At 62.2% G+C, this 114,508-nt stretch carries 103 protein-coding genes (1 of these 103 cut by a window edge); 34 read left to right on the top strand and 69 right to left on the bottom strand.

The window, feature by feature from the left end:
- The 3 genes from AC6CH8_RS15100 to AC6CH8_RS15090 all read right to left on the bottom strand — a co-directional run.
- Window positions 1-1,150, bottom strand: partial view of a glycerol-3-phosphate dehydrogenase/oxidase gene (locus tag AC6CH8_RS15100; protein WP_498191356.1) — the 5' portion only. 527 nt of this gene lie to the left of the window's left edge; 1,150 of the gene's 1,677 nt are visible here — the first part of the coding sequence; its start codon is at window positions 1,148-1,150; the stop codon falls past the left edge of the window.
- Between the two features lie 68 nt (window positions 1,151-1,218).
- Window positions 1,219-2,724 (bottom strand): FGGY family carbohydrate kinase, encoded by a 1,506-nt coding sequence (locus tag AC6CH8_RS15095; RefSeq protein ID WP_498191355.1) that lies wholly within the window; start codon window positions 2,722-2,724, stop codon window positions 1,219-1,221.
- Between the two features lie 12 nt (window positions 2,725-2,736).
- Window positions 2,737-4,170 (bottom strand): MFS transporter, encoded by a 1,434-nt coding sequence (locus AC6CH8_RS15090; protein WP_498191354.1) that lies wholly within the window; start codon window positions 4,168-4,170, stop codon window positions 2,737-2,739.
- Between the two features lie 322 nt (window positions 4,171-4,492).
- On the opposite strand from AC6CH8_RS15090, the gene AC6CH8_RS15085 reads away from it, so the two are divergent.
- Window positions 4,493-5,101, top strand: coding sequence for a TasA family protein (locus tag AC6CH8_RS15085; RefSeq protein ID WP_364307671.1), 609 nt, complete (start codon window positions 4,493-4,495; stop codon window positions 5,099-5,101).
- A 111-nt stretch (window positions 5,102-5,212) separates the two neighbouring features.
- Window positions 5,213-5,647 carry a SipW-dependent-type signal peptide-containing protein gene (locus AC6CH8_RS15080; RefSeq protein ID WP_498191353.1) on the top strand — a complete coding sequence of 145 codons (435 nt, stop codon included), beginning with the start codon at window positions 5,213-5,215 and terminating at the stop codon, window positions 5,645-5,647.
- 96 nt (window positions 5,648-5,743) lie between these two features.
- Here AC6CH8_RS15080 and AC6CH8_RS15075 read toward each other — a convergent pair whose 3' ends face one another.
- The 5 genes from AC6CH8_RS15075 to AC6CH8_RS15055 are packed head-to-tail and all read right to left on the bottom strand — an operon-like array spanning window position 5,744 to window position 10,429.
- Window positions 5,744-6,856 carry an NAD(P)/FAD-dependent oxidoreductase gene (locus AC6CH8_RS15075; RefSeq protein WP_498191352.1) on the bottom strand — a complete coding sequence of 371 codons (1,113 nt, stop codon included), beginning with the start codon at window positions 6,854-6,856 and terminating at the stop codon, window positions 5,744-5,746.
- A gap of 39 nt (window positions 6,857-6,895) precedes the next feature.
- A complete protein-coding gene (locus AC6CH8_RS15070; protein ID WP_498191351.1) occupies window positions 6,896-7,942 on the bottom strand; it encodes a Gfo/Idh/MocA family protein in 1,047 nt (348 codons plus the stop codon).
- A 14-nt stretch (window positions 7,943-7,956) separates the two neighbouring features.
- Entirely contained in the window at window positions 7,957-8,745 is a 789-nt protein-coding gene (locus AC6CH8_RS15065) for an amino acid ABC transporter ATP-binding protein (RefSeq protein ID WP_364307663.1), read from the bottom strand.
- The gene (locus AC6CH8_RS15060; protein WP_498191350.1) at window positions 8,742-9,530 is read right to left on the bottom strand and encodes an amino acid ABC transporter permease; all 789 of its coding nucleotides are present in this window, start codon (window positions 9,528-9,530) and stop codon (window positions 8,742-8,744) included. Before AC6CH8_RS15060 ends, AC6CH8_RS15065 begins: the two co-directional genes overlap by 4 nt.
- A gap of 32 nt (window positions 9,531-9,562) precedes the next feature.
- Window positions 9,563-10,429 carry an ABC transporter substrate-binding protein gene (locus AC6CH8_RS15055; RefSeq protein WP_091465104.1) on the bottom strand — a complete coding sequence of 289 codons (867 nt, stop codon included), beginning with the start codon at window positions 10,427-10,429 and terminating at the stop codon, window positions 9,563-9,565.
- Window positions 10,430-10,608: 179 nt separating this feature from the next.
- On the opposite strand from AC6CH8_RS15055, the gene AC6CH8_RS15050 reads away from it, so the two are divergent.
- Both AC6CH8_RS15050 and AC6CH8_RS15045 read left to right on the top strand, forming a co-directional pair.
- The gene (locus tag AC6CH8_RS15050) at window positions 10,609-11,703 is read left to right on the top strand and encodes a LacI family DNA-binding transcriptional regulator (RefSeq protein WP_498191349.1); all 1,095 of its coding nucleotides are present in this window, start codon (window positions 10,609-10,611) and stop codon (window positions 11,701-11,703) included.
- A gap of 206 nt (window positions 11,704-11,909) precedes the next feature.
- Window positions 11,910-13,628 carry a PHP domain-containing protein gene (locus tag AC6CH8_RS15045; protein ID WP_498191348.1) on the top strand — a complete coding sequence of 573 codons (1,719 nt, stop codon included), beginning with the start codon at window positions 11,910-11,912 and terminating at the stop codon, window positions 13,626-13,628.
- A gap of 3 nt (window positions 13,629-13,631) precedes the next feature.
- Here AC6CH8_RS15045 and AC6CH8_RS15040 read toward each other — a convergent pair whose 3' ends face one another.
- Genes AC6CH8_RS15040 through AC6CH8_RS15030 form a run of 3 tightly spaced genes read right to left on the bottom strand, consistent with a single transcriptional unit; the run spans window position 13,632 to window position 16,725 of the window.
- Window positions 13,632-14,774: an App1 family protein phosphatidate phosphatase gene (locus AC6CH8_RS15040; protein WP_498191347.1), complete on the bottom strand. Its 1,143-nt coding sequence runs from the start codon at window positions 14,772-14,774 to the stop codon at window positions 13,632-13,634.
- 44 nt (window positions 14,775-14,818) lie between these two features.
- Window positions 14,819-16,120, bottom strand: a complete 1,302-nt coding sequence (locus tag AC6CH8_RS15035; protein WP_420180022.1) for a cation:proton antiporter — start codon at window positions 16,118-16,120, stop codon at window positions 14,819-14,821.
- A gap of 41 nt (window positions 16,121-16,161) precedes the next feature.
- Window positions 16,162-16,725 carry a TetR/AcrR family transcriptional regulator gene (locus AC6CH8_RS15030; RefSeq protein WP_498191346.1) on the bottom strand — a complete coding sequence of 188 codons (564 nt, stop codon included), beginning with the start codon at window positions 16,723-16,725 and terminating at the stop codon, window positions 16,162-16,164.
- Window positions 16,726-16,821: 96 nt separating this feature from the next.
- Here AC6CH8_RS15030 and AC6CH8_RS15025 point away from each other — a divergent pair, with 96 nt between their 5' ends.
- Both AC6CH8_RS15025 and AC6CH8_RS15020 read left to right on the top strand, forming a co-directional pair.
- Window positions 16,822-17,655, top strand: coding sequence for an alpha/beta fold hydrolase (locus AC6CH8_RS15025; RefSeq protein WP_420180020.1), 834 nt, complete (start codon window positions 16,822-16,824; stop codon window positions 17,653-17,655).
- A 208-nt stretch (window positions 17,656-17,863) separates the two neighbouring features.
- On the top strand, window positions 17,864-19,231 hold the full coding sequence (locus AC6CH8_RS15020) for an MFS transporter (protein WP_498191345.1): 1,368 nt from the start codon (window positions 17,864-17,866) through the stop codon (window positions 19,229-19,231).
- Between the two features lie 89 nt (window positions 19,232-19,320).
- Here AC6CH8_RS15020 and AC6CH8_RS15015 read toward each other — a convergent pair whose 3' ends face one another.
- From AC6CH8_RS15015 to AC6CH8_RS15005, 3 genes are all read right to left on the bottom strand, one after another.
- Window positions 19,321-20,829: an APC family permease gene (locus AC6CH8_RS15015; RefSeq protein ID WP_498191344.1), complete on the bottom strand. Its 1,509-nt coding sequence runs from the start codon at window positions 20,827-20,829 to the stop codon at window positions 19,321-19,323.
- Window positions 20,830-21,045: 216 nt separating this feature from the next.
- Window positions 21,046-22,542 carry an aldehyde dehydrogenase family protein gene (locus tag AC6CH8_RS15010; RefSeq protein WP_498191343.1) on the bottom strand — a complete coding sequence of 499 codons (1,497 nt, stop codon included), beginning with the start codon at window positions 22,540-22,542 and terminating at the stop codon, window positions 21,046-21,048.
- Window positions 22,543-22,578: 36 nt separating this feature from the next.
- Window positions 22,579-23,031: a hypothetical protein gene (locus tag AC6CH8_RS15005; protein ID WP_498191342.1), complete on the bottom strand. Its 453-nt coding sequence runs from the start codon at window positions 23,029-23,031 to the stop codon at window positions 22,579-22,581.
- Window positions 23,032-23,149: 118 nt separating this feature from the next.
- On the opposite strand from AC6CH8_RS15005, the gene AC6CH8_RS15000 reads away from it, so the two are divergent.
- Both AC6CH8_RS15000 and AC6CH8_RS14995 read left to right on the top strand, forming a co-directional pair.
- A complete protein-coding gene (locus AC6CH8_RS15000) occupies window positions 23,150-25,120 on the top strand; it encodes a primary-amine oxidase (protein WP_498191341.1) in 1,971 nt (656 codons plus the stop codon).
- Window positions 25,121-25,225: 105 nt separating this feature from the next.
- Window positions 25,226-25,834: a TetR/AcrR family transcriptional regulator gene (locus AC6CH8_RS14995; RefSeq protein ID WP_091465085.1), complete on the top strand. Its 609-nt coding sequence runs from the start codon at window positions 25,226-25,228 to the stop codon at window positions 25,832-25,834.
- Here the strand turns inward: AC6CH8_RS14995 and AC6CH8_RS14990 are convergent.
- Window positions 25,831-26,745 (bottom strand): LysR substrate-binding domain-containing protein, encoded by a 915-nt coding sequence (locus AC6CH8_RS14990; RefSeq protein ID WP_498191340.1) that lies wholly within the window; start codon window positions 26,743-26,745, stop codon window positions 25,831-25,833. The genes AC6CH8_RS14995 and AC6CH8_RS14990 overlap by 4 nt on opposite strands.
- Window positions 26,746-26,876: 131 nt before the next feature.
- Between AC6CH8_RS14990 and AC6CH8_RS14985 the strand changes: the two genes are divergently transcribed.
- From AC6CH8_RS14985 to AC6CH8_RS14970, 4 genes are read left to right on the top strand one after another with little or no spacing between them, the layout of a single operon-like run.
- Window positions 26,877-27,308 carry a RidA family protein gene (locus AC6CH8_RS14985; protein WP_420180012.1) on the top strand — a complete coding sequence of 144 codons (432 nt, stop codon included), beginning with the start codon at window positions 26,877-26,879 and terminating at the stop codon, window positions 27,306-27,308.
- Window positions 27,305-27,976, top strand: coding sequence for a DUF1028 domain-containing protein (locus tag AC6CH8_RS14980; RefSeq protein WP_498191339.1), 672 nt, complete (start codon window positions 27,305-27,307; stop codon window positions 27,974-27,976). The genes AC6CH8_RS14985 and AC6CH8_RS14980 overlap by 4 nt, the downstream gene beginning before the upstream one ends.
- Window positions 27,966-29,126: a M20 family metallopeptidase gene (locus tag AC6CH8_RS14975; protein WP_498191338.1), complete on the top strand. Its 1,161-nt coding sequence runs from the start codon at window positions 27,966-27,968 to the stop codon at window positions 29,124-29,126. Before AC6CH8_RS14980 ends, AC6CH8_RS14975 begins: the two co-directional genes overlap by 11 nt.
- Window positions 29,127-29,167: 41 nt before the next feature.
- Window positions 29,168-30,589: an aspartate ammonia-lyase gene (locus AC6CH8_RS14970; protein ID WP_498191337.1), complete on the top strand. Its 1,422-nt coding sequence runs from the start codon at window positions 29,168-29,170 to the stop codon at window positions 30,587-30,589.
- 61 nt (window positions 30,590-30,650) lie between these two features.
- Here AC6CH8_RS14970 and AC6CH8_RS14965 read toward each other — a convergent pair whose 3' ends face one another.
- A complete protein-coding gene (locus AC6CH8_RS14965; protein ID WP_498191336.1) occupies window positions 30,651-31,928 on the bottom strand; it encodes a flavin-containing monooxygenase in 1,278 nt (425 codons plus the stop codon).
- Between the two features lie 228 nt (window positions 31,929-32,156).
- On the opposite strand from AC6CH8_RS14965, the gene AC6CH8_RS14960 reads away from it, so the two are divergent.
- The gene (locus tag AC6CH8_RS14960; RefSeq protein WP_498191335.1) at window positions 32,157-33,155 is read left to right on the top strand and encodes a malate dehydrogenase; all 999 of its coding nucleotides are present in this window, start codon (window positions 32,157-32,159) and stop codon (window positions 33,153-33,155) included.
- Between the two features lie 103 nt (window positions 33,156-33,258).
- Here AC6CH8_RS14960 and AC6CH8_RS14955 read toward each other — a convergent pair whose 3' ends face one another.
- The 4 genes from AC6CH8_RS14955 to AC6CH8_RS14940 are packed head-to-tail and all read right to left on the bottom strand — an operon-like array spanning window position 33,259 to window position 36,592.
- Window positions 33,259-33,492, bottom strand: a complete 234-nt coding sequence (locus tag AC6CH8_RS14955) for a DUF6480 family protein (protein WP_091465072.1) — start codon at window positions 33,490-33,492, stop codon at window positions 33,259-33,261.
- Window positions 33,493-33,526: 34 nt separating this feature from the next.
- Window positions 33,527-34,402 carry an SMP-30/gluconolactonase/LRE family protein gene (locus AC6CH8_RS14950; RefSeq protein WP_498191334.1) on the bottom strand — a complete coding sequence of 292 codons (876 nt, stop codon included), beginning with the start codon at window positions 34,400-34,402 and terminating at the stop codon, window positions 33,527-33,529.
- 10 nt (window positions 34,403-34,412) lie between these two features.
- Window positions 34,413-35,873: an MFS transporter gene (locus AC6CH8_RS14945; RefSeq protein ID WP_498191333.1), complete on the bottom strand. Its 1,461-nt coding sequence runs from the start codon at window positions 35,871-35,873 to the stop codon at window positions 34,413-34,415.
- Window positions 35,870-36,592: a TetR/AcrR family transcriptional regulator gene (locus tag AC6CH8_RS14940; protein WP_498191332.1), complete on the bottom strand. Its 723-nt coding sequence runs from the start codon at window positions 36,590-36,592 to the stop codon at window positions 35,870-35,872. The genes AC6CH8_RS14945 and AC6CH8_RS14940 overlap by 4 nt, the downstream gene beginning before the upstream one ends.
- Before the next feature lie 139 nt (window positions 36,593-36,731).
- On the opposite strand from AC6CH8_RS14940, the gene AC6CH8_RS14935 reads away from it, so the two are divergent.
- Complete coding sequence (locus AC6CH8_RS14935; protein WP_498191331.1) at window positions 36,732-37,442, top strand: DUF2306 domain-containing protein; 711 nt, start codon at window positions 36,732-36,734, stop codon at window positions 37,440-37,442.
- 28 nt (window positions 37,443-37,470) lie between these two features.
- Here AC6CH8_RS14935 and AC6CH8_RS14930 read toward each other — a convergent pair whose 3' ends face one another.
- The 6 genes from AC6CH8_RS14930 to AC6CH8_RS14905 form a co-directional block, all read right to left on the bottom strand.
- On the bottom strand, window positions 37,471-38,760 hold the full coding sequence (locus AC6CH8_RS14930; protein WP_091465064.1) for an adenylosuccinate synthase: 1,290 nt from the start codon (window positions 38,758-38,760) through the stop codon (window positions 37,471-37,473).
- A 228-nt stretch (window positions 38,761-38,988) separates the two neighbouring features.
- Complete coding sequence (locus AC6CH8_RS14925) at window positions 38,989-39,504, bottom strand: hypothetical protein (RefSeq protein WP_498191330.1); 516 nt, start codon at window positions 39,502-39,504, stop codon at window positions 38,989-38,991.
- Window positions 39,501-40,190 (bottom strand): hypothetical protein, encoded by a 690-nt coding sequence (locus tag AC6CH8_RS14920; protein ID WP_498191329.1) that lies wholly within the window; start codon window positions 40,188-40,190, stop codon window positions 39,501-39,503. The genes AC6CH8_RS14925 and AC6CH8_RS14920 overlap by 4 nt, the downstream gene beginning before the upstream one ends.
- A complete protein-coding gene (locus AC6CH8_RS14915) occupies window positions 40,177-40,740 on the bottom strand; it encodes a signal peptidase I (RefSeq protein ID WP_498191328.1) in 564 nt (187 codons plus the stop codon). Before AC6CH8_RS14915 ends, AC6CH8_RS14920 begins: the two co-directional genes overlap by 14 nt.
- Window positions 40,737-41,396, bottom strand: a complete 660-nt coding sequence (locus AC6CH8_RS14910) for a SipW-dependent-type signal peptide-containing protein (RefSeq protein ID WP_498191327.1) — start codon at window positions 41,394-41,396, stop codon at window positions 40,737-40,739. The genes AC6CH8_RS14915 and AC6CH8_RS14910 overlap by 4 nt, the downstream gene beginning before the upstream one ends.
- Window positions 41,397-41,399: 3 nt before the next feature.
- Window positions 41,400-42,014, bottom strand: coding sequence for a SipW-dependent-type signal peptide-containing protein (locus AC6CH8_RS14905; RefSeq protein ID WP_498191326.1), 615 nt, complete (start codon window positions 42,012-42,014; stop codon window positions 41,400-41,402).
- A gap of 361 nt (window positions 42,015-42,375) precedes the next feature.
- Between AC6CH8_RS14905 and AC6CH8_RS14900 the strand changes: the two genes are divergently transcribed.
- Window positions 42,376-43,008, top strand: coding sequence for a hypothetical protein (locus AC6CH8_RS14900; RefSeq protein WP_091465063.1), 633 nt, complete (start codon window positions 42,376-42,378; stop codon window positions 43,006-43,008).
- A gap of 151 nt (window positions 43,009-43,159) precedes the next feature.
- Here the strand turns inward: AC6CH8_RS14900 and AC6CH8_RS14895 are convergent, their stop codons facing one another.
- Window positions 43,160-44,167: an ABC transporter substrate-binding protein gene (locus AC6CH8_RS14895; protein WP_498191325.1), complete on the bottom strand. Its 1,008-nt coding sequence runs from the start codon at window positions 44,165-44,167 to the stop codon at window positions 43,160-43,162.
- 133 nt (window positions 44,168-44,300) lie between these two features.
- On the opposite strand from AC6CH8_RS14895, the gene AC6CH8_RS14890 reads away from it, so the two are divergent.
- From AC6CH8_RS14890 to AC6CH8_RS14880, 3 genes are read left to right on the top strand one after another with little or no spacing between them, the layout of a single operon-like run.
- Window positions 44,301-45,392: an iron chelate uptake ABC transporter family permease subunit gene (locus AC6CH8_RS14890; protein WP_498191368.1), complete on the top strand. Its 1,092-nt coding sequence runs from the start codon at window positions 44,301-44,303 to the stop codon at window positions 45,390-45,392.
- The gene (gene fepG, locus AC6CH8_RS14885) at window positions 45,389-46,453 is read left to right on the top strand and encodes an iron-enterobactin ABC transporter permease (RefSeq protein ID WP_498191324.1); all 1,065 of its coding nucleotides are present in this window, start codon (window positions 45,389-45,391) and stop codon (window positions 46,451-46,453) included. The genes AC6CH8_RS14890 and fepG overlap by 4 nt, the downstream gene beginning before the upstream one ends.
- Window positions 46,450-47,262 carry an ABC transporter ATP-binding protein gene (locus AC6CH8_RS14880; RefSeq protein ID WP_476113066.1) on the top strand — a complete coding sequence of 271 codons (813 nt, stop codon included), beginning with the start codon at window positions 46,450-46,452 and terminating at the stop codon, window positions 47,260-47,262. Before fepG ends, AC6CH8_RS14880 begins: the two co-directional genes overlap by 4 nt.
- A 122-nt stretch (window positions 47,263-47,384) precedes the next feature.
- Here the strand turns inward: AC6CH8_RS14880 and AC6CH8_RS14875 are convergent, their stop codons facing one another.
- The 6 genes from AC6CH8_RS14875 to AC6CH8_RS14850 form a co-directional block, all read right to left on the bottom strand.
- On the bottom strand, window positions 47,385-47,807 hold the full coding sequence (locus tag AC6CH8_RS14875) for a DUF3151 domain-containing protein (protein ID WP_011773312.1): 423 nt from the start codon (window positions 47,805-47,807) through the stop codon (window positions 47,385-47,387).
- The gene (gene fbaA, locus AC6CH8_RS14870) at window positions 47,807-48,826 is read right to left on the bottom strand and encodes a class II fructose-bisphosphate aldolase (protein WP_091465056.1); all 1,020 of its coding nucleotides are present in this window, start codon (window positions 48,824-48,826) and stop codon (window positions 47,807-47,809) included. The genes AC6CH8_RS14875 and fbaA overlap by 1 nt, the downstream gene beginning before the upstream one ends.
- 190 nt (window positions 48,827-49,016) lie before the next feature.
- Window positions 49,017-49,943, bottom strand: coding sequence for an endonuclease domain-containing protein (locus tag AC6CH8_RS14865; protein WP_498191323.1), 927 nt, complete (start codon window positions 49,941-49,943; stop codon window positions 49,017-49,019).
- A gap of 137 nt (window positions 49,944-50,080) precedes the next feature.
- Complete coding sequence (locus tag AC6CH8_RS14860) at window positions 50,081-51,307, bottom strand: lipase family protein (protein ID WP_498191322.1); 1,227 nt, start codon at window positions 51,305-51,307, stop codon at window positions 50,081-50,083.
- A 186-nt stretch (window positions 51,308-51,493) separates the two neighbouring features.
- Window positions 51,494-52,180: a TrmH family RNA methyltransferase gene (locus AC6CH8_RS14855; protein ID WP_498191321.1), complete on the bottom strand. Its 687-nt coding sequence runs from the start codon at window positions 52,178-52,180 to the stop codon at window positions 51,494-51,496.
- A 53-nt stretch (window positions 52,181-52,233) separates the two neighbouring features.
- A complete protein-coding gene (locus AC6CH8_RS14850; RefSeq protein ID WP_498191320.1) occupies window positions 52,234-53,406 on the bottom strand; it encodes a hypothetical protein in 1,173 nt (390 codons plus the stop codon).
- A gap of 321 nt (window positions 53,407-53,727) precedes the next feature.
- Here AC6CH8_RS14850 and AC6CH8_RS14845 point away from each other — a divergent pair, with 321 nt between their 5' ends.
- Genes AC6CH8_RS14845 through AC6CH8_RS14830 form a run of 4 tightly spaced genes read left to right on the top strand, consistent with a single transcriptional unit; the run spans window position 53,728 to window position 57,254 of the window.
- Window positions 53,728-54,549 (top strand): HAD-IIA family hydrolase, encoded by an 822-nt coding sequence (locus AC6CH8_RS14845; protein WP_035761154.1) that lies wholly within the window; start codon window positions 53,728-53,730, stop codon window positions 54,547-54,549.
- A gap of 9 nt (window positions 54,550-54,558) precedes the next feature.
- The gene (locus AC6CH8_RS14840; protein WP_420179992.1) at window positions 54,559-55,272 is read left to right on the top strand and encodes a tyrosine-protein phosphatase; all 714 of its coding nucleotides are present in this window, start codon (window positions 54,559-54,561) and stop codon (window positions 55,270-55,272) included.
- Between the two features lie 11 nt (window positions 55,273-55,283).
- Window positions 55,284-56,522, top strand: coding sequence for a sensor histidine kinase (locus AC6CH8_RS14835; RefSeq protein ID WP_498191319.1), 1,239 nt, complete (start codon window positions 55,284-55,286; stop codon window positions 56,520-56,522).
- Window positions 56,523-56,570: 48 nt separating this feature from the next.
- Window positions 56,571-57,254 (top strand): response regulator, encoded by a 684-nt coding sequence (locus tag AC6CH8_RS14830; protein ID WP_498191318.1) that lies wholly within the window; start codon window positions 56,571-56,573, stop codon window positions 57,252-57,254.
- Window positions 57,255-57,267: 13 nt separating this feature from the next.
- On the opposite strand, the gene AC6CH8_RS14825 is transcribed toward AC6CH8_RS14830, so the two are convergent.
- The 30 genes from AC6CH8_RS14825 to AC6CH8_RS14680 form a co-directional block, all read right to left on the bottom strand.
- The gene (locus AC6CH8_RS14825) at window positions 57,268-58,179 is read right to left on the bottom strand and encodes a hypothetical protein (RefSeq protein WP_498191317.1); all 912 of its coding nucleotides are present in this window, start codon (window positions 58,177-58,179) and stop codon (window positions 57,268-57,270) included.
- Window positions 58,176-59,429, bottom strand: a complete 1,254-nt coding sequence (locus tag AC6CH8_RS14820; RefSeq protein ID WP_498191316.1) for a M16 family metallopeptidase — start codon at window positions 59,427-59,429, stop codon at window positions 58,176-58,178. The genes AC6CH8_RS14825 and AC6CH8_RS14820 overlap by 4 nt, the downstream gene beginning before the upstream one ends.
- A complete protein-coding gene (locus AC6CH8_RS14815; RefSeq protein ID WP_498191315.1) occupies window positions 59,426-60,292 on the bottom strand; it encodes a hypothetical protein in 867 nt (288 codons plus the stop codon). The genes AC6CH8_RS14820 and AC6CH8_RS14815 overlap by 4 nt, the downstream gene beginning before the upstream one ends.
- Complete coding sequence (locus AC6CH8_RS14810; protein ID WP_420179986.1) at window positions 60,289-60,927, bottom strand: flavoprotein; 639 nt, start codon at window positions 60,925-60,927, stop codon at window positions 60,289-60,291. The genes AC6CH8_RS14815 and AC6CH8_RS14810 overlap by 4 nt, the downstream gene beginning before the upstream one ends.
- 109 nt (window positions 60,928-61,036) lie before the next feature.
- Window positions 61,037-61,210: a hypothetical protein gene (locus AC6CH8_RS14805; protein WP_166660212.1), complete on the bottom strand. Its 174-nt coding sequence runs from the start codon at window positions 61,208-61,210 to the stop codon at window positions 61,037-61,039.
- A gap of 106 nt (window positions 61,211-61,316) precedes the next feature.
- Window positions 61,317-61,490 carry a hypothetical protein gene (locus AC6CH8_RS14800; protein WP_166660211.1) on the bottom strand — a complete coding sequence of 58 codons (174 nt, stop codon included), beginning with the start codon at window positions 61,488-61,490 and terminating at the stop codon, window positions 61,317-61,319.
- Between the two features lie 112 nt (window positions 61,491-61,602).
- Window positions 61,603-62,604 carry a T3SS effector HopA1 family protein gene (locus AC6CH8_RS14795; protein WP_498191314.1) on the bottom strand — a complete coding sequence of 334 codons (1,002 nt, stop codon included), beginning with the start codon at window positions 62,602-62,604 and terminating at the stop codon, window positions 61,603-61,605.
- Window positions 62,601-63,710 (bottom strand): class V lanthionine synthetase subunit LxmK, encoded by a 1,110-nt coding sequence (gene lxmK / locus AC6CH8_RS14790; RefSeq protein WP_498191313.1) that lies wholly within the window; start codon window positions 63,708-63,710, stop codon window positions 62,601-62,603. Before lxmK ends, AC6CH8_RS14795 begins: the two co-directional genes overlap by 4 nt.
- 183 nt (window positions 63,711-63,893) lie before the next feature.
- On the bottom strand, window positions 63,894-64,808 hold the full coding sequence (locus AC6CH8_RS14785) for an ABC transporter permease (protein ID WP_498191312.1): 915 nt from the start codon (window positions 64,806-64,808) through the stop codon (window positions 63,894-63,896).
- Complete coding sequence (locus tag AC6CH8_RS14780; protein ID WP_364307583.1) at window positions 64,805-65,779, bottom strand: ABC transporter ATP-binding protein; 975 nt, start codon at window positions 65,777-65,779, stop codon at window positions 64,805-64,807. Before AC6CH8_RS14780 ends, AC6CH8_RS14785 begins: the two co-directional genes overlap by 4 nt.
- 109 nt (window positions 65,780-65,888) lie before the next feature.
- A complete protein-coding gene (locus tag AC6CH8_RS14775; protein ID WP_498191311.1) occupies window positions 65,889-67,013 on the bottom strand; it encodes a thioesterase domain-containing protein in 1,125 nt (374 codons plus the stop codon).
- Between the two features lie 47 nt (window positions 67,014-67,060).
- Window positions 67,061-67,633 (bottom strand): orotate phosphoribosyltransferase, encoded by a 573-nt coding sequence (pyrE, locus tag AC6CH8_RS14770; RefSeq protein WP_091465032.1) that lies wholly within the window; start codon window positions 67,631-67,633, stop codon window positions 67,061-67,063.
- Window positions 67,634-67,638: 5 nt separating this feature from the next.
- Window positions 67,639-68,622 (bottom strand): LacI family DNA-binding transcriptional regulator, encoded by a 984-nt coding sequence (locus AC6CH8_RS14765; RefSeq protein WP_498191310.1) that lies wholly within the window; start codon window positions 68,620-68,622, stop codon window positions 67,639-67,641.
- A gap of 135 nt (window positions 68,623-68,757) precedes the next feature.
- A complete protein-coding gene (gene mmsB / locus AC6CH8_RS14760) occupies window positions 68,758-70,041 on the bottom strand; it encodes a multiple monosaccharide ABC transporter permease (protein WP_091465030.1) in 1,284 nt (427 codons plus the stop codon).
- A gap of 5 nt (window positions 70,042-70,046) precedes the next feature.
- Entirely contained in the window at window positions 70,047-71,576 is a 1,530-nt protein-coding gene (gene mmsA / locus AC6CH8_RS14755) for a multiple monosaccharide ABC transporter ATP-binding protein (protein WP_498191309.1), read from the bottom strand.
- Between the two features lie 126 nt (window positions 71,577-71,702).
- Entirely contained in the window at window positions 71,703-72,827 is a 1,125-nt protein-coding gene (gene chvE, locus AC6CH8_RS14750; RefSeq protein ID WP_364307577.1) for a multiple monosaccharide ABC transporter substrate-binding protein, read from the bottom strand.
- Between the two features lie 359 nt (window positions 72,828-73,186).
- The gene (locus AC6CH8_RS14745; RefSeq protein WP_498191308.1) at window positions 73,187-75,466 is read right to left on the bottom strand and encodes a gluconokinase, GntK/IdnK-type; all 2,280 of its coding nucleotides are present in this window, start codon (window positions 75,464-75,466) and stop codon (window positions 73,187-73,189) included.
- A complete protein-coding gene (manD, locus tag AC6CH8_RS14740; protein ID WP_091465027.1) occupies window positions 75,456-76,685 on the bottom strand; it encodes a D-mannonate dehydratase ManD in 1,230 nt (409 codons plus the stop codon). The genes AC6CH8_RS14745 and manD overlap by 11 nt, the downstream gene beginning before the upstream one ends.
- Window positions 76,686-76,784: 99 nt before the next feature.
- Window positions 76,785-78,197, bottom strand: a complete 1,413-nt coding sequence (gene uidB, locus AC6CH8_RS14735) for a glucuronide transporter (RefSeq protein ID WP_498191307.1) — start codon at window positions 78,195-78,197, stop codon at window positions 76,785-76,787.
- 318 nt (window positions 78,198-78,515) lie between these two features.
- On the bottom strand, window positions 78,516-79,892 hold the full coding sequence (locus AC6CH8_RS14730; protein WP_498191306.1) for a mannitol dehydrogenase family protein: 1,377 nt from the start codon (window positions 79,890-79,892) through the stop codon (window positions 78,516-78,518).
- Window positions 79,889-81,295: a glucuronate isomerase gene (uxaC, locus tag AC6CH8_RS14725; protein ID WP_498191305.1), complete on the bottom strand. Its 1,407-nt coding sequence runs from the start codon at window positions 81,293-81,295 to the stop codon at window positions 79,889-79,891. The genes AC6CH8_RS14730 and uxaC overlap by 4 nt, the downstream gene beginning before the upstream one ends.
- Window positions 81,296-81,387: 92 nt before the next feature.
- Window positions 81,388-82,434, bottom strand: a complete 1,047-nt coding sequence (locus AC6CH8_RS14720) for a LacI family DNA-binding transcriptional regulator (protein WP_370629200.1) — start codon at window positions 82,432-82,434, stop codon at window positions 81,388-81,390.
- 75 nt (window positions 82,435-82,509) lie between these two features.
- Window positions 82,510-83,676 (bottom strand): Gfo/Idh/MocA family protein, encoded by a 1,167-nt coding sequence (locus AC6CH8_RS14715; RefSeq protein ID WP_091465022.1) that lies wholly within the window; start codon window positions 83,674-83,676, stop codon window positions 82,510-82,512.
- Between the two features lie 24 nt (window positions 83,677-83,700).
- Window positions 83,701-84,561, bottom strand: coding sequence for a sugar phosphate isomerase/epimerase family protein (locus AC6CH8_RS14710; protein WP_498191304.1), 861 nt, complete (start codon window positions 84,559-84,561; stop codon window positions 83,701-83,703).
- Between the two features lie 62 nt (window positions 84,562-84,623).
- Window positions 84,624-85,511, bottom strand: coding sequence for an ATP-binding cassette domain-containing protein (locus AC6CH8_RS14705; protein ID WP_498191303.1), 888 nt, complete (start codon window positions 85,509-85,511; stop codon window positions 84,624-84,626).
- Window positions 85,508-87,406, bottom strand: a complete 1,899-nt coding sequence (locus AC6CH8_RS14700; protein ID WP_498191302.1) for a dipeptide/oligopeptide/nickel ABC transporter permease/ATP-binding protein — start codon at window positions 87,404-87,406, stop codon at window positions 85,508-85,510. The genes AC6CH8_RS14705 and AC6CH8_RS14700 overlap by 4 nt, the downstream gene beginning before the upstream one ends.
- A complete protein-coding gene (locus tag AC6CH8_RS14695; RefSeq protein WP_498191301.1) occupies window positions 87,403-88,344 on the bottom strand; it encodes an ABC transporter permease in 942 nt (313 codons plus the stop codon). The genes AC6CH8_RS14700 and AC6CH8_RS14695 overlap by 4 nt, the downstream gene beginning before the upstream one ends.
- A 6-nt stretch (window positions 88,345-88,350) precedes the next feature.
- On the bottom strand, window positions 88,351-89,892 hold the full coding sequence (locus AC6CH8_RS14690) for an ABC transporter substrate-binding protein (RefSeq protein ID WP_498191300.1): 1,542 nt from the start codon (window positions 89,890-89,892) through the stop codon (window positions 88,351-88,353).
- Window positions 89,893-90,061: 169 nt separating this feature from the next.
- Entirely contained in the window at window positions 90,062-91,069 is a 1,008-nt protein-coding gene (locus AC6CH8_RS14685; protein WP_498191299.1) for a Gfo/Idh/MocA family protein, read from the bottom strand.
- A gap of 46 nt (window positions 91,070-91,115) precedes the next feature.
- Entirely contained in the window at window positions 91,116-91,961 is an 846-nt protein-coding gene (locus AC6CH8_RS14680) for a sugar phosphate isomerase/epimerase family protein (protein WP_498191298.1), read from the bottom strand.
- A 200-nt stretch (window positions 91,962-92,161) separates the two neighbouring features.
- Here AC6CH8_RS14680 and AC6CH8_RS14675 point away from each other — a divergent pair, with 200 nt between their 5' ends.
- The 5 genes from AC6CH8_RS14675 (at window position 92,162) to AC6CH8_RS14655 (ending at window position 96,467) form a co-directional block, all read left to right on the top strand.
- Window positions 92,162-93,181 carry a LacI family DNA-binding transcriptional regulator gene (locus AC6CH8_RS14675; protein WP_498191297.1) on the top strand — a complete coding sequence of 340 codons (1,020 nt, stop codon included), beginning with the start codon at window positions 92,162-92,164 and terminating at the stop codon, window positions 93,179-93,181.
- A 65-nt stretch (window positions 93,182-93,246) separates the two neighbouring features.
- Window positions 93,247-94,068 carry an NAD(+) synthase gene (gene nadE / locus AC6CH8_RS14670; protein WP_091465013.1) on the top strand — a complete coding sequence of 274 codons (822 nt, stop codon included), beginning with the start codon at window positions 93,247-93,249 and terminating at the stop codon, window positions 94,066-94,068.
- A 289-nt stretch (window positions 94,069-94,357) separates the two neighbouring features.
- Window positions 94,358-94,996, top strand: coding sequence for a PadR family transcriptional regulator (locus AC6CH8_RS14665; protein ID WP_476113129.1), 639 nt, complete (start codon window positions 94,358-94,360; stop codon window positions 94,994-94,996).
- 77 nt (window positions 94,997-95,073) lie between these two features.
- Window positions 95,074-95,832 (top strand): MerR family transcriptional regulator, encoded by a 759-nt coding sequence (locus AC6CH8_RS14660; protein WP_498191296.1) that lies wholly within the window; start codon window positions 95,074-95,076, stop codon window positions 95,830-95,832.
- Window positions 95,833-95,876: 44 nt separating this feature from the next.
- Complete coding sequence (locus AC6CH8_RS14655; RefSeq protein ID WP_498191295.1) at window positions 95,877-96,467, top strand: TetR/AcrR family transcriptional regulator; 591 nt, start codon at window positions 95,877-95,879, stop codon at window positions 96,465-96,467.
- A 32-nt stretch (window positions 96,468-96,499) separates the two neighbouring features.
- Here the strand turns inward: AC6CH8_RS14655 and AC6CH8_RS14650 are convergent, their stop codons facing one another.
- The 5 genes from AC6CH8_RS14650 to AC6CH8_RS14630 form a co-directional block, all read right to left on the bottom strand.
- The gene (locus AC6CH8_RS14650) at window positions 96,500-98,278 is read right to left on the bottom strand and encodes a sigma-70 family RNA polymerase sigma factor (protein WP_498191294.1); all 1,779 of its coding nucleotides are present in this window, start codon (window positions 98,276-98,278) and stop codon (window positions 96,500-96,502) included.
- Between the two features lie 243 nt (window positions 98,279-98,521).
- Window positions 98,522-98,740: a hypothetical protein gene (locus AC6CH8_RS14645; RefSeq protein ID WP_420179964.1), complete on the bottom strand. Its 219-nt coding sequence runs from the start codon at window positions 98,738-98,740 to the stop codon at window positions 98,522-98,524.
- Window positions 98,737-99,654 (bottom strand): class C sortase, encoded by a 918-nt coding sequence (locus tag AC6CH8_RS14640; protein WP_429331161.1) that lies wholly within the window; start codon window positions 99,652-99,654, stop codon window positions 98,737-98,739. The genes AC6CH8_RS14645 and AC6CH8_RS14640 overlap by 4 nt, the downstream gene beginning before the upstream one ends.
- 114 nt (window positions 99,655-99,768) lie before the next feature.
- The gene (locus tag AC6CH8_RS14635; RefSeq protein ID WP_498191293.1) at window positions 99,769-101,250 is read right to left on the bottom strand and encodes a SpaH/EbpB family LPXTG-anchored major pilin; all 1,482 of its coding nucleotides are present in this window, start codon (window positions 101,248-101,250) and stop codon (window positions 99,769-99,771) included.
- A gap of 89 nt (window positions 101,251-101,339) precedes the next feature.
- Window positions 101,340-103,922 (bottom strand): CLIPPER-2 domain-containing protein, encoded by a 2,583-nt coding sequence (locus AC6CH8_RS14630; RefSeq protein ID WP_498191292.1) that lies wholly within the window; start codon window positions 103,920-103,922, stop codon window positions 101,340-101,342.
- A 747-nt stretch (window positions 103,923-104,669) separates the two neighbouring features.
- Between AC6CH8_RS14630 and AC6CH8_RS14625 the strand changes: the two genes are divergently transcribed.
- The 5 genes from AC6CH8_RS14625 to AC6CH8_RS14605 all read left to right on the top strand — a co-directional run bounded on the left by AC6CH8_RS14625 (window position 104,670) and on the right by AC6CH8_RS14605 (window position 110,805).
- Complete coding sequence (locus tag AC6CH8_RS14625; protein ID WP_498191291.1) at window positions 104,670-105,428, top strand: hypothetical protein; 759 nt, start codon at window positions 104,670-104,672, stop codon at window positions 105,426-105,428.
- Window positions 105,428-105,859 (top strand): hypothetical protein, encoded by a 432-nt coding sequence (locus tag AC6CH8_RS14620; protein WP_364307543.1) that lies wholly within the window; start codon window positions 105,428-105,430, stop codon window positions 105,857-105,859. Before AC6CH8_RS14625 ends, AC6CH8_RS14620 begins: the two co-directional genes overlap by 1 nt.
- Window positions 105,860-105,915: 56 nt before the next feature.
- On the top strand, window positions 105,916-107,427 hold the full coding sequence (locus AC6CH8_RS14615) for an aldehyde dehydrogenase family protein (RefSeq protein ID WP_498191290.1): 1,512 nt from the start codon (window positions 105,916-105,918) through the stop codon (window positions 107,425-107,427).
- Entirely contained in the window at window positions 107,428-109,083 is a 1,656-nt protein-coding gene (locus AC6CH8_RS14610) for a GMC family oxidoreductase (protein WP_498191289.1), read from the top strand.
- A 144-nt stretch (window positions 109,084-109,227) separates the two neighbouring features.
- The gene (locus AC6CH8_RS14605) at window positions 109,228-110,805 is read left to right on the top strand and encodes an APC family permease (RefSeq protein WP_178992678.1); all 1,578 of its coding nucleotides are present in this window, start codon (window positions 109,228-109,230) and stop codon (window positions 110,803-110,805) included.
- A 65-nt stretch (window positions 110,806-110,870) separates the two neighbouring features.
- Here AC6CH8_RS14605 and AC6CH8_RS14600 read toward each other — a convergent pair whose 3' ends face one another.
- Window positions 110,871-112,088 carry an acyl-CoA dehydrogenase family protein gene (locus tag AC6CH8_RS14600; RefSeq protein ID WP_498191288.1) on the bottom strand — a complete coding sequence of 406 codons (1,218 nt, stop codon included), beginning with the start codon at window positions 112,086-112,088 and terminating at the stop codon, window positions 110,871-110,873.
- A gap of 131 nt (window positions 112,089-112,219) precedes the next feature.
- Between AC6CH8_RS14600 and AC6CH8_RS14595 the strand changes: the two genes are divergently transcribed.
- Window positions 112,220-113,938 carry an AMP-binding protein gene (locus AC6CH8_RS14595; protein WP_498191287.1) on the top strand — a complete coding sequence of 573 codons (1,719 nt, stop codon included), beginning with the start codon at window positions 112,220-112,222 and terminating at the stop codon, window positions 113,936-113,938.
- 42 nt (window positions 113,939-113,980) lie between these two features.
- Window positions 113,981-114,490, top strand: a complete 510-nt coding sequence (locus AC6CH8_RS14590; protein ID WP_091464998.1) for a MarR family winged helix-turn-helix transcriptional regulator — start codon at window positions 113,981-113,983, stop codon at window positions 114,488-114,490.
- The last annotated feature ends 18 nt before the right edge of the window (window positions 114,491-114,508 follow it).

The raw sequence follows: 114,508 nt of genomic DNA, 5'->3' as shown, positions 1-114,508 counted from the left end.
CGTGGTCCGTGCGGATTTCATGGTTGCGCTTGACCTCAATGGTCTTGCCGCCGGGCGGTGCCACCAATGGACGACAACCACCTATGCTGCCGAGTACGTCGCTTGCCTCGATGTCCATGTTCAGCGCGGTTCGGGCACCGTCCAACAGAAAGTCCATCTCGTCCCGGGTGCAATTCACGTCATCCAGATCGCCGGTGTAGTCCTCATCGGTAGTCCCGAGGTACGAGGTGTCTCCCCAACGGGTAATGGTGGCTCGGCGGTTCCTGCCGGGGACAGGGATGGTCACAGTACAGTCATTGCGGATTTTGCTCCAGGGCACTGCGATGTGAACACCTTTGGCCGGGCGAATGCTTGGAGCATCGGCGTCCTTGGCGGCGCCGGTCCAGTCCCGGAGCCAGACTCCAGTGGCGATGACGACTGCTTTGGCGCGTGCGGCAAGTTCCCGGCCGTCTGCTTCGATGACCACACCGTCCACCTTGCCGCTGCGCCTTGTCACTTCGCTGACTTTGGCACCGTTCAAGACCGTGGCACCGTGGAAGGCCGCCGTTCTGGCCAGCGCAAGTGTCAGCCGGGCGTCGTCTGCGCGCGCGTCGTAGTACATGAAGCCACTTTCAAGGTTTTCGGCCTTGAAGGTAGGACAGTGGGCCAGCACCTCGTTTTTACTGAGCTTCTGGTGCAGGACGCCTTCCCGCCAGCCACCGGCGAGGTCGTAGGTCCACAGCAGGCTCTCGAAACCCGCCGCCAGCCGGCGGTCGAAGACGCCGTCCTGCGAGAGAACGGGGAACAGGAAGGGCAACCGTTGCACCAAGTGGGCGGCGTTCTTGCGCAGCCGCTGGCGTTCCAGGAGTGAGTGCCGGACAAGGGGCAGATTTCCTTGTTCGATATAGCGAAGGCCGCCATGAATCATCTTGGAGGATTTTGACGAAGTGCCCGACGCAAAGTCGTCCTTCTCCAGCAACGCAACCCGGTAGCCGCGAAGGACGGCGTCCATCGCAGTGTAGGCTCCCGTGACGCCGCCGCCGACGACGATGATGTCGAACTCGCCGCCGTCAAGGGCGTCCAGCTGCTCCTTTCGGTCCAGTTTCAGTGGCGTGTCCGAGACCATCCTGGCTCGATCCAGCTTGGGCTTGCGTGCGGGCATGGAGATCATGTGATTGTCTTTCTGGTGCAAAGTTTCTTGGTGATGGATGCCTGGGGGATGCCAGCAGGCCCCCACTGTCAGTACGCAACAAGGTCAAGTTCCCTGGCTATTCGCCTGTTCCAGGTGTTCCTGCGATCCAAGCGATGGTCCGGTGACAGCCGGGGTTCAAAGATTTCGCCGCCGCCGAGAGTCGCGGCAGCTGCATCGAGCGTTTCCCAAAGAAGCCCGTCCGAGCCGGCCATGAATGCTGCACCGCGAAGGCTGGCGGTCTCTGAACGGGGCAGCCGCTGCATGGGCAGGCCTGTCAGATCAGCCTGCATTTGGATCAAGGAGTCGCTGGCTGACATGCCTCCGCCGACGGCTATCTCCGTCACGGCCAATCCGGCTACTTCCTGATTGGCTTCAACGCTGCTTGCCACCGAGTGCGCGATGCCCTCCAGGACAGCGTAGGCAAGCTCCGCGCGGGTGCTGGCCATGGACAGGCCGGTAAGTGAAGCACGGGCTGTGGGTTCCACTACCGGAATCCTGATGCCCGTCAAAGCGGGCACGAACATGACGCCGTTTGCACTGGAGGCTTGCGATGCGAGTTCGCTGATCTGACGTGATGAGTCGAACCAGCCAAGGGTGTTGCAGATCCAGTCCAGGGCCGAACCTGTGGTGGCCGTGAATGTTTCCACGGCGTAGACGGTTTGGAAGTGCCGTCTCCAGCCCGTCAGCGTCAACGTCCCCTCGTAGAGCCCGGATTTTACCGGCGGGCTGGAGCCGGTAACGAGGTCAACGAAACTTCCGGTGCCATGGACGCACATTGCCTGACCGGCGCGGAGGCAGCCCAAGCCCACCGTACCCGCGTGCTGATCGCCCATGGCTGCCAGGATCGGCAGCTCGATACCCAGCGTTTCGGGGTCCGTGTGCCCAAGCCGGTCGGCATCCTGGCGCAGCTCGGGCAAGAGCTCCCGCGGGAATCCGAGGGCATCGATCCACGCCGTTTCATAGCTGTGCCCTGCCAGCACGTATGCGCCGGCCGACGTTGCGTTCGTAGAGGTGGCCACGTAGCTCTTTTCCCGTGTGAGGCTCCACAGCAGCCACGTCTCCACCGTGCCGAAGCCCAGCCTGTTGGCTGCCTGGGCTTCGCGGACGGCGGGAGTTTCACGCAAATGATGGGCCGCCCACAGGTAGGGCGATCGGACGCCGGCGGGGCGTCCAACGGAAGGCACCAGACGGTTGTCCCATTCCTTGCCCAGTTCCGCGAGTTCGGCAGCGTGGCGACTGTCCTGCCAGACCATTGCCGGCACCAAAGCCGTGCCCGTGGCAGTGTCCCAGAGCACCGCCGTCGACCTCTGCGTTGCCAGCGCAACCGCAACGAGTTCGACGCCGGCTTCAGCCGCCCGGCGCACAACTATCCGGCAAGCATCAATGGTCTTCGCCAATATTTCTCCGGCGTCCTGCTCAACGACGCCCGGCCGGGGACTGGCCACGGCGAGGTGCCGGTATTCCAGTCCATGAACCACTCCGTCACCGGTGACCCAGGCTGCGCGGGTCCCCGTGGTTCCTTCATCGATCGAGAGTATTGCTTGTTGCTTCATGGGTGTCACCTTCTAGACGCGGTCCAACTCTGCCTGCTGTATGTCGCTCTTGAACTGCGGGGCATTCAACTCTTCATCCGGACTGACCGGTGCCCGCGTTGGGTCCCATTTGATGACGCTGCAGACCACGCAGGCGGCCAGCGGAACGGTGGCCAGAATGAGGAACGTAGGTCCGAGGCCCAAATTCTGTTTGAGAAGCGGGAACACCAGCAGCCCAAGCGCGGCGCCTGTGCTGCCAAGAGCCCCAATCACCCCGTTGGCGCCAGCCCTGAGCTCGCTCCTGAAGGAAAGCGTGGAAATGCTCTTGCCGTTGGCCCCCGGACCGCCCGAATGGAACAGAATGAAGAGCGACGGGATGAGGAACGCGAGGACGATCGGAAGGCTCTGGTAAAAGAGTCCCAGGAGCAGCAGCATGACGAAGACGGCTCCGAACCCAATGGCGGATGCCTTTCGCAAGCCGAACTTCTTGCCGATTGCCGGTGACAGGAATCCGCCGAGTATGCCGAACAAGTTGAACACCAAGGCCCCAAGCGTGGCGACCACAAAGTCCTGTCCGAAGAGAGTCAGGCTAATGATGGGCAAGTACCAGCCCACTGCGAAGTACTGGATGGACTGACCTATTTGAATGGTCGCTGCCAGAATTGTGCGGGGAAGATAAATGCCACGGAAAATCAAGGCAATGTTGGCAAATCCTTTGGTTGCCTGGTTCACGATCGGGGAGCGGTCTTCAACCGGGGCCGCCGAGAATTTCTCTCCGTAGATCTTGCTCATGGAGGCTGCGGCCCGGTCCACGAGGCCCTTTCGGGCAGCCCATGTGGGACTCTCAACCATGTAAAGCAGTTGCGCAATAAACAGCGTTAGCGCCACCACACCGGCAGAACCAACGGCGTAACGCCAGATCGACTCCCCCACGCCCATGTTGTAGAACATGATCGCCAACAAAAGGTTGGCGCTGACCGCGCAGTACCAAATTCCCTGCCAAGTGTTCAGCCTGCTCTTGAACCGCGCGGGAGTGAACTCGGCGAGCAGCGCCATGGCGATGGCGAAATCGATGCCGTACGCGGCCCCTACAAAGAAGCGACCCACAAGTACGAGCTCGAAGGAGGGTGCAAATGCGGCAAAAGCGGCACCAGCGAGGGCCAGGAACTTGGCAAAGACCAGCGGAGGAATGCGGCCCCACTTGTCGGCCATCCACCCGCCGATGGGGTTGAAAACGATGGCGACCCAGGACGCTAGGGAGGTGAGGACAGCCACCTGAGTGGCGCTCAATTGAAGATCCCTGGTCATGGGGCCAAGGCCGGCGCTGAGCGCCGAGTTGGAGAAGGCATCGAGGAACAGGCCGCCCAAGGCAAGCCACCAAATGAGCCCTGCGCGCCCCGAAATCCCAGGGCGGGCGTCGATGTAGGACACAACATCGTGCACACCGCGGATAACAAAACTGGACATTTCGTCCGACCTCTCTGTCGGGAAACTGCCCCTGTCAGAGGTCACCTTTTTGGGTAGCAAAAAAGGGCAGAAAAAAACCTCCGACAGGAGGTCTCTTTTCTAACCCTGATGAATGAGATCTTAGTCATATTCCGTTCCGCATTGCAAGGGAACAGTCGTCCGGGGGCGCCGAAAAAGTCTTGAGGTTTTCTTGAGGAATTATTGACTGAACACAGGATTTGTTCTTGATCCGGGCCCTGCACAGTAGTTCTTGTCAGCCAGAGAGGCTGGAAAACGAACGGCCGGCCGGACCACGGTGGCCTCCCGAAAGGACCATACTCAGATGGCCATCAGCCTCAAGACCACCTCCGGCAAGATCCTCGCGTCCGTCGCACTGGTCGGCACCGCAGCCGCAGTGGCAGGCATGGGCACCTATGGCGCCTTCACCTCCTCCACCTCCGCCTCCCAGGCAGTCACCGCCGGCACCGTCACCATCGCCCTCGGAACACCCGGCCCGGCCAACACCCTCAACGTCCCCGTCGCAGGCCTGCTCCCCGGCGACAAGGTCGAAAAGCTCGTCACCCTGGCCAACACCGGCAACTCGGACCTGAACAACGTCACCCTCACCACCTCCGCCGGGACCACCGCGTCCCTGCTCACCACCGATGTCACCAACGGCCTGCAGCTGACCATCGAAAACTGCTCCGTAGCCTGGACCGGCGCCGCAGCCCCCTACAACTGCACCGGCACCAAAACCACCGTGGTGGCCCCTTCACCGGTGATCGCCGCGAACAAGGTCCTGAACAACCTCACCTCCCTGACCTCGGCCAAAACCGACAATCTCAAAGTCACCACCGCGTTCCCCACCACCGCGAACAACGACTTCCAAGGCGCCACCTCCACCATCGCCTTCGCCTTCACCGGCACCCAACGCACCGAAACCACCAAATAAACACAGCAACACAACAGCCCCGCCGGGTCTGATCGGTTTCCTTTCCCCCAGCCCGATCAGGCCCGGCGAGTATTCCGTTGAGCGCACCACAGTAGAAAGAGAACGATCACCATGACACCGCGGAACAGTTTCCTGCGCGCCTTGGTGATTGTCGCCGTCGTCGTTCTTGGCCTGGTAGCCGGACCAACGGCCGCGGTGGCCGCCTTCACGGACAGTGAACGCGCTACCCCACAGTTCTCGGCAGCAACCATCCTTGCCCCGGCCAGCGCCAGCGTGACGATGCGATGCACCTTGGGACTCCACACCACAGTCACCGTGAATTCGTACGGAACGGTGGCGAACGCCAACTACCACGAGGTGAGGGTCTACGACCGCTCCGGCAACCTCGAGTTCACCGGTGACCTCAGCCAAGCCGCGGGAAGATCGTACAGTTCCGGCATCGAGATCATCGGCACCTGGAGCTACGAAATCCGCGGCTACTACAAGGTTCCTGGCTCCAACAATTTTTGGACGGGTAAGCCCCTCAAAGGCGCCATGACCTGCTGAACGGGTCACCTTAAACTCCAATGGCCCCGACACGCTTGAGCAGATGGCGTATCGGGGCCATTGGCCTCCTAAAAGGCGGTTTAGGGCAACAGCGGTCTAGGAGAAACGCCCCGGACGGAACGTGGCCAGCATCGGGTGCTTTTCACCGCTCAGGATCTCGCCTGACAGCAGCTCACCCGCGATGAGGCCCAGCGTGGCACCGGAGTGCGTGAAGGCTACGAAGCAGCCAGGCACTTGGCCGAGTTCACCGAAGACCGGTTCGCCGTCGCCTGGGATGGGCTTGTAGCCGATCTTCCAGGATGCCGGTTTGAGTTCGGGATTGCCCTCGATGAGCTTGGAGGATTCGTCGGCCAGCTGCTGGACAACATCATCCGGGATGGTGAAGGAACCGTCGGCATGCTCGGTGATGTGCTCCTCGTACCAGTCGTGATCCAGGGCGAACGTCTTGCCGGGGTTGGGACGAACAGCAGCCCGGGGCGTATTCATCACTGCTGTGACCTGGTGCTCCACCGGCTTGGTGACCACCAGCATGGAAACCGGCGAACCGTTGGGAATTTCCACGCCCAAAGGCTTTACGACGGCGGGCGTCGCGGCACCGCAGGCAACCAGCACGGCGTCAGCGGGGTACGTTTCACCGCCGGTAGTTTCGACGCCGGTGGCGCGGCCGCCGTCGACCATTACCGAGGCCTTGCCGGCGTTGAGGATCAGCTGGCCGCCCAAAGCGTGGAATTCCTCCATGAGGAAGTTCACCAGGTCCGGCAGGCTCACCCAGCCTTCTCCGGGGTTGAAGATGGCATTCCCGGGGACGGCTGTGGCATCGATGCCGGGCGTCACCGAGGCGATCTCTTCAGGCGCCAACAGCTTGGAGTCGTAGCCAATGGACTTCTCGTAAGCGTGGCGGGCTTCGGTGACCTCGCCCTGCCCGGCCGCATTCCACATGAGGCCGCCCCCGAACTGCAGCCACTCACGGCTGGGGTCCGCGGCGAAGAGTGTGCGGTACCGGTCAACGCCGGCAACGCGCAGCAGGTGGTACGGCGTGGAGCGTTCGCCCGCCGAGTTGAGCCAGGACAACGAACGGCCGGTGGCTTCACTTGCCAGGCCCTGCTCGGTCAGCAGAGTGACGGAAGCGCCTTGGCGGAGCAGGTGGACGGCGGTGGAGACGCCCAGGATGCCGCCTCCGATGACGGCGACGTGCTTGGTGGAGGACATGCGTGATCTCTCTTTCGGGTTCTGAATGCTGAAACGCGCCTATGCGAACGCGTGGATGTTTTCGATGATCCTGAGGGTTTCCAACGCTTCCGCCGGCTGCACGGGAAGAGGCCCATGACCACGGAGAGAGGCTGCGAGTTCCCTGTAAAACTGTGGATAGTCGCCCTTTTCCGCCGGGACTGGCGTGGTTGCTCCGTCCACTCCCAGAAGCCCCCAAGACTCCTGGGGTTCTGTGCCGTACGTGGCGTCCGACGGCGTGAGGCCGGCTGCGAGGGCCGGTTCCTGGCTGTCGAGCCCCCACTTGGTGTAGCCGGCTTTGGAGCCGAGGACGTGGAAGCGCGGGCCCACTTGGGCGGCCATTCCGTTCATCCACAGCCGTGTCCGGACGCCCGATTCGTGGCGCAGCGACACGAAGGCCTCGGTGTCGGCGGCATCCGCGTGGGGGCCATGGTTGGCGGTCTCGCCGTAGCTCTCCTCCACAGGGCCGAACAGCTGGACGGCTTGGTCGATCAGGTGGGCGCCGAGGTCATGGAGGATCCCTCCGCCCTCGGCCAGCGTGGCCGAATCGCGCCAGTTCCCGAAGCCTTCCGGACGCCACCATTCAAAGCGCGACTCAAACGTTCGCACTTCGCCCAGGGCGCCGGCCCGGAGCAGCTTGCGCAGCGTCAGGAAGTCGGCGTCCCACCGGCGGTTCTGGAAGACCGTCAGCTGCACACCGGCGTCGGACGCCCGCCCAACCAGTTCCTCACCGTGGGCCACGGTGGTGACGAACGGCTTATCCACCACAACGTTCAGTCCATGGGCGATGGCTGTGGCACCGAGTTCAAGGTGCGTAAGCGGCGGCGTTCCAAGGACCACCAGATCCAGGTCCCCGGCGAGGGCGAACATGTCCTCGGGGGTGCTTACGATCCTTGCCTGCGGGTAGAGCCGCCGGGCTTCGGACTTGCGTTGCGGATCTGCTGTGACAATGACGTCAAGGGAGTAGTCCGCGTCCGCTTCGATCAGCGGCGCGTGGAACACCTTGCCCGAGACGCCAAATCCGACGACGGCGGTCCGGATGGGTGCCGCTGTTGGCTGGCGCGTCACGGGATTCCCGCCCATTACAGCACTTCCGAGAGGAAGCGCTGAAGGCGTTCGCTGCGCGGGTTGTCGAAGAGCTCGGTGGGGGTTCCGATTTCCACTACTTCGCCTTCATCCATGAACACCACTTGGTCGGCCACTTTGCGGGCGAAGCCCATCTCGTGGGTGACAACCAGCATGGTCATGCCGCGGCGGCCCAGACCTGCCATGAGGTTGAGGACGCCCTTGACCAGCTCGGGGTCCAAGGCGCTGGTGGCTTCGTCGAAGAGCATGACCTCGGGCTCCATGGCCAAAGCCCGGGCAATAGCGACGCGTTGCTGCTGTCCTCCGGAGAGGTCGCGTGGCCGGTGATCAGCGCGTTCTGCGAGGCCTACTTCGGCCAGGCGGCGCCGGGCGCGTTCCCGGGCCTCCGACTTGGACATTCCCTTGACGCTCCACAGGGCCAATGCCACATTTTCCAGTGCAGTGTGGTCCGGGAAGAGGTTGAAGTGCTGGAACACCATACCGATACGTGCCCGGAGGATGTCCGGCTTGACCTTGAGTGCGCTTTCGCCGGCCAGCAGCACATCGCCGCTCTTGGGTTCATGCAGGCGGTTTACACCGCGCAGGAGCGTGGACTTTCCTGAACCGGAGGGGCCAATGATGCAGGTGGTGGTTCCCGGCGCCACGTTGAGGCTGACATTGCGGAGAACCTCAACGTCCCCGTAGGCCATGGTCAGGTTTTGCAGTTCCAGGCTGGAGCCATGGAACTTTTCAATGTCGCTGGTCGGCTGGTTGGTGCTGGTGGCGCTGCTGCTTGTGAGGTTCACGTGTTGCTCCCGGTGATGAGCGGCGAGGCCGCATCGAGTTCCTTGACTTCCTTCAGCCCACTGGCGGGTGCCGTGGGACGACGCCGGCCGGTGCGGAACTTGTTGTCGAAGTAGTTGACCAGGTGGGTCAGGGGCACCGTGATGATCAGGTAGAAGATGCCTGCCATGACCAGCGGTGAAAGGTTGCCGGACAGTACTGCTGCGTCCTGGCCCACCCGGAAAAGTTCACGCTCACTGACCAGGAGTCCAAGGAAGTAGACCAGCGATGAGTCTTTGACGATTGCGATGAACTGGTTCACCAAGGCGGGCAGGACCCTGCGAATGCCTTGCGGCACCACCACGAGGGCCATGGACTTGGAGTAGCTCATTCCCAAAGCCCGGCAGGCCTCCCCCTGGCCCTTATCAACGCTCTGGATGCCGGCCCGGAAGATCTCACCTATATAGGCACTGGCGATGAGGCTCAGGGCGATAATTCCCAGCGGGTAAGGCGAGGGTCCGAAGACCGACTGGCTCAACCGCGCAAATCCCTGGCCGATCAGAAGGATGGTGAGGATAGCGGGCAGGCCCCGGAAAAGGTCTGTGTAGATCCTCGCCGGGATTCGCAGCCACTTGGAGCGCGAGATGCCCATGACCGCCACCACCATGCCCATCACTACGCCGAGGATGGTTGCTGCGATGGAGATGATCAGGGTGTTGAGAAGGCCAACTCCGAGGAGCTGGGGCAGTACTTCGACCATGGCATCAAGGTCGAAGAACGTGCGGCTGATGGTATTGAGCCAATCCATTGAGTGCTCTCAGACGTTAGGTGTTTTGGGGCTTACTTGCTGGCGGTCGGAGCCGGGCTGGAGGTCTGCTCGGCCTTCGGAAGGTACTGCTCCGGCATCGGCGAACCCGGGAACCACTTCTCGTAGAGTTTCTTCCAGGTGCCGTCTTCCATTGCTTCGGCGAGGCCCTTGTTCAAGGCTTCCTTGAAGGCGGGCTTGTCCTTGGCGATAGCGAAGCCCGCCGGTGCGTCGAAGGAGGGGATGTCCGCTGCACTCACCAGTCCGAACTGCTCCTGGTATTCCTTGGCCGCCTCGTAGTCCAGGAAGTGAGCGTCCACGGAACCGCTGTTGACTGCGGAGATGGCGGTGTTGTTGTCTGGGAAGCGGACCAGCTGCGCCGAGGTGAAGTTCTTGACTGCGTAGGCTTCCTGCAGGGTGCCTTGGACCACGCCCAGGCGCTTGCCGTTGAGGCCATCGGCGTCGTTGATGCCTGAGGTCTTGGTGGTGATGACCGTCAGGTATCCGGCTAGGTAGCCGTCGGAGAAGTCCACGGTTTCCTTGCGCTTGTCCGTGATGCCGATAGCTGCAACGCCGACGTCGAACTGGCCGTTGGCCACGGCTGCGAGGAGTCCGGAGAAGTCCTGTCCGGTGAAGACAACTTTGTCTACGCCGGCGCGGTGGGCCACGTCCTTGAACAGTTCCACGTCGAAGCCGGTGAAGTTACCGGAGCTGTCCGTGAAGGTGTAGGGCTTGGAGTCTCCGAGGCTGGCTACACGGATAGTGCCGGGCTCGATCAGCCCGTAGGGGTTGTCCGCGGAAGGTGAGGAGCTGGCGGTGGATCCGCCGCAACCCGAGAGGGCGAGGATGGCCGCCAAGGCTGCTGCTGCGAGCGCTGCCGGGCGGAAATTCAGTTTGATCACAGCGTTGTCCAATCGTGGGAGGGAAAGCGGTGCTGTCAGGAGCCGCTGAAGTTATTGCTCGATGCGGGGTCTTGTTGAGTCCGGTCTCAGCCCCTAGGATTGAGACCGGACTCACATCGATTGATAGAAATGTAGCGGAACTCACAAAGCCGCGTCAACACCCCTCCTGAAAGGTGAACATGAGCACTGACGGATCCCGACGGCGGGACGTGACGGTTGCCGACGTCGCCAAAGCCGCGAAAGTGTCCAAGGCACAAGCGGCCCGCGCGTTGGGCAATTACGGCGCCGTGAGCGATGAGGTTCGCGAGCGCGTCCTCGCCGCGGCCGAGGAGCTCGAGTACCGGCCCAACGAACTCGCGCGCAGCATGAACACCGGCAAGTCGAACACCATCGGCGTGGTGGTGGGCGACATCGAAAACCCCCACTTCGGACTCGCCATGAGGGGCATCACGGACACCGCCAAGAAGAGCGGCTACAACGTCATCCTCATCAACACGGACGAGGAACGGGCTGCCGAAGTGGACGCCGTTCGGGTGCTCCTGGACAAACGGGTGGACGGACTCATCGTTGCTCCGGCCTCCTCAGTGGAAACCTCCCACCTGCAGCAGGTCCGCGAGTCCGGGCGCCCCCTGGTCCTGCTGGACCGCGCCGCCGCAGGGGTTGACGTTGAGACCTTTGCCGTGGACATGGGAAGCATTTCCTACGAGTCCACCAAGCACTTGATCGAGGCCGGGCACCGGCGAATCGCCTTCGTCTCCACCGTCCGAACCGACGCCCCCTATGTTGCAGGGATGGAGTTGGACTCTTCGCAGATATCAGACCGCCTGGACGGAATCCACCGCGCGTTCGACGAAGCGGGCCTCCCCCATCCCACTGACCTCATCCGGCTTAATGCAGGGGACGCCGACTCCATCATGCGGATCACGCAGGACCTGCTGAGCGGACCGGACGCCGCCACGGCCATCATTGCCTCCGACGGCCTGATCGCCCTGAGCGTGGTGGAAGCCATCCAGCAATCAGGGCGTTCCGTCCCGCAAGACGTCTCGCTCCTCATGTACGACGATTTCGCTTGGACCCGCCTCACCACTCCCCCGCTCACCGTCATCTCACAGCCCGTCTACGACATGGGAATTGCCGCAGCCTCAGCGCTGATCAGGCAGATTGAGGGCAGGAAAGCTGCCGGGCCCGGCCCGGATCTGGTGGCAACTTTGATAAAGCGGGGATCCGTCGGGGCGCCCAAGGACGCTGACGTGCTCAGCCAGGCGAGCGGCTAAGGGGTACCGGCCCCGAGACCGCCGGAATGCTGCCGGATCGCTGGTAGCTTCCTGGTGGTTTCGACGTTCTCCCGCGAACTCGCTAGGGGGGGCACACCCTCTGGGCGCTCCCCCAAACCGTTCCCGCCGGGTTAACCTCCACGCCATCCCGCTTCCCTACTGTGATCCCGCTGGGGGGATCACAAAAAACTACAGAGGGAACCGCTATGTGCACCGCAGACGAAAACACGACTACCCACAGCCGAAGTGTGGAGCTTGCCGACGCTGAGCTGAGAACCATGGGACTGAGCCGCCGGCACATCCTGCAGTCGGCAGGCATCCTGGCCGCGGGCAGCGCAGCAACGGCCGCCATGGCACGGCCGGCGACGGCAAACCCGGGCGGCAACGACCCCCAACTGAAGTGGCTTGTCGGAGACCACCACGTCCACACCCAGTACAGCCACGACGCGAAGTACATGATCAAGCAGCAGCTCGATACCGCACAGTCCTACGGCGTGGACTGGCTGGCACTGACTGAGCACAGCAACTTTGGCCACGCCAACAACGGCGGGGCAGTCAACGCCAACAAGGAAATCCAGGCGCAGCGTGCAGCGAGGCCCGACCTACTGATCTTCCAGGGACTCGAATGGTACATCCCGGGAGCTGAGCACGCGTCAGTGCTCGTCGCGCCCGGTCCCAATGAAGTGAACCTCCTGCGGACCTTCGAACTGGTGTGGGACGGAAAGCTGAACCAATGGGAGAAGCCAACCCCTGGAACGGCCCAAGTGGAGACGTTCGAGCGAAAAGCAGTTGAAGCCATTGCTTGGTTGGCCAACCAACGGCGCTCCGGCTACATCGACGACGTCGTAGCGCTGGCCAACCATCCCATGCGGCTGGGCATCGATTCCCCGCACGAACTCCGGGCTTGGCGCGATGCAGCCCGCGAAGTGATGATCGGCATGGAAGGTGCCCCGGGTGCGCAAGGCTCCGGCGTCAGCCAGTTCTCCAGGGCCGGCGACCAGCGCGGCGAATACACCAACAACCCCACCCAGTACAGTTTTCCCGGCTACCCGGCCGACGCTTTCCGGCCCTACGGCGGCTTCGACTGGGCAACCGCAACGGTGGGGGGCGTCTGGGACTCTATGCTCGCTGAAGGCTTGCCCTTCTGGATCACGTCCAACTCCGACAACCACCTCACAGTGAAGGACACCTGGAAAACCGGACCGTACCCGGCAGAGGAGCCCTACCTCAGCCTGCCCAGCGAATTCGATCGCTGGTCCGTCACGGGCAAGCGTCCCGATCCCTTTGATACCGGCGAAAAGCAGGGTGGCAGCGACTACTGGCCGGGACAGTTCAGCCGCCTTCACACCGGTGTCACCAAACGCTCCTACACCGGCGTCCTGGAAGCAATGCGCAACGGCCGCATGTGGGTGGACCACGGACACCTCCTCCAGGGACTCGACGTGCGGGTCCGCGAGGTGCGCGGCGCAGGCAACAGTAACGGGCGCAACGGCGTCACCCTCGGTTCCCGCCTCCAGGTAAGGCGAGGTGCCGACGTCGAAATTTCTATCACCATGACGACGACGGACTACCGCAACTTTGCGGGGATCCTCCCGGAGCTCGCCCACGTTGACGTCATCGGTGGCGCTGTGACCGGTGCCGCGGCAGATCGCGACACTCTGAGGGCCCCTGGCACAGCGGTATGGAAGCAGATCGATGTTTCCGGGCGTACCGGAACGTTCACCGTCAAGCACGTCATCAAGGACGTACAGAAATCCTGCTACTTCCGCCTCCGCGGCAGCGACGGAAACCGCCACGGCGCCGGCTACTACGGCGCTGCCGTGGACCCCGCCGGACCCATCCGCCACGGAGACAACCTCGGGGACGCTGACCCGTGGGCGGATACCTGGTTCTACGCCAACCCGGTGTTCATCGACGTCGCTTAGTCATCACTCCGATGCCGTGTGTACTTCGCCTTCTTCGGGATCGTCGGCGGACCGAACCTCATTCCGGATGACGCCCAGTTCTTCGAGTTGGGCCGACATTCCCGCTCCATCCGGGGCATAGATCCAAGGGATTCCAGGAGTGGGCTGGCCGCCGGACTTTGACCGTCCACCGGCGAGCACCGCCTCACCCGCGGAGAGCTGACGGATCGCGATGGCCCTGACGTTGGCGGGATGACGTTGGGCGAACTCGGAGTAAATGGACTCATCATGTTGTCCGTCGTCGCCCACCAGCAGCCACTTGATGTTGGGGAACTCCTCCGCGAGGCGTTCCAATGAGGTCTTCTTGTGCTCCTGGCCGCTGCGGAACCAGCGGTCAGGAGTCGGGCCCCAGTCCGTGAGGAGCTTGGGACCGGCGGGGTACAAGTTGCGGGACAGGAACCTGGACAGGGTTGGGGCAACGTTCCATGCTCCGGTGGACAGATACAGCACAGGTGCGGAAGGTGCCGTCCTGGCGATCCGTTCATACAGCACAGCCATGCCCGGCGTGGGAGTCCTCGCGTGCTCGTTGAGGACGAAGGTGTTCCAAGCTGCCAGGAACGGACGCGGCAGCGCAGTGACCATTACGGTGTCGTCAATGTCAGACACGACGCCGAAATCGGCGTCGTCCGCGACGATCTCCACGGGAGCCTCCACGATTTCTGACTCCCCGGATTGCAGTGTAATGGTGTGCCAACCGGCGTCGAGGGCTACGGGAATACGAGCATCCACAACACCGCCGCGGTCAGCCCTCACGTCAAAAACGGTGCCGGCGATGGTCACGTTCACCTGGGCGTGGGCCACGGGCGCGCTGGTGAAATTGCGCCAGCCGCGCATGCTTTCCTGCAACGGATTTGTGTGACCCGCGGCGTCCCGTGGGTCACTTCGGACGATCCGGGCGAGGACCCGAACCCAGGAAGTACTGCCGTACCCGGTGTAAGGGATGACCGTCTCCACCCGGCCACGCCGGATCGCGAGACGCGTCTGAAAACCAAGCCACGCGTCGTCGAGCCTCATAGCGAGGTGACGGCGTCCTTTACTCAGCGGCGTGGGGCCTTCATTGTCGACGGCGTCGGACTGGGGGCGCGGTTTTATGGGACGGGGAGACATGCGTCCAGTCTTCCATGGCCGCACTCGGTGGACGAGTTTCATTTCTAAACGGCAGTAGTCGGCGCCCTGCCTTCGTCGCCATGTTGCTTGCGGGCTTCAGCGGCCCGGAGCCGATCCAGCCGGTTCATGAGGGGCGCAGTGGTGGCCCCATGCACCACGATGGATAGCGCAACCACCAAGCCGATCAGGGCCCAAAGCTCGTGCGCCTCGGCGTCGAAGTTGCCATGGCTCAGCGCGTATGCCACGTAATAAAGGGACCCGATCCCGCGGATGCCGAAGTAGGAAATGGCCAGGCGTTCGCGCGGGCCGGTCTTGCCACCCATCAGCCCGAGCCATCCAGCCAGAGGGCGGACCAGCAAGAGGAACGTGAAGGCTACCAACAGCTCCAGCCAACCGATTCCTTCCAGAAGTCCGCGAGCTATGGCGCCGCCAAGGAGCACCAGGATCACCACCGTCATGAGGCGCTCGAGCTGCTCTACATAGCTGTGCAGCACCTGGTGGTAGGAGTGGTTGTGCTCAGCGGATCGAATTGTCAGGGCGCAGATGAAAACTGCGATGAACCCGTAGCCCTCCACCATCTCTGCAACGCCGTAGGCCAGGAAAGTAGCTGCGAGCGCCACGAAGCCCTCAGAGTGTTCTGACAGGCGGAAGCTCTTACCCTTGGCGGCGAAGAAGATCAGGCTCAGAAGCTTGCCGGTTCCGAAACCGAGCAGCACCCCCACACCAATGCGCCAGAGAACATCCAACGCAAGCCACTCCCCCAGCCAGGCCTCCGGGGACGCCCCTACCAAGCTGATGAGGATGGCCAAATACACAAAGGGGAAGGCGAGTCCGTCGTTCAAACCCGCCTCGGAGGTCAAAGCGAAGCGGACCTCGTCTTCGTCCGGGTCATCTTCAGTGTCTGCAGGTTTTCCCACCTGAACCTCTGAGGCCAGCACAGGGTCAGTGGGGGCGATCGCTGCAGCTACGAGGATGGCGGCAGCCAGACCCAAGCCCAACACCCACAGGCCAAGGAGCGTCATCACCAGGATGCACAAGGGCATGACGATCCCGAGGAGCCGCCAGGTGGTAGTCCATCCGCGCCAACGGAACGGTCTGTCCAAAGCCAGTCCGGCACCCATGAGGGAGATGATGACGCACACTTCGGTCAGGTGCGTCGTGAAATCCCCATACTGGACAGGGTCCGGGTCCGGTAAGTCAGGAAGCAGGGTGAACGCCAGAATTCCGCTGCCCAGAAAGACCATTGGCATGGAGAGCGGCATGTGGCGCAACAATTTCGGCAGAACTGCCGCGGCCAACACCGCGAAGCCTGCCGAAAGGAACAAGATGCTGGGGACTTCAAACACGAATAGTCTTCTTCCTGCCGCGCTGGACGCGTGTCAGAAGCCTAGTCGGCTGTGAGGGCTGCGTCGATCAGCACTGCCGCTGCTTGACGCGCCTGGCCGGCGGCATCGGATGTTCCTGCGATGGCCGCAGTGGTCTGGGCACCTTCGGCAAGGATGGCGAGTTGCGGCGCCAGGTAGCTTGGCGCGCCGGCCTCGCCGGCCATACGGGCAACGTATTCCTGGAACGATTCCTTATGCTTCCGCGCATAATCGGCGACGTCCGGGCTGATGGCTCCGAGCTCGGCGAAGCTGTTGATGAAACCGCATCCGCGAAACGAATCCTGACAAAACCATCCGGCGAGGTAGTCGAAGATGGCGAGGAGGCGTTCCCGGGGCACCCCGGCCTGCTGCACCGTGGCGTCGAGCCCTTCGGTCCAGGACTTATGCCTGTGCTCAAGCACGGCCATGACGATGCTGCTCTTTGAGGGGAATTCCGCATAAAGCTTCTTCAGCGAAACCCCTGCCGCCGTCCTAAGTTCGTCCATGCCAACGGCTTGGATTCCCTTCGCGTTATAGAGCTCGTCGGCAGTGGCAACGATGCGTTCGCGAACTTCGGAAATATCCATGCACCCATTGTACTTGCATTGAGAACGAACGTTCTCTACGATGGAGAACACAGGAAGAGAACGCACGTTCTCCGCTCGCAGAAAAGGGACAACATCATGGGTTTCATCAAGGTCGGCACCGAAAACACCACGGACATTGAGCTCTACTACGAAGACCACGGAGCAGGTCAGCCCGTAGTCCTGATCCACGGCTACCCACTGGACGGCGGCTCATGGGAAAAGCAGACGGCCGCCCTCCTCAACGCCGGATTCAGAGTCATCACCTACGATCGCCGCGGCTTCGGCAAGTCCAGCAAGCCGACCACCGGATACGACTACGACACCTTTGCAGCAGACCTGAACACCGTGCTAGAAACCCTGGACCTGCAAGACGTCGTGCTGGTCGGCTTCTCGATGGGCACCGGCGAAGTTGGACGATACATCGGCACCTACGGAGAAGCCCGTATCGCCAAGGCCGCGTTCCTGGCATCCCTCGAACCCTTCCTCCTCCAGACGGACGACAACCCGACAGGCGTTCCCTCGTCAGTCTTCGACGGCATCCGCAACGCCGCTATCGAAGACCGTTACGCCTGGTTCACCAACTTCTACAATGACTTCTTCAACACCGATAACTTCCTGGGCAACCGCCTCAGCGAAGAAGCGCTGCGGAATTCGTGGAACGTCGCAGCAGGCTCGTCCTGGTACGCATCGTTCGCAGTTGTGGATTCATGGCTCACGGACTTCCGCTCCGACATCGAGAAGGTCACCGTCCCGTCACTGATCGTCCACGGCACCGACGACCGCATCCTTCCCATCGACTCCACGGGCCGCGAGTTCACCAAGCGCCTGCCGTCCGCCGAATACGTCGAGATCGAAGACGCACCGCACGGCATGCTCTGGACGCACGGGGCCGAAATCAATGAGGTCCTGCTGCGCTTCCTCGCTAAGTAGTAAATAGACGACGGCGGCAGGTCGCCTTGGTTCCACTGGAACCAAAGGTGGCCTGCCGCCGTCGTGCGTTGACGTAGCGCACGTCACGTCTTATGATTAATGAATCGATTCAAGATGTAACCTTCCTCACGCTGAATGACCACTTTGTTCAGTCCTGGATGGGAAGAGTTCTTGTTCCTTGCCAACGACGCCAGAGGAGTACAGCGACGTGACCGTCACGCACCGGAGGGATCTCAGCACCTCCCCCGAACACGCCACCGGCCCCGAACCAACCACCGGCCAGAAGGATCCGAAGAAAGCCGCGATGAGCGGCTGGATCGGAAGCGCGCTGGAGTACTACGACTTCGCTCTGTACTCATTGGCGGCAACACTTCTGTTTCCCACCATCTTCTTCCCCACCGAAAATGCCACCGTGGGCATCATCGCCTCGCTGGCCACCTACGCCGTGGGCTACGTTTCCCGCCCGCTCGGCGCCGTGATCCTGGGAGCCTACGGTGACCGGCACGGGCGCAAGAAGGTGCTGGTTTTCGCGATGCTGCTCATGGGCTTCGCTACCTTTGCCGTCGGTCTCCTGCCCACGTATGGTCAGGTGGGTCTTCTGGCTCCCGTCCTCCTGGTGATTCTGAGGCTGATCCAGGGATTCGCCGTCGCAGGTGAACTCGGTGGCGCCAGTGCCATGATCGTCGAGCACTCCCCCGACGCGAAGCGCGGATTCTTCGCGAGCTTCAGCCTGCAGGGCACGCAGGTGGGTTCCATCCTTGCTACCGCGGTACTGATTCCCCTCGCCGCCCTCCTCCCTGAAGAGCAGTTCCACTCATGGGGCTGGCGCTTGCCGTTCCTGCTCAGCGCCGTGGTGATCGTGGCCGGGTACGTTATCCGTCGCCGCGTGGAGGAGCCCCCCGCCTACCTGGCCCAGTCCGAGGACGCCAGCGCTAAACGCCGCTTCCCTCTGATGGACCTCCTGCGCACCCACCCCTGGGTTTTGCTGCGGTGCATCATCATGACGTTCACCAACGTCATCGGCATGGCCACCCTCATCTTCGGCGTCTCCTTCGCCACCCAAAAGGGCTATGGCATCGGCTTCTCCAGCAGCGAGTTCCTCTGGGTGACCCTGGCAGCCAACGTCGCCGCCGTGCTGACCATCCCGCTGTTCGGCGCCCTGTCAGACAAGATTGGCCGGCGAACACTGATGGTGGCCGGTGGCATTGCCGGCGGTTTGCTGACCATCGGCTACCTTTGGGCGATCGAACAGCGCAGCCTGCCCTTGGTCTTCGTTTGTGTCGTGATCGTCCAAGGCATCCTCTTCCAGATGTGGAACGCCACCTTCGCCACGTTCTTCCAGGAGCAGTTCCCCATGCGGATGAGGGTGACCGGCTTCGCAGTTTCGCAAAATATCGGGCTCATGATCGCTTCCTTCTTCCCGAGCCTGTTCACGGCGATCGCTCCCCCGGGATCAGCGAACATCCCCATGGTCATCGGCCTGACCACGCTCGGCATCTGCCTGGTTTCAGCTGTAGCAACCCTTTTGTCCTCGGATACCAAGGGCAAAACGCTCGAGGACCTCGAAACGCGCTGACGAACGCTGTCCGTGCGCCGAGATCGCCGGAAAGGCTCCAGATCGCTGGGCCTTTCCGGCGATCTCGTACGTTTCCGGCGATCCTGTAGCTAGTCGTTGACCAGCTCTACGGTCTCGCTGACTGGCGCTACCGCGTCACGCACCTTCTTGCCGCGGGCATAGCCCACGAGTCCCAGCGCCAGGATGCACCCAAGCGTGCCGAGGGCGAAGGCTTCGAAGGTGAACTGCGGGACGCCCCACGTGGCCTCAAAGTCGTACGGCAGTCCGAAGAGCACATCCAGCGTTCCCGGAAAGATTGCAACCCAGGACCCGATCAGGATCCATGCGAAGCAGATGTAGCCGAGGATGCGGAAACCCGTGTCGGAGACAGGAACCTTGAAGGGTCGATCGACGAGGGGATACTTGCTCCGGAGCTTCACAGCCGCAGGGATGGCAAACAGGTAGCTCAGCAGGAACGTCGAGATCGCGATGGAGAGGACCACTCCAAACAGGGCACTGCTGGTGCCGCTGAGCTGCATGGCCGCCAGCATGAACAGCGTCGCCACCACACCTGAGAGCGTATTGACGCGGATAGGCGTGCCCAGCTTCGGATGGAAGCGTCCAAAGAAGCCTCCGAAGAAGGAGCCGTCTGCCGCGGCCATGGCCTGCATGCGGTCGCTGATGATCATCCAAGCGGCACCCTGGGAGACCAGGATGAAGCAGAAAACTACGGCCGAAATAGACAGCATGATTTCAGCGGCAGGACCGAAGACTGTGTAGACCGTGGCTATTGCTCCGAACAGGCCACCAATACCGGTGATCTGGTCCAGCGGTACCACCAGCAGGATGGCAAGGATCGGGAGCAAGTAGCTTGCGGCGGCAATCATGGAGGACCGGGCAACCGAGATGGGAACATCCTTGGCCGGGTTCTTCATTTCCCCGGCAGCACTGTTCCCTGACTCGAATCCAAGGAACGAGAACAGCAGAAGTGGCGTGACGCCCAGGAAGCCGGCAAGAGTTGGCGAGAAGAAGCCCAGGTCCAAACCGTTGAAACCGTGCTGCAGCCCGTAAACCATGGTGACAATAATGAAAAAGGTCAGGAACGCGACCTTGAGGATGGCGCCCAGTGAGGGCAACCATTTGCCGTGCTTCAAGCTGATAATCGCTGAGGTCACCGTGATCCAGATGAAGAGCAGCTTGAAGATGTAATCGGCCGGGCTACCGGCGTCCACGTGCCCCACGTACTCGGACCAGGTTTCCACTGCGACGAATGCCATGGCGCCACCCACCCAGACGGGCTGCGTCACCCAGGTGAAAAGGGACGTGATGGCTGCAACCGCGCGCCCAAATGCCATCTTCGTCCACACGTAGACGCCGCCCTCTTCGGTGAAGGCCCCGCCCGTCTCGGCGAAGATCAGTCCATAGGGGACCATGAACGTCACGGCCAGAATGAGTGTCCAGGTGAAGGTTTCCCCACCGAAGCCGGAGACCTGGCCCAGGACCTCCACTGAGATGACCGCGGCGACCACCAACAACAGGATGTCGAAGCGGCCCAGGGATTTTTGTAGATGCTTGCTTTGCTCTTGCGCGAGCCGCGTTGAGGCTACTGGCTGATCCATGATCGATCCTTTGCTACTGCTTAAGTTTGCTACTGAGCAAGAAGGGTGGGAAGGGAGGGTGTCATAGCGACGGGTGCGATGGGAGGGGTGGACGGGCGCTCGTCTTCTTTGACGCGCCGTGTCCGGTCCTTTGTGAGCCCCAGCGTAAGCTTGTGAACTGCATCACGTAAACCATTGAATGGTGATGCATATCAGCGGTTTTTCAGATGAGGTGGCTCAACCGAACTGGATCCACGTGGTCTTTGTCGCGGTGTAGTTGTCGAAGGCGTGCAGGGAGAGGTCCCGCCCGAACCCGGACTGCTTGAAGCCGCCAAAGGGTGTGGTGTTTCCCAGCGCGTCCACGGTGTTGACGGAGACTGTTCCAGCAAGGAGCTCCCCTGCCACACGATGTCCGCGGGACAAGTTCGACGTCCACACAGAGGCAGCCAGCCCATAGTCTGTGGCATTGGCTAAACGCACCGCTTCCTCCTCCGTGTCGAAGGCATGCAGCACAGCCACGGGTCCAAAAATTTCGTCGCGGTGGACGTCGTGATCTGCACCCAGACCGCCCAACAAAGTGGGTTCCAAGTAAGCATCTGAACCCAGGATTTCGCGCCGCTCACCGCCGAAAAGCACCTCACCTTCGGTGCGGCCGCGCCGAATCCAGCCCTCGACGTCGTTCGCGTGGGCGCTGCTGATAAGGGCACCGTTTCCCTCCAAACCCGCCAATGGGTCTGCCGGCCGATAGCTGGCCGCCGCCTCTGCAAGGAGGGCCGCGAACTCGTCATGGATATCCCGTTGCACCAGGATCCGTGAGTTCGCAGAGCAGACCTGGCCTTGGTTGTAGAAGGCGCCGAAGGCTGCCTTGGCTGCTGCTTGCGGCAGGTCTGCCGTATCGGCAAAGACGATGTTGGAACTCTTGCCACCCGCCTCGAGGCTAAGCCGCTTAAGATTACTGCGACCGGAGGCTTCCAAAAGGGTGCGGGAGACGGCGGTGGAGCCTGTGAAGGCCAACGCATCAACGTCCATGTGGTGCGCCAAGGCCGCGCCTACTTCCCGCCCTGTTCCAGTAACGATGTTCAGCACGCCATCCGGAAGATCCGCTTCCGTGGCCAATTCGGCGAGGCGCAGCACACTCAACGAGGTCTGCTCGGCCGGCTTGAGCACTACGGTGTTTCCCGAGGCAAGCGCCGGAGCCAGTTTCCACACCGCGATTTCCAGCGGGAAGTTCCAGGGCACGATTGCCGCCACCACACCGAGGGGTTCGCGGGTCACCAAGGCGGTTGCCCCGGGCGGAACTGCCGGCAGTTCGCCGTTCTGCTTATCCGCAGCCTCCGCGTACCAGCGCAAGGTGGAGATAGCGCCGGGCACGTCAACAGTGGTGGTCTGCAGGATCGGCTTTCCACTGTCCAGCGTCTCCAAAAGCGCCAATTCATCAGCATGCCGCTCCATCAAGGCAGCCAATGCCAGCAACAGGCCCTTACGCTTCTCAGCCCCGGATCGGGCCCACGCAGGAAATGCTCGCCTGGCGGCTGCTACCGCACGGTCTACGTCATTGGCTCCGCACGCAGCCAGCTCCGCGAGGACGCGACCATCAATCGGGCTGATCGTGGGGCGGGTAAATTCCGCGCTTGACGCTGTTCGGCGCCCATCGACGAAAGCCCAGCCATCGATCGCGAGGGCGTCGGCACGGCCGTGCCAGTCCAAGGACAGTGTGGTTGAGGTGGTGTTCATGGTGACTCCTGGTGTGGGGGTTTTAGTGGTGGGGACTTAGCTGTGGTGTGAAGTGCGGGCGATGCGCAGGGCCGCGGAAGCAGCCAAGAGGCAAAGAAGTTCAACGCCAATGAGGGTGAGCATGGCCGCTTGGTGGTCAGCTACGGATTCGCCCTGGGTATAACCGTGGTGCCCGCCGCCAGGGCCCAACAGAAGGACCAGGTGGATGAGGATCATCACCGCGCTCATCGCCAAGAGATGGCCGGCGGCACGTGGCACCGCCTGCCGGGCGTAGAGCCGCGGCCGATTGGGGGAACAAGCCATGGGAGCGGCGCAGGTCAGGCACGCAGCACCCATCGCCGCCATCCACCAGGTCATGAAGCCTGCCGGACTGCTTGCCGCCGCCACCACGTGGGCTACAGCGCTGCCGGCAGCTGCAACGCCCACAAGGCCGGCGGGAAGGGGCACGGTTGTGCCGCGCCGCCAGGGTAGGCGGTATTGCTGGTTCATGGTTCTCCTGGCCGCCGGCGACGTTTGGGTCAAGGACTTTACGCCGGCCTGTGAGGTGGGTAACATCAAAGCGTTGGTTGAACAGTTGTACCATCAAAAATCGACTTCAGGAAGTGCCATGACCCTTCAGACCACCCCTTTGGCCGCAACGACGCAGGCTCCGCTGGGGCAGCATCCGCTTGAGCAGCTCTCGGCACAGGAGATCCACCAGGCCCGCCGGATCCTGGCAGAGGCCGGCCTCGTCGCAGAGACCACCCGCTTCGCCTACCTCGGCCTGATCGAACCGCCCAAGACCGCCTTTCAGGGAGATGCCGCAGATGCCCCTCGCCTGGTCCGGACCATGCTTTGGGACGCGGCAGAGTCGCGTTCCCTCGATGTCAGGCTGTCCCTGACCACAGGACTCGTCCTTGATACGCGGGAACTCAACCCCGCAATCGATGGCCAGTTGCCCGTTCTGCTTGAGGAATTCGGGATCATCGAGGACATCCTGGCTGTAGATCCACAGTGGAACGCAGCACTGGCCAGCCGTGGCCTGACCCCGGCGCAGGTCCGTGTCGCTCCCCTATCCGCCGGCGTCTTCGAGTACGGGAACGAGGAAGGCAAACGGCTTCTTCGCGGCCTCGGATTCCGCCAGGACCACGCCGCGGACCACCCCTGGGCCCACCCGATTGACGGGTTGGTGGCCTTCGTGGATGTGGAAAACCGCCGAGTGAACCACTTGATCGACGACGGCCCCGTGCCGGTACCGGAAGTCAACGGGAACTACACCGACCCCACAATTCACGGCGAGCTCCGCACGGACTTGAAGCCGATAGAAATCACCCAGCCCGACGGTCCCAGCTTCTCGTTGGAAGGCAATCACCTTTCCTGGGCCGGCTGGGACCTGCGCGTGGGATTCGACGCCCGCGAAGGATTGGTCCTCCACCAACTTCACCACTCGCACCAGGGCCGGCGTCGGCCAGTGGTTCACCGCGCCTCCATCTCCGAAATGGTGGTCCCCTACGGCGATCCGTCCCCTTATCGGAGCTGGCAGAACTACTTCGATTCCGGCGAGTACCTGGTGGGCCGGGACGCCAACTCGCTCAAGCTGGGTTGCGACTGCTTGGGTGACATTACGTACATGTCCCCTGTGGTGGCTGATGATTTCGGCAATCCGCGGGTGATCGAGAACGGCATCTGCATCCACGAGGAAGACGCGGGAATCCTGTGGAAGCACACGGACGAGTGGGCCGGCTCCAACGAGGTTCGGCGCAACCGCAGGTTGGTTGTCTCCTTCTTCACCACCGTGGGCAACTACGATTACGGCTTCTACTGGTACCTCTACTTGGACGGCACCATCGAATTCGAGGCCAAGGCCACGGGCATCGTGTTCACGGCAGCGCTCCCGGACAAGGACTATGCCTACGCCTCGGAGATCGCCCCGGGCCTCGGTGCCCCTTACCACCAGCACCTCTTCAGCGCCCGGCTGGACATGATGATCGACGGCGACACGAACCGGGTTGAGGAACTGGACCTGGTGCGCCTTCCCAAAGGACCCGGAAACCCGCACGGCAACGCCTTCACCCAGAAGCGCACAGTGTTGGCCCGTGAATCGGAGTCAGTCCGCGACGCCGATGGCACCAAGGGGAGGGTGTGGCACATCAGCAACCCGGACTCCTTGAACCACTTGGGCCACCCCGTGGGCTACACCCTCTATCCGGAGGGCAATCCCACCTTGGCCATGGCCGATGATTCCTCCATCGCTTCGCGGGCCGCTTTTGCCAAACACCACCTGTGGGTCACGCAGCACGCCGAGGACGAGCTCTACGCGGCAGGCGACTTCGTCAACCAGCACCCCGGAGGTGCCGGGCTTCCCAGCTACGTGGCCCAGGACCGGGACATCGATGGGCAGGACCTCGTGGTGTGGCACTCATTCGGCCTGACCCACTTCCCCCGCCCCGAAGACTGGCCCATCATGCCCGTTGACACCACCGGTTTCACGCTGAAGCCACACGGTTTCTTCGATCAGAACCCCACGCTCAACGTACCTTCCTCTGCCACCGGACACTGCGCTCCTGCCGAGCAAAGCGGCGGCGCCTGCGGACACTGACGGTTTCATCCGTGCCCACCATTGCGGGAGCGCGCCCCGGCGTTCCCGCAATGGTAGGGTGCTCACGGTCCCGCCATGGCCACCCACCCGAATTGAAGGAGCAGTATGCCCCGCTTGGTTGATCACGATGAACGCCGGCGTTCCATCATCGAGACCACGTGGCGGCTGATTGCTGAGCAGGGCATCGAGAACGCCAGCATGCGGGACATCGCCCGGGAGTGCGGCTACGCGGCACCGGGCGTGCTGGCCCATTATTTTCCCAACAAGGACGCACTGCTGCTGGCCTCCTACGAGTTGATCTGCGAACGCACCAACGAACGCATCGCCGCAGGCACGGCCGGCCGTCGCGGCCTTTCAGCCCTTCGAAGTTTGTGCCTGGAAATCATCCCGGCCGATCCCCTCACCGTGGTGGAAGCCCGCGTTGCGGTTTCGTTCTGGCAACGGGCGCAGACTGAAAACGCGCTGCGCGCCGTCGGCAGGGAGGCCCTGTTGCATTGGCGCGGGCTGGTGATGGGTTTCCTTGCCCAAGCAGAACACGACGGCGAATGCGAACCATTGGCGGACCCGGATGCGGTTGCCGATGAACTGCTGAACGTAATGATGGGTCTGCACGTCACCTCCATGCTTGATCCGGATGCGGTCACTGGTTCCCGTCAGCGCCATCTGGTGGAGCGTGCACTTGCGCGGTTGGCTGTCCGGAAACTGCCGGCCTAGCTTCGGGCCGAGCGGGCGGCAACGATTTGGTGCCGCACCGCCTGCGCTACCGCCCGCACCCTCGCCGTGGGGCGATGGGACTTCAGGTGGGCCAGAACTGTCTTCAATTCCGGCACATCATCACGGATTTCGACGGCGGCCAGCTGGCCGCCGTCGTACGTCAACTGATGCTGTGGCCGCTGGTGAAGGATGGAGTAGCCGAGGCCACGGGCCACGAAAGTACGCACCGTTTCATAGCTGGCCGAACGGAACCTGACGTCGGGCTCCCGGCCACCGACCCTGGCGATGGAGAGCATGAGATCGCGGGTGTGCGGCAAGTCCAGCAGCACGAAGGGTTCGCCGCTCAATGCGGACAGCTGAACAGTCTTTGATCCCGCCAGCTTGTGATCTGGCGGAAGTGCCACGTAGGGCCTCACGGTATCCACCACTGAACTGGCTATCGCTTCGGGCAGGTCGAGGTCGTAGCACAGCGCCAAATCCGCCTGTCCACTGAGCAATGCTGCGATGCAGCCCGAAGTATCGGTTTCGATGACTTCCGCTTCGAGGGCCGGGTGGTCTTCCCGCAATTTCGTCAGGACACCGGGCAGCAGGAAAGGTGCCAGCGTGCTGAAGCAGGCAACACGGATCCGCCCGGAGACGCTTTGGTGCTCTCCACGCGCGTGGTCAATGCTCTCCTCAACCTGGGCAAGGATGGCTTGGGCGTCCCTGACGAACAGCTCGCCGGCTGGTGTGAGCACCAGGCCTTTTGAGCGCTGCCTAATGAAGAACTGCGTCCCAACGTGCCGCTCCAGCTGAGCGATGGCCGCTGAGACAGCTGATTGGGCCACGTTGAGGCGAACGGCTGCGCCTGTCATGGACAGCTGGGCTGCCGCTTCCACGAAGTAGCGCAACTGCGTGAGTGTCACATCCATAAGAAGAGGCTACGGCATTCATCGGAAAAGTCGATGCAATCGTTCTAAAAGAACTGTTGGACAGATTTAGAGCACCACAGGAAGCTGAAGAAGACGAGCACACGTCCAAGAACTGAAAGGCAAGCCGCGACATGAAGCACCAGCGTATCCGTACGTTCAACACGAAAGAGACCTATCCGGAGCAGAACCTGGACAACGATCTGTGCCAGGCCGTGGTGGCCAACGGCGTGGTTTACCTCCGGGGCCAGATCGGACAGGACCTTGAGACCCGCGAGTCCGTGGGCATTGGCGACGTCGAAGCCCAAACGGAGAAGGCCATGGCCAACATCGACATGTTGCTCAAGGAGGCGGGCAGCAGCCTTGAAGACATCGTCAAAGTCACCGTCTACCTCATCGACCCCCGTTACCGCGAAACCGTCTACCGGACCATGGGCCGCTGGCTCAAAGGCGTTTTCCCTGTCTCTACGGGCATCGTGGTCCAGGCCTTGGCCCGTCCGGAATGGCTTGTGGAAATTGACGCCACCGCCGTGCTCTCCACGGGTACCTCGGAGGGGCAGTCATGACATTCAGCATCGCGGCCACAGACGGCAGCGGCAGGTTCGGCATAGCGGTCTCTTCCTCATCTCCCGCTGTTGCTGCCCGCTGCGCGCACTTGCGCGACGGGGTCGGCGCTGTCAGCTCCCAGAACATCACCGATCCTCGTCTGGGAACAGCATTACTCCACCGCCTGCAGGCGGGCTATTCCGCGCAGGAGGCGATTGACGCCGTCGTCCAGGAATCACCCGCAGTGGATTACCGACAACTGGTGGTGCTCGACGCAAACGGCGGATCCGCTGTATTCAGCGGCGCGCATACCCTTGGCGTGTTTGGCGAAGGCAGGGGCCCCAACAGTGTGGCGGCGGGCAACATGCTCGCCGCTCCGGGGATTGCCCAAGTCCTCTGCGACGCCTTTGAAGCCACCGCCGGAGAGCTGGAAGTGCGCCTTATGGCTGCCCTTCGAGCCGCTGTTGCGGCCGGCGGCGAAGCCGGACCCGTGCGATCGGCCGGACTTTCGGTGGTATCCGGACACGGCTGGAGGGACACGGACCTGCGCGTGGACTGGCACGACCACCCGATCGAGCAACTGGAGGAGCTCCTTGAAGTTTGGCTTCCTCAGCGGCAGGACTACGTAGTCCGTGGCCTGGATCCCGCCGCTTCCATTAGTTATGGGGTTGCCGGCGATGAGCGGTGAAGCAGCAACCACCATCACTGCCCCGGCAGTTCAGCGCCAGCGCGTGTTGGATTCCGTTGACGCGCAGCGGCCCCACCTGATCCATCTCTCCGAAACCCTGCATGCCAACCCCGAACTTGGCTGGCAAGAGCATCGTGCCGCTGGCTGGACCGCAGAGTACCTGTCCGGTCACGGCTTCAAGGTGGAAAGAGAGTATCTGGGCTTTCCCACCGCCATCCGGGCCGTCTTCGGAACGGGCTCACGCCGCGTTGGGCTCATGGCCGAGTACGACGCCCTTCCTGGCCTCGGCCACGCATGCGGCCACAACATCATCACGGCCATCTCGTGCGGTGCCGCTGTGGCCTTGGCGCAGTTCGCAGCCGATCATGACCTGACCGTGGAACTGTATGGAACCCCTGCCGAAGAAGGCGGCGGCGGAAAGATCGAGCTACTCAAAAAGGGCGCTTTCCAGGGCTTGGACCTGGCCATGATGGCCCATCCCAGCCCTGTTGATTCGGCAGAAGCCCGCCCCTACGCAGTGGCCCACAACCACGTGGAATACCGGGGCAAATCAGCCCACGCCGCTGCGTATCCGGATCAGGGTGTCAACGCCAACGACGCCTTTATTATTGCCCAGGTGGCCTTGGGCCTCCTTCGCCAACAACTGCCTTCCGGTACCCGGGTCCACGGAATCCAGACGCGCGGGGGCGAAGCGCCCAACGCTATTCCGGAAAAGACCGAGGGCCGTTGGTACGTCCGTGCAGAATCACTTGCGCTGTTGGGCGAGCTGGAAGAGCGTGTTCAACGGTGCTTCGAAGCGGCGGCATTGGCATCCGGCTGCGAGTTGTCGGTGACTCCGGAATCGGAACCATACTCGGAGTTCCGCACGGACCTGCGGGCACTTGAACTGTACGTGAACCATGCGGAGGCTCTCGGCCGGGACTTCAACGCCCCGCCGGAGCAAGCCACCATGAACCGGGCGTCAACAGACATGGGCAATGTTTCCCAAGTGGTTCCGGCCATCCACCCCTACATAGGACTCGGCTGCTTCCCGGCAGCCAACCACCAACCCGAGTTCGCCGCGCACTGCGTCGGCGACGCCGCCAACCTTGCCATTCACGACGGCGCAGCCGCCTTGGCACTCACGGCACTGGACTACCTGGCACCGTAGCCAGGGAGTCCGGCGTCGTGGGCATTTCCAGGAACAGGACCATGACAGAACAAGTAGTACCTTCTCCCTGCACGGGAGTACGACGAGAGCACGACAGCCTCGGGGACGCGGACGTTCCCGAGGCTTCCTACTGGGGCATCAGCACGCTCCGGGCCGTGGACAACTTCCCCGTCAGCGGACGAACCATCGGCACCCTGCGTTCCCTCATCTGGAGCCTGGGTGCCGTGAAATACTCAGCAGCAAGGGCAAACGAAAGCCTGGGCCTCCTTCATCCGGACAAATCCGCAGCCATCCAAAAGGCTTCCTTGGAGGTCATGGATGGCCTGCTGGATGACCAGTTTGTGGTGGACACGATCCAGGGCGGCGCGGGAACCAGCACCAACATGAACGCCAACGAGGTCATTGCCAACCGCGCACTGGAACTGATGGGTCACCGCAAGGGCGACTACGCGGCGTTGCATCCCATTGATGACGTGAACCGCAGCCAGTCCACCAATGACGTCTACCCAACCGCCATCAAGATCGCCCTGCAGCGGGAAATATCGGGGTTCTGCGACGAGCACGCCCGGCTCATCCAAGCATTTGACGCGAAGGCCACGGCGTTCGCCGGAATCATCAAAGTGGGCCGCACCCAACTGCAGGACGCTGTGCCTATGTCCATGGGACAAGAGTTTGGTGCCTTCGCCGACACCCTCCGTGAGGACGGCCAACGGCTCCTTGAACTCCTTCCCCACCTGCGTGAATCCAACCTTGGAGCCACTGCAATCGGCACCGGCATCACCGCTTCCCCCGGCTACCGGGAAGCTGTGATCAATGAGCTCAGTTCCATCACCGGACTGCAGCTCACCTCCGCGACCAACCTTGTGGAGGCCACCAGCGACACGGGCGTGTTCATGCTCGTATCGGGCGTCTTGAAGAGGGCTGCTGTGAAGCTGTCCAAGATCTGCAATGACCTCCGCCTGCTGTCCTCCGGCCCGCAGACGGGGTTTGGCGAGATCCTCCTGCCCGCAGTGCAGGCCGGGTCCTCCATCATGCCCGGGAAGGTCAACCCGGTCATCCCGGAAATGGTCAACCAGGTTGCCTTCCGGGTGATCGGCGCGGATGCCACCGTAACCATGGCCGTGGAGGCAGGGCAGCTCCAGCTCAATGCCTTCGAGCCTGTCATTGCTGACGCTTTGCTTGAGTCGATCGCCTGGCTCACTATGGCCTGCCGCCAACTCCGGACACACTGCGTGGACGGCATCACCGCCAACACGCAGATGCTGCAGCAACGGATGCTCGAATCCATCAGCGTGGTCACCGGATTGGCACCCTTGATCGGATACGCCGCCGCTGCAGAACTGGCCAAGGAGGCCCTCGCAACCCGACGAGGCATTGCCGAATTGGTGATTGAGCGCGGACTGCTTGACCCGCAGAAAATGGAGGCGGCTCTTTCGGCCAGGTCGCTGGCCGGCCTCGCCTGAATCCAACCACCAAAAAGGGGACCACGCCTGCTCGGCATGGTCCCCTTTTGCGGCTCTGGCATCAGACGGCTCCGCTCGCCACCAGGGCATCCTGCTCGTTGTGGATCAAGTAACTCCGCTGGATGGTGATCTGGTCGGCCACGTACTTGGCGTCATGCCAGACGCCCCAGATGAAGCTGGATCCGCGGCGTGACTGCCAGGGCAGGCCCAGGAAGTAGACGCCGGGCTCGGTGGATACGCCGCGTTGCTGCAGCGGCTTTCCCTTGTCATCGAAAGCGTCCACTTGCAGCCAGCTGTAGTCCACTGCGAAGCCTGTTGCCCACACGATGGAGGTGATTCCGGCCGCGACGAGGTCCAGCTCATGGATGGGGTTGGTGAGGCTCTCCGGGTCCGGCCTGATGAAACGCGCTTCAGGTTCCTCCGGCAGGTCCAAACCATTGCGTTCCACGTAGGCGTCAGCTTCGTCGAGCAAATCCAAGTAGTGGGCATCGCCGTTCGCGATGTTGGTACGGAGATCGTCCGCGAAGCGCATGGTGCCGTCCTGAAGCTCCATGGTCCGTCCCACGAGCTTGATTCCGTTCTCGGCGAGCGCCCGGAAATCAACGGTGTGGCCGCCGTCTGCCCCGCTGACCGCGATGGTCACGTGTTCGGCCCCCAGTGCCGGAGTGGAGGCGTCCCACTTGCCGAGCACACCGAGCCACCAGCAGAAGTCCCGGCCACGGTAGTTCCGCGGGGGCCGGTCGTGAGGGCCAACGGAAAGGTACACCTGCCGGCCTGAACGCTGGATTTCCGCGGCGATCTGGACGCCGGAGGAACCGGCACCCACCACCAGGACGGCACCTTGGGGCAGTTGGCCGGGGTTACGGTACGAGCTTGAGTGCATCTGCCTGAGTCCGGCGGTTTCGGGAACGACGGCGGGGATCACCGGCCGCTGAAACGGCCCTGTGGCGGCTACGACGTAGCGTGCGTTGTACTCCCCATCGGATGTTTGTACGTGGAAGCCCGGTGCTCCGACGTTCCTGCGCACTGACTTGACCTCCACGCCACAGCGGATGGGCGCGCCGATCTTCTGGGCGTAGGCCACGAAGTAGTCGGCTACCTGCTCCTTGGAGGGGAAGGAGCCGGCCTCGATGTCGGTGAATTCCAGGCCCGGGAAACGATCGTGCCAGGCGGGCCCGTTGGCAACCAGGGAATCCCACCTCATGGAACGCCACCGTTCGGCAACGCGGTGGCGTTCCAGGACAACGTGGGGAATTCCCCGCTCGCTTAGGTGCTCGCTCATCGCTACCCCGGCCTGGCCTGCCCCTACGACCAGAACCTCAACCTCTTGGCTTGACATGTGTTCTCCTATGTGGCGAAAGGACGCATACGCGCTGGCTGCTGCGGCCCTTTTCTGTGACGGTTAATTCATTCTCACGTGCACAAAGTGCATCTGCATAGCGAATAAAACCGCATAACCGCATCGGAAATTATGATGATTGCCCCAAGCGCACCACAGCGCTGTGGCACCATGACATAAAGCTTCCAAAGCCCATCGGGTACAACAGATCAGCAAGGAGAACGTGACGTGAGCACGCCCATCAAGATCGCTGTGACCGGAGCAGCCGGCCAGATCGGCTATAGCCTCCTCTTCCGGATCGCTAGTGGTGCCCTCTTTGGCGCCGATACTCCCGTGCAACTCCGGCTCCTGGAGATCACGCCTGCGTTGAAGGCACTTGAGGGCGTGGTGATGGAGCTCGATGACTGCGCGTTTCCCGCCCTCGACTCGGTGGAAATCGGCGATGACGCCGACCATATTTTCGACGGCGTCAACCTTGCCTTGCTGGTGGGCGCCCGTCCGCGTACCAAGGGCATGGAACGCGGCGATCTGCTCAGTGCCAACGGTGCCATTTTCACAGCACAAGGCCAGGCGCTGAACCGGGTGGCAGCCGACGACGTCAGAATCGGCGTGACGGGCAACCCGGCCAACACCAACGCCTTGATTGCCATGAGCAACGCCCCGGACGTCCCTGCCTCGCGATTCAGCGCCCTGACCCGGCTGGATCACAACCGCGCCCTTGGACAGCTTGCTAAAAAGACTCAAGTCAGTGTCGGGGATATCCGCAAAATGACCGTGTGGGGCAATCATTCTGCAACGCAGTATCCGGACATCTTTCACGCAGAGGTTGGAGGCCGGAACGCGGCCGAGGTGGTGAACGATCAGGACTGGATCGAGAACGACTTCATCCGCACGGTTGCTCGTCGAGGCGCAGCGATCATCGATGCCCGGGGCGCGTCCTCTGCGGCATCAGCAGCGTCGGCAACCATCGACGCAGCCCGCGACTGGCTGCTCGGAACACCCGAGGGCGATTGGGTTTCCATGGCCGTTGCATCCGACGGATCCTATGGGGTGCCTGAAGGTCTCATCTATTCATACCCGGTGACTACTTCAGGTGGAAACTGGGAGATTGTGGAAGGGCTGGAGGTGAACGACTTCAGCCGCCAGAAGATGGACGCTACTTCCGCTGAGCTTTTCGACGAGCGGGCTGCCGTGGCTGAACTCGGCTTGATTGATCTCCGCCAGTGACGTGCTGTTGGCGTGACCAGCCGTGCAAGGTCGGCGCCGGGCGCCTGCGCGGAGCGACGACATTTCCGTCAACCCGTAGCCATCGCCGGGGCTGCGTAACAGGTTAGTCGAAGAAGCCCACGATGTAGCCGATGAAGAAGAGCAGCGTGAGCAGGACGCCGGCACCGATGGCTGCAAGCCACAGGAACTGCGTGCCCTTCCTGGGACCGCCTTCGTCATGGCCCTGGGGTCCGGCGGTGGAGGCTTCGCCGGGAGGGGTCTCCCCCGGCGGTACCCCTCCGCCTGGCTCCAAGCCGGTGATCTTGTCCTCATACGGGTCGGGGTTGCTTCCGGACACATTCACTCCCTCGATCGCAGTGCTGGTGCTGTGTTCAGATTACTCTCATGGTGGTGTCCCGCGTCGAGGTCCGCAGCCGGTACAAGGACGTAGTGGCTGTGATGTAGAGATCCTGACCGTCGGCCCCTCCAAAGCAGAGATTGGAGACCTTTTCAGGAACCTCGACGGCGGTCAGCAGCGCCCCGCTGGGGGCATAGACACGAACTGACGAGCCTGCCGAGGTCCACACACGGCCCTCGACGTCAACGCGGAAGCCGTCCGAGGCCGCGTCATCTTCGAGCCCAACGAACGTGCTGCCTTCACCGCACGAGCCGCCCTTCACAGGGTAGGCAGCGATCCGGAACGGTACTTCATGCGCAGGGCCCGCCGTGTCCGCAACGTAGAGAAGCGATTCATCCGGGGAGAACGCCAGGCCGTTAGGGTGCACCAGATCCGTGACCACCGGAGTCAGTTCTGCTGTGGCCGGGTCGAATCGGAACACGTAGCAACCGCCGTATTCCTGCTCGCCCTCATGCCCTTCCACCGTCCCGGGCAGGATCCCGTAGGGAGGATCGGTGAACCACACGGTGCCATCCCCGGCCACCACAACATCGTTGGGCGAGTTGAGCCGATGCTCACCGAACGCTTCAACGATGGGCGTCACCACGCCGTCGTGGTCCCGCTCTACACGTCTGCGGCCGTGGCTGCACTGCACCACGCTGCCGTCGAGGTGGAGCGTCCGGCCGTTGGTGTACTCGACGCCGGTGGCGTATTCGCGCGTCGCGCCGGTGCTCGGAGAGAACTCAAGGATCCTGTTGTTGGGGATGTCGCTCCAGCGAACGGTCTGCGACTGCGGAATCCACAGAGGGCCCTCGGCCCAGACGGTTCCTTCAAACAACTTTTCCAGGGTGCCGGTGATCAGTTCTTCCATAGGTTCGAGACTAGTCGTTGGCAGGTTCCGAGCTGGGCTTCTGAGCCCGTTCTTTGTTCCTGTGCGTTCCGTCGTCGGCGGGCATCACCAGGACCGCCACAACAGTAAGTACTGCGCTGACGAGCACAGCCAGGAAGACGGCAGTGGACGCGTGCACGGTAGTTTGCGGATCGGGACCGCCGCCGGGACCGCCGGCGTAGATAGCGTTGGCAATGGCACCGAAAACGGCCACGCCGATGGAGCTGCCGATTGAACGCGCAAAGAGGTTGGTGCCCGTGACTACGCCGCGTTCATTCCATTCGACGCTGGTTTGCGCGGCAATAAGGCTAGGCGTCGCGACCAGCCCCAGTCCGAGCCCGACGACGAAGCAAGCCATTGCCACCAGCAGAATGTTGGGCGTCGGGGCAGTAAGGGCAAGGATGGCCGCGCCGATCACCGTAATCACGATGCCGATAATGGCCGTGTTTTTGAAGCCGATTCGGAGGTACAACCGGCCGGCTTGCGACGCGCTGATGGGCCAGCCAATGGTCAACGCCGCCAAGGCAAGCCCGGCCAGAAGGGGCGAGGTTTTAAGGGACCCTTCCAGGAACGTCGGGACGTAGGTTGTGATGCCAAGCATGACCGCGCCTACACCGAAAGCGACCATCGCCGTCGTCGCCAGGAGCCGGCGGGAGACAACCCAGGGTGGCAGGACAGGCTCCGCCGCCTTCCTTTCCACCAAAAGAAACACAACGAACAGCAATGCCCCTCCGCCAAACACGGCGAAGCTGATCGGGGAATCCCAGGGCCAGGCTTGACCGCCCTGGAGGGCCCCGAGGATGAGCAGGCTCAAAGAAATCGTCAGCAGTCCGGCTCCCGCGTAATCGATGCGGTGTTTGGTTCTCTCGACGTTCTCGTGGAAAGTTCGGAGGAGCATCCAGGCTGCGATCAGGCACAGCGGGATGTTGATGAGGAAGATCCACCGCCAGATTCCCAATGACGCGAAGACGCCTCCCAGTGTTGGTCCCACTACGGAAGAAACGGCCCACACGCTGGCCAGATATCCCTGGACTTTTGCCCGCTCTGCAAGGGTGTAAATGTCACCTGCAATCGTGATTGCAACAGGCTGGACTGCGCCCGCCCCGAGCCCCTGGAGCACTCGGAAGGCAATGAGCGCAGGCATGCTCCAAGCCAGCCCGCAGAGAATCGAGCCAAGCAGGAAAAGGCCAATGCCACCCAGGATGATTGGCTTGCGGCCCACGACGTCTGAGAGCTTGGCGTAAACAGGGACGGAGACGGCCTGTGCCAACAGGTAGGCGGAAAAGAGCCAAGGGAACGAGGCGAAGCCGCCTATGTCCTCCACGATGGACGGCACTGCCGTGGCAACAATGGTGGCATCTATCGCCACCAAGCCCGTGGCGAGCATCAGCGCAATCAGTATGGGCCCGCGCCGGGAACGGAACCCGACCCCCTCGTCAGTCGCTGTGCTCATTTGCCCTTGCCCCCGCCTGATGTCCAGTTCTGCTGGTGGAGCCGCTCGAATCCATTCAGGAGGAGGTCCAAGGCAAACTCGAACTCGAATTGGTCGTCGCAGCCGTTCCCGACCACGGAACCGTCCTCATGCGCTGCCACGGCAGCAATCTTGAAGAGATGGGGAAAGTTCTCGGCCATCTGCTGGGCCATGGCGGCCCGGGCATCCGCCGGCACCTCTGCATGCTGGTTCCCAGCTCCCGCAGAGTCATCGAAGACCTCCTGGGTAAAACCCCACATTCGGCTTCCCATGGCATGCATGACATGGTGCGTGAGATCCACCGAAAATCCACCCGCCAGGAACATCCCAGCGAAGCTGTCCATATACCCCAGGACTGCGGGGGTTACGTTCGTGCGGGTCTCGATCACAGGGCGGGCCCAGGGATGCCGCAGGAGCACCTGCCTGGCCGAAAGGACCCGGAGCCGGACAGCAGACTTCCACGGAACATCCGGTACAGGTGGGCCGATTTCGCCAACAATGGTGTCCACCATACCGCCGAGGAGTTCTTCCTTATTAGCCACGTGCTTGTAGAGAGCCATGGGAACAACGCCTAGTTCCTGGGCGAGACGACGCATGCTGAGCGACTCGATACCCACGTCGTCTGCAAGCGTGACGGCGGCGGTAAGCACGCGTTCACGGTTCAGGGGTACGCGCCGGACTGCCTCCGCTAGCTGGGTCATGCGAATTCCTCCCGATCAGCCAAAAGCCGCTACAGCCTTGACAGGTATACAGCGTACACCTAGTGTTTGGGACGTAAAGGTGTACAGCGTACACCTCACAATCTTCCTTCCGTCATTCACCCAGAACGCAGGCAGAGTCATGACACTGAAAACCACCCCACCCCTCCGGAGCCATAGCCATACCCGCCGCCGCACCAAATGGGCCGTGCCCGTGGCGCTGATCATCCTCAGCCTCATCCCGGTGGTTGCCGGCGCTGCGCGACTCACCGAACTAACGGGCGGCGCAAACGTCACTACACAGAACGCCCGGTTCTTCGCTTCACCCATCCCGGTGGTCACGCACATCGTCACAGTCACGGTGTACAGCCTTCTGGGAGCCTTTCAGTTCGTGCCCACACTTCGACGCGTTTCCCCACCTCGACGCCGCAGGAAGTCGTGGCACCAAATGGCCGGACGGATCCTGGTGCCGGCAGGACTACTCGCTGGTCTCTCCGGCCTATGGATGTCAATGTTCTACGCGCTACCAGAGGGAGACGGCGAAGCTCTTCTGATTCTTCGACTGATCTTTGGTTCCGCCATGGTTGCGAGCATCATCATGGGCGTGTTCGCCATCCGCCGGCGGGACTACGCCATACACGGCGCATGGATGACGCGCGCTTACGCCATCGCGCTGGGCGCGGGAACGCAGGCCTTCGTGTTTCTGTCCTGGATGCTGGTTGCGGGCCCTACCGATGAGGCAACAAGGGCAGTGCTCATGGGCGCATCCTGGGTCATCAATCTGGCGGTGGCCGAGTACTTCATCCAACGACGACGGCGGGCCACCGTTCGGCTCCGTAAGGAACCAAGGTGACCCGCCGTCGTCGTGAATTTAGTAGTACTTAGTCGTTGATCAGGTCGTGAACAACAATGGTCTGGTCGCGGTCCGGGCCGACGCCGATGGCCGAGAAGCGTGTGCCGGAGAGCTTTTCGAGGGCCAGCACGTAGTTGCGCGCGTTCTGCGGGAGGTCTTCCAGGGTGCGGGCCCCAGTGATGTCCTCGGTCCAGCCGTCGAAGTACTCGAAGATGGGCACCGCGTGGTGGAACTCGGTCTGCGTCATGGGCATTTCATCGTGGCGCACGCCGTCAACGTCGTAGGCAACGCAGACGGGGATCTGCTCGATGCCCGTGAGGACGTCCAGCTTGGTGACGAAGTAGTCCGTGAAGCCGTTGACCCGGGAAGCATGGCGGGCCAGGACGGCGTCGTACCAACCACAGCGGCGGGGGCGGCCGGTGTTCACACCGAACTCGCCGCCGGTCTTCTGCAGGTAAACGCCCATCTCGTCGAACAGTTCCGTGGGGAACGGGCCTGCGCCAACACGCGTGGTGTAGGCCTTGATGATGCCAATGGACCGCGAAATGCGGGTGGGGCCAATGCCGGAGCCAACAGACGCGCCGCCGGCTGTGGGGTTCGACGAGGTGACGAACGGGTAGGTGCCGTGGTCGACGTCCAGGAACGTTGCCTGGCCGCCTTCCATGAGCACAACCTTGCCCTCGTCCAAGGCGTTGTTGAGGACCAGTGTGCTGTCGATGACCAGCGGGCGCAGGCGCTCGGCGAAGGACAAGAAGTATTCCACGATCTCGTCCACCACGATGTCGCGGCGGTTGTAGACCTTGACCAGCAGTTCGTTCTTCTGGCGCAGCGACCCTTCCACCTTCTGGCGGAGGATGGATTCGTCGAAGACATCCTGGACGCGGATGCCCAAGCGGGCCACCTTGTCCATGTACGCGGGTCCAATGCCGCGGCCCGTGGTTCCGATGGCCCGGCTGCCAAGGAAGCGCTCGGTCACCTTGTCCAGGACCTGATGGTACGGAGCAACCAGGTGGGCGTTTGCCGAGACCCGCAGGCGGGATGTGTCCGCACCACGGGCTTCAAGGCCTTCGATTTCCTGGAAGAGGGCCTCGAGGTTCACCACGCATCCGTTGCCAATAATAGGTATTGCGTTGGGGCTCAGGATGCCCGCGGGAAGGAGCTTCAGCTCATACTTCTCACCGCCAACAACCACGGTGTGCCCGGCGTTGTTACCGCCGTTGGGCTTAACCACGTAGTCAACGCGGCCACCGAGCAGATCGGTTGCTTTGCCTTTGCCTTCGTCGCCCCACTGGGCTCCGACGATCACGATAGCGGGCATGGGATCCTCCCCCATTCTTTCGGGCCCGGACCCAGCCGGATGACCAGGACGAGACGCCGTACATGAGAATGCCCCGACATAGCTGGTGCAGCCGGCCACAAGGCACGGCATACGCAAGAGTTTCGGGGCTCTTACCAGCCAAGTTTAGCCGATGACAGCGGTTTCTCTGGTGTCAAGGAGGCGTTCCTTGACGTTTTGCCCAAGTTTTGGACTACCCGGGATGACGATTCAGAGATTGGTGCAGGATCCGCCGACGCCGGCAATCAGGCCTGCATTGGCCCTGACCGACACGGGCGTGGACTTCCACCCGGCCGCCGCGATGTAGATATCCACTTGGAACTGCGTGTTGAACCCCAAGATGCCACCAAGAAGCGTAGCTGGAATCTCCGTGGTGTAGCCCGCAGCAGAGCCAGTGGTATTCGCAGCTCCGGGATATCCCTGGAGCGTGGTCACCGTAGATCCTGCGGTGACCAAATGTACATCAATGACGGCGTCCGTCAGGTTTGGGTAGGTGGACGGCGGTTTCCAAAATATCCTCACATAAGCGCCGGCGCCGAGGAACGCGGGATTGTACTCACAGGCGCCGTTGAGGGTCGCTGGCGGAATCGTGATGGTCCCGAAGCTGCCCCCGCCGAATTCACCCCGCTGCCACGAGGCCTCGGTCACGGATGACGGGCTTGCGGTGGAGATCAGCAGGGCCAAGGCCATCACCGCGGAACTCAACCAGCCGAGCCGCTTCTTCATGCCCGCGCACCCCGAAAACGCGCAAGTGCGAACCCTGCCGCAACTGCAAACACGCCCAGCACTGCAAAGCCAGCCATCCTGGTGCCGGTGCCAGCCAAGCCACCGGACGACGACGGCCCGCCCGGGCGCGCGGTGGGGGCACCGGAGCTGTCATCTCCAGCCACATCGCCCGAACCGTGGACACCCACGACGATCTGCGTGCGGCTCCCTTGGAACTCTGCGGGAACGTCCTCCGCGAGCACCGCGCTCACAAGGAGGTAAGACCCGTTGGACCAAGTGCTGCCGTCTTTCATGAGGTCGATCCTCAAGCCCTCGGCAAGCTTTAGCTCCATGGGCGCAAGCAAGCTCTGTTCACCATGCGCGCACCAGGTGCCCTCCCACGGCTGATCGCAGGACCGCAGTTGCACGCTGAGAAAGTCCCTGAACCTCGTGGACCCACCACTGGAGGGACCTGCAGTTTCGGCTGGCTGGATCCACACTTCCAGGGAACCGGCAGCCTCACCCCGTGCATGCACGTCTACCGCCCAGTCCGCCCTCCCACCCGGGGTGAGACGGTGCACCTGCCCGGCCGGACCGGCGTCGAGCTCCAACCATCCGGAAGGCCCTTCCTGCGCGTGGGCCGGAAAGGCACCCAGCAAGAAGACGGCCAGCAGCCCCGGCAAAGCCCCCAATTTAGGCAGCAGCATGATGCCCTCTTTTGCGGCGCTGGCCGCGCCCTGAGCCGTTTCGGGATCCATTTCGGGGCCACAAAACCCAGCTCACAAGTGCCGCGACGCAGACGGTAGTCACGCCCAACACAACCGGGTTGGCGACAGCGGCCAGGGGATACGCAAGACCGGGGACGGACCAGAGCACAATCCGGACCCGCTCCACGACGTAGGGCGACGGATCAGCCTCGGCGTTGGCGTCACCTTTCATAGTGATGGCCCGGGCAGGACCCTCCGCGGGTTCAACGGTCTGGATCCTGTGTGTAATGGGCAGCTTTCCGGGGCGGTCCACTGTGACAACGTCGCCAATTTTTGCCTCGGCGGCCGGAATCTCGCGAACCACGGCCAGTGAGCCTGCCGGGATGGTTGGCGACATGGAGCCGGTTTTGAAGAGGATCAGGGTGATGTTGAACGCCACCGCGAGAACCACGGCGATGAGGCAGACTGCACCGCCCGCGGCAGCCAGGTTCAGCAATGTCTCCCGCAAGCGGTGCTGAAACCGGCCACTGCGCATTTTGGGCATGCTCATGAGCTTGAGGTGGCAGTGAACTGCCAGGTCGCGGTTGCCGTCTGACCCTGCAACGCATTGTTTGCCCCCGCCGGAAGCGACACTTCAAAGCAGAATTGCGTGGCTGCCCCCGGCAGGCTCTCCGTTGCCGCCGCCAGCGGATTTACGACGCCGACGGCTTGGCCCATGGTCAAGGGCTTACTGCCATCGCCACCAACCACAAAATCCGGGCTCCCCGAGAACGATGACGCCTGGCATGTAGCCGAGCGGACCACCCGATAACGCAGCGCAGCCCCCAAATCTGCCACCCCCGTTCCACTGCTGGACACCTGTGGGATCCCGAGCACTACCTCGCCCGCGACGGATCTGGCCTTGGTCCTGATGGCGAACGGCGCATAGAACACCGTGCCCGGGCTCATGGCAGTGGCATTGAACACCAAGGTGGCACCGGGTGAAGCGTCGTTAGTGCTCCATGTACCCAAGGCGTCATAGGGCTTGGTGACGTTGGATTCAGTTTGGAACACGCTGGCTCCGAACGAACCGCTTGCGAAGTCGCTGTCCGTCCACGAAGCGAGCGTGACTGAGCCGCCAAGTCCCAGAGCCAATGCCCCTGCGAGGAGCGCGCGGATACGAAGGAAAACTACACCGCGCTTTGTTTTTGCTCGTCGATGACCCATGAATCACTGCGACTGTGCGGCGAATTCCCACGTCGTGGACCCGGTTTGGGCTTGGACGACTGCCCCGGCGGTCACCCTGAAGCAGAGGTTGACGGGCGCTCCGGGGTCAGTATCGGCTCCTTGAGTCAAGGGAAAGGTGACGCTTGCCGGCGTCGTCCCCAGCGTTTGTCCGGCCGCCACCAAGGTTTCCGTAACAGCTTCGGCGCAACCAAACGCGTCTGACTGCGTGAGTTCGTACGTTAGGCCTGCCAGGGACCCTGTGGAACCTTCCGTGGAGATGGTCACTGTGGCGTCATAGCTTGATGCCGCATCCAACCTGACAGCGAACGGAGCGGATACGACATCGCCCGGCGAAAGGTTTGTCGGGTTGGTGGTGAATCCCAAGGTGGCAGGCGAGCCCACTGGATTCTCAGCGAACGAGGTTCCGTTGGTGCTCCCTTGGAGATTGAAGGACCCTGCTGTAAAGGTGCCTTGGGCAAACTCGGAGCTGTTCCACGCGGCCAAAGTGATCGCCGCACCCACTCCCAGGACCAGACCACCCGCCAGGATCGCTCGGACTTTTGGAGCCTTGCCTGGACGCTGCCCTGATTCCGGCGACGCTTCTGTTGATGCAACCACGTTTACCCCCGAGGTAGATGATGCCAATGATGGTGTCGAAGACCGGTGCATGGAGTCAGGGGAATTCAGAAGAGGTTCCCCCAAAACCAATAGCCCAAACCCATCATCTGTGCTGGTCAAAGTCAACGGCCCTGACCTGCACAAATGGGTTAATGTTCAGGTTTCGACCGCGGCGCGATGCGGGTCACGTTCCGGGGCAACACGCCGTGTCGCATTCGGGGGCGCGCCGAAGCGGCACCCGTTCACCCCCATAGTCCGGTAAGGTTAGTTAGCCCCCAACAGCACCCTTTGAGGTTTGGCTGCGGCATGCCCGCGGCACCTTGGAACGGTGCGCTGTAACACCTAGGAGACCTAACCCCTGATGCAAGAACTGGCGACTGAATCACCCGAAGAAATCCTCTGGAACCGCCGCTACGAACCGCACATCGCCGAGGTCAACGAGCTGTGCGACTCCATCAAGGAGCAGAAGCCGGGCAGCGAGGTCCTTTACATCGACCCCGCCCACAGCATGGATGACTGCCGCATCGTCAGCCTTTTCTCCAATCAGCGCACCAACACCGGCGAAGGTTTCATCAACCCGGGTGACGAGGAAGCCAACACCCGCATGCTCGGCATGCAGTGGCAGCTGGGCCTGCGTCCCGCGCTCATGATGCCCTGGAACGCCTACCCGTGGATCGAGCCGTCCGAGGAACCGGGCAAGCTGACTCCGGCCAACATCACCGAAGGCCTCAAGCCGCTCCTGCGTCTCCTGCAGCTCCTGCCGCGTACGTCCGCCCTGGTGGCACACGGCAACGAGGCACACCGCCTGGCCGATCAGCTCATGAAGGCTGCACCGGCCAGCATCGCCCGCCGCGGCTTTAAGACCTTCAAGGTCCGTTCACTGGGTGGCCGTTCCTTCGCCGGCACCCCTGCCCGCCAGCAGGAATACCTGGACGCCATCCACGGCGCCTACGCCGAGGCAATGGCCCGGACGGGCATTCCGCGCAAGGCCTAGCCGTACCCAACTGAGTCGCATTTGTGCGCGTTTTGAGCGCTCAAAACGCGCACAAATGCGACCTACTTGGGCGAATTAACAACGACGGCGGCCCTCACCTTCTGGTGAGGGCCGCCGTCGTCGTTGGGGTGCTTGTGTTGATCTGGAGGCCTTAGCCGACCAGCATGCTGCGGAGATCCTTCAGGATCAGCTGGGCGCCTGTGGGGCCGAGACCGAGGAACCAAACGTCGTCGCTGACTGACTTTGCCTGGCCGGCTTTGACTGCGCCAAGCTTGGGCCAGACTGCGCCTTCAACCACGGAGGTTTCGCCTGTTGCTGCGGGATCGCCGTAGCTGCTGTAGAAGATCCAGTCCGCGTCGCCCTGTTCGATGTTCTCGGCCGAAATCTCGGCAGCGAGTTCATCAACGTTCTGGTTCTCGGGACGGGCAAGGCCCGCGTCCTTCAGGATGACGCCGATCAACGACTTGTTCGCGTACAGGCGGATCTTGCCCGGCAGGAAGCGGACCAGGGAAATCTTGGGATCGCCCTTCACGTCTGCTTTGAGGGCATCCGCTTCGGCCTGGTAATCGTTGAGCGCCTTGACGGCCTTGTCCTCTTCGCCCAGGGATTTGCCCACCAGAAGGAAGTTTTCTTTCCACGGGAAGCCGGGGCGGATGCTGAAGACCGTGGGAGCGATGGCGGACAGCTGCTTGTACAGCTTGTTGGCGCGGAGCTGGCTGCCCAGGATGAGGTCCGGCTTAAGAGCTGCGATTGCTTCAAGGTTGAGGTCCTGGATGGTCCCTACGGAAGCCACATCCTTGACCTTGTCAGCCAGGTAAGTGGGGACAGGGTTGGCGCCTTCAGTGGTGGCCATGCCTACCGGCGTGATGCCGAGGGTCACGACGTCGTCCAACTCGCCGGTGTCAAGGACCACAACGCGGGTGGGCTTCTTCTCCAGGGTGGTCTCGCCGTTGGCGTGCTTCAGTGTCCGCGGGAAAACGCCGGGGGCAGCGTCCGTGCCCAGCTTGGCCGTTTCCTGGTCCGCGGTGGTGAACTTGGAACCGCCCGTGGCAACATCGGCGTTGCCGGCAGCCGAACCTGACCCGCCACTGGCGCCGCAGCCCGCAATGAGGCCGGCCACCAAGGCGACTCCTGCCACCTTCATAGCGAGCTTACGCATGCGGGACGCCTTACGCGGCTGCACTTCAAAATCGTCATTTTTCACTGGGTAAGGCTAACCTAATTAAGACACACATTCGTGACGTTGTGACGACAGTCACGGAATGGCCGTCATATTGCTGCCCCTCTTCGAAATGGTCCCCTGCTGTGTCCCCATCGACGGCGTTATGTCCCAAGTAGCCGCTCCCGCCCGTCCGGCTGCAACCGCAGTTGCCAGTTCCGGCGTCGTCAATAAATCACGCTGGCGGATCCTCTTTCTCGCCTTCGCGGCAGCAGTTCTTCTGGGCGCGGCGATCCTCAGTCTCGGTGTGGGAGCAAAATTCATTCCTGCGACAACGGTCCTTGAAGCGTTCATCAATCCCCAGGACACGGCGGATCATGCGATCATCCTTCAGAATCGGCTGCCGCGTACATTGATGGGCATCGCCGTCGGCATTTCCCTTGGCGTGGCCGGCGCGCTCATTCAGGCGATCACACGGAATCCGTTGGCCGATCCGGGCATCCTGGGCGTCAACGCCGGAGCTTCGTTTGCCATTGTGATTGCCATCGGCGTCTTGGGTATCGGATCCCTCAGCGGCTACATTTGGTTCGCGTTTGCCGGGGCAATCCTGACCACCGCAGCGGTCTACCTGATCGGCACCTCCGGCAGGAACGTGGTGAATCCCATCAGGCTGACCCTCGCCGGTGTTGCCCTGGGCGCGGTCCTCACGGGTATCGGCTCGGGACTCACCCTCCTGAACCCCAAGGCTTTCGACCACTTGCGCTCGTGGAGCATCGGCTCCCTGGACACCCGGAGCATGGAGTCGGTCATGACCGTGGCGCCGTTCATGGTGGTGGGATTGATCATCGCCCTGTTCTGCGTTGGCGGTCTCAACGCCGTGGCACTGGGCGACGACCTCGCCACCTCCCTCGGCGCCAACGTCAACCGCACCCGGATCCTGGGCGTCGTGGCCATCACCCTCCTCAGCGGAGCAGCGACCGCCGGAGCAGGTGCGATCGGCTTTGTGGGGCTCATGATTCCGCACGTAGCCCGGTGGATCGTTGGCCCGGACCAGCGCTGGATCCTGGCCACCACCGTGGTGCTCTCCCCTATCCTGCTCCTGGTATCGGACGTGGTGGGCAGGATCGCCGCGCCCGGCGAGCTCCAAGTGGGCGTGGTCACGGCCTTCATCGGCGCGCCGGTGCTTATCGCGTTGGCTCGGCGCCGGAAGGTGAGTGGGCTATGACGCGGCTGGACCCAAGGAGCCGCGTGGATTTTGGCCGGCCCACAGTCCTGGTCCGCAACCGTGGGCTGAGCCTCCGGCTCGACGTCCGCAGCATTTTGGTCTGTATTCCTTTGATCCTCGCGGCCCTCACGGTGGCGATCATCAGCCTGGCCACCGGCGACTACGACGTCACCGTGCAGCAAGTCCTGCAAGCCTTCACGGGTGACGCCCCGGGACTAGCCCAAACCATCGTCATGGAGTGGAGGCTCCCCCGAGTTCTATCGGCACTTGTGTTCGGCGCGGCCTTGGGAATGAGCGGCGGCATCTTCCAATCGATGACCCGAAACCCACTGGGCAGCCCGGACATTATCGGCTTCAATACCGGCGCCTACACGGGTGCGCTTATTGTGATGCTGTCTGTTGGAGGCGGTTACCTTGGCATCGCAGCGGGTGCCCTCGTTGGCGGTATCCTCACTGCCCTGGCCGTCTATTTGCTGGCTTACCGGCGCGGCTCCCAGGGCTTCCGGCTCATCATCGTGGGCATCGGCATCAGCGCCATGCTGGCCGCGTTCAACCACTGGCTGATCCTGCAGGCCGAGCTTGAGGCCGCCTTGGCTGCAGCCGTCTGGGGCGCCGGGTCCCTCAACGGCATCACCTGGGAGCAAGCGGCGCCTGCCGCCGTCGTGGTTGTAGTGGTTGGCTTGGCCACGCTGGCAGCGGCGCGCCGGATGCAACTCCTGGAAATGGGCGACGACGCCGCCCGCGCCTTGGGCGTCCGGGCGGAGCCCACCCGTTTGTTGCTGCTGATCCTGGGCGTGGCGCTAACTGCGGCCGTCACCGCGGTTGCAGGTCCCATCGCGTTCGTGGCCCTGGCCGCGCCCCAGCTTGCCCGTCGTCTTACCCGAAGCGCCGGTATCACTCTGGTGCCATCCGCCGTGATGGGCGCCTTCCTCTTGGTGGCCAGCGACCTCGCAGCCCAGCGCTTGTTCGCCCCGATCCAGCTGCCCGTGGGCGTTGTGACGGTGTGTATCGGCGGTATCTACCTCGTCTGGCTGCTGGCCAGGGAAGCAAGGAAATCATGAGCCTCACCTCTGTTGCGCCGCAGCTCCACGCCGAAGCACTGACCATCGGCTATGAGCAGCGCATCATTTCCGAAAACCTCAATGTGCGCATCCCCGAGGGGCAGTTCACCGTAATCGTCGGGCCCAACGCCTGCGGCAAATCCACGCTGCTGCGCGCCCTCGCCCGGCTGATCAAACCCCGCAGCGGACAGGTCCTGCTCGACGGGAAATCCGTGACCTCACTGCCCGCGAAGGAACTTGCCCGCCGTCTCGGGCTCCTGCCGCAATCCTCCATCGCGCCCGACGGCATCACCGTTGCCGACCTCGTAGCCCGCGGCCGCTACCCCCACCAGAAGCTGCTGCGGCAGTGGTCTGTCTCCGATGAGATTGCGGTCGTCGAAGCGATGGAGGCCACCGGTGTCGCGTCCTTGTCCGGCCGATTGGTGGATGAACTGTCCGGCGGCCAGCGGCAGCGTGTGTGGGTTGCAATGGTCCTCGCCCAGCAGACGCCGCTTATGCTCCTGGACGAACCCACCACGTTCCTTGACATCGCCCACCAGATCGAGCTGCTGGAACTCTTCCGCGAGCTGAACCTGGACAAGGGCCACACCTTGGTTGCCGTGCTGCACGACCTCAACCACGCCAGCCGCTACGCTGACCACATCATCGCCATGAAGGACGGCGTGGTGGTGGCCGAAGGCGCTCCCGCGGACGTAATCACTGAATCCTTGGTGGAAGAAGTGTTCGGCATGGCCTGCCGGATCATCGACGACCCCGTGACCCACACACCACTGGTGGTTCCGTTGGGGCGCCCGCGGCTACCCAACTAGGTCGCAGCAGAGCGCGTTTTGAGCGGTCAAAACGCGCTCTGCTGCTACTTACTTGGGTTAACGACGGCGACCCTCGCCTTTCGGTGAGGGCCGCTGTCGTGGTTGCTTTGCTTCGATCCGCCTTAGCGGGCTTCGAGCGCTGCTTTGGCCTTCGGATCGGAGTCGTTCAGGAACTTCTCGATCCGCTCCGGCTCTTCAGCCTCGCCGATTGCAGAAGCGGCTCGACCCAGTGCGTAGAGCGCCCGAAGGAAGCCCTGGTTGGGCTCGTGCTCCCACGGGATGGGTCCGACGCCGCGCCAACCGTTGCGGCGCAGGGAATCCAGGCCTCGGTGGTAGCCGACACGGGCGTAGGCGTAGGACTCGATGGTCCGGCCCTCCGCCCAGGCTTCCTCCGCGAGGATGGCCCACAGAAGAGACGACGTGGGGTTCTTCGCCACCAGGTCCAGCGCTTCGTTGCCGAGTGCCAGGTGCTGGTAGATCTCGGTTTCGGCGGGCAGGAGCGTGGGCTCCGGCCCCATCAGGTTCTTCCGGAATTCGTCGGACATTAGAAGGTCTTGCCAACCGATCCGAGCTGCTGGGCGGCTTCAACGATGCGCGCGGCCATGCCGGCTTCGGCCGAAGCGCCCCAGACGCGGGGGTCATAGGTCTTCTTGTTGCCCATTTCGCCGTCGACCTTCAGGACGCCGTCGTAATTGGAGAACATGTGGCCGGCAACCGGGCGGGTGAACGCGTACTGGGTGTCGGTGTCGATGTTCATCTTGATGACGCCGTAGGAAACGGCGTCAGCAATTTCCTGCTCGGTGGAGCCCGAACCGCCGTGGAAGACCAGGTCAAACGGGTTTTCCTTGCCGATCTTGGCGCCAACCTCGGACTGGATCTGCTTGAGCAATTCCGGGCGGAGCTTCACGTTGCCCGGCTTGTACACGCCGTGCACGTTGCCGAAGGTCAGCGCGGTGAGGTAGCGGCCGTTTTCGCCGGCTCCGAGGGCCTCAATGGTGGCGAGGGCGTCTTCAGTGGTGGTGTAGAGCTTCTCGTTGATTTCGTTCTCAACGCCGTCTTCTTCGCCACCGACAGTGCCGATTTCAACTTCGAGGATGATCTTGGCAGCCGCGGCGCGTTCCAGCAGCTCGCGGCCGATGCGCAGGTTCTCGGAGAGGGCTTCGTGCGAGCCGTCCCACATGTGCGAGTTGAAGATCGGGTCCTTGCCGGCCTTCACGGCTTCCTCGGAAGCGGCCAGCAGCGGGAGGACGAAGTCCGCCAGCTTGTCCTGCGGGCAGTGGTCCGTGTGGAGGGCGATGTTGACGTTGTAGTTCTTGGCTACTTCGCGGGCGAACGCGGCGAAGCCGAGGGAACCGGCAACCATGTCCTTGACCGACGCGCCTGACCAGTAGGCTGCGCCACCGGTGGAAACCTGGATGATGCCGTCGGATTCGGCCTCGGCGAAACCGCGGATCGCAGCGTTCAGAGTCTGCGACGACGTCACGTTGACCGCGGGGAAAGCGAATCCGCCAGCCTTTGCGCGGTCGATCATCTCGGAGTAAATCTCTGGGGTTGCAATGGGCATGGTGACTCCTATGCTGAATTCGTCTGTGGGTTGGTAACCCTGGAGTAGACCGCTTACGGCTTGCACCCATCCTAGCGATATCCGCCGGGACGCCGTGTTTCGGGTCACTGATGGTTCTTAACACTTCCGCCGAGTTGGCATTTAACCCCCATGTTGCGGCAAGACATGGGGGCTAAATGCCACCTCGGCGCTACTTCCAGCCGCGGCTTTGGAGCGCCCGGCGGACTTTATGTACGACGGCGGGTCTCTCACCTTCGAGGTCGTGCTTGGAGATCCGGACTTCAAGCCAGCCATAGGCCAGGGAGCGTTCCTGGCGTTCGATGTCCCTGAGGTGTTGTTCGGCGCCGCCATGGTGTTGGCCGTCGTACTGAAGCGAGACTTTCCGCTCGAGGTACGCGGCGTCCGGCCACAGGACTGGCAGGCCGAGGTGATTGCGGACCACGTGGTTCAGTTCAGGTTCAGGCAGGTTCGCGTCGATCAAAGCCAACCGCATGTGAGTTTCCGGAGCCGAGTCGGCGCCGACCCGGATGAGTTCCAATGCTGCCCGTGCCGTGCGCACTCCGCGCATCCCAGGGTGGCGCCCCACGATCTCCCGTAACTCCACGATGCTGCACAGCGCGTCCTTAGGCACAGGGAAATCGGGACCGTGCGAGCACACCAGGGAGTCACCGGCGGCGACCAGATCCTCCAGCTTCAGCACGGAAGCCAAGTCCAGCCATGTCCGCGCGGGCGAGGTGAGCTTGACGCCGTCGTACTCAGCGGTCTCCCCCGGCAGGAAGGAGAGGAGGTGTCCGGCCACGTTGACCCGCCGGGGAAAACTGAATCCCCGCCGCCGGGCCAAGTGAATCCGCCAATCGCCACTGACATAGCCGGGCAGCGGGACATCCCATAGCTGGGCGGCACTGAGCATGACAAGCACAGAGGCGTCATCCAAGTCTGTGTAAGCCCGCAGGGCTGCCGCCCCGGAAGCGCCGGACAAGACCGGCACCCTGACACCGCGGGAAACTGTCACCAAATCCTTGGCAGCAGTGCGCTTGCGGGTCACGCCGGCCTTGTCCGATGCGCGCAAGGAAAACGAGCCCGTGGTCAGATGGTCCGGAAGGTTTGTCCTGCGCATTCCTCATTCTGGCTTGCCCACCAGACTCCACGCGGGGTTATCCACAGGTGCTACCGCCGCCCGCCCCGCGATTTGGCAGATAACCCCCATGTTGGGCCCGGACATGGGGGTTATCTGCCAGTTCGGCGGGAGGTGAGTTACCCGTACAGCCAGCAGTTGCTCGCCGGGCTCCTGTCCGCAAAGCGACGCTCCAGGAACACGAAGGCCTGCGGGATCGCCGCCGCATACCCTCCAACGTGGGTAGCCCCGGCAGTGGTATCGAAGTACACAGACGAACCCGCCGCGCACCATCGCTTGGCCAACTGGCGGCCCTGATCGTAAGGAATGACATCGTCCAGCACACTGTGGGAGAGCAGCACCGGAACCACGGGTGCACGCCCGTTGCCGATTTTCTGTTCCGCGATCACCGGCTTGACCTGCGGCAGGTCCAACAGTGAACTCAGCTTCTCCCCGGACACCGTGAGCTTGGTAGTGTCCAGGAAGCCGCTGGAGGCAATGGACTGCACAGTGCATTCCTGGTCCGTCGCGGCGATTTTCGCTTGGCCCGCAACACTAAGATATGGGCCAAGGTCCAGCCTCCCGGCAGCGCTCATGCCGGTCACCGCATAGAGAAGGAAGCCGGTGTACAGCCCGCCGTCGAGGTTACGTCCCACTGAGGGAAGATCCGCCGGGACCGCACCGGCATAGGCGCCCTTGAGGTTCAGCTCCGGCGCGTACTGCGCCGCAAGCTCGACGGCAGCTGCCGACGCGCCACCGCCTTGGGAGTATCCAGCAAGGGCCACTGGTCCCCCGGCCACAAGCTCAGGGTTACCTAGTCGCTGGGCCGCGCGGACGACGTCGAGCACTGCGTGTGCCTGCGATGCGCGAGCCATATATGTGTGGCTGCCCGGCGTGCCCAGTCCTTCATAATCCGTCACCGCAACGGAGTATCCCCGCGCCAGTGACCCGGCGATGAAGACGCCCTCGTACTCCTCGCCCGCAGCCATGGCCCGGGAGGGCGCGCACTGATCGCCCTGCCCTTGGGTTCCCACGGCATACCCCACCAGCGGACGAGCGCCCGCGCCTATCCAGGGCGTGGACGGAACCAGGACGGTGCCGGTCACTGCGACGGGAACACCGGCACTGTTCACGGATCGGTACATGACCCGCTGCACCGCGGCCTGCGCCCTGATGGTCTTAAGGGGATCGACGTAGAAGACCGAAGGCTCAGTCCGGATTACGTCGCCGTTCGCGGGTGGAAGCGCGGCCGGGGCGGCGTAGAAGTCGGCGGGCTCCGGGGCCGCAGTGGCAGCCCCACCGCTGCCCGCCGCGAGCAGGAAAGCAAGGATGAAAGCGGAAGACAGTCGTAGAGAAGGATGCTTCATTGAACCTCCAGTAGTAGCCGTGCTCATCGTTGAGCACGGTTCACGCCAGATGTTACTTATGAGTAACATCCGGGCCTAGGGATTCAGCGAATATTTCTTGCCGCGAGATGGCACTTAACCCCCATGTTTTCCGAAAACATGGGGGTTATGTGCCAACTCGGCAGGGCGGGGCCAACTCGGCGGGGGCTAAGAGACGGGCTGCTGAAACACGTGCCGGCGGACCCAGGCGTGCATGGCGATGGCCGCGGCCGAGGCTGCGTTCATGGAGCGGGTGGAGCCGAACTGCTCAATGGAAAGCGTTGCGACGGCGGCATCGTGCACCTCCGGCGTCAGGCCGGGGCCCTCCTGGCCGAACACCAGCACGCAATTCTTGGGGAGGTCGTAGGTCTCCAGCGGCACGGAGTCCGGGAAGATATCGATGCCGATCACTGCCAGCCCCTCCTCTTCAGCCCACTGGACGAAGTCCTCAACGGTGGGGTGGTGGCGGACATGCTGGTAGCGGTCGGTGACCATGGCCCCGCGACGATTCCACCGCCGTCGACCAATGATGTGTACCTCTTTGGCGAGAAAGGCGTTGGCCGTCCGCACTACGGTCCCGATGTTGAGGTCGTGCTGCCAGTTCTCAATCGCGATGTGGAAGTCGTGCCGCTTGGAATCAAGGTCGGCCACGATCGCCTCGTGCTTCCAATAGCGATACTGGTCCACCACATTGCGGCGGTCACCATCCCTCAACAGGTCCGGGTCCCAGTGCTCGCCAACCGGCCACTCGCCCTCCCAAGGTCCGACGCCGACCTCGGGTTTCGCTTCCGTCTCACCTTCCGGTGTGGTTTCGGCAGGCGTGGGCAGGGCGTTATTGGGGGGAAGGTCAGTCACCCCTCAACTTTAGCCCTGCCCCGTTGCCCGCCTGAGCGCTGAGCTGAGCGCCGTCAGCCCATCTTCCACTTGTTGATGCGGTACGAGTTACCCAATTGCTCGAAGAGCCCGGGGTGTGCATCCCAATACGTTTTGTGGCCACTGACGCCGAGCATCTGCGGGGTTCCCCACGGCGTCACGGAGAACAGGTTCACGGCCTGAATCTCTTCGCCGCGGGCGTTGGTGCACGTGAATCCGATGACCACAGCCGCACCTCTGCGGAACTCACGGATTTCCGGCATGGTGGTCTTGAAGTCGGCTGTGCACTTGTGGCCCACCAGGTTCTGGGGCAGTTCGGTAGCGGTCATCCCCTTGTAGCGGGTTTCGATGTCCTTGATGGCCTTCTTGATCTCTGCCGGATCCTTGCCGAACTTGCCTTCCTCAGACTCTGCGAAGAAAGCGTAGGCGAGCGCGATTCCGTCACCGTCGGCCTCCAGAGTTCCCTGGGCCTTCTTCTGGATCTCTACACCGGTGGTGGGGTCCTTGGTGATGCCAAACGACTCGTCGTGGGTCCACTCGGCCAGGTATTGGAAGGAAGATTCACCCATGACCCACTTGCTGAACAGCGGATCGTCATTAGCCGGTACGTTGCTGGGTCCGGCTAGCTCGTCCCACCCTGCCGGCAGGGGGATGGCGTCAGCGGGGATCTCAGAGGATGCCGACGCCTCGCCGGAAGGTTCAGCAGACGGCTCGGCTGCGGCCTCTGACGCTTCTTCGGAGGACGTCACCGATGGCAGCGGAGTATCAAAGGCTGTCGGCTTGGTCATCGATGGAATCAGCCACGTGAAGGTCACCACCAGCGCAATAATCACGACGACGGCCACACCACCCAGGATGAGGAACAGGGACTTCTTGTTGTGGTCGCCCGGGTTCTGGCTTGGGCCTCCGGGTCCGCCCGGCTGGCCCGGGTAGCCTGGCTGGCCCGGGTATCCCGGTAGCCCGGGCTGGCCCGGGTATCCCGGTTGCCAGGGCTGCGCTTGGGGGTAGCGGTGGACGGTTTCGGCGTACTCGCCATCGGGATGCACCGGCTGGTTCGGGAAAGCCTCAGTCTGGGCTTCCGACTGATAAATCGGCTGAGTCTGCCCCGGCTGGTACTGGCTGTACTGGTCCTTGCCAGTGTCGTATCGCGGCTGCGGAACACCGTCCGGGTCGTAGGGAGGCTGCGGCACTCCGTTGTTGTTGCTCATGACAGGCCCTTTCACATGCGGTGGACACCGGGATGTCTCTGGGGACACCTGGTGGACGATCCGGAACGAGGGGACCTGCTAACAATGCGGCGGCACATAAAAATTCACCATGTCGATCCCCCGACCCACGGTGGTGGCACGCCAGCGCCAACAATCCCAGCGCCGCAACAAGCGTAATCGAGCAAGACGTGCGCAACGCAAGTCAAAGCAGCTATCTGCATGGGCAGAACTATCCACATAAGCGGGATCACAGGAGGATAAGGCGCCCGAATAATGAAAGACTGGGTGGCAGTGCATGAACAATCCCAGCCGGAGGCAAATATGGCAGAAGAAACCACATCCACATCGGTTTACCGGAACGGCCACGAAATCGAATGCTGGCTCACGGACATGGACGGCGTACTGGTTCACGAAAACCAGGCGATCCCCGGCGCGGCTGAGCTGATCCAGCGCTGGGTGGACACGTCCAAGCGCTTCCTGGTCCTGACCAATAACTCCATCTTCACTCCCCGCGACCTCGCTGCCCGCCTGCGCGCGTCCGGCCTGGAAGTCCCCGAAGAGAACATCTGGACGTCCGCGCTGGCCACCGCCCAGTTCCTCAAGGACCAGGTCCAGTCCTCTGATTCGGGCAACCGTGCCTACACCATCGGCGAAGCCGGACTCACAACGGCGCTGCACGAGGCCGGGTTCATCCTCACGGACACCGACCCCGACTTCGTGGTGCTCGGCGAGACGCGTACTTATTCTTTCGAAGCAATCACCATGGCCGTACGCCACATCCTGGCGGGCGCCCGCTTCATCGCCACCAACCCGGACGCCACCGGTCCCTCCAAGGACGGCCCCATGCCCGCGACCGGTGCCATCGCGGCCATGATCACCAAAGCCACGGGCCGCGAGCCGTACATTGTGGGCAAGCCAAACCCCATGATGTTCCGCTCCGCCATGAACCAGATCGACGCCCACTCCGAGACCACGGCAATGATCGGCGACCGCATGGACACGGACATCGTGGCCGGCATGGAAGCGGGCCTGCACACGGTCCTGGTACTCAGCGGCATCACGCAGCGCGAAGAAATCGTGTCCTTCCCGTTCCGGCCCAACCAGATCCTGAATTCGGTGGCCGACCTCAAGAGCCAGATCTAAGGGAAACCCATGGCTGTGCTCAATCTGCGTCCTTTGGCCGGCGGCCGGATACTCAGAGGAAGCCAGCCGTTCGGTTTGGATGCCGCTGCAACGTCGGGTTTCCTGGCGGAGCACGGCATCCAGGCAATTGTGGACCTGCGGAGCGAGCTTGAGCGTTCGTTGGTTCCGTGGCTGGTTCAGGACGACAACGACGGCGGTGGCGGGCCTGCCGCCGTCGTCCCGCCCGCCGTCGAACTCATCCATAACCCGTTGGACCCGAACGCCATCGCAGGGTCGCTCCAGGCCGTGGAAACGGCCGAAGACCTCGGGGATCTGTATCTGGGCTGGATCCGGCTGCGGCCCGAATGGGTGGGTGACGCCCTGCGACCGGTCGCCCGCGGCAAGCGCACGCTTGTTCACTGTTCGCTGGGCAAGGACCGAACAGGTGTGGTGTCGGCAGTCGGACTCCTGGCAGCAGGAGGGACCGAGGACCAGGTGGTGGCGGATTATGCGGCCACCACAGCCAACCTGCCGGACGTACTGGAAGTCATGGCAGAAACCTGGCGCCTGAGCGTTCCCTCAACACCGGCGGAGTATTTCAGCCCCGACCTTATGATCCTGCAGAGCCCCGAAGCTGCGATGCGGCATTTCCTGGCCGGGTTCGCGCAGGAGTTCGGGGACGTGCGGAGCTTTCTGCGCGAGGCGGGCCTCACCGCCGTCGAGGTTGAATCGCTGGCTCTGTAATACTTGGGTGAATGAGTAGGACGAACTGGCTCGCGGACGTCAAACCCCTGCCCGGAGGGTGGGTTCTTCGCTCGGCCATCGTTCTGGCAACCTTGCTTTTTTTGGCGTTGGGGATTCGCTGGCAACAACACGATCTTTCGTCGTTTCAGGGATGGCTGGAGCTGGTAGTCCCGTACCTGCCGCTTCTCGCGCTACTGCTCGGTGCCATGCAAGCGGCTGTTGCCTGGTGCCTCTCCCTGGCGGTCATCACGATCCTGGGCGGAGACGCTTCCCTCCTGGTGGCGATGATCTTCCCCACCATGGTGGTGGTGGCTTTCTGTTCCTTCCTTCTTCCGTGGAAACTGGCCATCAATTTTTCGTTGTTCGTGCCCAGCGTCTTGCTGGGACTGTACATATCAACGCCTGAGATGGCCGACCAACCGGCAGTGCTGCTGGCCTTGGTGGTCTTCCTTGCGGCCGCAGCATGGCGCAGCGTCAACGTTTACCGGCACCGCTACGAACAAAGCACACACCACATCCGTGATTTGCAGGAGCAACAGGCGCAAGTCCGCAGTGAGGAAAGGACCCGTCTGGCCCATGAGCTTCACGACATCGTGGCCCACGACGTGACCATCATTGCCATGCAAGCGCGACGCGCTGAGTTCGTGAACGACCAGGCAAAAACATCCCAAATCCTGGAGGGCATTGGAAATGCAGCGCAGCAGACCCTGCAGGATCTGCGCAGCCTTGTGACCCTCCTCAAGGAAGAGGAAAGGGACGAGCCGGGAAGCGGTTCGCAGATACCGGACCGCGAAGGGCAGGACACTGATTTCCTGGATGCTCCAGCGATGTCCGGTGAAACCACCACCGCCGTGGGCTTGGTCCATGACCTCGACGGAGTGGTCGAAGCATTGGATCGGGCAGGCTTCCAGGTGAGCCTCGTCGTCGAGGGCGAAGTAGCCCGGATTCCGGCCAGCCTGCGCCAGGCGCTTCGCCGGACGGTACGGGAAATGGGGACGAACGTGCTCAAACACGCCGACCCGTCCGGGATAGTGGATCTGCGCTTGTCTGTAGGGGCCGATCGCGTGCAACTGGCATCAGAGAACACGGTCTCCACCGCGGAGGCGATCATGTCTTCCCGGACCGGGCTTGAGGCAATGAGTGCCCGCTGCGAAGTGTTCGGAGGATTCATGGACGTCGGCCTCAGGGACGGGCGCTGGACCACCGCGGTGTCCATCCCGCTGGAAGGCTTGGCGTCCGCCAATTCGTGATCGCATTTATGGGAGGATTGGCTCCGTGACTGACATTGGGGGATCAGTATGACGCGAGTGTTGTTGGTGGATGATGAGCTGTTGGCGCGGGAGATCCTGCGTGATTACCTCTCGTCGGACCCGTCCATCGAGGTCGTAGGTGAGGCGTCGGATGGGCGCGTGGCGGTGGTCCAGGCAGCTTCGCTTCGCCCGGATGTGATCCTGATGGATATGCAGATGCCGGTGATGGACGGTGTGGCTGCAACGGCCCAAATCCATGCAGACTTCCCGGAAATCGCCATCCTGGGGTTGAGCACCTTCTCGACGGATCGCTACGTGGTAGACCTATTGCGTGCTGGAGCGTCAGGTTACCTGGTCAAGGACACGCTGCCCAAGGAGATCACTGCCGCCATCCACACTGTGATGGCCGGTGAGTCCGTACTATCCTCCAAAGTGACACGGCATGTTGTGACAGGGCTGGCGGAGTCCGTCCCGGCCGAAGTCGTTCCGGACCCGAAGCTCGTGGACGCGCTGACCAAGAAGGAGCTGGAGGTGATCCAGTTGCTGGGACGTGGAATGAGCAACCGGGAGATGGCTGAAGAGCTCTTCGTGACAGAGTCCACCATCAAGGCGCGGTTCGTGAACGTGATGGAGAAACTCGGAGTGAGGGATCGGGTGCAGATCCTCGTAGCCGCCGTCGAAGGAGGGCTTGTGGACCTTAGCCCCGGTTCGCGGACAGGGCTGGGTTCGTGAGGACCCGGACAAGCTAGCTGCGTCCCAAAATCTCCTTGATGGGCCGAACCAAGCCTTCGACGGCTTGCTCAATGGCGGCTGGGGCCACATGGTCGACGGCGGTATCCGGACTGCGGACGAGCTCGCCACCCCATCCCATCACCTCGTAATGTGCAAGAGAACGGGCCAATTCAAGCGGGGACTGCCACGCGCGATTTAGATTCGTGCGGGCAAATTCCCTGGCCTGCTCCACAGCTTCCAAGTGCTCCGCAACACTGAATCCAGCCACTGTTGACAGCGCCGTTTCCAATACGGCCGACCCGTTGGGCCGGGACGCGATGACTTGCCACGTCACCGTTGCCGTAGAGCCCTCCAGCCCCCGGCCGGCTTGAAGGATTGCTTGGTACCCGGACTTTTGAATGGCGTCGGGCAGCAGGGTTCCCGGTCCTCCGGCGATCAGGCAAATGGCCAGGAAAGTTGCGGCGAACCCGACGTTCGCGGCCGGGTCCTGACCGATGATGAATGTCTGCTCGAATCCTTGTGCCGTGGTCTGCTTCATGGTGCTCCGGAATGCTTGCTGAGGAAAGGGAGACACTTCTCCCTTGCGTTCCCACAGGCGGCCTTCAAGATCTTCCAGGACGCTGGCAGTACCCACAACAGCGAGCACGGGGTCACCAAATAATCCCAACTGCTCGGTGTTCACGACATCTTCAATCCAGCTCCGTGCAGCACCCTCCGGCAGTGTCGCCGTCATGACCACGGCGCCGTCACCGGGCGTCCACGTCACGGCAACCGGCTGCTTGGCTGGCCCGCCCTGTTCCCCAGCCCGGGTAACGGCATCACGCAGGCGCGCGACGCCGTCGGAAGCAGTCCGCCAGCCCATCGACACGGTGGTGAAGCGGGAACGCCGGTCAACCTGGCCAAAGTATCGGCGAGTGGTGATCATTGGAGAATCTCCTCGGAAGGCTGGACGGTCAGTGTCACGGAGTGCTGATCGGCGAGACGCCGTGCCGCGGCGGTGACTAAGGGCCTCAGCCGCGCGGCGTCGTCGGATATTTCCGCGATGGACTCCGCCAGTTCAGCGGCGAACGTCGGGGCCCCCCTCAGGAGCACGTCACGTGTGACGGTCCGCGCGAGCCGTTGGTCATCGTGGGTGAACCTTTCCATCCGGAGTACTGTGCGGCGGGCCGCAAGCATGATGGCTGCATCATCCGCAATAGCCAACGCCCGGAATCTCTCGGGAGGATCAATGGCCTGTCCGGTGTCATCGACCAAGACAAACAGGTCGTCCCGGGTCAGGTCCCCTGGCCCGAACAAGCCAACGCTGGCGTCAAGACCATCCTGCTGGGAGAGCAGCTCAGCTGCCACAAGGTCGCCGAGGAGGTCCGGACATGCCGAATCCCCAATCGCTGCCGCTGTTGCGGAGAGTACGCGTGTGGATTCGACCTCGCTGGAGTAGATCGTGGACGTCGACCCACCCCTGCGGACGGAGTTTTGGAGCACGGGAACCAAGGGCGCCTCGTCTGAAATTCCCGAGAACGGCGCGGCCAGCAACCGGAGCGCTTCCAAGGGATCCTCCGATGTCACCACCGTCAAAACCGCTTCCGAGGGACGGTAAAGGCGGCGATGAAGAGCTCGTAGCTTTTCACGGGTAACCCGGGCTGCGAGGTCACTATCGCCAGTGCCATCGTGACCGTTGGGGTGGTCCGCCCAATAGCGTGCAGTCAGGTGCGGCCAAGGCAGGACTCTCCCCGGAGCTTGAGCCAGACGTTGAGCCCGTTCTGTCGCAACGGCACCTATTTGTTCAGTTATCTGGTGTTGAGTCAGCGCGGGACGGAACACCTGCTCAACCAGGCGATGGGAGATCTGTTCGAGGTGTCCACTGGGACCGGTTTCGTAGAACTCGGAATAGTCCATGTGCGTGTTACCGCCGAGGACTCCCCCGGCCTTGTGAACGGAAACCTGCCGTTCGGATGCCGTGACGTTTTCGCTGTCCTGGTAGACCATGTGTTCGAGGAGGTGCAGCATGCCTTCCTCTCCCGGCATTTCATGGCGCATTCCCGCCGGCACCCCGAGGCTCATGGAAATGATGCGGGCGGATGGATCGTGGATGGCGATCAGCCTTGTCCCGATGTCCGATCGCATGCCGTACACAGCTCGGCCGTCCAGTGTGCCGAGAACGGAAGGGGTAGTCATCGCACCTCCATGGTGGTGTCCAAGTACGAGCCGGCGAGGCGCAGCAGTGCCTTCGCCTGAGCTTCGCCTGCGCCGGCGTAGTGGTGCCAGTCGTAGGCATGCTGGGCGATCCTGAAGGCCAGTGCCGGGCCAATCCCGGACGGTCCGGGAGCTGCCCCGCATGTTTCCAGGAAACCGTTGCGCATTTCGTCAAGGGCTGGCCGGAGAGCAGGGTGGAAGGCATGCAGTTCCGCCATCTCTCCGAGCACCCAGGCGATGTCATAGCCGGGGTGGGCAAGCCCGAGGTCCTCACCGGTGAGAAGCGAGCCGGCGGCGCCATCCGGGGTCACCACCCAGTGGGCCATCCCGGGATATCCGTGAACCACCACTTGGTCAGGGCTGGAAAGCATGGACTTGATCCAACGACGGATCTCCAACAGGCCGATTTCGCCCAGGACTTCGCGCGCCGGCGCCCATGTCCCTCCCAGCCAGGGCTCCGCGCGCTGGACGGTTCGTGGCGTGCTTTCAGGAAAGTCGCCGATGAGGGACGCATTTTCATGGAGACAGCTCAAAGCAGTTCCCCATAGCCGCCCTGCTGCCTTGAGGTTTGCGGGCTCTCCTCCCGTGATGAGGTCGAAGACCGTGGACCCGGCCGGCGTCGAGTAAGAACGGTGGCGATCACCCCCGACACCTAATACCAGGAGGTCACTACCGGGGACAGAGTCGATGCTGACCGGCAGGGAAGAGAAGGGAATCGGCGCTCCGACTCCGAGGCTATGCACCCATTCATAGGCCCCTCCGACCTCGTAGACACCCGTGGACAGCAGATCCGTCCGGGTCGAGCGGATGGCGGACTTCTGCCGGGAATCCATCGCGGCGCTCATACCGTAGCCGCGTCTTTGGTCATCCCCGCACGTAGGAGCCGTTCTTCTTCCAGCCGGCGCATCACGGCAGGGAACGACGGCGGCACCCAGGCCATGGCGACGTCGCTGGACTCGCTGGGGCCAGGGACGGGGTCAATGACCAGGAAATTCTCCGGCTTACGCAGTTTCCTGAGGGTCTCGGCGACAATCGGGTTCGCCAAGGCTCGCGGCGGCAAGGCCGGAGCGATGCAGACCTGGGCCTCCGTAGTCATTGCTGCCAGCAACGACGGCGAATCAGCGATGCCATGAGCCAAGCGCGATGAATAGTCCAGGGTTGCCGGATAGACCAAGATGAGGTCTGCCCACTCTGCCAGATCGATGTGCGCAGCAATGAGCTCTTCGCCCCAGCTATCGGCCTGTACACGGGACTTCAGCCGGGACTCAATGCTGTGACGGGTAATAAATCGCTGCGCGGAGTCCCGCATGATCACCTTGAACTCTGTTTCCGGTGCTGCGGAAACAGCCCATTCAATCCAGAAGGGCATTACTTGGGTGACTGCCGAGCCTGTGAGAATCAGGGCAACCTTGGAGTATCCGAAGGCTTCGAGGGTGAGGTCCGCCCATATCGGACGGGGACTGCTGTCAGTGGTGGTCATGGCAGGTCTCAGCATTCAGGAGGGTGGGTCGGACAGAAATGGGTCAGGAGGCGCCAGCGTGATGATGTTTCCACCACCTCGCTGGCGCCTTCCCCGTGTTCAGGCCTGCCTAGCAGCCCATGGTCAGGGTTGCGCCGATGATCACCCCTGCACAGAACGGCGAGGTGGCCGGCGCGTCGGTGGCTGCGTCGCCGCCGAGCTCGTCAGCAGCCGTAAAGGTGCTGTGCGCCCGGGCCAAGTCGGTGAGGTCGGCCTGCGGGATGTCAGTGATGGTGTTCGTCATGATGGTGTCTCCTTTTGATGGCACCACGTGGTGGGTGCGTCCGGGGTGCTAATGAATGTTGCTTGTGGTTGTAATGCCGTTTGGTTGGGATGCCGCCCTGGGCGGGTTAGCAGCCGGCACCGAGTGTGGCGCCAACGATGATGCCGATGCACAGCGGCGAGGTTGCGGGAGCTTCGGTTGCAGCGTCGCCGCCGAGCTCGTCAGCAGCCGCGAAGGTGCTGTGGGCGCGTGCAAGATCGGTCAGGTCGGCCTGGTGGAAGTTAACGATTGCGTTGGACATGGTGTCTCCTGTTTGGTTTGCTTCCCATCTGAGTGGGAAGGGTTTTCTTTTCTGGGTTCCTCATGGGAGGTCTTTGGGTGCCCGGGCGGCGGTAGTCCACTGCCCGGAGTCGTCACTGGCCCGTGTTGTATCCAGGCCGGTGAGGGTTGATGCAGGCCGTTTGCGCTTCTTCAAACCAAGCGGGTTCGAGGTCGGTTTTTTCCACGGATGCACGGAGAAGTGCGTCCGCCAGTACCCTTGAGCGGTGCTGACCGAAGCTGAGGCCCCGGTACGCCGGACGAGGATCCCTTGGTTCCATGGCAAGTGCCAGGCGGTCTCCCACGTGATGGGTAAAAACCGAGACAGGCGTGTCGTGCGCGGACAAGGATGTAAGGGCAGTGCGAACAAGGGAAGTCGCGGCGTCTGAATCGATGGCTGACACGTAAATGACCATCGCGTCACTGCGTGGGAAGGCGAGGGATGACGAGAGGGTCTTTACCTGGTGGCTAAGGCCGCTGGCGGCAAGGGCTCCAAGAACTTTCGGCCACACTTCAAGCGCCTCAGATGCCGTCACGCAGGATATGTACAGCCTTGAAGCGTCCGCATGGTTCACCGAACCGTGGGCCCCGAGCGCAAGAAGGAATCCGGGGGTGGCGCGGCTTCGCCAACTGGGAACACGTACCCCGACGATTTCGTCCAGAGGGTTGCGTACCAGGGCCTCTTCGGGGAAGAGGACCTTCACTCCGGAGAGCTCCACCACCTGGTGCGGAACGCCTTGGACGGACGTCCCTGCCTGCGTCCTCGCCGACGCCGACTGGACCGGCGCTGTCCCCGCCGACGCCGACGCCGACGCCGACTGGATAACGGTGCGGTGCGGAATGGCATCAATAAGTGCCGCAGCAAGGTCCTGGTGGCCGGTTCCTGGCACGGTCTCGATGCCCGGGTGCCCGACATGGAGGTGTGTGTAGATCGCCCCGGCCACCTGCGAGCGCAACTCGGTGAGGCTGGTGGCACGAAGTGTGGTGGAGCCTATTCCGGCGGTGAGCCGATGGGCGTCAACGGAAACCCTGTGTTCCAGGGACGCCAACACCTGTCCGAATGAAGCCGGTGTTGGAGCGTTGAGTGTGACGGTCATCGAGGTGTCCTTTCGAAACCGAGGGCGCTGACGTAGTGGCCGGGCGAAAGCAGTGCCTCCCGCCCAACGCCCGCGGCTGCCCGTTCGATGCCGGGGAGCCGGGACACCATGGGAGCCCTGGTGATGGTTCTGTCCACGAGATGCCATCCCAAGTGGGCAGTAGCGCGAACCGGCAGATCCGGATCTTCGTAATTGGCATGATCGGCATAGGAGGTCCACATCCGGCGGATTGACGGAACAATGGCAGCCATCCGTTCGGCGATGCGTGCCGACGCGCTTTCGTCGTCGAACCTGGCTGGGGGTGCGGAGGCCCCTCCGCGGGTAGTCACAGTGTCCAGGACCGCCCTGTACATCCACTCACCTGCAAGCATTCCAAGGTCCCGGGCAGGATCGCCGAGTCCAAACTCCTCCCAGTCAAGGACACACAGGCTCCCGTTGTGGAGATGGAACTGATCAAGGCGCAAGTCGCCGTGGATGGGGCGTTCTTGGTGCTTCCGTTCCGATGCCCTCAGCCGGTCCGCAGCGGCAACCAGCTCCGGGTCATTCTGCAGTTCTGCCCAGAGGGCCATCTCCGCCACTGTGAACTCAAGGTAGCGAGTGTGCGGAACGCCAACCGCGAGCATTTCCACGGGTGGGCTTGGAGGTGCCGAGCGCTCCAACCCAAAGGTAGGACCGGAGTGGAGCCGGGCGAGTAATGCGCCCGCTTCCTCCGGAAAGGTGTCCGGCATGGACTCCTCCACCAGCAACTGCGCCAGGCTGGTTCCGGGGCAGTGTTCAAAAACCAGGAGGCCATTCTTAGCGTCGCTGCCGATGAGCTGAGGCGTTGCCGGCGCACATTCCGGGGACTGCTCGGCAAATGCGGCGAAGGCAACCGACCGGCCGAAAGACATCGGGCCGGAAGCCTGCGCTGAGATGTGCTTGACGAAGACCTTTTCCCCGCTCCGCAGCCTCATGTTCCACGTGCCGTTGCGGCCGGCGAAAGCGGCCGGGGCGATGTCTGCCACTGTTTCTCGGCCGTGGCCTGCAAGGACAGTGGTCGCCAGGCCGGCTGCGTGGCGTGCGGCCGGAGTGGTGGACTGCGGGTGCGGAGCTGTGGCGGTCATCATGAGGGTCTCCATCAGAGCAGCAGGGTGGTTACCGCATAGGCGGCCAGTATGCCGACCAGCAGAAGGGCGATGTTGCGGATGAGCTTCTTGGTGGCCAGTGACTGGTTGCGCTTGTTGTCAGACATGGTTTTTCCTATCTGGAGCCCGATGAGCCGGGCCCGTGGACTAAGTGTCGAGTTGGGGCTAGGCCATCTCGTCGGAGGTGAGGGACTGTTGCAGGGAAACCCGTGAGCCGGTGCGCAGTGCGTTGTTCCGGTAAATTACGGTGGCCAACCAGAACAGCACGGGAATCGCCGCCACCGATATGCCGGCGGCCAGCACCATCTCCCACGTGGATACGTCTTCCAGTGCGAAGCGCATCGGCATGAGGTAGGAGGAGAACAGCGGCACGAAGGACAGTCCTTCCAGCCACGGGTTCCCCATGTTCATGGGCAGGACGTAGAGGGAGACCACCAAGAGCACCATTTGCAGGACGGACAGCGGCATGACCGCTGTGCCCAGATCCTCTTGCCGGGAGACCGTCGAAGCGAGAGTTGTGTTCAAAGCTGCGAATATCACGTAGCCCAAGAGGAACCAGAGGATGAACCACAGCAGGCTGGGTCCCACGGCGACGTTGATGAGGGACCAGCCCCCCACAACGCTGAACCCCACCACAGCGGCGCCACCGATCGCCAGCAGTTGGACGAGGGTAACCAGCCCAATGCCGATCATCTTTCCAGCCAGTAGCGGGACGATGCCGATCTTGGTCAGCAGGATCTCCACGATCCTTGACGACTTCTCCTCAACCACCCCGGAGGTCAGGCTCGATGCCGAGTAGACCAGGGATGCCAGCAATGCGCTGATCATGGCGGTGGCGAAGATGGCGCGGGGGTCAAAGCTCATTGCCCCGGTCCCGCCAAATGAGTCCACAAGGAACCATCCGCCGATCCCGGCAACAGCGCCGGCGAAAAGGGCCAGAAGCCCTGTTGCAGTGAGTATGGTCCGGTTCCCCAGCCGGGTAAGGATCTCGCGCCGTATGATCAGGCGCGTCTCACGTAGTCCACTCCCGGAAGAAGGAGCGGCGCTTCGGGTTGTGCGATCAAATGTTGTTGCGCTCATTGCGATACTCCAACTTTGTCGAGGGAGCGCTCCGCCCCCGGGGTGATACCTGGACCGGACGAAATGAACTTGCCGGCAAGCAGGTCAGCCAATGACCTCTGTGCGGACACAATGCTCTTCAGCCCGCCGTGTCGTTGCGCTGCTGCAAGGATTTCGCCGGGCACGTCCCGTCCTGAGCCGTCCACCGAGACGAGGACCGTGGTGCGGTCGGCGGCGGAAAACTCCACGTTGACGCCCCGGGCCATCGAGACTTCAGCGGCGAACGAATCTGCCGTGCGGGAGAAGGCGAGCCGCCAGCGGCTTTTACCGTCGTCCTGCAGCTCCACGACACTGCCGCTCGCCGTCACACGACCGCGATCGAGAATGCAGACCTTGTCGCACAGGCGCTCTACGAGCTCAAGTTGGTGTGAGGAAAAGAGAACCCCGACGCCCCGGTCCGCCTGCTCCCGGATGAGTCGGGACATGGTTTCGACGGCGATGGGATCCAACCCCGAGAATGGCTCGTCCAGCACCAACAGTGCCGGGTCCCCCACTAAGGCGACGGCCAGCTGGACGCGCTGCTGGTTTCCCAAGGAGAGGTCCTGGACCAAAGCCTGCTCACGGCCTTGCAGGCCGAGGGAGGCGATGAGTTCGTCTGCAACCTCACGTGCGGCGCCGGCTTGGTGCCCTTCCAGCAGGGCGAAGTGAATGATCTGGTCCCTCACCGGCATCTGGGGGTAGAGGCCTCGTTCCTCGGGCATGTACCCGATGCGCCTCCGGTCCTTGGCTGTGATGGGCAAGGCTTCCCAGGTGACTTCGCCGTGGTCCGGGGTCAGCAGACCAAGGATCACGCGCATGGTGGTGGTCTTACCTGCACCGTTGCCGCCGATGAATCCCACGATCTCCCCGCGATGGACCGTGAGGTCCACATCGTGGAGGACCCTGCGGTCACCGAAGCTGCGGCTGATGCCCGTGAGCTGTAGGCCGTTCATACTTCGCTCCTCGAAATTCGTTCTTGTTTCCTGTCAAGAACGACGCTACGGAGGATCGGGGATATCCACCCTGTACTCGAGTACAGAGCTCACTTGTACAAAAGTTCACCTAGGCCGGGCGGATGACCTTACCGTTGGGCTCTTGGTATGACGGCTCCTGGGGCTCGGGTGGGAGCGGCTGGAGCTCATCCTGGACGCGTTCCAGCAGCGGCCGGTAGATGCTGCCGTTCCACTGCGGGCTGGCATGGGCGGGCCGGGCGCCTTCCGTGCTGAGCGTGGGCATCGCCATGTTGGCTCCGAAGACTTTGCTCCACCCCGCACGCGCAGACTCATAATCGACGGTGGCGTCCTTGGCGTTGCCTATGAAAGCCATCTTGGAGCCCCCGATTTTTCCCGCCAGCCGGAGGCCGTCAAAGTGGTAGATGTACGCCGACTCCGTCTGTATCAGGACGCTGGACGGGGCGATCGGCGATAGTTGCTCCAGGCTTTGGTCCAGAATCTGGCGCCAGGTGCGCTCATCCTTATGCGCCACCCGCTCCCCCAGCTCGTAGCCGCCGCGCAGGACCGAAGGGATTCGGAAGCCATTCTCGTAAAGGAACACCACGCCGTCGAACCAGCTTTGGTCCAGGACGTCGGCGCGGCTGAACGGACTCGAATCCAAGACGATCAATTGCGTCTCGACGCCGTGCAGCTCCAGCAGGCGGGCGGCGACCTGGGTGGCGAGCATTCCGCCGAAGCTGTGGCCGTAAAAGTACAGCTTCTCCAGTTCCAGTTCACGGACGTGCAGGATGATTTCGCGGACTATTTCGTCCACGTCCAGGCCCAGGTTTGAATATCCGACGGCGGCAAGGCGGCCGCGCTGATGAAGGGCAGGACGCAGTGAGTTGAGTATCCACTGGGCCTCTTCCCAGCTGGTTTTATAGCCCGGAAAGAGGATCCAGCTGGCCTTGGGGAAGTACAGGTCCGAGTACGGATCCGGAACGCGGAGGATCTTGGTGGCCCGCCGCTCGGCCTGTACGCGCCGGGTGAAAAGCATGTCCGCGGCGAGCGCTCCCGAGGCTCCGGCGGTGATGAGGAAATTGCGGCGGGACGTTTTCTTCAGCCGGGCAGCGTAGGGCAGGATCCGGGCCCATGAGCCCGGATCCTCGGCCTGTACCGGTTCCGGAGTCGCCGGCGTGGGGAGGTTTTCGTTCACCTCCGGCGGCGCCGTGAGCTTCCCTACTTGAACGTCCACGCAGCAAGCATAGGCTTCGTGGGCACTGCCTTACAGCCCCGTAGTTCCTAGTTGAGGCCCAGTTCATCCTTGCCGAAGGCGAAGAGGTACGGCACGCCGGTTTCGGCTTCGATCTTCTCTTTGGCGCCGGTGTTGCGGTCCACGATCACGGCCACTGCCACAACGTTGCCGCCCGCTTTACGGACACCTTCGACGGCGGTCAGTGCGGACCCGCCGGTGGTGGACGTATCCTCGAGCACCACTACGTTGCGGCCTTCAACCGAGGGGCCTTCCACCTGGCGGCCCATGCCGTAGGACTTCTGGGCCTTGCGGACAACGAAGGCGTCCACGGCACGGCCGGCGTCGGCAGCGGCGTGCATCACAGCGGTACCTACGGGGTCGGCACCCATGGTGAGCCCGCCGGCGCACTCAACTGACACGCCGGCGTCGTCGATCATTGCCAACATGACCTGACCCACCAGCTTGGAGGCCTCGTGGTGCAAGGTGATGCGGCGGAGGTCGATGTAGTAGTCCGCTTCCTTACCGCTGGAGAGGATTACCTTGCCGCGGACCACCGCGAGTTCTTTGATGAGTTCAAGGAGGCGGGCGCGGGCAGCAGCAGTATCAGGCGTGGAAGTCATGGCTCCTAGTTTAGTGGGGCCGCCGTGGTGGCGCGGATCACCAGGCGGGGATTGACGATCTGATCGCCGATTCCGCCGTCGCCATCCAGTTGCTGCAGCACCGCTTCCATGCAACGGCGGCCGAGTTCCTCGAAGTCCTGCTTGATGGTGGTCAGGGGTGGCATGAAGAATTCGGCTTCGGGTTGGTCGTCATAGCCCACCACGCTGATGTCGCCCGGCACGTGCAGGCCGGCTTCCTGGACGGCCCGGAGTACGCCCACTGCCATTTGGTCGTTCGCGACGAACACGGCCGTAACGGTGTGTTGTTTGATGAGGTCCAGCCCTGCGCGGTATCCCGATGCCGCGTCCCAGCCGCCTTGGAGCAGGATGTCCGCGCCCAAACCAGCATGTGCCAGCGATTCCTGCCATCCCTTGATGCGCTCGGCGGCGTCGATCCAGTGCGGCGGGCCGGAGATGTGGGCGATACGCCGATGCCCCAAACCGATCAGGTGGTCAACAGCGAGGCGCGCTCCGAGCCGCTGATTCAGTGATGCGCCCGTCAGCTGGTTGCCCGTGCCCGCCCCGACAGCCACGATCGGCACGGGAAAGGAAACATCGCGCAGGACCGCGAGGACATCGGGGTGCGGAACCAGGATGACGATCCCGTCCACGGACTGGTTCCGGAAGTGCGCGATCGCATCGTTGACGCTGTCGTCGGTCACTTCCCGGAGGTTCGCGATGCTAACGAAGTAGCCTGCTTCACGCCCCGCTTGTTCGACTCCCAGGAGGGTGTTCGCGGGTCCGAACTGACCTGTCTCGCAGGCAAGCACGCCGATGGTCCGGGATCGCCGGGTGACCAGGCTGCGGGCGGCGGTGTTGCGGCGGTACCCAAGCTGCGCAATGGCTGATTCCACGCGTTCCTTGGTGTGGCCGCTGACGTTCGGATGGTTGTTCAGTACGCGGGAAACGGTTTGGTGCGAGACTCCTGCCATTTTGGCCACGTCACCCATGACGGGAGGCCTGGCCTTTTCGTCAGGCCTCGCCTTTTCGTCAGGCCTCGCCTTTTCGTCAGGCCTCGCAGCTGTGCCCGTCCCGGCCCCGGGCGTTGCCGGGGGCCGGGACACTCCCCCTCTGGACATCAGCGACTATTTCGCGTCGACGACGACGGGCTCAGACTTGGCGGGGGTGGTCGTTTCGGTTGCCGGAGGCGTGGTCTTCCACTTGAAGCGACGGCCCATGGAGGAGCCTCCGCCCGAACCGGTGCGGTTCTTGTTGAAGATGTCGAAGCCGACGGCGAGCAGCAGCACCAGGCCCTTGATGAGCTGCTGGTAATCCGTTCCCAAGCCAAGGATGGACATGCCGTTGTTGAGGACGCCCATGATCAGGCCGCCGATCATGGCGCCGGCTACTGTTCCGATGCCGCCTTGGACTGCAGCGCCGCCGATGAAGGCAGCAGCAATGGAATCGAGTTCGAAGCCGGTGCCGCCTGCGGGTTGTGCCGAGTTCAGGCGGGCCGTGAAGACCAGACCGGCCAGGGCAGCGAGGACACCCATGTTGACGAAGAGACGGAAGGTGACCTTTTTGGTCTTGATGCCCGAGAGCTCAGCTGCGTGGAGGTTGCCGCCGATCGCGTACGTGTGCCGGCCGAAGATGCTGTTGTTCATCAGTGCCGAATACACGATCACCAGGACAGCCAGGACGATCAGGACAATCGGGGTGCCACGGTAGCTGGCCAGCAGGAAGGTGATGATGAGCATCAGCACTGCGATGAACCCGTTCTTGACGGCAAACCATGCCATCGGTTCATTCTCCAGATTGAACTTGCGGCGCACCCGGCGTTCCTTGATGGCCTGGAACAAAATGGCAGCTGTACCGCCGACACCGAGGATGACCGTCAACCACTCCAGGACGGATGTGCCGCCGGAAATGTCCGGCAGGAAGCCGCCACCGAGGGCCCGCAATTCGTTCGGGAACGGGGTGATCTGCTGGTTCTTGAGGGTAATGAGCGTCAGGCCACGGAAGATCAGCATTCCCGCGAGGGTGACGATAAATGCGGGGATGCCCACATAGGCAATCCAGTAACCTTGCCACGCACCAACCAGCGCACCCACGAGGAGGCAGGCGGGGATGGCCAGCCACCATGCCCAGCCCCAATGGACGATCATCACGCCTGCCACAGCGCCGATGAAGCCTGCAATGGAGCCAACGGAGAGGTCGATGTGTCCGGCGATGATGACCATCACCATGCCGATGGCGAGGATCAGGATGTAGCTGTTCTGGACCACCAGGTTGGTGACGTTCTGCGGCTGGAGCAGGATGCCGTCGGTCAGTACCTGGAAAAGGATGACGATCAGGATCAGGGCGACGAAGATGCCAACCTGGCGAAGGCGGCTTGTGAGGAAGCCAAGGGATTCTCGTAGGGCGGACATGTTCGCTATTCCTTCTCTTGAGTCATGAAGTGCATGAGGGTTTCCTGGGTGGCTTCGGCGATGGGGACTTCGCCGGTGATGTGGCCCGCGGACAGCGTGTAGATCCTGTCGCAGATGCCCAGGAGCTCCGGAAGCTCAGAGGAGATCACAATGACGGCTTTCCCCGCCGCTGCGAGCTCCGCAATGATTGTGTAAATCTCAAACTTGGCGCCGACGTCGATGCCGCGGGTTGGTTCGTCCAGGATCAGGACGTCAGGGTCCGAAAACATCCATTTGCTCAGCACCACCTTTTGCTGGTTTCCACCCGAGAGCTTGCCGGTGATGGCAGCAACGGAAGGAGCTTTGATGTTCATGCTCTTCCGGTAGTGGTTGGCAACGGTGGTCTCCTTGTTGCCGTCCACCCACCCTCGTTTGGCCAGCTTGTTCAGTGCTGCCATGGAGATGTTCCGCTTGATGTCTTCAATAAGGTTCAGGCCGTAGTGCTTGCGGTCTTCGGTGGCGTACGCAATCCCGTGGTCGATTGCGTCGGAGACCGTGGACGTGTCGATTTCCTGGCCATACTTGTAGACCTTGCCCGATACCGCCCGCCCGTAGGTCCGGCCGAATACGCTCATGGCCAGCTCGGTCCTGCCGGCACCCATGAGCCCTGCAAGGCCTACTACTTCGCCCTTGCGGACATTGAGGCTGGCGTTGTTCACCACCATGCGGGAATGGTCCTGCGGGTGCTGGACCGTCCAGTCTTCGATGCGGAGGACTTCCTCGCCGATGTTGGGGGTCCGGTCCGGATAGAGGCTTTCGAGGTCGCGTCCAACCATGCCCCGGATGATGCGTTCCTGGGTGATCTGGCCTTGGTCCAGACGCAGGGTCTCAATGGATTTCCCATCACGGATGATGGTGACGGCGTCGGCCACTTTGCGGATCTCGTTGAGTTTGTGGCTGATGATGATGCTGGTCACGCCCTGGCCCTTAAGGTGCAGGATGAGGTCCAGCAAGTGGTCCGAGTCTTCATCGTTCAGTGCCGCTGTGGGCTCATCCAGGATGAGGAGTTTCACCTCTTTGGACAGCGCCTTGGCGATCTCCACCAATTGTTGCTTGCCAACACTGATGTGTTGGATGGGGGTGATCGGGTTTTCGCTGAGGCCTACGCGTGCCAGCAGCTTGGCGGCTTCCAGGTTGGTCTTCCGCCAGTCCACCCAGCCCTTATTGGCAAGCTCGTTGCCGAGGTAGATGTTCTCGGCGATGGACAGGTACGGGCTGAGGGCCAGTTCCTGGTGGATGATCACGATGCCGCGCTTCTCGCTGTCCGTGATGCTGGAAAACTCACAGGGCTCATTTTCGAAGAGGATGTCGCCGTCGAAAGTGTTGTGCGCGTAGACGCCGGACAACACCTTCATGAGGGTGGACTTCCCTGCTCCGTTCTCGCCACAGATGGCGTGAACCTCACCCCGGCTAACGTCCAGGGTGACGTCCTGAAGGGCTTTTACCCCGGGGAAGGTCTTGGTGATTCCTCGCATTTGAAGAATGGGTACGTTCATCGTCAATTCCCGCTGACTGGTTGAAACTGGGCCAGGCCGAGGACTCGGAGGCTCTGGAGGAGGCTGTGGCCCCGTCGCACTGCGCACTGCAACACAGCGGTTCGGGGCCACAGACCGGGGACGTGATTACTTGACGTCGGCTTCCGTGTAGTAGCCGGAGTCGATCAGTTCCTTCTTGTAGTTGTCCTTGGTGATGATGACGGACTTCAGGAGGAAGGCCGGAACAACCTTGACCTTGTTGTTGTAGGTCTTGGTGTCGTTGGTTTCCGGTTCGGTTCCCTTGAGGACAGCGTCAACCATCTTCACGGCCTGCGAGCCGAGCTGGCGGGTGTCCTTGAAGATCGTGGAGTACTGCTCGCCGGCGACGATGGACTTCACTGAGCCCTTCTCTGCATCCTGGCCGGTGACAACGGGCAGGTTGCCGGTGGAGTAACCGCCGGTGCTGCTCAGTGCCGAGATGATGCCGATGGACAGGCCGTCATACGGGGAAAGCACGCCATCCAGCTTGGTTCCGGAACTGTAGGCCGAGGTAAGGATGTCTTCCATGCGCTTCTGGGCTACGGGTGCCTGCCAGCGCAGGATGGCTGCCTGCTCGAACTTGGTCTGGCCGCTGGGAACCTTCAGGGTGCCTGCATCCAGGTACGGCTTGAGGGTGTCCATGGCGCCGGTCCAGAAGAAGTTGGCGTTGTTGTCGTCCGGGCTGCCCGCGAACAGTTCGACGTTGAACGGGCCCTTGCCCTCAACCTTGTTGCCGCTCGCGTCCACCAGGCCCAGGCCGGTCAGCAAGGAAGTGGCCTGCTGGACACCCACGGTGTAGTTGTCGAACGTGGTGTAGTAGTCGACGTTCGGCGTGCCGTTGATGAGGCGGTCGTAGGCAATGACCTTGACGTTCTGTTCCTTGGCCTTGGCCAGGACGTCTGTCAGCGTGGTGCCATCGATGGCTGCGATGATGAGCGCCTTGGCACCCTTCGTCAGCATGTTCTCAATCTGGGAAACCTGCGTGGGAATGTCATCGTTGGCGAACTGGAGGTCCGTCTTGTAGCCAAGGTCCTTCAGGGACTTCTCAACGTTGGCCCCATCTGCGATCCAACGCTCGGACGTCTGGGTCGGCATTGAAATGCCTACCAGTGAATCGCTGGGATTTGCACTGCTGGTGGACTCGGCAGTGCCTCCGCGACTACCGCAGCCTGTGGCTCCGACAGTCAAGGTCAGGACAACCGCTACGGCGCCCAGGAGTTTCTTCAATCTCACGATGCTCTCCTTCCGCGGCAGCATTGCCGCGAACTCTGATGCGGCCGGAGCATCTGCGCGTCCGGCGGTGAAGCGATTTGTGATCTGCGGCCAGCTGGGTGCCACATGCCACGAAAGGTGGTGCGAATGCCATTGTGAACGCTAACAATACCGTCGGTCAAGTGCCGTGGATCACGAAATGATTGCAGCCTCGGACCGCCCGCAAAACTCTTGACTTGAAACGTTGTTAGCGTTCACAATTGGCGGGCTCATCCGCGGTAGACAGAAGGAAAGCCCGGCACTGCTTTATGGGCAGTACCGGGCTTCGCATGCTCCTCCATGACGGCGGGGAGGAGCTCTTCCCTGCTGGGAACAGGGAATCAGAGGCGGGTGTCGAACGAATCGCAGAAGACGTTCTGGTTGAACGTCCCTTGGAATTCGGACTTGCCCTGGATCTTCTCGATGGTGGCGCGGATGGCCTCGCGCGTTGCTGCATGTGCGTGGATGGCGGTCTTGACCATAGGCACATCAATCAAGTGGTTCGGCTGGTTGAGCGAGACAAAAATCGTGGGAACTTCTCTGGCGTACCAAGGAATCTCGGCTGCCATCGGTGAGGACCATTTAATGCGGATGGCAGCCTCCTGCGCGAAGCCCTTGACGTTGGCGAAGACGAGCGCGGCATCGTACCGTTCCGAGTAGTCCCCGGTAGCTTCTTCCGACAGGACCCGCATGAAGTTCATGCCTGACTCCCCTGCTGCTTCGCGTTGCTCAGCCGTCCTGAACACACTGACGTCGAACCCCGCAGCTTCCAGTTCTTCCCGGACTGTGTCCAGATATGCCAAGGGATCAGCTCGGGTGAAGTCGGCGCCACCCGAGATGCCGTAGAGGCGGATCCGCGGATGCGTCCGAGGGGTGATCGGCAGGTTGTGCGCCGTGTCCTTTACCAAAGTGACGGTTTTTTCAGCCACCTCGGCGGCGATAGCACGGTGAGCTTCACTGCCGATCACCGCGAGTGCCTCAACCGGGGGCACCAATTCCTGGCGCACATGCAGTCCAAGGCTCGCCTTCAAGCCAAGGATCCGCCGCAGCGCATCCTGCAAACGCCCCTCGGTGATCACGCCGGACTTGTAGCCATCCAGCATGTACCCAAAGTCCTCCGATGGGTTCCGGAAAAACAGGAACATGTCGCAACCGGCCGCGATGGTGGCGGGCACAAGGTCCTTGCGCTTCATCGCCTGGGTCAGACCAACCATCAGGGACGCGTCCGTCAGGACCAGCCCGTTGAAGCGGAGTTCGCCGCGCAACAGATCCTGCAACAGTTCCGGAGCAAGCGTTGCCGGCAGGATTTCAGCATCCGACAAGCCGGGACGAAAATGCCGGGACACCTCTGGAGCGCCAATATGGCCCACCATGATGGACTGCACGCCATGAGCAATCATCTCGCGGTACACGTGCCCGTAGGTGCGGTTCCACTCCTCATAGCCAAGGGTGTTGTAGGAGGTGACCACGTGCTGGTCGCGCTCATCAATACCGTCACCGGGGAAGTGCTTCATGGCGCATGCTGTGGGTGATTCGCTGATGCCGTCGAAGTACTCCTTGGCCCGTTCCACCACAATGTCCGGGGTGTTTCCGAAGGCCCGGGTGGAGATGACCGTGTTCCGCCAGTTGTAGTGGATGTCCACGATCGGCGCGAAGGCCCAGTTGCAGCCCAGCGCAGCAGTTTCGATGCCGGCAACCTCCCCCATCTGCCGGGCGATGTTCTTGTCAGGGTGGGAGCCTGCCTGCAGGTGCGTGGAAACGAACGTGCCGTCATCGCAACTGCCCGCACCGCCCATCTCAGGGTTGGACGCAATCAGCAGCGGAATCCGGGTCTTGGACTGCGCATAGCGGATGTGTTCCTGCACGGCAGAAGAGGGACCCGGCCGGTAGCGCATGCCGCCCACGTGGAAGTTCTCCAGCACCCCATCGAGGTACTCCGGGGAGTAGTCGTTGTTGTGGTTGATGAACAGCTGGCCGATCTTCTCTTCCAGCGTCATGGACCCGATGGTGCTCTCCACCCATTCCACAGCTGCGTCATCCAGGTTGAAGGGCGCTGCTTTAAGGTCCACCAGGAACGGCCCAGCCGGCACGGCCAGCCCGTTGAGGGCTGAATTTACGTCATCCACAATGTCCTCCACTGATGTGGCGATGTCCACCACGATGCCGGCTTCGTCGTCCTGCAACGGCTCCAGCGTGGTCAGCTGCGACTCCAGCAGCGAGGGGGGCATGAAGTGTCCGGGCCGGGCAGTCATGCGCGCGTTCAACAGCTCGCGGGTGCCGTGCAGGTGCACGAACACCACGGACGGATCGGCGCTCCGGATGATGTCCCGGTACGAGCGTTTCAGCGCGCTGCACGCGATGACAAGAGCAGAGTTCGACGCCGGGAAACGCCTGCCGATTTCGGCCAGCCACGGTGCGCGGTCGTCGTCGTTCAGCGGAGTACCCGAGGCCATCTTGTCGATGTTCGCCTGGGGGTGCAGCGAATCGCCGTCGAGAAATTCAGCGCCGAGACGCTCGGCGAGGGCGGCACCAATGGTGCTTTTGCCGCAGCCGGCCACGCCCATCACCACGATGTGACGCTGCGATTGCGATTTACCAGTCATGGCCGATTTACCAGTCATGGACAGTGCCGTCCACGAGGCGGTTGTACGGCAGGTAAGCCTGCTGGTAGGGGAAGGCGGCAGCGGCTTCTTCGTTGAATTCGACGCCGATGCCGGGCTCGTCGCCGGGGTGCAGGTAGCCGTCCTTGAACGTCATGGACTGCTGGAAGACCTCGTTGGTCTTGTCCGAGTGCTGCATGTATTCCTGGATGCCGTAGTTGTGGATTGCCAGGCCGACGTGAAGCTGTGCAGCGAAGCCCACCGGGGAGATGTCCGTGGGGCCGTGGAAACCGGACTTGATCTGATACTGGGCCGCGAAGTCCATGACCTTCTTCAGCGGTGAGATGCCGCCGAAGTGGGTGGAGGCTGCACGGACGTAGTCGATCAACTGTTCCTTGATAAGGGTCTGGAAGTCATACACGGTGTTGAATATTTCACCGATGGCCAGCGGGGTGGTGGTGTGCTGGCGGACCAGGCGCAGCCCTTCCTGGTTCTCGGCCGGGGTACAGTCCTCCAGCCAGAAAAGGTCGTAAGGTTCCAGGGCCTTGCCGAGCTTGGCGGCCTGGATGGGCGTCATGCGGTGATGGCCGTCATGCAGCAGCGGGATCTCCGGGCCGAACTCGTTGCGCACGGCCTCGAAAACGGTGGGCAGGTGGCGCAGGTAGGCTCGGGTGTCCCAGTCTTCTTCCAACGGGAAGTTGCCGCGGCCGGCAGGCTCGTAGTCGTACCGTTCGCCCGAGGCCTGGGCTTGCGCGGCGACACCATAGACGGCTTTGATACCGGGGACCGCGGTCTGGATGCGGATGGACTTGTAGCCCAGTTCCAGGTGCTCCCGCACGGAGTCGAACAACGACGGAATGTCAGCACCGGACGCGTGCCCATAAGCCCGCAGCCCGTTACGGGAAGCCCCGCCCAGCAACTGGTACACCGGCATCCCGGCAACCTTGCCCTTGATGTCCCACAACGCCATATCGACGGCGGCAATGGCCGCCATGGTGACGGGACCGCGCCGCCAGTAGGAGCTGCGGTAAAGGAACTGCCACGTGTCCTCAATCCGGTGCGGATCCTTGCCGATCAGCAACTGCGCCACGTGCTCCTTGAGGTACGCGGCGACGGCAAGTTCACGGCCGTTGAGGGTTGCGTCACCGATGCCCGTCACACCGTCCTCCGTGGTGATGCGCAAGGTGACGAAGTTGCGGGACGGGCTGGTCACAAAGACTTCAGCGGCAATGATTTTCACAGCTTTTCCTTTCGGGATGTGGCTGGGCGGGTTTAAGTACGATTTTAGGTTGGATTGCATCAACTGGCAACCGGTTGCCGAGTTCATTCTTGAATATTTCTACATGCCCGGCGCCTTGACGTTTGCTGCATGGCTGGCAGCAGCTTCTTCCTGAGCTTTCCCGGCGTCGCCCTGCACGACGCCCGCAGAACGGCGTGCGCGGATCTCCCCAACAATTTGTGCGTGAAGTGCGTCTGTGAGTTTGTATTTGCTCATCACCACGATCGCCAGGATGGTCATGATGGCCGGCAGTGCCCCGGCGGCGAACTGAATTCCCTGCAGCGCTTCGGCGCTCTGCGCAACCCCCGACTTGTATCCCCCGGCCGCGAGGCAATAGGCAGCGAGGGCGCCGCCTACAGCCTGGCCGGTCTTACGCGTGAAGGAGAAGAGTGCGTAGGTGATTCCCTCGGTCCGGACGCCGGTCTTCCACTCGCCATATTCCACGGTGTCTGCCTCCAAGGCCCACACCACGATATTCACGGCCATGACACCCATCAGACTGACTACCAGCCCGGAGAACCCCACCCAGACCATGGATGACGGTGATAGGAAAACAATGATCCCGCCCACCATAGAGAGCGCCCCGGCGGCAATGTACACGTTCTTTTTGCCCAGCTTACGAACCAGCCGCGGCATCAAAGGTGCCAGGGCCAGGGTCATGACCAGCTGGACTATGGCCAGGACCGGGTAGAGATCCAAGCGGCCCAGGACGTCGCGCAAGTAGTAGAGCTGAACGGAGGACAAGGCCATATAGCCGGTCAGAAAGAGGAAGGAACTCAGGCAAAGCATGAGCAGCGGCCGGTTGGTCTTCAGAGTGTCCATGCTCTGCTTGAAGGAAACACTGGGGACTGTCCGGTGAACGCGTTCCTTGGCGGTGAGGACAGTGAAGAAGTAGAGCGCCGCTCCGATCACCACAAAGACGAGCGTGATAGTGGTGAATGTGGACTGGAGGTCAGCACCCGGCTTGATCAGTGGAGCAACAAAGATGCCCAGGGCGGAACCCACCAACAGTGCACCCACCGTGCGGGCAGAGCCCAGCTTGGCACGGTCACCGGGGTCCTGCGTCATGGCCCCGGCCAGTGAACCGTAAGGGATGTTGACCAGGGAATACGCCAACCCCAGGGCGGCGTAACTCACGTAGGCGTAGAGCAAGGTGCCCGTCTCGCCCAGTTGCGGCACGGAGAACGTGGCCACACTGAGGAGTAGCAGCGGAATGGACCCGAACATGATGAACGGACGGAACTTCCCAAAGCGCTTGCTGTAGGAGCGGTCAACCATGCGTCCAGCGAAGACATCCGCGAAGGCGTCGAAGATCCTCACCACCAGGAGCAAGGTGCCTGCGGCGGCCGCTGAGATTCCCGCGACGTCCGTGTAGTAGACCAGGAGGAACATGGTGGCGGTGGTGAAGGCCAGGTTATTGGCCGCGTCGCCCGCACCGTAACCGGCGATGCTGAGTTTGCTGAGCTTTTTCAATGCGGGCTCCTTTACCCTTCGCGTCATTGCGGTCCGACTCGACTCGACTGCGGATGGGAACTCACGGAATCGGGAATCGGTTGTGCAGCTGTTGTAATTCTAGTCACTTTGGCAAGCGCTTGGCAATCGGTTGCCGAATATTTCCTTGAATGTTCCACCAATCGGGGGGCGTTGTGTGGCCCGCTCTGCGCCCTAAGATCACGCCAATGCGCGCAGAGCGGGCCTCACAACGTGAAGACGGGCGGAGTTAAAGCAAAACGGCCCAGAATATCGAGGAGGATCGACAGCCTGGGCCGTTCAAGAAGTCGTGCAAAGTTCCTAGGCAGCAGTACCCGACGCCGTCGCACGAGCAGGCACCTCTGCGCGTTCAAAGCCCGCGCTGAGGTCTTCGACGAGTTTCACGATGGCGGGGTCCAGTGCGAGTTCAGCATCCAGCAACGCCAAGAGAGAAGCGATGCGCTCGCCGCCGGCCAGGTTGTTGGCTTCCGCTACGGCATCCGACTGCGGATCTTGCAGCCCCGGATTCGCCCCCACGAAAGAGGCCCACACAGCAATCATCCGGGCTGCGCCCTCGCCGCTCCGGCCCGCCTCACGCTCAGCCCGGAGCACGGGGATGGCCCGCATCCGTAGCTTGGTGCTGGCATCCATCGCGATTTGGGCGAGGTGGTGGGCGATCCGTGAATTGCCAAAGCGATCCAGCAAGGCCGCCCTGTACTCGGGAATGCCCAACCCGTCGCCGTCAAGGTGGCGGGATGCTTCATCCCAGAACTCCTCCACAGCTTGCAAGCACACAGGATCGGCCAGGGCCTCGGCAACAGTCGTGTGCCCGCGCAGCTGGCCGGCGTAGGCCAGGATGGAGTGCGCGCCGTTGAGGAGCCACAGTTTGCGGTTTTCGTACGGCTCAATGTGGTCCACGAATACCGCACCAGCGTCCTCCCAGCGGGGGCGCCCGGCGGGGAAGTCACCGCTGAGTACCCAGTTGCGGAAGGGCTCGGCGACGACGGGTGCTTCATCCCGGTAGCGGCACCGTTCACTGACCAAGGCAACGTCTTCAGGGGTGGTGCGCGGTGTGATCCTGTCCACTGATGTGCTGACGAAGCTGACGCTGGAGTCAATCCAGTCCGCCAGCCCGGCGTCGACTCCCCGGGCGAGGTCTACCACGGCCCTGTGCGCCACATTGCCGTTATCCGAGAGGTTGTCGCAGGAAACAACGGCGAGGGATCCGGCGTCGGCGTCCCTGCGCGCGGCGAGGCCAAGGACCAATCGGCCCAACGGCGTCGTGGGCTTTTCGCCGGCACGCAGCAGCGTTACATCGTCCGCGGCAAACCCGTACGCGGCTTCGGTGATAGTTAGCGTGACCACAGCGGTTTGGGAGGCCGCCACCAGCTCCACTAAGCGGTCCACGTTGGCGCCATCCACGGCTTCAACAATGCTGCCTACAACCTCGAACGTATCGCCGGAATCCGAGCGTTCCACTACTGTGAACAGTCCATCCTGGGCGGCCAGGACCTCGGCGGCGTCCGGGCGACGACCGGTGAATGAGGCGATGCCCCACTCCCCCGCGTCGCCGGCGTGCTGCGTGTACCAGGCCTGATGTGAGCGGTGGAAAGCTCCTAGGCCCAGGTGCACGATGCGCACTGGAGCCCTGCGGTCCGGCGCGACGTCGCGGTTTAGCCGCGGAAGTTCGGCGGTCATAGCTTGAACACCCTACGGGGCGAGGAGTCGACGACGTCGAGAATCAGCTCATGCGCGCGGTCTTCAGAGACGCGGTGCTCGGCTACAAGACGCGCAAGGAAGGACGCTTCGATCCTGCGGGAGGCGTCGTGCCGTGCGGGAATGGAGCAGAACGCGCGGGTGTCATCGATGAAGCCGGAGGACCGCGAGAAGCCGGCGGTTTCGGTAACTGCCGAGCGGAAGCGCAACATGGCATCCGGGGCATCGAGGAACCACCAAGGCGCGCCGATGTAGACGGACGGGTAGAAACCTGCCAACGGCGCTAGTTCACGGGAGAAAACCGTCTCATCAAGCGTGAAGAGCACCAGGTGGAAATCCTTGGCCGTGCCGAAGTCTTGCAGCAACGGACGGATGGCCTCGGTGTAGTTCACGGCGAACGGAATGTCGTGACCGGTGTCGGCGCCAAACTCAGTGAACGTAGGCTCGTGGTGGTTCCGGTAGGAGCCCGGGTGGATGGTCATGACCAGTCCATCGGCCACGGACATGCGGGCCATCTGGTACATCATGTGGGCCTCGAAGGCATCACGGTCAGCAGCCGTTGCCTTGCCGACGCGCGCCCTTTCAAAGAGTGCTTCGGCTTCCCCGGTTTCCAGCTTGAGCGTGGCAGGCGTGCGGACGCCATGGTCCGCGGATACCGCGCCATGCTCCACAAAATAGCGACGGCGGTTTTCCAGGGCCGCGATGTAGCCGGCGTAGCCGGTTGCGCCGTCGCCCGCGGTCGCGATCAGTCTGTCCACGTTGGCGCTCCAGTTGGGATGCGCCACATTCAGGTAAGCATCCGGGCGGAAGGTGGGGAGCACGCGGCCGTTGAAGCTGGGGTCATCGGTGAGGGCCTTGTGGCTGGCAAGGCTGTCCAGGGGATCATCCGTGGTGGCCAGGACCTCGATGTTGAAGTCCTTGAAAAGCTGCCGGGGGCGGAAGTCCGGCTCTACCAGCTTCGCGGCGATCGCGTCATAGCTGGCATCGGACGGCATCTCACCGAGATCTCCGCCGAGCTTGAACACATCGTTGAACTGGGTGCGCAGCCAGTACCCGGAGGCTGTGCCTTCGAACAGCGGCCAGGCTTCGACGAACTGTCGCCAGATCTCCCGGGACTCCGGTGCGGACGTCGCGCCTGTCAGCAACTGATCCATCGGAACGCCGTTGGCGTGAATCAGGCGGGTGACGTAGTGGTCCGGACTGACCAGGAGTGCTGCGGGGTCGGGGAACGGCGTGTCCTGTTCGATGACAGCGGCGTCAACGTGGCCGTGGGGAGAAATGATGGGCAGGTCCTGGACGCGCTCCAGCAAGGACCGCGCGATGCTGCGCGTGCCGGGATCTGCGGGCAGGAGCCTGTCTGGGTGTGCGGCAATGGACTGTGACATAGCTCAATCTTGCGTTCCGGTTCCGCATTTTGTCAACCGGTTGCCAAATATTGCCACCCTGTTGCATCTCGCGATGCGGCGGGATGCTGAGGTCAGGCCAGGAGTCGTCCGCTGGACCCTCGCACCACGAGTTCCGTTTCCACCCGGACGGCTTGGCTTGGGGCCTCATGACCCTGCAACATATCCAGGAGGATGGTCACGGCCCGGGTGCCGCACTCCCCCAACGGTGAGCGCACCGTGGTCAACGCGGGAGTGGTGAAATCGGCACCGAAAATGTCGTCAAAGCCCACGATGCTGATCTGGTCCGGGACACGCATTCCCCCGGCCTGCAGCTCCTGCATCAAGCCGATGGCCAGGAGGTCGTTGTAGGTGATCACCGCCGTCGCCCCGCTTTCCAACACGTCGCGGGCTACCTGCCGGCCGCCGTCGACAGTTGGTTTGGACGACTCAAGGCGCACCGCGCTGAGCTTGGACCACTCCGCAGCGGCTTTGACGCCCTCCCAGCGGCGGCCCGTCATCCACGACTGGGCCGGTCCCGCAACATACGCGAGCTTTTGGTGGCCATTGGCGGCCAGGCTGCGCACGGCTTCGCTGATGCCCTTATTGACGTCCGGGACAACGCACGGAACGCCGGTGATTTCACGGTTGATGACGGCCACGGGCTTGTCCGAAGCCAAGGCACGGATCTGGTCATCGTCCATCCGGGGGCTGGCCAGGATGAGGCCATCCACGGTGCTCAGCAGGCGTCGGGCGGCGGTTACTTCGGTTTCCGGCGACTCGGCGGACTCGGCCAGAACCAGCGTGTAGTCGCGGGCGGATCCGGTGGTTTCCGCGCCGCGGATGATGTCAAAGAACGTGGGGTTGGTGATGTCCGCGACGATCAACCCGATGGTCTGGGTGCGGCCGGTGGGGAGGGCACGGGCGAACGGGTTCACCTGATAGTTCAGCTCTGCCGCGGCGTCCTCGATGATCTTCTGCGTCTTGGCGCTCACACGGCCCGGCTTGCTCAGGGCACGGGACACAGTGGAGGGATTCACGCCCGCCAGCTTGGCGATGTCGTAAATCGTGGCAGAGGACTTCTCCCCCCGTCCACGTTTGGTGGGGGCGGTTGCTGCTCCGGTGCTCGTCAGGTCAGTCACCGCTCCATCGTAGACCGCTTGGCAACAAAACAGGCCGGTTGCCATCCATTGATCACGGCAACCGGCCCACTCTGCTTAGGAACGCTCGGGGAACTTACCCTCTTCAGCAATGCGCTTGTTGAGCTCCTGCAGGAATTCATCCTCATCAAAGTCCAGCGAAACTTCCTTGCCGGTCCAGCTGGAGAGGTGGATGGCGTTGGCAAGTCGGACTCCATTAATCCCGTCCGAGCCCGGAGCAAGCAGAGGCGTACCGTCCAGGATGTTGGCTGCAAAATTCTCCAGGACGCCCGCGTGCTGGCCGCCCCACGCAGACTCGAATTCGATGACCTCGCTGCTGTACAGCTCCTCGCGGTTCAATTGGCCCATGAAGAGCTTGCGGACACCGTCCATGTCCATCGAGTCACTGATTTCACGCTCCGGCCTGACCAGCCGGGTGACGGTGGCAACCTTGCTGTCCTCCACCACGATCTTGCCCTGGTCGCCCAGTATTTCGAACCTGTCGGTTCCAACAATGTCGTGGGTAGCCGTTACGAAAACGCCCGTGGCGCCGTCGCCGTAATCCACCACAGCCGTAACTTCATCCTCGACGGCGATGTCGCGGCGGAAGCCGTACGCCACCTTGGAGTACACGGACTGGGGGACGCCGCAGATCCACTGCCACAGGTCCAGCTGGTGCGGCGCCTGGTTGACCAGGACGCCACCGCCCTCGCCGCCCCAGGTAGCGCGCCACTCACTCGAGTTGTAGTAACCCTGCGGACGCCACCAGTTGGTGATGATCCAGTTGGAGCGTCGGATCTTGCCGATCTCGCCGCTATCGACGATTTCCTTGAGCTTCTTGTACAGCGGGTTGTTGCGCTGGTTGAACATGATGCCGAAGGAAAGTTCCGGCTTGGAGGCAGCGAACTCGTTCAATTCCTTGACCTGCTTGGTGTAGACGCCGGCAGGCTTCTCCACGAGGGCGTGGATGTTGCGTTTGAGTGTTTCGATGCCCATCTCCGGGTGCAGGAAGTGCGGCACGCAGGTGACAATCGCGTCTACGGATCCGCTCTCCAGAAGGGTGATGTAGTCGTCGTAGAACGGGACATCCGGATACTGCGAGGCTGCGAGTTCCTTCTTGGCAGGATCAACATCGCAGATAGCGCCGATCTCCATGTTGGGAACCAGGCCGTCGGTAATGAACTTGGCGTAGGCGCCGCCTTGCTGGCCCAGGCCTATGATGCCGAGGCGTACTTTCTTGCTCATGAATGCAGTCTCCTGTGTAGAAATCTAGAAAAGGTCGGCGTGGCCCATGGCCACCAGGTTGTCGTATGAGGTCTGGAGTGCATCCCAGACGGTCCGTCCATACAGTTCGTCCTGCTCCACCAAGAGGTACCGGGCACCAGCAGCCAGGGCGGCAGGAATGATGGACGGGAAGTCCAGGTTGCCCTCGCCCACTTCGGCGAACTGGACCACGTTGCGGAATTCAGCCATGAATCCAGGGAAGTCGCCCTTCTCCAGGAGCCCGAATGACGCTTCCGGCATCTGACCGATCCTGTAGTCCTTGAGGTGCACCATGGCGGTATTGCCGGCGTACTTTTCGAGGGTCCGTACGGGATCGAGGCCGCCGCGCTGCACCCAGTGGACGTCAATCTCCATGCCCATGGCCGGCGAGTTTTCAGCAATGATGTCCAGCATGTATTTGCCATCGAACTTTGCAAACTCAATGTGGTGGTTGTGGTAGTAAAGGCTGATGCCGTGTTCCTGCAGACGCTCCGCATAACCGTTGGCTTGTTTGGCGAATTCAACCACCGAATCCAGCGACTTCATTGCCCCGAACGGGAGCATGCCGATGCGCAGCAACGAGGTATCCAGCCGCTTGGCGTCGTCCACGATCTTGTCGAAGTTGTCCGCCAGTGATTCCACGGGCATGCCTTTGCGGCCTTCAATATTGACGGAAAGCGCAGCGATGTCCATTCCAAGCTCCGTGCGGGAGCGGTCCAGTTCGTCCACATTCTCCGGAGTCATGGGAATCTGGGATATTTCGACGGCGTTGTAGCCGATCGCACTGACCTTGCGGAGCGTTTCGAACGCTCCCACATCAGCAAAACTGTCCTTCAGCATCATGGCTTGGACGCCTATTGTGGCCACTTTTTCCTCCGGGGTTTCCGGGCCCTTCCGGACCCTGGATGTGTGATGGGATGCCGCGCTGTTCAGGCCACGGCACCTTGCTGTTCTATTTGGCTGTGTTGATTAGCGAGCAAGCGGTGGCGGTCTGCCCGGCGTTGTTCCTGCCGGTCAGGATCAGGCACTGGCGAGGCAAGCAGCAGCCGCTGGGTGTAGGGGTGTTCGGGATCGCGGGTGACCACCTCGGCGGGGCCTTGTTCCACAATTTCTCCGTGGTACATGACTGCGACGCGGTGGCTGATGTGCCGCACGACGTCGAGGTCGTGGGACACGAACAGGTAGGAGACTCCGGTGTCCCTCTGGATCTGCAGGAAGAGGTCCAGCACGCGGGCCTGGGTGGAGAGGTCAAGTGCGCTGACGGGCTCGTCGCAGACGATCAGTTTGGGCGACAGCGCAAGAGCCCGGGCGATCGCAACACGCTGGCGCTGGCCGCCACTGAACTCACGTGGCAGCCGGTGAATTGCGTCGGTTGGCAGCCCCACTTGGTCCAACAGTTCCTTGACGCGTTTCTTGGCGGCAGCGGGCTCCATGCCCTGCACGCCCAAGGGTTCAGCGAGGATGTCGCCGATCTCCAACGCCGGGTTCAGCGAGGTGTAGGGGTCTTGGAACACCACTTGGAGGTCCCGGCTCAGCGTCCGGCGTTCCTTGCGCGAAGCGTTGCTGATGTCATTACCTTCAAAGATCACCTTGCCCGCGGTGACCGGTGCGAGGCCCAGGACGGCACGGCCAAGGGTGGTCTTGCCCGAGCCGGACTCCCCCACCAGACCAAGGGTTTCGCCTTGGCCGATGGTGATGTTGATGTCCGTCAGCGCCCGGAAAGGCTTGGCCCGGAACCTCTTGCTGGGATACTCCACCACCAGGTTCTCCACCGACAACAGCGGCGCTCCCTGCGATGAATCAAAAGGGATACTCATGCCACCGGCTCCTTCTGTGCGGCTGATCCGGACTGTGCGGCTGATCCAGGCTTGGACACAAGCATGGTCATGGGGGTCTTTCCTTCGAGCATGGACCCCAGCAGGGTCTGCGTGTAAGGCTCTTTCGGGTTGCGGAGAATCTCGCGGACGGTGCCTTCTTCCACAAGCCGCCCGTTCTGCATCACAGCGACGCGGTCGCACAGATCGGCGACAACGCCGAAGTTGTGGGTCACCAGGATCACGCCGATGTTCAGCCGTTGCTGCAGCTCGCGCAGCAGGTCCAGGACGTCGGCCTGCACAGTGACGTCCAGGGCGGTGGTGGGTTCGTCAGCGATCACCAGATCCGGTTCGCAACTGATGGCACCGGCGATGAGCACACGCTGGGCCATGCCGCCGGATACCTCGTGCGGGTAGGCCTCGAAGGTCCGTTCCGGGTTGGCAATGCCGACGTCGGTGAGCAGCTTGAGCGCACGCTGGCGGGCTTCTGCTTTGGAGATTCCCAGGACACGGACCATGGGCGTGACCAACTGGTACCCGATGGTGAAGGCCGGGTCCAGGTTGCTCATGGGTTCCTGCGGAATGTAGGAGATCCTCTTGCCACGCAGCTTGGACAACCGTTCCTGGCTGACGCGGTCCTCGCCCGGGGCAACGGTGTAGTTGCCGTCGAACTGGATGGAACCGCCCACAATCCGTGCGTTGTCCGGCAGCAGGCCCAGGATGGAGAACGCAGTCTGGGACTTGCCCGAACCCGATTCGCCAACGATTCCCAGGATTTCGCCACGGTCCACGTGGAAGGAGACATCGTCCACGACCTTTTTGATGGAGCCGTCCGCCTGCGGATAGCCGACGCCGAGGTTGGTCACCTTGACCAGGTGGTGTTCGGTTCCGGCATCGACGGCGGCCACTGACTTCCGTGACTGGCGCGCCTTGGCGGGGTCCGCCGTCGTGCTTTCCACAACAGCGACTTTCTTGCGGTGCTTGATCTTTTCGCCGTCTTCCAAAGCGTCGCGGATGGCGTTGCCCAGGAGAACCAGTCCGCCGATGGTGAGAGCCATGGCCAGTGCGGGCCACAGAAGCAGAGTCGGGGTGAGATAGACGTTCTTGAAGCCCTCCGAGAGCATGACGCCCCAGGTTGCCTTGGTGGGATCGCCCAGGCCCAGGAACTCAAGCCCGGACTGGATTGCGATGGCAACACCGGCGATTGCGGCGGTTTGGATGATGATGGGTGCGCGGACCACGGAGAAGATGTGGCGGGCGATGATGCTGAGGTCGGACAGGCCGGAGACACGTGCGGCATCGACGTAGAGCTCGTTCCTGACCGACTGCACTGCAGTGCGGGTGAGTCGGAAATAGGAAGGACTGATCAGGATGCCGAAGGCAATCATCGAGATCCACACCGACGGGCCGAAAGCCGCGCGGATGGTGAGCAGGACGATCAGGCCGGGCAGGCTCATGAGGATGCTGACTACCCAGTTGGAGACGGCCTCAAATTTACCCGCGTAATACCCGGCGATCAGGCCGGCCGGGAGTCCGATGGCAATGGCCACACCGGCACAAAGCAATGCGGACAACAAGGTCAGCTGAGCGCCGAACAGCAAACGGCTCCAGGTATCGCGTCCTGCGCTGTCCGTACCCAGGATGTTGACTGAATCCGGGGCGGCCAGAGTCTTGGAAATGTTGGCGAAGTTCTCTTCGAAGGGCGCGATCACCGGCGCCAGGATGGCCAGCGCAGCGATGGTCAGGAGGATCACCAGCGAGGCGATGCCCATGGGGTTCTTCAGGAGGCGGCGCAGGACGGTGGAACGGACCACCGTGCCGCTCTGGCCGGCCTCGGGCTTCGCTGCGAGGCCCATGGAGTCTGCTGATACTGCTGCTGAATCTACGGAATCGCTCATGACACACGTACTTTCGGGTTGAGCCAGCCATTGAGAATGTCCACCAGGAGGTTCACGACGATGACCACCACCACGGTGTACATCACCACTCCCATGACGACGGGAAGATCGGTTTGGGTGGTAGCGGCAACGGCCAGCGGACCCATTCCTGGCAGGGCGAAGATCTGCTCGATGATGACCACGCCGCCCAGCATGCCGATCAGTTGCAGGCTCAAAACGGTCAAGCCTGCAGGCGCCGCACTGCGGAGCACGTGCTTGAAGAGAATTTCACGCTCCCCGATGCCGCGGCTGCGCAGCGTCCTGACGTAGTCCCGCTCAAGTTGTTTGATCACGGCGGAGCGGATTTGCTGAGCGCCACCGGTGACACCGTTGATCAGCAAAGCGATCACCGGAAGCGTCATGGAATAAACCCAGGCCTCCGGCCCCACTCCCGGAGAGATGGTGCTGGTGGCAGGGAAGAAGCCGAGCTGGATGGCCAGGATGGTTACCAGGAACACGCCGATCACGTACCCCGGGATGGAATCGCCGATGATGGCGCCCACTTGGACCACCCTGTCCACCCAGCCGCGCTTGACGGCTGCGGCAACACCGATCAGTGCTGCACAGATGGCGATCAGGATCATTGCGGTGAAAACCATGGTCATGGTCACCGGGATGCGGGTCGCCAGGGAGTTGGCCACCGGCTCCGACGTGAACCAGGAGGCTCCAAGGTTGCCGGTCAGGGCATCGCCCAACCAGGCGAAGTAGCGGACAAAGAGCGGCTGGTCGAGTCCGAGTTCCTGTTCCTTCAGCACAACCTGTTCAGGTGTTGCCTGATCCCCCAGGATGTTCTGGGCGATACTTCCGCTGGAGGTGTACAGCAGCGTGAAGGTGAGGACCGAGACGACGAACAACACCACCAGACCACTGCCCAGTCTTTTCGCAATGAACTTGATCATGGGGTCCTACTTGGCGGGCGAGTAGTTGTAGATGGACGGAACGGCCTGCTGCACCTGCGGCGTGACGTTCACTTTGTCGTTGTGGTAGTACATCTGGTTCACACGGAACAGGGGGGCGAACCAGGCTTGTTCCACTACGTACTTGTTGACTTCCTGGGCCAGCTTGCCGGCATCTGCACCACCGGTGCGCACGGCCGCGATTTTGGCCTCGAGCTCCGGAGTGGTGGTCTTGAACGGGTTGTACAGGGCCTTGGTGGAGACGATCTGGTCGATCGCCACCGTAGGCTCACCCTGGAAAAGGTTGAAGAAGAGCGCGGGGTACTTCTGCGCGGCAACGTCCGAGGTGAAGGTGTTGGTGATGGCTGCACCCGGGTTCAGGGTGATGCCCACATCAGCGAGCTGCTGCTTGAGCACGGAGATCAGGGTTTCCGCGCCGGGAAGGGTGGGAACGTCGATGCTGACCTTGCCCTCGAAGCCGGACTCCTTCAGAAGCTGCTTGGCCTTCCCGGGATCGTAGCTGTAGTAGTTCTCCAGCTCCTCGGTCCAAGCCCCACTGTCCTTGCCGAACGGCTGCGTGGTGGGAGTGCCTTGGCCCAGCATTACCTGGTCAAGGATGGTCTTGCGATCAAAAGCATGGTTGATGGCCTGGCGGACCTTGACGTTGGCCAGAGCCGGGTTCTTGGTGCCATCGCGGTCAAGAAGCAGCAATCCGGACCAGTCCACTTGGTTGGTTTCGAGCTTCATCTTGGCGCCCTCGGCCTGCTTGCCATTCTTGGGATCCAGCAGCGTGGCATCAATCTGGCCGGACACCAAGGCGTTGGTGCGGGCAGTCGGATCGGTAAGGATCTTTAGCGTTAGCTTCTTGAACTTCTGGAGGTCCTTGTTCCAGTATCCCTCGCGGGCAGTGAAGACCGTCTGCGAATCTTTCACGGAGGCTGCCTTGTCCATCACGTAAGGGCCGGAGCCGACAGGCACGGTCTTGATGGCATCAGTGCCGAGTGCTGCCGGGCTTCCCATCAGGCCCGCGGCCTGGCTGAGGAAGTATTCCAGTGCCGGCTCCGCCGCACTGAGGTTGATATCGATGGTGTCGGCGTCCACCACTGCGACGTCGGACACTGACCCCAGCTGGGCCATCTGAGGGCCGTTCGCCTTCTTGAAGTGGTCCATGTTTGCTTTGGCTGCAGCGGCGTCGAACTTGGCGCCGTCACTGAAGGTGACGTCCGTCCGGAGGTCAACAGTGAGCTTGGTGTTGGTGTCGTTGTACTTCCATGCCGTGGCGAGCATCGGGCTGAGTTTGCCGTCCGGTTCGCGAAGGATCAGGGAGTCGTACGCCGCCTGATATGGCTGAAGAGCGTGACCGACGTGCGCCTGTGCCGGATCCCAGGAAGTGATGTCCCGGAGGGTACCGAGCGTCAGCGCAGTGACAGTGGCTCCGCCACCGGCAGTCGAACCGGTTCCGGCTCCGCCGCCCCCGCCGCCACATGCGGTGAGCGCCAGAGAGGCGCTAAGTACGATGGCGGCTGCTGCCGCCTTGGGACCTAACTTCATTGTCGGCTCCTACTGTGTCTTTGCCTGATGCGAGTCAGAGCTTGGGATGTGTGGCGTGCGCCACACTTTTGTGGTTGTGAGATTTACAGTACGGACTTTGCGACGCGTTGGCAACCGATTGTCAAAAGTTTCTTAAATTGTTGCCAAGGGGTTGTTTCGGTCGATGGGCTCAGCCCACTTGGCCAGCAATCTCCGGGTAACTTTGCGCGTAAATATCCTTGATGATGGCCAGGGATTTGCCGGCCTCAGCCGGGCTGATCCAGAACGGTCCGGCGTCGTGCAGTTTGTTGTAGAAATCTGCAATCAGCAGCTCGTGGGAAACCCCCCAATAGGATCTTCCCCCGGTCTCCGCCACCCTCTCGGGGACGACGTCCACCGTGCCGTCGGCATAAGTCACCGTGAGATCACCGCGCAGGCTGAGTGTTGCCTTCTCTGTCACAATGTCCAGGGTGACCGGCGCATTCACCGAGTTGGCCAGTGTTGCAAAAAAGACACTCCGCGCTCCGTTCACGTGCTCGGCAACGAACTCCGCGGTGTCTTCCACCTCGATCACGCCGCCCAGTGCACGGGTGGACGCATGGCCCTCCACCTTGGCGACATCACCCACCAGCCACTGCAGCAGGTCTACCGTGTGGATGGCCTGGTTCATCATGAGGCCGCCGCCGCCCTCCGCCCACGTGCCACGCCATGGGCGGCTGCGGTAGTAGCTGCCGTCGCGGTGCCACATGACGGTTGCCGAAGCGCCGATCACCTGACCCAGCGTGCCGCCGTCGAGCAGTTCATGCATGGCTTGCGACGTTGCGTTGTACCGGTTCTGGAAGCAGACGGCGATTTTCGCCGTGCTCCGCTCCGCAACCTCGATCAGCCGCCGCCCTTCGGCCAGCGTATGGGCCAGTGGCTTCTCCACAATGACGTTCACACCACGCTCAAGGCAGTCAGCGGCAACTGAAGCATGAAGATGGTGGGGCGTACAGATATGTACGACGTCGGGGCGAACCTTTTGGAGCATGTCCAGGTAATCCGCGTACCCCGGTACGCCATGCGCAGCCGCCGTCGCTTCCAACCTCTCAGGATCGGTATCGCAGACCGCCACCAATTCGGCATTGTCCATGGTGGCCAGGGCCGAAAAGTGAATAGTCGAGATGTCGCCGCAACCAATAACTGCTGCTGTAGGCATACCTGCTCCTTTGAAGGTTAATGCTGGGGTTGTTGAACGCCGGCTGTCAGGCCAGGGTGACGCCATTCTTGGCAGCGAGGACCGCAAAGGCGCGGGCCGCGACACCGAAAGCAACCGGGCCCGAATACCCTCCGAGCTCGTGAGCGCTGGCCAAGTGCGGCTCAAGCGAGGCGAAGCCGGTGTAGCCATCAGCAGCAAGGGCGCTAATGGTTGCGTCCAATTCGCCGTCGCCCTCGCCGGAGGGAACCACTTCACCCGTGGTGGCGATTGCATCCTTGACCTGCAAGTACTCAAGGTAGGGACGCAGGATGGCATATCCCTCCGTGTAAGGCTTGACGCCTACCTGGACGAAGTTGGCGTTGTCCCAGGCGACCCGAAGCGCAGGTGAGTCGACCGTCTGCATGATGTCCAGGACGCGATCGGGAGTATCGCCATAGATGCCCTTCTCGTTTTCGTGGAGCAGGATGATGCCTTGCCCTGCAGCTTCTGCCGCCAGTGCTGACATGCGCTCCATGACGGCGTCACGGATGCCCCCCTGGCTCTGGCCTTCTCCTCGATAGAAGGAGAAGATGCGGACGTATTTAGTCTCCAAGGTCTTGGCAACCGAAATAATCCGGCGAAGCCGGGTCACCTCATGCTCGACCGGAAGGCTGACGTCCACCTTGCCAATGGGGCTGGCAACAGCCGAAACCTTGAGGCCCTTCTCGTCCAAAATATCCTTGAGCCGCAGAGCAGCCTCAGGCTCAAGCTCTGAAACGTTGATCCCCCAGGCGCTGCGGACTTCGATGTGGCTCGCGCCGAGGGCCAACAGCACGGCGGCCTGGATGGCGGGATCGGGGTCTACTTCGTCGCCGAAACCGGACAGGCTCCACACGGCACTGGGTTGAGTCACGAAAGTCTCCTAGGTAGTCCTGCAGCGACACACAGTGGCGCGGTGACGCAGTTCACAGGCGGGTCTTATCCCCTCGAGTTTAGCCATCTTGGCACGCTCTTGACAACCGATTGCCATTTCCTGCCATGCTGTGGCATTCTGGTTTAACGGTGTGGCAGTAGTCACAGCCGGATGATTTTGTCGTTCAGAGAGGAACGCCCATGGCGACGCAACCCATGGCAACAGGCCGGCCTGCCACCATCCATGACATCGCGGCGCTGTGTGGCGTGGCAGCATCCACCGTTTCGAGGGCCCTTGCCAATCCGGAGCGCGTCAATATCCACACCCGCGAGCGCATCCAAGCGGCCGCCGTCGAGCTGAACTACACTCCGAACTCGCAAGCGAAAGCGCTGAGCTCCGGCCGGACAGGTGCCGTGGGCGTTCTGGTTCCGGACATCACCAACCCGTTCTACTTCGACCTCATCCGCGGCACGCAGCTGCAGCTCAAGGCCGCCGGTTACACACAGCTGCTCGTGGACACCGAAGAGTCCGACGAAGTGGAGGCCAGCACGCTGGAGCAACTCCGAAAGAGTGCCGACGGCGTGATTGTGGCCGCATCCCGTCTCAACGACGAAGCACTTGCCGCTGCCGCTGCCCGGATGCCGATGGTCACCGTTAACCGCGACGTCGACGGCGTCCCGGCAGTCATCATCGACACCCCCTCAGCCATGCCCCAGGCATTGGACCACCTGATTTCACTGGGCCACACGTCTGTTGCCTACGTTTCCGGACCTGCCGTTTCGCAGTCCAGCGCCCGGCGCTGGACCTCACTGTCAGAAGCCGCCGAGGAACGCGGAGTTGAGGTCCGCCGCATCGGGCCCTTTGCCCCCAAGACCCAGTCCGGGGCAGCTGCTGCAGACGCCGCCGTTCACAGCGGGGTCACTGCGTGCATCGTCTTCAATGACCTCATCGCCATCGGCATGCTGCAGCGACTTCGCGAACGTGGTCTCCGGGTGCCGGAGGACATGAGCATCGTGGGCTGCGACGACATCTTTGGGGCAGACTTCTGCAATCCGCCCCTCACCACCATGAGTTCGCCCATTGAGCAGGCAGGACGCGTGGCAGTGTCCATGTTGCTCGCCCAACTGAATCCACTCGCTGGCGGCGGAAACCGCAGCCGATCCGTCATGCCCACGCACCTCACGGTCCGCGGCTCCACGGGACCGGCCCGCTCAAACTAGCCGTTCCCCGGAATCACGGCGCAATATGGTTGAGCGTCCATAACCATGCTGACTAGTGTTGGACCATGCGCGAACTCCAGGCCAAGATCATTGAAGAAATGGGCGTCCAGCCCCGGATCGATCCTGCGGAGGAGATCCGCAAGCGGGTCGCCTTCCTGAAGGACTACGTCAAGGCGACGGGGACTAAAGGCTTCGTCCTGGGCATCTCCGGCGGGCTCGATTCCACTCTGGCGGGGCGACTGGCCCAGCTGGCGGTTGAGGAGCTTGAAGCGGACGGCGTTGAGGCGAACTTCGTGGCCGTCCGACTCCCCTACGGCATCCAGCACGACGAAGACGACGCCCAGGCCGCCTTGGACTTCATCAAAGCCAAAACCGAGTGGACCTTCAACATCTCCCGGGCCGTCGACGGTTTCGAGGAAGAGTTCGAGAAGACCACCGGCGCGGAAATTTCCGACTTCCACAAGGGCAACACCAAGGCCCGCGCACGCATGATCGCGCAATACGCCCTGGCGGGCGAACACAATTATCTGGTGGTCGGCACCGATCATGGCGCCGAGTCCGTCACAGGCTTCTTCACGAAGTTTGGCGACGGCGGCGCGGACATCCTTCCACTGTTCGGCCTCAACAAGCGCCAGAACCGCGCAATCCTGGCGGAACTTGGAGCCCCCGCCCGCCTCTGGCAGAAGGTGCCCACGGCCGATCTCCTGGACGACAAGCCGGGCCGCACCGATGAAGACGAGCTGGGCATCACCTACGACCAGATTGACGACTACCTCGAAGGCCGCGACGTTGCCGAAGGCGCAGCAGAGCTCATCGAGCAGAAGTACCTCCGCACACGCCACAAGCGCACCGTTCCGGTCACCATCTTCGATACTTGGTGGAAATAACTACGTCCCTTTAGAACGCCCACGACCGACCAACCACGACTGCCAGACCAACCACGACGGCGGGTGCCGGCTTCCCCAAGGAAGTCCGCACCCGCCGTCGTGCTTTAACCGGCCCTCTCTCACATCCCGCGGCCTTCCCGCCGTCGCCCTCTCACATCCCGCGGCCTTCCCGCCGTCGCCCTCTCACATCCCGATCCCAAGGTCTTGACGATGCGATAGTTACCGATATATCGTTAAGTATCGCCGATACTTCTTCGGTGAACCACATAATCGAAAGGACGATGCTGCTATGAAAGGCATCAACGAACACGACAACACTTTCCCCGAGCACGGCCACGGACACCCCGAACACGGACACGGCCGAGGCCGGTTCAACCAAGGCAAGGGCCGGCGCGGCCCGGGCGGACACGGCGGAGGCGGATTTGGCCCGGGCTTCGGTCCTGGCGGCTTTGGCCCGGGTTTCGGGCCGAGGGGCTTCGGTCCCGGCGGATCACGCCGAGCCAATCGCGGCGACGTCCGCGCAGCGATTCTCTCGCTTTTGGCTGAGGCTCCGTCCAACGGTTACGGCCTGATCAAAACGATCGCGGAGAAGACGTCGGGGGCATGGCGTCCCAGCCCCGGCTCCGTCTACCCGACGCTGCAGCAACTGGTGGACGAAGAACTGATCGTCGCCGTCGGCGAGGGTCGGCGTACCGAGTTCACGCTCACTGACGACGGCAAGGCCTACGTCGCCGAGCATGAAGAAGAACTCGCCAATGCCTGGAACACCGAGGCCGATGGAACTGGCGCAGCATTCCACCAAAGCGTCGGCAAGCTCATGGGCGTCATCCACCAATTCCGCGGAGCCGCTACAGACGAACAGCGTCAAGCGGCAATCGAAAAGCTGGACGAAACCCGCCGGGCTCTCTACCTGATCCTGGCTGACTAAGTGCTGGCCAGCATCCCCTTGACCTTGACGTAACGTCAACCTCTACTGTCGAAGGACAAGCACAGGACGGAGGACGTATGGACTGGTCAATTCAGGAAATTGCCAAGATTGCAGGGACCACCAGCCGCACGCTGCGTCACTACGACGACATTGGACTGCTCAAACCAAGCCGGACCGGCCATAACGGCTATCGCTACTATGACGGTCCGGCCCTGGTTCAGCTCCAGCGAATCATCCTGCTCCGGGAACTCGGACTTGGACTACCGGCCATTGCCGCGGTTCTTGACCGCGAGACGGATACCGTCAAAGCGCTGACAAGCCATCTGCAATGGCTTGCCCAGGAGCAGGACAGGCTGACCCGGCAAATCGCCTCCGTTCGGCAGACCATTGACACGATGAAAGGGGATGGAAAGTACATGGCACAGAACATGTTTGATGGCTTTGACCACACTCAGTACAAGGACGAGGTGGAGGAACGCTGGGGCAAAGACGCTTACGCCGCCAGTGATTCCTGGTGGCGCGGAATGAGCGACGAGGAAAAGCAGCAATGGAAAAACCACGTGCAAAAGCTGGGCGCAGACTGGATCTCTGCCGCAGAATCCGGGGTTCCACCGGACAGCGAGATGGCGCAAGACCTGGCGCGGCGCCACGTAGAGTGGCTTCGCGGCATCCCGGGAACTCCCTCCGCCGCTCCCGGCGGAGACGTCAAGGGCTACGTCACGGGCCTCGGGGAAATGTACGTAGCTGACCCTCGATTTGCCGCCAACTATGGCGGAGAAAGAGGCGCAACGTTCGTCAGGGATGCCCTTAGGGTTTACGCGAAAAAGAACCTCTAGACAGTCAGGATGCGCTGATCCGGGTTAGGCAATAGTCTGGCCGAATGGGTACAAGCACCGTAAAGTCCGGCGAACAGGTTGATAGGCAGAAACGCATTCTCGACGCAGCCCTGGAACTGCTGTCCCGCCACGGCATTTCGGGTATCAACATGCGCGCCGTGTCGCGTGAAGCCGGCGTCGCCCTCGGGCTTGTGAACTACTACTACGAAGACAAGTCGAGTCTGATCCGCGCAGTTCTTCACCAGATTGAAGCGCACGACCTCCTGCTGGTGGAGCCCAAAGCTACGTCAACCCCTGACGAGCAACTCCGGGAGTCGCTTCGGCGCGTTGCGGACCCCGGGCTTCTGACCACACCGTACCTGTCCCTCCGCCTCCACTTGTGGGCCCTCGCCCAGGCGGATGAGGAATTTGCACAAATCAATGCCGCGGCCTTTGAGAGATACCTCCAAGGGCTCGCAGCCTTGATCGGCAATGCAATTCCGGGCCTCTCCCCGGATGAATGCAGGGAACGGGCAGCCGACATCGTAGTGGTGCAGAACGGCATGTGGCTCACCACGCTATTGGGCATCGACCAGGCGGCCATCGAGCGCGGCATTGCCCGCACGGAGCAGATCGCCTTCGCCCCTTCGGCGTAACTACCGGGTCCAGCGAGACCTTTGCTAGGTGCTCAGAAGGTGTTGGAGAAGGTGGTTGTGGGCAATCCCGTTCCCATGAATTGGTAGTCGAGGGTGGTCTGGGAGGCCGGGTCTTTTCGAGAGATGCCTTGCGTGAATTGCAGGTTTCCGGGGTCCACGGCTGTGCTCGTGCAGCGGACTTCTTTTGTGCCGTCGTTATGTGCTGTGCAGGACCATCCCGCAGGTTGTATGAGTGTTCCCGGGATCAGGCTTGCCCCGTCGGAAACGGAAAAGATCACTTCAGCGGCTTCGGTGGCAGTTTGACCGGCAATGGTAAAGGTGATTGTCGCCTGGACATCGGCCGCGCCTGAGCCCGCCCCCGTGGTGACGGTGGCCGTGACCTCTGGTGCTATGGGCCTGGTCGGGCTCGGCGTCGGCGTGGGGCTCGGTGTCGGGGTCGGGGCGGGGGTTGGGCTCTGAGTCGGGGCTGGTGTCGGTGTGGGGGCTGGCGTCGGGGTGGTGCTCGGCGTCAGGGGTGTTGGGTCCTTCGTGGTGCCCGCCCCGGGTAGAGACGGCAGGACTTCGAAGGGCTTGGGCACTTCGAAGGGCTTGGGCGGAGCGGCCGTGGGCGGGGCAGGCCAAGCAACCGGACGGCGCGGCGGCGCGGGGAAGCCGGCGGGGCTGCGCTGCACGCCGTTCAGGGCGGGCAGTTCTTCAGGATTTTCGGGAGGGGTTTCCGGCCCGTTGCCCGAAATACTCGAGGGTTGATTCGTCGGTGCGGCCGGGGCCGGATAGGTGCCGGTGAGGGGGGACTTTGTGTTCTGGTTCTCCTGGCTGGAAGTGGATGCCGGCACCTCTCCAGCCTGCGGTGTGCCGGGGTTGTTGGTTCCGGTTCCTGCCAAAGCTATGGTGGCGCCCACAATAATGACCGCCCCGGTCAACCCCGCTGCCCCAACTTTCATCATGGCAGCGATGGACTTCGGAGCAGCCTCGCCGCCGGCACCGGCCCCGGTACCCGCGAGTCCAGCAGTACCCGCGAGTCCAGCGGCACCCGTGATCCCGGGGGCGGCCGAGGTCAGGGCCACTCCCGCAATCAAGGGGAAGATGATGGCCCTCATGGCGGACTGCACGTCATTGAGATCCAGGAGCAGGGCAGTGCATCTCGAACAGGATTCCAGATGGCTCTGGACTTTCTGGTGTGCCCGCCGACTCAGACCATTCCGCGAGTATGCCCCCAACTGGTCCGGATACCCTTCACATTCCTTGGAGGTTGAGTCTTTTATATGGCCCTGCAAATAGGCTTGCCGCAGGCCTTCACGGGCCCGGATGGCCAGCGACGAGACCCCATTCGGGGTGATCCCTAAGACTTCCGATGCCGCGGCGGGTTTCATTCCTTCTATGTCCACGTACCACAGGACTTCCTGCCAGCGCTCGGGCAGGGATTTGAACGCGGCTGCCACCGTGCTGGACTCAAACCCGACAACAGCGGGGTCCTCAGGATCCTCAACCCGGTCCAGCACAAAACTGTCCGAAACCGGCAGGCTACGGGCCGCCATCCGGTTCTGGGCCTGCGCGATCCGCCGCACCGCTGTCAGCAGGTACGCCCTAAAGAAAGTGTCAGGACCCTTGCCACGCATCAGGGCCTGATGAATCGAAACAAACGCCTCCGAAACAATGTCCTCAATATCGGCCCTGTTATCCACCTGCCCCGCCGCGACATACCGCGCCATATCCCGATGGCGGTCAAAAAGACTCGCGAAAGCCCCCTGATCCCCCGACCGAACCCTCAGGACAAGATCAGCATCACTCAGAGTCTCCATCGCCGTTGCCACAGACGTTCCTATCTTCGGGTTACAAGTCGTTCGGCCCACAGCAGCTGTGGTGGACGGTGTTCAAAAACGCATCTTCCGCCAGGTGCTCGAACCAAAGGCCGTCGCAGCGGCAGCAACCTGTTCACGCGACAAATCGATGCAATGCTGCACTTCTTAAGTGTGGCCAGGGGGCAGTTCGTGTCGCGGAAACGGAAAAAATCTTCGGGAAGGCCGGTTCACCTTCCCGGCAACGCCCGCAAACACCTAAGGGTCGTTGGGGAAGAGCAGGATTTCCAGCTCGTGCATGTCCACGAGCCGGCGCTCATTTAGTTGGTCTTCGCGGATCCAGAACAGTCCCGCCTTCGGCATGGTCTGCGTGACGGTACCGCGATGTACAAGGACTCCCTGCGACCAAGCTTCAATGGTGTCCCCTTGCGCCAAATCCACGCATCGGACGATGAGAATCTGTTGGTTGGCCGTCACGGTGTGGTCCTTTCCCGGCGTTGGACTTGAGCTGAATCGCGAGGGCGGGTGACCAGGATGGCAGCCGTTGCCGCACCGATGAGGCCAAGAACCCACCAGGGGAAACCTGGGTCTGAAGCTTGACTAGGCATTGTTTGCGGGCTCTCGGCACTGGGGGCTTCTGTGCGTTCGCCGCGGACGAGCAAGCGATGACTGTTAACGCCGGTGGGTGTACAGGTGATGAGAGTTACATAGTCCTTGCCGGGCACCTTTCGGAGTGCGTCCGTTTGATCCGGCAAGACCGTTTGGATGGAGTCCACTTTGTAGTAGATGGTCTGATCCAGGACGCTGATGCTGAAGGTTTCTCCTTTAGCGACTTTGTGGAGGTTCTCAAAAAGGGTTGCACTGACGAAGCCGGAGTGCGCGCTAAGGACACTATGCGTCCCCTCTCCCCCAACTGGCAGAGCCGAACCGAACAGGTGACCGGCGCCCTTGGACAGCGAGTCTTCGTCGGTGCCATGAAAGATCGGCAGGTCGGAATGGATGGAGGGGATGCTGATGCGGCCCATCATTCCACCGGGCCCCACATCCAGCAGATTCTGGTACGCGTCTGATCCTGCCCCAATGGTGGTCTGTTTGCCCTCGTCATTGAGGGAGTAGGGGTCTCTGAGGGGTCCGGACGGAAGGTCTTGGTTGAACTTCTTTGCCGCGTCAAGGATGGACTTTTTGGCAGAAGGGTTCAAGTTCCCCACAGTGTCAACATAGCCACTGATTTCGGTGGCGTGGACCCGGTCGGAAAACCAGGCAGCCGCTGTTGGGTAGAGCAAAATTCCCACACCCAAGATGGCGATCAGCACTATGAGGATGCGTTGTTTGCTCCACGATCCGATGACTCGGCCGAGGTCGGGTCGGGAGGGGGCTTGGATATGAGTCATCAGGGTCCTGTGGCGGATAGTTGTGTAGTGCTGAAACTTCAAAGTGGGGAAGATCGCCGAAACGATCTTCCCCACTTTGGCTAGATGGGAGTCACTGTTGCGGCTCCCGAGGTGTTAGCTGTTGGTGGTCTTGCGGTTCCGTACGAACAGCAGGCCTGCGCCGACGACCAAGAGCGCTCCGGCTGCGTAGAGCAGGCCGGTTCCGACGCCACCGGTGAGGGGCAGTTCGAAGCCGCCGTTGGACGGGATGTTCTTGACGCTCAGGTCAATGCCAACCGTGGTGGATGCTGAGTTGATCAGGAAGGAGATCGGCTCGGCGAGCAGCTCGTATCCGGCCGGGGCGGTGGTCTCCACCAGGTAGTAGGTCCGGTAGTCAGCCGAGCCCGGTGCAACAGCTGCGCCATCTGCCCAGTCCGAGTAACGCAGACCGGAGATCGTCAGGGTGCCATCGGCTGCAACGGTGAAGGTGCTCTGGCCGTTCAGGACGATCGGGTTGGTGCCGGCCAGGGCGTCAGCTTCGGTGGCGTAGACGGAGAAGGCAGCGCCGGCAAGGGCCGTGCCATTCTCGTCAACCTTCTGCAGCGTCATTTCGCCCCACTTGGTCACGACCGGGGGAGTAACGATAGGGCCGCCGGGCTGGCCCGGGGTTACGTCGAAGCTGGGCAGGTTGGGGTAAACGAGTGCTTCGTTTTCGATTTCACCGATGGTGTTGACCGTGGTGTTCACTACGACCTGAACGCGGGTGTCGTTGTTCGCTGCGAGTAGTGCCAGGCCTGCGGGGGTGAAGACGATGGAGACCGTGTTCGTTGCGGCGTCGAAGACGACGTTGTAGTCGGTGCCTTCGGTGATGACGGTGCCATCGACCAGGGTGGCGGTGGCGCCTACGTAGGTCAGCTTGGGATCGAGGACGTCCACGATCTTGTAACCATCGATGACGGCTTCGTTGGGGATGTCACCGGTGATGGTGAAGTCGATCTGGTCGCCCAGCTTGACATCGGGGGCATCCGTGACGGTCTTTTCTGCACCGGCAATGGAGTTCTTCGGGTAGACGTGAACATCGTAGATCCAGTTGTCCTGGTTATCCGGGTCGGTCAAGGGAACCGAGACCAGGAACGGAGCTGCAGGAGTCACACCGGCGGGGTAGTTGGTCTCGGTGACCAGGTACAGGCCGACAGGGATGTTGGCGAACGCTGCGGTGCCGTCAGCAGCGGTGGTCTGGGCCTGCCCTGCACCCAGGGTGTATCCGGCGCCGGTAATGGAGCCTTCAGGATCGGCGGGGGCGAAGACGCTGCTCAGGTTATGGGCCGCGTCCCAACCGGCGTTGGTCGACAGGTCAATGGTGTTGACCTGCTGAATGGTGAACTCAATGCCACCCAACGGCGTCAACCCGGAGGTGTCTACCGCAGTGCCGTTGTTGGGAAGGCCTGTGGGAGTGGTAGGGCGTTCGAACTTGTGGACTGTGATGGAACCGGTCTGGTCGCCGTCAACCAAGGGCGCCGCCGAGGCCGGTGCGACGGAGAACGACATGGCCAGCACCGCCCCGGCTATAGTTGCGGCGGCGGTTTTCCACAGCCGCAAGGAGCTTGGATTACTCACTTTGTATCTTCTTTCTATTGATGGTTCGGATGCTCGGAGTGAACATTCTGGGTTCCGGGCTTGCGGCGGTGGCGGCAAGCCCGGAAGGTCTAGGTACTGGTGATGTTTCGACGGCGGATGTTGAGAAGTCCCAGGCCGAGGGCCGTCAGGAGGAGAAGTGATCCGGCTGCCGTGAAGGGCCACCAGCCGATGCCGCCGGACTCCGGCATTTGCAAGGCCGGGACATCGCGCACAGTGATGAGGAAGATCCCGTCACCGTCGGTGTCGCTGCTGCTCACGACGCCCGCACCGCTGCCCTGCCCAACTGTCACCGCGCCGTTGGCTGCCACGGTGAATTGCACAGGCTCGGCCAACAGATTGAAACCGTCGGGTGCGGTGGTCTCTTCGAGCCAGTAGATACCGGGATTGATTCCCTCGAGTTGGAACAAACCTGTCTCGCCTGCCACGGCAACCGCGGTCGGGCTTACCAGGGCAGCTCCGGGGACGCCGTTATTATCGGTGTAAATCGTCCAGGAAGAGCCGGCCATTCTGACCCATTCCTCGTTGGAAGATTCGCCGACTTTTTCGATGAGGACTTTGGCAGGTGTCTGGTGTGTGGTGGTGCAATCGGGCCCGGGACCGGAGGAGCCTGAAGCAGCGCAAGTTTGGGGAGGTGTGCTGCCACTGCCGGTTACCGTGTTGACCAATGTGGCATTCCAGGCACCCGTCTTGACTGTCACGCTGTAGAGCAGTGTCGCGGTTTGACCGGCAGGAAGCGTGAAAGCGGCAGTTGTCAACGTTGTTGAGGGGGCAACCGGATCCGCCACCGCAACGGGGGTTCCTGTTCCTATGGTGAGAGTTGCTGAGCCGGGGACGTACGTCGCATCGTCCAGAACGTCAGCGAGATTGTCGTTGAGGACTACCCCTGTGATGATGCCGCTGAGGCTGGTTGCGGTCACTGCATAGTTGATCGTCTGGCCGGGGGTTACCGATCCGTTCGCAGGAACTGTACCGTTGACCGTCGCCGTCTTCTTGATCGTCCACGCCGGGGGCGCCTTAATTTCTGCATTGTCCGTGGCCGTGACCGGTGGTCCCGTGGGCGGGTTGCCTGTGACCATGGCCGTGTTCGTCAGAACCCCGGTGGTCACATCGCTTTGGGTCACAACGTAGGTGGCTGTAGCAGTCACCGATTGCCCGGCCAGCAACACACCAGGCAATCCCGGCCAGGTGTACGTCAAAGCCGACAAGGTGCCGGTGCCGGAGAATTGCGTTTCGCTGATCACGACGCCCGTCAGGGTGACGTTGCCGGTGTTCTGGGCCACAAACGTATACGTGGCAGTTTGACCGGCCACGAGCGTGGTCCTGTCTACAGTCTTGACCAACGTGATGGCCGGAGCAGCGGCAGGGGCGATGGTGACGATGTAGTCCTCCACCTCGCCTGAATTCGAAGGTCCAATGGGCAACTGGACCTGGGCGGTGTTGTAACCGATCCGGAAGCGCGCATAGGTGGTCCCGGCAGTCATACCGGCAGGGATAGCAGTCCAGTTGAGCGTGGCCGATGTGGCTCCGGCCGCAAAGCTGGCACACGCCCGCTCCGCCGTGTTGTTAAAGAGCCCGTCCTTGTTGACGTCGATCCACCCGCACGTCATTCCGGCTTTGCTGGCACCACTGATGGCGACGGTTCTGGAGTAGCTGGTCACCCCCGCCGTCATAGGCGTCATAACGACACCATCGTCCATCTGGTCCAGCGCTGCAGTAACGCTGGCATTGGGCGACACCGTGCCGTTGGCAACGTTGGCGTTATCCTCGGTGAGGTTGGCACCCAGCGTAACGTCGGATGTCACAGCCCTAGCGGCGCTGCCTTGATCGTAGGACGACGGGGCATCCCCGAAGTCCTGCGGAACCGTGACGGCCATGAGGAAGTTGTCTTGGTTGTGCTCATTGGCATTCGTGACGACGTTATCCGTGTAGCCGGGCATCGAGTTGCTGGTCGGAACGTGAACGCTGCTGACATCAAAGGTCAAGGTGGTAACGACGCCGTTAACTCTCACCGAACCGCATGCAGCTGTTGCTTGAGCGCTGAGCGGAGTGGGATTGCCGCTTTGAGCTGTGGTGCTGCACGAAGTACCGGTATTGTCATTCACCGCCGTAATGGAGTTACCACTGACGGCGAGATTGCCTCCGGAGAGCTTGCTCATGGTCAAACCCGCAGTGGCGAGGTTCAAGACGACGTGGTACTGCGACTGCTGATCAACACTGCCGTTGTTGCCGATGTCGAGGTTCACGTACCCGCCCATACCTGCCAGATTCAGCACCGGGTTTCTGACCGGTTGGCTAAAGGCAACTGTGATAGTTCCCAGGCCCGAACACGACCCACTGGCCGGGCAGTTATTCACGGCGTCCGTCCAGAACTCGACGGCGGGAGAGGCAGCGGGGACGCCCTGCGAATAGTCAGAGGCAACGTACCCACGGCTATCCAGCGTCGTCCTGCCCGCCAGGTAGGTCAGACCGGACTGGTCATAGGTGGTGGTCAGGCCGGATCCCGGCATCGTCAGCACGGCGGCTCCGCCGGTAACGTTCGCCGGGGCTGTGGCCACTTCGTAGGCCTGCGCCGGTGCGCCTAACGACAGCCCGCCAAGGACCACCATCAACGCGGCAGCAATGGCCGTCGCTCTCCCACGGGGAAACTTCAATGGAGGTCCTTCCAAGAACTCTTCTCAACCGCTCCACTGGGGAGCCGAACATTTACAGGGCATAGCCACACCCTCAGCAGGGCGAAGCTTCACTAAGGGAGTAGCGGCAGGGAACTGAATGTGTTGCAAGTTCCAGGAAGTTTTTTGATAGACACCTATCAGCCGCGAACTGTAATGAAGGCATCTTGCTGGTCGTGGAACTCCCGAAAGGCCGAACGTCCGCTCACCCGCATGCTGCTCAGGAGTTCGCATCCGTGCAATTGATCCCGCGTCGTCACCGAATAGGAGAAGCTTCGATATGCGGTCTCGAACCTTCCGAGATGGCCGATTGGCTGGACGTCCCTCCGGGATAACGGCTGGAAATGAAGTACTTCCAAAGCCTCATTGGTCAGCGATCCGGGGACTAGGTGGACGTCATTGAGGCGCCGACCCGTTTCGTTGACGATCCAGGCTGTGAAAACTACCGTCTCCCCCGGCCTGACCAACCGTCTGTCTGCTGCATACATCAGCACCAAGCCCGACCCATGAGGCCGCCGTTTGAGATGGCCCCATGTGGATTTGAGCTGCCGAATACCCTCTACTACCCATTCACTTCGCACACCCGTTAAGTGCTGCACGGGCGCCGATCGTGTCGCCACTTGGTCCTTAACGGATCCAAGAAAATACTCCGCCATTCCGCCTACCACCACTGGCGGCCAATTCGTCAATGTCGCGACACAAATCCAGTACCCGCGGTACTTACTTGACATGAACGACCAAACAGAGATTCGTAGCGGCGACCTCGTTATTACATCCTGTGGACTCCAACTTCGTTGGCAGCAAAGCAGCCTTCAGGCGGGATGGAAGCTTCCCGGTGATTGGCTGGTACCTGAGGTCGCGGAGACCACCAGGGCGAGAGTCCGGGGGGACGAACTTCAGAACGTGGCGAGACGGCTGGGCGCCTCCCGCGCCTACCACGGGGTGGGCGTCCGCGAGACCATGATGGACCTTCGCGCCTTTTACACCGTTGCCGATTTGCCCCCGGATGACTCTTCCATGCTTGCCTTAGTAGAGGGATGGACCGCGGAGATGGAGCACCTGGAACCTCTCTCCTGCACCGATGTCCGCACCGGGTTGGCCACGTTCGCGCATTTCGAACGACTCATCTATGACGTGGCGGTCAGCGGATCCCGGGCACAACAAGCCCAGACCATTGCGTCCCTCCATCTCGACTGGTCCGATCAAGGCCATCGTCTTGGCTGGGATCTGCTTGCGGACGTAGGGAACATCTGCAGCGAGGAACTTGCCACGATCAACGTCTCGGCTGCCTACCACCGAGGAAGTATCCACGCCATCATGGAGCGCACCACTCAAAGTTACGAAGCCCTTTTCCGCTGCCGCGAACGCCTCGATGCACTCACCAGGTGGCCTTCTCCAGCTACGACAGTCGACTTCGAACCCGTCCCGACCACCCGGGCTGATTTCACGAAAACAACAGCTGCGCTGCGAACCCGACGAGCTGCCTAATGTCCGTAGCTGACCTGGCCTTCTTCAGAAGCGTCGTCACGGCTGACCCCGAACGCATGCTGGAAAGACACTTCACTACATGGTGCGCACGGTTCAAAATAGCGCTTGGCGACTCGGGATTCACCACCGAAACAGGCCGCGTCGTCTACCCCGCTCATGGAGTAACCGAGGCCGATGGAACCGTGTGGCTGTCTACCCTGGCATCCTTTGACAGATCCGGGATCCGCGGGCAAGTAGAACATAATCCGCATTTCCGGCGCATGCTCCTCGATGTAGCCAAATCGCCCGACAGGGCCCCCGACGGGATAGCGCTGCTGATCGGCAGGACGCCGTATCAGGTGATTTTCCAGAACACAAAGGAAGCCGGCGGCGACCACATCGTCAATGTCGCTTTCATCAATCGGGCACCGCTTAATATCAACCCTCTTTGAACATCTGTTCATAATTTTCCTTGAACAGATGTTCAAGATGCACTAGCCTGCTTCGTATGACCCAAGCCACATTTTCCGATTCCGCCTCCACACTTTTCATCAACGGTGCGTGGGAGCCGGCTGCTTCCGGCGCGGTGCGCGAAATCCGTAACCCTGCCGACGGCGAGCTGGTCGCCACGGTGTCCGAAGCCGGCCGCGAAGACGCCGAGCGCGCCATTTCCGCAGCTCGCGCCGCCTTCGACTCCGGCGTCTGGTCTTCAGTCCCGGCCCCTGAGCGCGGCGCGTTCCTGCTCAAAGTCGCAGCGGAACTGCGCGAACGCCGGGAGAAGTTCGCCCGCGCCGAATCCTTGGACACCGGCAAGCGCATCATTGAAAGCCGCATCGACATCGACGACATCGCCGCCTGCTTCGAATACTTCGGGCGTCTCGCCGGGCAGTCTGCCGGCCGGGTGGTCGACGCCGGGGACCCCGCCGTCGTGAGCAAAATAGTCTACGAGCCGGTAGGCGTCTGCGGCTTGATCACGCCATGGAACTACCCGCTGCTGCAGGCGGCGTGGAAGATCGCGCCCGCCCTGGCCGCTGGCTGCACCTTCGTCCTCAAGCCCGCCGAGCTGACCCCGTCCACGGCGATCCTTGCCATGCAGTTGCTGAAGGACCTTGGCCTGCCGGACGGCGTCGCCAACCTCGTGACGGGCCCGGGAGCCCAGGCTGGCGCACCCCTTTCGGAGCACCCCGACATTGATCTGGTCTCCTTCACCGGCGGATTGGAAACCGGCAAGCGCATTGCCGCAGCCGCAGCCGGCACCGTGAAAAAGGTGGCGCTGGAGCTTGGCGGCAAGAACCCCAACGTCGTGTTCGCTGACGCTGACTTCGACGCCGCCGTCGACAATGCGCTGAACGGTGCCTTTGTGCATTCAGGACAGGTCTGCTCCGCCGGGGCGCGGCTGGTGGTGGAGGAATCCATCGCCGAACGCTTCGTTGACGAACTGGTCCGTAAGGCACAGAACATTCGCCTCGGAGGCCCCTTCGATGAGTCCGCCGAAACCGGACCACTGATCTCCGCGGCCCACCGGGAGAAGGTGGACGCCTACGTCCAGCGTGGCGTGGCCGAAGGCGCACGGCTGCGGTGCGGCGGCGCGGCACCTGAAGGCGAGAAGTTCGACGCCGGCTTCTACTACCAGCCGACCGTCCTGGACCGCGTCCAAAAGGGAATGTCGGTAGTCATCGACGAAGCCTTTGGCCCGGTAGTAACAGTGGAAACCTTCCGCACTGAGGACGAAGCCGTAGCCACCGCCAACGACACCATCTACGGATTGGCCGGTGCCGTCTGGACCCAGGACGCCGGCAAGGCCCAGCGGGTAGCGGGCCGTTTGCGGCACGGCACGGTCTGGATCAACGACTACCACCCCTACCTTCCCCAGGCCGAGTGGGGCGGCTTCGGCCAGTCCGGCGTCGGCCGCGAACTCGGGCCCACCGGATTGGGTGAATACCAGGAAGCCAAGCACATCTACCAAAACACCAGCCCCCAGGTGACCGGCTGGTTCGCAGACCACGGCAAGGAGAAATAGATGCACGTTGACAACATTGAGGACCTCAGCGAGCGCGGATTCGATTACGTCATCATCGGCGGAGGGTCTGCAGGAGCCGCCGTCGCCGCCCGGCTGAGCGAGGACCCTGCCGTCACCGTTGCCTTGGTGGAAGCCGGACCTGATGACCGGAACCTGCCGGAGATCCTGCAGCTGGACCGCTGGATGGAGCTGCTGGAATCCGGCTACGACTGGGACTACCCGGTGGAACCGCAGGAAAACGGCAACTCCTTCATGCGTCACGCCCGCGCCAAGGTGATGGGTGGCTGCTCCAGCCACAACTCCTGCATCGCCTTTTGGGCTCCCCGCGAGGACTTGGATGAGTGGGAGTCAAAGTACGGCGCCACCGGCTGGAACGCTGCTGCCGCATGGCCTTTATACAAGCGCCTGGAAACCAATGAGGACGCCGGCCCGGATGCTCCCCATCATGGCGATTCCGGTCCTGTGCACTTGATGAACGTTCCCCCGAACGATCCCGCCGGAGTCGCGCTCCTTGATGCCTGCGAGCAGACCGGCATCCCCCGCGCAAAGTTCAATGACGGCACCACCGTGATCAACGGCGCTAATTTCTTCCAAATCAACCGCCGCTCGGACGGCACGCGTTCCTCCAGTTCTGTCTCCTATATCCACCCCATCGTCGATCGCGAAAACTTCACGCTGCTGACCGGCCTGCGGGCACGCCAACTGGTGTTCGACGCTGACAAGCGCTGCACCGGCGTCGACGTTGTGGACTCGGCCTTCGGCCGGACGCACAGGCTCGCGGCGCGTCGCGAGGTCATCCTGTCTACTGGCGCCATCGACTCCCCCAAGCTCCTCATGCTTTCCGGCATAGGCCCGGCTGCACATCTGGCGGCGCATGGCATCGAGGTACTGGTGGATTCCCCCGGCGTCGGCGAGCACCTCCAGGACCACCCGGAAGGCGTGGTGCAGTTCGAGGCCAAGCAGCCCATGGTGCAGACCTCCACCCAGTGGTGGGAGATCGGCATCTTCACCCCCACCGAGGCGGGCCTCGACCGCCCGGACCTGATGATGCACTATGGCTCCGTGCCCTTCGACATGAACACCCTGCGGTACGGCTACCCCACCACGGAGAACGGCTTCAGCCTCACACCGAACGTCACGCATGCCCGTTCCCGCGGGACGGTCCGGCTGCGTAGCCGGGACTTCCGCGACAAGCCCATGGTGGACCCCCGGTACTTCACCGATCCTGAAGGGCACGATATGCGCGTCATGGTGGCCGGCATCCGGAAAGCCCGGGAAATTGCCGCGCAGCCAGCCATGGCTGAATGGACCGGCCGGGAACTCTCTCCTGGAATTGAGGCACAGAGCGACGAGGAACTGCAGGATTACATCCGCAAAACGCACAACACCGTCTACCACCCGGTCGGCACAGTCCGCATGGGACCAGTGGATGACGACATGTCACCCCTGGATCCCGAGCTGCGGGTCAAGGGCGTCACCGGGCTGCGCGTGGCCGATGCCTCCGTCATGCCGGAACACGTCACCGTGAACCCCAACATCACAGTGATGATGATTGGCGAACGTTGCGCCGACCTCATTAAGTCTGATTTCGTCCGAGCCAACCGGACGGAGGAAACCACGACGGCGGAAGCCGACTTCAGCTTGTCCCTCGCCTGAACAGGCACCCTGCTTTTAGACCCACGCAACAAACAATGGGGGAACAGCCCGAGGCACATCGTGGTGCCCGGCCTTTGATTTCGACTGCGTCCAACGGCGGCCGCAGGTAATCACCATTCGTGCATGTCTGAATTAGGAGTTCGAATGTTAGAACCCAGCAAAATAGGACCCTGCAAGAGCGATGCAAGCGGCATGGACGAGTTTGGCTATGCCCAAACCCTTGATCGCAGCATCGGTAAGTTTGCCAGCTTCGCGGCCGGCGTCAGTTACATCTCCATTCTCACCGGCGTTTTTCAATTGTTTTACTTTGGATTCTCGACGGCGGGACCCGCCTACGCCTGGTCGTGGCCCATCGTCTTCGTCGGCCAGCTCATGGTCGCCCTATGCTTTGCGGAACTGGCCGGACGCTACCCCGTGGCCGGATCGGTGTACAACTGGGCAAAAAGGCTATCGACAGGAACATGGGCCTGGTTGGCGGGCTGGTTGCTGCTGCTGTCCTCGATCATGGCCTTGGGGTCCGTGGCCTTGGCCCTCCAAATCACCTTGCCGCAGATCTGGAGCGGTTTCCAACTGGTAGGCGACGGAACAGGTCCTTACGATTTCGCCGTCAACGGGGTCGTCCTGGCCAGTATCATGATTGGCATTTCCACTCTCATCAACGCGTTCGGCGTGAAACTCATGACCATGATCAACAGCGTGGGCGTGTTCGTGGAACTCGTTGCGGCCGTCCTGCTTATTGCAGCACTCATCTGGCATTCCGTCCGCGGACCGGAAGTCCTCCTGGACACGGCTGGATTCGGCGAAGAGCATCCCTTGGGCTTCTTCGGAGTGTTCCTCATCGCCGCTATGGCTTCCGGCTACGTCATGTACGGATTCGACACCGCAAGTTCCTTGGGCGAAGAGACCAAGGACCCCAAGCGCACGGCTCCCAGGGCGATCCTGCGCGCCGTTACGGCGTCCTTCCTCCTGGGTGGTTTGCTCCTTCTGGGCGGAATCCTGGCCGCCCCCGATCTTTCCGACCCCAAGCTCGGAGCCGCCGATGGCGGGCTGCAGTACATTGTGTTGTCGGTGCTGGGTGGCCCGTTCGGCAAGGCGTTCCTGGCGTGCATCGTCGTGGCTGTAGTGGTCTGTACTCTGGCCGTTCATGCAGCGGCTATCCGGATGATGTTTGCCATGGCCAGGGACAACAACCTTCCCTTCAGCCGTCAGCTCAGCAAAGTGCACCCCACCCGCAAAACCCCCACAGTGGCTGCCATCGTTATTGGCGTGGTGGCAGTGATTCCGCTGATCGTCAACATCTCGCAGCCAGCCATCTTCACCATTCTGTCCAGCATCAGCATCGTCCTGATCTACCTGTCCTACCTGCTGGTGACAGTGCCCTTGCTGCGGCGCCGGTTCCTGAAGAAGTGGCCCTTGCAGGACGACGGATCAGAACCGGGATTCAGCCTCGGCAAATGGGGGCTCCCCGTGAACATCCTGGCCGTGCTGTGGGGCGGCGCGATGACGTTGAACCTCGTGTGGCCGCGGCCGGAGATCTACAACTCAGTACCGCCCTTCGAGTGGTACCTGCAATGGGGTGGCGTCATCTTTGTCGCAGCGGTCATCATCGGCGGAACGCTCCTCTACCGCCTCCGCATCAGGCATCGGACAGGAGTCCTGGCCGAGCACGCAGCCCTGGTCACGCCTGAGGAGTCCCCCCAAGTGGTAGCTCAAAGCTCCTAGCCACGGAGCTATCTCTCACTTCCAACGAGCATCCCTTCGCCGACGTTCAACCGGCGAAGGGATGCTCAGACGAACGCCGACTTCCCCGTCACCGCGCGGGCCACGATCATGGAGTTGATCTCGTAGCTGCCTTCGTACGTATACAGAATCTCTGCGTCGCCGAAGAGCTTGGCCATCTCGTAATCAGTGGTGATCCCGTTCCCGCCCAACAACGAACGGCCCATGGCAACGGAGGAACGGGCCAGCCGGGTAGTGGTGGCTTTGCACATGGCAGCCTGCACCATTTCGAGCTTCCCGGCCTGCTGGATCCGGGCGAGTTCAACCATCATGGACAGTGAAGCGTTGGCATTGCCCAGAATGTCGGCGAGCTGCTGCTGCACCAACTGGAAGCGGGCCAGCTCTTTGCCGAACTGCCGGCGCTCCAAAGCGTATGAACGGGCGATATCAAAGGCAGCCAATTGAATTCCCGCAGCTTGCCAGCCCACCCATGCCCGGGAATCACGCAAGAGGTCATTAGCGCGGGAAAACTCCGTGGCACCTGGCAGGAGGTTTTCCAAAGGAATGCGCACCTCGTCCAACACGATGTCCGCATTCTGCATGATGCGCAGGCCGATCTTGTTGGAGATCTTGGTAGCTGAGTAGCCGGGGCGGTCCGTCTCGACGATGAAGCCCTTGATGTGTCCGTCAGCCTCATCGCGAGCCCAAACCAGGGCAAAGTCGGCAATCGTGCCGGCCCCTATCCATCGCTTGGCACCGTTGATGACCCAATCGCCGCCGTCGCGTCGCGCCGTCGTCGAGAGTCCTCCGGCGATGTCCGATCCGTGATCCGGTTCTGTCAGCGCGAAGGCACCCAGTTGGCTGAAAGCCTCCAGACCAGGCAGCCATTTGCGTTTCTGTTCAGGGGAACCGAGCTCGTTAATCATGCCGACAATGAGCTCATTGTGGATGCCCACCAGCGCTGAAAGGGACACATCCGCCCGCGCGACCTCGGTGTACATGAGGCCCTTGAACAGCTTTGAGGAGCCGTCCGTCTGCAGCCCACCCAGCCCGAACTTGGCCATGTCAGCCAGCAGCCCGAACGGAAATTCTTCCCGGTTCCAGTAGTCGATGCTCGCAGCCCGGATCCGGGTTTGCAGGAACTCCCTGATCTCGAGATACCGTGCACGCTCCCCGGCTGGGAGCAGGTCAATGACGTGCATCAAGTCCGCCTCCGGATAAGGAGGCAGGACGCGTTCTGGTGCCGCACCGCTGGTAACGGTGCCGGCAGCTTTTTCGTCGAGCATTAGACCCCTTCGTCATGTCCCGCATGGGCTCTTCCAAACCCTTGGATGTCCTAGTATATTGCAAGGTGATGTGGATCACTAGGCGGGAAGCCCGGCGATGGTGCCGGGAACCCGAAGGCGAAAGGCGGACTATGACAGTCACAGAAGACTTCCGTGCGGCCCGCGATCGGCTCCTGGAGCTGCGCGAGGACTACAAGCAGGCACACGCAGAATTCCAATGGCCGCGCTTTGAGGAGTTCAACTTCGCACTCGACTGGTTCGACCAGATCGCCGCCGACGAAACCAGGGGCCGCCAGCCCGCGCTGGTCATCGTGGAACAGGACGGCAGTTCAACCCGGCGCACCTTCAAGGATCTCTCCCGGAGGTCCTCCCAACTCGCCAACTGGCTGCGGGACCAAGGCGTCAAGCGCGGCGAGCACATGATCATCATGCTCGGCAACCAGGTTGAGCTGTGGGAACTCATGCTGGCAGGCATCAAGCTGGGCATCGTCATGATCCCCACCACCACCCTCATGGGCGCCCGCGATCTCCAGGACCGGGTGGAGCGAGGCGGGGCCACCTGGGTGGCTGCAGGAAGTGCCAACATCGGCAAATTCTCCGATGTCGAGGGCGATTACACACTGATTGAGGTCGGCTCAGGGAGCACCAACGCGGACGCTAAGCAGTACTCGGATTCGTACGACGCCGGTACGGACTTCACGCCCGATGCGCCCACTCGCGCCGACGAGACACTGCTGCTTTACTTCACGTCCGGCACCACCTCACGGGCGAAACTCGTGGAGCACACGCACACGTCCTATCCTGTGGGCCACTTGTCCACCATGTACTGGATCGGCCTGGAACCGGGCGATGTCCACCTGAACGTCGCATCCCCGGGCTGGGCTAAACATGCCTGGTCCAACGTCTTCACGCCGTGGATCGCGGAAGCCACAGTCTTCATTTACAACTACCAACGCTTCGACGCTGCGGCTCTCATGGAACAGATGGGCCGCGAAGGCGTCACGAGTTTCTGCGCCCCGCCTACTGTGTGGCGCATGCTCATCCAGGCCGACCTCACCCAACTCACCACCCCGCCACTTAAGGTGGTCTCTGCCGGCGAACCACTCAACGCCGAAGTTATCGGTCAGGTGGAGGAAGCCTGGGGAGTCACCATCCGTGACGGCTTCGGCCAAACCGAATCCACGGTCCAGATCGCCAACACGCCCGCGCAGCCGGTGAAAATCGGCTCCATGGGACGGCCACTGCCGGGATACGACGTGGTCCTGGTGGACCCGCTCACCGGGCAGGAATCCGACGACGGCGAACTCTGCTTGCGCTTGGACCCCCGTCCCGTGGGACTCATGAAGAGCTACTTCGGCGACGAAGCCAAGACGGCCGAAGCCTTCCGCGATGGCTACTATCACACGGGCGACATGGCGAGCCGGGATTCCGACGGCGTCATTACTTACGTCGGCCGGGATGACGACGTCTTCAAGTCCTCCGACTATCGATTGTCGCCTTTCGAACTCGAAAGCGTCCTGATCGAACACCCGGCAGTAGCGGAGGCCGCCGTCGTACCTTCGCCTGACGCTGTAAAGCTGTCGGTGCCCAAGGCGTTTGTGGTGTTGGCTGCCGGCTATGAAGCCGGGCCGGCGGTCGCAGAGGACATTCTCAGGTACTGCCGTGAGCATTTGGCGCCGTTCAAGCGCATCCGACGGCTCGAATTTGGGGAGCTGCCCAAGACGATTTCCGGCAAGATCAGGCGGGTGGAGCTGCGCGGGACGGAAGTCGCCCGGCACGGCGACGGCCCGCTGCCCGCAGGTTTGGGCGTCGAATACACCGAGGAAGAGTTCCCGAATCTGAAAGACTAGCTACCCAATACACCAAGCTATTCCGGCAACCAAAGGAGGCCCATGGGCACGCCACTCCCCCGCGACCCCATTGCCGATGCCCAACGAAACTGGGAACGGCATGGTTGGGGCGATGTCGCCGCGCCCATGGCTGCCATCACAGCGATCATGCGCACACAACAGATCCTCCTGGCGCGCATCGAAACGGTGCTCAAGCCGTTCGGGCTGACGTTCGCGCGCTACGAACTGTTGGCATTGCTGAGCTTCGCCCGCAGCGGTGCGCTGCCCATGAACAAAGCCAGCGCGCTCTTGCAGGTTCACCCGACGTCGGTGACCAACGCCGTCGACCGCTTGGAGAAAGCCGCCCTGGTGGCCCGTTCCCCGCACCCAACGGACGGGCGCACGACCCTCATCGAACTCACCGCAGAGGGACGCACCCTCGCCAAAAAAGCGACGGCGGCCCTCAACGCCGAGGTTTTTGGCAAGTCAGGCTTCGGAACCGAGGACGTCGATCACCTCATCCGTGTACTGGGCACTTTCCGCAGGGACGCCGGGGACTTCACGGAGGAATAAGACGTCAAACGAGCTTTC

The sequence above is a fragment of the Paenarthrobacter sp. GQ52 genome (assembly GCF_059759005.1).
This window is presented reverse-complemented; position numbering and strand designations above follow the sequence as displayed.

Bases quoted from the DNA above. Each gene is read 5' to 3' on its own strand.
- AC6CH8_RS15050 (WP_498191349.1), top strand. From the start codon at position 10,609: ATGAGCACTGACGGATCCCGACGGCGGGACGTGACGGTTGCCGACGTC.
- AC6CH8_RS14705 (WP_498191303.1), bottom strand. From the start codon at position 85,511: ATGAGTATCCCTTTTGATTCATCGCAGGGAGCGCCGCTGTTGTCGGTG.
- AC6CH8_RS14615 (WP_498191290.1), top strand. From the start codon at position 105,916: ATGACCCAAGCCACATTTTCCGATTCCGCCTCCACACTTTTCATCAAC.
- AC6CH8_RS14935 (WP_498191331.1), top strand. From the start codon at position 36,732: ATGACACTGAAAACCACCCCACCCCTCCGGAGCCATAGCCATACCCGC.
- AC6CH8_RS14805 (WP_166660212.1), bottom strand. From the start codon at position 61,210: ATGACGAACACCATCACTGACATCCCGCAGGCCGACCTCACCGACTTG.
- AC6CH8_RS14985 (WP_420180012.1), top strand. From the start codon at position 26,877: ATGAAGCACCAGCGTATCCGTACGTTCAACACGAAAGAGACCTATCCG.
- AC6CH8_RS14620 (WP_364307543.1), top strand. From the start codon at position 105,428: ATGTCCGTAGCTGACCTGGCCTTCTTCAGAAGCGTCGTCACGGCTGAC.
- AC6CH8_RS14685 (WP_498191299.1), bottom strand. From the start codon at position 91,069: ATGCCTACAGCAGCAGTTATTGGTTGCGGCGACATCTCGACTATTCAC.
- fepG (WP_498191324.1), top strand. From the start codon at position 45,389: ATGACGCGGCTGGACCCAAGGAGCCGCGTGGATTTTGGCCGGCCCACA.
- AC6CH8_RS14860 (WP_498191322.1), bottom strand. From the start codon at position 51,307: ATGAAGCATCCTTCTCTACGACTGTCTTCCGCTTTCATCCTTGCTTTC.
- AC6CH8_RS14865 (WP_498191323.1), bottom strand. From the start codon at position 49,943: ATGCGCAGGACAAACCTTCCGGACCATCTGACCACGGGCTCGTTTTCC.
- AC6CH8_RS14980 (WP_498191339.1), top strand. From the start codon at position 27,305: ATGACATTCAGCATCGCGGCCACAGACGGCAGCGGCAGGTTCGGCATA.
- AC6CH8_RS14940 (WP_498191332.1), bottom strand. From the start codon at position 36,592: ATGACCCAGCTAGCGGAGGCAGTCCGGCGCGTACCCCTGAACCGTGAA.
- AC6CH8_RS15095 (WP_498191355.1), bottom strand. From the start codon at position 2,724: ATGAAGCAACAAGCAATACTCTCGATCGATGAAGGAACCACGGGGACC.
- AC6CH8_RS14850 (WP_498191320.1), bottom strand. From the start codon at position 53,406: ATGAGCAACAACAACGGAGTGCCGCAGCCTCCCTACGACCCGGACGGT.
- AC6CH8_RS14785 (WP_498191312.1), bottom strand. From the start codon at position 64,808: ATGAGCGCAACAACATTTGATCGCACAACCCGAAGCGCCGCTCCTTCT.
- AC6CH8_RS14810 (WP_420179986.1), bottom strand. From the start codon at position 60,927: ATGACCACCACTGACAGCAGTCCCCGTCCGATATGGGCGGACCTCACC.
- AC6CH8_RS15025 (WP_420180020.1), top strand. From the start codon at position 16,822: ATGGGTTTCATCAAGGTCGGCACCGAAAACACCACGGACATTGAGCTC.
- AC6CH8_RS14890 (WP_498191368.1), top strand. From the start codon at position 44,301: ATGGTCCCCTGCTGTGTCCCCATCGACGGCGTTATGTCCCAAGTAGCC.
- AC6CH8_RS14665 (WP_476113129.1), top strand. From the start codon at position 94,358: ATGAAAGGCATCAACGAACACGACAACACTTTCCCCGAGCACGGCCAC.
- AC6CH8_RS14895 (WP_498191325.1), bottom strand. From the start codon at position 44,167: ATGCGTAAGCTCGCTATGAAGGTGGCAGGAGTCGCCTTGGTGGCCGGC.
- AC6CH8_RS14600 (WP_498191288.1), bottom strand. From the start codon at position 112,088: ATGCTCGACGAAAAAGCTGCCGGCACCGTTACCAGCGGTGCGGCACCA.
- AC6CH8_RS14965 (WP_498191336.1), bottom strand. From the start codon at position 31,928: ATGTCAAGCCAAGAGGTTGAGGTTCTGGTCGTAGGGGCAGGCCAGGCC.
- fbaA (WP_091465056.1), bottom strand. From the start codon at position 48,826: ATGCCCATTGCAACCCCAGAGATTTACTCCGAGATGATCGACCGCGCA.
- AC6CH8_RS15005 (WP_498191342.1), bottom strand. From the start codon at position 23,031: ATGAACCAGCAATACCGCCTACCCTGGCGGCGCGGCACAACCGTGCCC.
- AC6CH8_RS15080 (WP_498191353.1), top strand. From the start codon at position 5,213: ATGACACCGCGGAACAGTTTCCTGCGCGCCTTGGTGATTGTCGCCGTC.
- AC6CH8_RS14825 (WP_498191317.1), bottom strand. From the start codon at position 58,179: ATGATCACCACTCGCCGATACTTTGGCCAGGTTGACCGGCGTTCCCGC.
- AC6CH8_RS15040 (WP_498191347.1), bottom strand. From the start codon at position 14,774: ATGTCTCCCCGTCCCATAAAACCGCGCCCCCAGTCCGACGCCGTCGAC.
- AC6CH8_RS14675 (WP_498191297.1), top strand. From the start codon at position 92,162: ATGGCGACGCAACCCATGGCAACAGGCCGGCCTGCCACCATCCATGAC.
- uxaC (WP_498191305.1), bottom strand. From the start codon at position 81,295: ATGTCACAGTCCATTGCCGCACACCCAGACAGGCTCCTGCCCGCAGAT.
- AC6CH8_RS14730 (WP_498191306.1), bottom strand. From the start codon at position 79,892: ATGACCGCCGAACTTCCGCGGCTAAACCGCGACGTCGCGCCGGACCGC.
- AC6CH8_RS14845 (WP_035761154.1), top strand. From the start codon at position 53,728: ATGGCAGAAGAAACCACATCCACATCGGTTTACCGGAACGGCCACGAA.
- AC6CH8_RS14920 (WP_498191329.1), bottom strand. From the start codon at position 40,190: ATGCTGCTGCCTAAATTGGGGGCTTTGCCGGGGCTGCTGGCCGTCTTC.
- AC6CH8_RS15060 (WP_498191350.1), bottom strand. From the start codon at position 9,530: ATGGATTGGCTCAATACCATCAGCCGCACGTTCTTCGACCTTGATGCC.
- AC6CH8_RS14780 (WP_364307583.1), bottom strand. From the start codon at position 65,779: ATGAACGGCCTACAGCTCACGGGCATCAGCCGCAGCTTCGGTGACCGC.
- AC6CH8_RS14880 (WP_476113066.1), top strand. From the start codon at position 46,450: ATGAGCCTCACCTCTGTTGCGCCGCAGCTCCACGCCGAAGCACTGACC.
- nadE (WP_091465013.1), top strand. From the start codon at position 93,247: ATGCGCGAACTCCAGGCCAAGATCATTGAAGAAATGGGCGTCCAGCCC.
- AC6CH8_RS14765 (WP_498191310.1), bottom strand. From the start codon at position 68,622: ATGGGTGACGTGGCCAAAATGGCAGGAGTCTCGCACCAAACCGTTTCC.
- AC6CH8_RS14595 (WP_498191287.1), top strand. From the start codon at position 112,220: ATGACAGTCACAGAAGACTTCCGTGCGGCCCGCGATCGGCTCCTGGAG.
- AC6CH8_RS15085 (WP_364307671.1), top strand. From the start codon at position 4,493: ATGGCCATCAGCCTCAAGACCACCTCCGGCAAGATCCTCGCGTCCGTC.
- AC6CH8_RS14690 (WP_498191300.1), bottom strand. From the start codon at position 89,892: ATGAAGTTAGGTCCCAAGGCGGCAGCAGCCGCCATCGTACTTAGCGCC.
- AC6CH8_RS14945 (WP_498191333.1), bottom strand. From the start codon at position 35,873: ATGAGCACAGCGACTGACGAGGGGGTCGGGTTCCGTTCCCGGCGCGGG.
- AC6CH8_RS14625 (WP_498191291.1), top strand. From the start codon at position 104,670: ATGAACGACCAAACAGAGATTCGTAGCGGCGACCTCGTTATTACATCC.
- AC6CH8_RS14700 (WP_498191302.1), bottom strand. From the start codon at position 87,406: ATGAGCGATTCCGTAGATTCAGCAGCAGTATCAGCAGACTCCATGGGC.
- AC6CH8_RS14610 (WP_498191289.1), top strand. From the start codon at position 107,428: ATGCACGTTGACAACATTGAGGACCTCAGCGAGCGCGGATTCGATTAC.
- AC6CH8_RS14605 (WP_178992678.1), top strand. From the start codon at position 109,228: ATGTTAGAACCCAGCAAAATAGGACCCTGCAAGAGCGATGCAAGCGGC.
- AC6CH8_RS15010 (WP_498191343.1), bottom strand. From the start codon at position 22,542: ATGAACACCACCTCAACCACACTGTCCTTGGACTGGCACGGCCGTGCC.
- AC6CH8_RS14990 (WP_498191340.1), bottom strand. From the start codon at position 26,745: ATGGATGTGACACTCACGCAGTTGCGCTACTTCGTGGAAGCGGCAGCC.
- pyrE (WP_091465032.1), bottom strand. From the start codon at position 67,633: ATGACTTCCACGCCTGATACTGCTGCTGCCCGCGCCCGCCTCCTTGAA.
- AC6CH8_RS14715 (WP_091465022.1), bottom strand. From the start codon at position 83,676: ATGAGCAAGAAAGTACGCCTCGGCATCATAGGCCTGGGCCAGCAAGGC.
- AC6CH8_RS14875 (WP_011773312.1), bottom strand. From the start codon at position 47,807: ATGTCCGACGAATTCCGGAAGAACCTGATGGGGCCGGAGCCCACGCTC.
- AC6CH8_RS14970 (WP_498191337.1), top strand. From the start codon at position 29,168: ATGACAGAACAAGTAGTACCTTCTCCCTGCACGGGAGTACGACGAGAG.
- AC6CH8_RS14995 (WP_091465085.1), top strand. From the start codon at position 25,226: ATGCCCCGCTTGGTTGATCACGATGAACGCCGGCGTTCCATCATCGAG.
- AC6CH8_RS14910 (WP_498191327.1), bottom strand. From the start codon at position 41,396: ATGGGTCATCGACGAGCAAAAACAAAGCGCGGTGTAGTTTTCCTTCGT.
- AC6CH8_RS14950 (WP_498191334.1), bottom strand. From the start codon at position 34,402: ATGGAAGAACTGATCACCGGCACCCTGGAAAAGTTGTTTGAAGGAACC.
- AC6CH8_RS14840 (WP_420179992.1), top strand. From the start codon at position 54,559: ATGGCTGTGCTCAATCTGCGTCCTTTGGCCGGCGGCCGGATACTCAGA.
- mmsB (WP_091465030.1), bottom strand. From the start codon at position 70,041: ATGTCCGCCCTACGAGAATCCCTTGGCTTCCTCACAAGCCGCCTTCGC.
- AC6CH8_RS14695 (WP_498191301.1), bottom strand. From the start codon at position 88,344: ATGATCAAGTTCATTGCGAAAAGACTGGGCAGTGGTCTGGTGGTGTTG.
- AC6CH8_RS15015 (WP_498191344.1), bottom strand. From the start codon at position 20,829: ATGGATCAGCCAGTAGCCTCAACGCGGCTCGCGCAAGAGCAAAGCAAG.
- lxmK (WP_498191313.1), bottom strand. From the start codon at position 63,710: ATGATGACCGCCACAGCTCCGCACCCGCAGTCCACCACTCCGGCCGCA.
- AC6CH8_RS15090 (WP_498191354.1), bottom strand. From the start codon at position 4,170: ATGTCCAGTTTTGTTATCCGCGGTGTGCACGATGTTGTGTCCTACATC.
- AC6CH8_RS15075 (WP_498191352.1), bottom strand. From the start codon at position 6,856: ATGTCCTCCACCAAGCACGTCGCCGTCATCGGAGGCGGCATCCTGGGC.
- AC6CH8_RS14815 (WP_498191315.1), bottom strand. From the start codon at position 60,292: ATGAGCGCCGCGATGGATTCCCGGCAGAAGTCCGCCATCCGCTCGACC.
- AC6CH8_RS14900 (WP_091465063.1), top strand. From the start codon at position 42,376: ATGCAAGAACTGGCGACTGAATCACCCGAAGAAATCCTCTGGAACCGC.
- AC6CH8_RS14660 (WP_498191296.1), top strand. From the start codon at position 95,074: ATGGACTGGTCAATTCAGGAAATTGCCAAGATTGCAGGGACCACCAGC.
- AC6CH8_RS14830 (WP_498191318.1), top strand. From the start codon at position 56,571: ATGACGCGAGTGTTGTTGGTGGATGATGAGCTGTTGGCGCGGGAGATC.
- AC6CH8_RS14640 (WP_429331161.1), bottom strand. From the start codon at position 99,654: ATGACTCATATCCAAGCCCCCTCCCGACCCGACCTCGGCCGAGTCATC.
- AC6CH8_RS15000 (WP_498191341.1), top strand. From the start codon at position 23,150: ATGACCCTTCAGACCACCCCTTTGGCCGCAACGACGCAGGCTCCGCTG.
- AC6CH8_RS14820 (WP_498191316.1), bottom strand. From the start codon at position 59,429: ATGACTACCCCTTCCGTTCTCGGCACACTGGACGGCCGAGCTGTGTAC.
- AC6CH8_RS14915 (WP_498191328.1), bottom strand. From the start codon at position 40,740: ATGAGCATGCCCAAAATGCGCAGTGGCCGGTTTCAGCACCGCTTGCGG.
- AC6CH8_RS14590 (WP_091464998.1), top strand. From the start codon at position 113,981: ATGGGCACGCCACTCCCCCGCGACCCCATTGCCGATGCCCAACGAAAC.
- AC6CH8_RS14925 (WP_498191330.1), bottom strand. From the start codon at position 39,504: ATGAAGAAGCGGCTCGGCTGGTTGAGTTCCGCGGTGATGGCCTTGGCC.
- AC6CH8_RS14835 (WP_498191319.1), top strand. From the start codon at position 55,284: ATGAGTAGGACGAACTGGCTCGCGGACGTCAAACCCCTGCCCGGAGGG.
- AC6CH8_RS14930 (WP_091465064.1), bottom strand. From the start codon at position 38,760: ATGCCCGCTATCGTGATCGTCGGAGCCCAGTGGGGCGACGAAGGCAAA.
- AC6CH8_RS15030 (WP_498191346.1), bottom strand. From the start codon at position 16,725: ATGGATATTTCCGAAGTTCGCGAACGCATCGTTGCCACTGCCGACGAG.
- AC6CH8_RS15045 (WP_498191348.1), top strand. From the start codon at position 11,910: ATGTGCACCGCAGACGAAAACACGACTACCCACAGCCGAAGTGTGGAG.
- AC6CH8_RS14975 (WP_498191338.1), top strand. From the start codon at position 27,966: ATGAGCGGTGAAGCAGCAACCACCATCACTGCCCCGGCAGTTCAGCGC.
- AC6CH8_RS14795 (WP_498191314.1), bottom strand. From the start codon at position 62,604: ATGACCGTCACACTCAACGCTCCAACACCGGCTTCATTCGGACAGGTG.
- AC6CH8_RS14655 (WP_498191295.1), top strand. From the start codon at position 95,877: ATGGGTACAAGCACCGTAAAGTCCGGCGAACAGGTTGATAGGCAGAAA.
- AC6CH8_RS14745 (WP_498191308.1), bottom strand. From the start codon at position 75,466: ATGACTGGTAAATCGGCCATGACTGGTAAATCGCAATCGCAGCGTCAC.
- AC6CH8_RS14800 (WP_166660211.1), bottom strand. From the start codon at position 61,490: ATGTCCAACGCAATCGTTAACTTCCACCAGGCCGACCTGACCGATCTT.
- mmsA (WP_498191309.1), bottom strand. From the start codon at position 71,576: ATGAACGTACCCATTCTTCAAATGCGAGGAATCACCAAGACCTTCCCC.